We start from the raw sequence: 115,343 nt of genomic DNA on the forward strand, positions 1-115,343 counted from the left end.
CCTCCCGGCTCTTCGCGACGGCCCGACTCGACGCCACCGCCGGGTTCCGCTGGAAGAAGGGCAACGGCGCCAGGTCCGCGGGGTCCGCCGCGGGACACACCTCCGTCGTGCTCGGCGCGACCGTGCAGGCTCCGTTCCGCACCTTCGACTCCACACCCGAGCCGGCGAACTTCTCCCAGGTCGGCAGCACGCTGAGCATCCGCGCCGCCGGCGCCGACGTCTACGGATCGAAGAACGAGTACGGGGCGGTGTACGTCCCCGGCGCGGAGCACGACGGCTCCACCACCACGGTGCGCGTCACCTGGCAGCAGTACGCGAACTCCGGTGCCAAGACGGGGATCATCGTGCGCAACGACGTCACCCGTACCGCCGACTCGCCCGGCTACGTGACCGTCGGAGTGAGCGCCAAGAAGGGCTACTTCATGCAGTGGGACGCCGACGGTGACGGCCGGCTCGACTCCGGCACCGCCGCCAACGGCTCCGGCGTCGGCAAGCCCGTCCTGCCCAGCTGGATCCGGCTGGTCCGCTCCGGCACCACCTACACCGGCTACTACTCCACCGACGGCACCACGTGGACCCCGCTGAGCACCGCGAACGTCCCCTCCGCTGCGGCGACCCAGGACGTCGGCCTCTTCGGCACCGCCCACAACCCCGGCTACCCGGGCCAGGACGACTTCGCCGATTTCTCCACCAGCGCGGGCTGAGCGACCCCGCGCGTGAGGTCGCGCGGCGCCCGCACTGCCACGGCAGGCGTCACGGCGCGACCTCACGGGCGGTCCCCGGCCCGGCAACGGGTGATCCCGCACCCATGCGCCGCGGCCTCCCCGGCCTCCGGGCGTGGCCGCGTGCGCGCCCCGATCTCGGGTAGCTGATGACCGCAGGTTCGGCGGCGTTCCACCTGCCGCCGAAGGGAGAACAGCGCACGGGAGAGGTGAGAAGAGTGGACGAGTGGGAGGACGAACCCGGGCTCCCCGCACCGCGCGACCTTCCGGTAGCCGGCTACGAGCACCTGCCGCAGGTCGCCATCGAGGCACGCGTGGCCTCGTTGGACCGCGACCAGGTGGAGGCGCTGCTCCGCTACGAGACCGAGCACTCCGGCCGGACCCCGGTCCTGCGGCTGCTGACCCGCCGGCTGCGGGACCTGCGGGCGCCCGCCGCCACCGAGCACGCCTCCGGCGGGTACGGCCCGCCACCCCGCCGCACCATCCCGGGCGCCGGCGCTCCCTGAGCCTCACCGCACTCCGCCGTCCCCGCGCGGCGCCTGCTCCGGCCGGCGGCGGCGGTCGGCCGCCCTGACGACGGAGCGCCGCTGCGCCGTGGCAGACGGCGATGCCGCCACGTCACCCACCGCGCCGCGCCGCCCGCCGGCCGCAGCTACGGGTCGCCCTCGACGACACGCGCCGCGGCCCCCATCTGCTGATGCATACCGGCCGCCTCCTCGGGCACGCGTGGGACACGGGACTCGGGAACGCACCAGTGAAAGGGAGCGGCCCATGGCCGGCGACGATCTCCAGGGACGCAGGGTCCTGACGATGGTCACGAACTACGGGGTGGAACAGGACGAGCTGGTCGTCCCCGTCGACCACCTGCGCCGCAACGGCGCCGACGTCGATGTCGCCGCGGTCTCCGACGAGCCCGTGCAGACGCTGGTGGGCGACAAGGAGCCGGGCCGCAGCGTCTCCCCCACGACGACCCTCGACGAGGCCGACCCCGGCGGCTACGACCTGCTACTGGTGCCGGGCGGCGCGCTGAACGCCGACCACCTGCGGATGGACCCCCGGGTCGTCGACGCGGCCCGCACCTTCGCCGACTCCGAGCGGCCGGTCGCCGCGATCTGCCACGGTCCCTGGGCGCTGGTGGAGGCGGACCTGGTGCGCGGCAAGACGCTCACCTCGTACCCGTCGCTGCGCACCGACATCGGCAACGCGGGCGGCTACTGGGTGGACCGCCCGGTGGTCGCCGACAACACCGACGGCTGGACGCTGGTCACCTCGCGGACGCCCGACGACCTGGACGACTTCCTCCGCGAGGTGGAGGCCGCACTGGTCACCTCGCCCTGAGGGACAGGCCACCCCGGTCACAGCGGCGCCGTGACCGGGGACCCGGCGGCCGGTCACCGCCGGACAGGCCCTACGCCGCTAGTTCCGGTAGCGGAACACGATCCGGCCGCGCGTCAGGTCGTACGGCGGGAGCTCCACCAGCACCCGGTCCTCCAGGTAGATCCTGATGTAGTGCTTGCGCATCTTCCCGCTGATGTGCGCGAGGACCCGGTGGCCGTTCTCCAGCTCCACGGTGAACATGGCGCTGCGCAGGCACTCGACGACCTTGCCCTCGACCTCGATGACGTTCTTGATCCTGGTCATCGCACCAGCTCCAGATTGCTGCTCTCCGGCCGGGCACCGACGCCCGCGAACAGCGCCGAGGCCGCCCGGTTGGACTCGTGGACCTCCGCCCGGGCCTCGGCGTGCCCGGAGCGGTGCAGCGTGCCCAGCGCGTGGGCCAGCAGCGCCCGCGCGACACCGCGGCGCTGCTCGCCGGCCCGGACCGCGACCAGTCCGATGCGCGGCCGGATCACGGTCACCACCCGGACGAGCCCCAGGTAGCGGTCGTCCGCCGCCGCCACCGCGTACGTCGACGGGTCGACGATGGTGTCGCCGTCCACGCCGGCGATCACCTCCGCGGGCATCGTCCGCCACCAGCCGACCGCCGCCTCGACCTCGTCCCGGATCGCGCGGTCCACCGCCCGCAGCAGGATCTCGTCCGCCTGACCGGCGGGCACGATCGTCACGCCCGGTGGGGGCAGGACTCCGTCGAGCCCGGTCACCTCCGGGTCGGTGGGTACGGCGTACTCCCACTCGCGGCGCCGGATCGCGAAGCCGGCCCGCCGCCAGCTCGCCGTCAGTGCGACGTCCGCCTCGTCGACCACCGTGTACAGCGGCGCCGGCAGCTCCGCCAGCATCGTCTCGGCCAGCCGGTCGAAGGTGGCGTCGTGCCAGGCGTCGATGCTGACGAACAGGCGTCCGTCGGGCCGGTGTCGCGCATAGCCGCAGCCGACCACGACGTCGTCATGGTGTGCGTGCCATTGGCCGTCCGCGCCACGCGTGATCGTCACCGCGTTCTCGCTCGGGCCGGATGTGAGGGGTTTCGCGTTCATAGGAGTGTCCTTCCAGGAGTGCCTCGATCTCAGGCGCTCCTGGCGACACCGAACGTCAGCCGCCGGACCGTGGCGGGGTGAGGGAGCACCCATGGGTGACTGTGTTCACGGGTCTCACCTCCCAACGACGACTTCACGATCCACCACGACCGTAGCGAAGCGCACGGCCCCGCTCAACTCGTTTTCCGGGGCCGGAGCACGTGGGTGCACGTCGGCGGGTTTCGTCATCAAGCCGACGCGTTCCGGCCTGTTTCGGACCGGTCTGCCTGGGCAATGATGAGCGCATTCAGGTGCTTCGGCAGATAGGCACACTTCCCTCCGGTGTGAGGAGTGCGGCCATGCCCGAGCCACTGCCCCAGTCCCTGTTCCCGCCCCTGTCCCGCAGACCCGGCGACCCTGATGCGACAGACCCCCGCGTGCCCGAGAGCGTGGGGGTCTGACGTGATCGTGCCGGACAGGGTCGTCCTGCAACTCGCCGTCGAGCAGTACCTGGCGCTGGCAGCGGGGACGGTCGACACCGAACTCGCCGGCCTCCGCCTGCACAGCGCCGCCTACACCTTGTGCGTGCTGACCGGCACCAGCACCGCGGAGGAGGCGCTGGACGAGGTACGGCGGCTGTACCCCGATCTCACGTGGCAGCACACGGGTGCGCGGGAGCCGAGCGTCCCGCCGGACGGGCCGGACGGGCCGGACGGGAGCGACGGCCTGGACTGGGGCACGCCCTCATGACGGAGCCGCCGGACGTCGAGGCGCTCAGGGTCCCCACCACCGCGTTCGTCATGCTGGCGCGCGACGACGGAGCCATGGTGGCGGCCGAGTTGGTGTACCGGCCGCAGGACTGCCTCGCGGTGGGCGTGGCGTTGCTCGGACCGGGCGGCACGAAGGTCGTGTGGACCTTCGCGTGGGAGTTGCTCGCCAGGGGCCTGATGGGCCCGGCCGGCGACGGGGACATCATCGTGCGGCCCGCACCGGGCCCGGTCGCGGGCGTCGAGGTGGCGCTCGTCGCGCCGTCCGTCGCGGCGTTGCGGCTGCCGGCCTGCGACGTCGCCACCATCGTCCGGAGGATACGGGCGCGGGACGGCGTCGACGAGCACCGGATCGCCCCCGCGCTCGACAGGGAACTCGCCGCCATCACGAACAGCGTGTAGCCGGGCGGCGGTGCAGCCGGACGGACGCGGCCGCGGATCTCCTCCCGCGCCGTTCCGGGGGCGGGAACCGCGCACCTCCCCGTCCCCCGCGGCGATGGCGACGGTGCGTGCCGCCTCCGGGACGGGGCATAATGGTGCCCAGGTCAGGAAGCGGCCACAGGTTACTTACCTTTGTGGAGCTCCTTTGCCTCTCACGAGCCATACGTATGACGCCTGCCTTGTCATGAATCTGGACGAACCGGTCGATCCCGATTCCGAGCAGGACGTCGAACGCGAGCTGAACCGGTTGCTGCGCGCGTCGCCCGCGCGACTGGTCGTCATCGATCTGCGCACGCCGCTCGTGACGGCGGCGGCCCTGCGGATGCTGCTGCGGCTCCGGGTCACCGTCCATGGCAGGAACGGGACACTTCACGTCGTCGCGCGCCGTCCGCTGGCCCGCCGCGTCTTCCGCCTCACGGGCCTGACCCGCGTCCTGCGGGTGAGCGCCACGATGAGCGGTGTGGCGGCCACGGCGCTGGCCTGTTCGTCACCGCATCCGGCCGATGCCGGCAGCGGCGTGCACCACGAGCGCCCGGCCCTCGCGAGCAGCCGGCCCCTCCAGCACTCATAGCCACGGTCGCCCTCTTCCCCCTGCGGTGGGCCTGCGCGCGGCGACCTCCTGCACCGGCGACATCGCCGGTGGCCCTGCCCCGCCAGGCAGCCCCGCTCCACCTAGAACGAGATGACATTGAAGGACAGGCCACAGTCCCCGGCGTCGGACGTGATCGCGCTGCTGCTGGAGACCGACACCTTGGACGACTTCCTGCAGGCTCTGGCCGGCCGGGCGCTCGAACTGGCGCCCCGTGCCGACGGATGCGGGGTGACCCTCGAACGGCAGGGCCGCCCGGTGACGGTGTCGAGCGCGGGTGCCAGCGCCACGAAACTGGACGAGGCGCAGTACGGCCAGGACGACGGCCCCTGCCTGCAGGCGATGCGCACCGGACTGATCGTCAGCGTCCCCGACACCCTCCGCGAGAGCCGCTGGGGCGAGTACCCCGCCTATGCGGCGGCCTGCGGCGCGCGGTCCTCGCTGTCGCTGCCGATAGCCCCGCACACCCACAGCGCCGGCGCCCTGAACCTGTACGCTCCCGTCCCGCGTGCCTTCGCCGAGACGGACCTGGAGCCGCTGAAGCTGCTGGCCGCGCAGGCCACCGGCGCGATAGCGCTGGCCCAACGCCTCGCCGACGCCCAGGAGTTCGCCACCGACCTGCAGGCCGCGCTGCAGTCCCGGGCCGTCATCGACCAGGCCATGGGCGTCATCATGGGACAGCAACGCTGCACCGCCCAGAAGGCGTTCGAGGTCCTGCGAGCCGCCTCGCAACACCGCAACATCAAGCTCCGCGACCTGTGTGCGGAACTGGTCGCCAGCATCACCGGTGAGCCGCCGGGCAGCAGCGACGAGTTGCACCCGAGGTCGTGACCGTCCGGGGCGCGCGGCTCCCCACCGGCCGCGCGCCTGCCGCCAGCGGCGTGACGGCGGGGTCGGTGGGCCCGGGTCCTGCCTACTCGTCGAACACCAGCCTGCCGCAGACGACCTCGCGGGCGACCTCCGTCAGGGTGAGGCCGTGGGCGAAGGCGTACCCGCGCAACCGGGCCAGGGCATGCTGCGGGTCCACCCTCAGCTGCACTATCACCATGCCGGTGGCCTGGTTCACCTCTTCGTGCCCCTCCTGCGCGCCGTCCATCCACGCGTGGCGGTCGTCCGCTCCGGCCCGGCCCGTACCGGGGCCGGCCGTGCCTGGATCGTCCGCATCGGTGTGGATGCGCATCAGCGCGTAGGTGAGGGCCTTGCAGGCCGGAAGGACCAGCGCCTGGTCCTGCGCGCTGAGCGGGCCGGACTCCCGCCGGTAGAGGTCCAGCGTGCCGGACGCCTGCACACCGCCACCGAACGGGAAGGAGAAGACGGCCCGCACCCCGAACTCGGCCGCGCGCTGCGCGAACAGCGGCCAGCGGGAGGCGTCGGGAGCACGCCGCAGATCCTCGGCCAGCACCGGCGCCACCTGGGCCAACGCCGTCGTGCACGGACCCTCGCCGAGGGTGTACTGCGCCTCGGCCAGCTGGCCGGCGACCTCGTCGCTGGACCACCACAGGACCGCGGGCGTCGCACCGTCGGAGAGCGAGACCGACGCGCCGCTGACATCCAGCAGCCGGACGCACGCCCGGCAGAGCAGGACCGGCACGTCCTGCGGGTCCTCGTCGGTGACGGCATCGGTGAAAACCCGCGCGAACGCCCGGATGTTGTCGGGCTCCAGAGGTCGTTCCGGCTCACGGCCGGCGCCCGCGCGTCCCTCTCCGGAGCGATCGGGTCTCACCGTTCCCATCTCCGCCAGGCTGTACCGGGGTGGCGGCTTCCGGCACCGGCGCCGGACAGACATCAGGCCGGCAGCCGGGCGGGGCCGTACTCCACCACGGTACGTCACTCCCGGGCCCGTTTGCCGCCGCACGGCGCCCGACAGCGCGATTGCCCCCGAGGCGCGTGGAACCCCGCCCGTCTCAAGGACGCGGGCGGGGCTCCGGCCCCTCGGGAGGGCCTCCGAAGCGACCGACCATGTCCTCGCAGAGCTTGCGGAGCTTGACGTTGCGATGCTGGGACGCCTGCCGCAGTAGCTCGAACGCCTGCTGGGGGCTGCAGCGTTGCTGGGCCATGACCACGCCGATCGCCTGGTCGATGACCGTACGGGAGACCAGCGCGGCCTTCAGGTCCGCGGCGAACTCCTCGGCGTCGGCCATCTGCTGGGCCAGGGCGATCGCGCCGGACGCCTCGGCGGCCAGCGCACGGAGGAACCTGACGTCGACGTCGCGGAAACCCCGCGCCCTCGGCGAGTACAGGTTGAGCGCGCCGGCGGTGTCCCCACGCTGCAGAAGGGGAAGCGAGAGCGAGGAATGCGTGCCCTGGGCCACCGCGAAGGCGGGGTATTCCCCCCAGCGGTCCTCGACCGACATGTCGGTGACGCTCACCTCACGCCCGGTACGCAGCGCCTCCAGGCAGGGTCCGTCGTTCTGTCCGTACTGCTTCTCGTCCATCCGGTCCGCGGACGCCCCCGTGCTGGCGACGGTGAGCGGACGGTTGCCGCGCTCCAGGGTGATGCCGCAGCCGTCGGACCCGGTGGCGAAGTCCATCGCGCTCTGGGCGAGTGCGTCCAGGAAGGTCTCCAGGGTCCGGGTGCTGAGCAGCAGTCCCGTCAGGTCCGGTGTACCGGGCTCGTGCATCTTCGTCACTGGGGTTCCCTCGCGGGCGGATCCCGCTGGTCGGCGTCAAAGGCCGCCGGGGACTGCGGGTACTCCGTCCCGAGGTATTCCTCCAGCGTCATCGCCGCCCCGCCCCGAAAGGGAACGCGAAGGCCCGGCGATGTCGTGATGTCCTCCTTCCAGCCTCTCACCACACGCGCGCAAGAACAATTGCCGCCGCAGTTGTCACCCGTCCGCTGGTGTCACCCACTCACCCGCCCACCCGCTCACCCGGGGCGACCGGAGGGTCACGAACCGGAATGGCCGCAGGGCCAGGGAGCAGGTGAAGCGCTGCGCGGTCCCGTCACGATGTGTCACATGATCGGTCAGGCGGCGACGGCATGTCGCCGTCCGCGGTCAGCAGGCCGGCCGGCTCAGCGCCAGGTCCTGCACGTTCGCCCAGGCGCCGTTCAACCGCAGACCGGTCACCGCCTGAGGCGTCCAGTCGTCATCGGTCGCGGTCACCTGCAACGGGCCCTCCGTCCTGTCGACCCACAGCGCGTACCGGCCCTGCGTGTCGGTGGTCAGGGCGACCTTGCTGTGCCGCCCGGCGACGAAGACGCTCGCACCGGCCAGCGGAGCGGACGTTCCGTCACATGCCGTCCCGGTCACCGTGCCCATCACCTTGGTCCACGACGCCGGCGGGTCCACCCGCATGCTCATGCCCGCCGTCCGCGGTCCGTACGGCGTGTCGGAGCGCACCAGCACCGTCGCGGAGTACGTCCCCGGCTGGCTCACCCCGCTCGCGTCCGCACGCACGTGCACCACCACGCTGCCCTTGGCGGGCACCGTCACCGAGGTCGTGCCGAGCGACATCCACGACACGTCCCGGTCGCTGCCGCAGTCCGTGTGCCCCGGCAGCGTCTCCACGTACGGCGAGTACGTGCCGAAGGACTGCGCGCCGCCGATCTTCACCAGGCCGCACGCCATCGCGCCGCGCGTCAGCAGGTTGACCGAGTCCGGCAGGGCCGACCAGGAGTCGGACACCGGGTCGTAGGCGAACCCCGCGTTCGTGCTCAGCCCCGCGTGCACGCCACCGGAGACCATCAACTCGCCGTCCGCGACGGTGTAGCCCATCGCCCACAGCGCCGTCGGCACCTTCGCCCGCGGCGTCCAGGTGTTCGCACCCGGGTCGTAGGCGTACGTCGCCGTCGACACCGTGCCGAAGCTCTGCTGGCCGCCGGCGCAGTACACGGTCCCCTCGATCGCGCCGCACCCCAGCCACGACTCCGGCGTCGGGTAGTCCGGCAACTGCTGCCACGTGTCGCTCGCCGGGTCGTAGCGGAACACCCCGCTCGTCCCGCAGAAGGCACGGCTGGCGCAGCCGCCCACGACGTACAACCGGCCGTCCAGCACGGTCGCGGCGGCGTCCGCCTCCGGCACCGGGATCGGTGCGCCCGTCGACCAGGTGTTCGTCGCCGCGTCGTAGACGTCCAGCTCGCCGGTGAGCGACTCGCCGTCGGCCGTCGCGCCGTCCACGACGTAGAACTTGCCGCCGATGAAGGCGCCGACGCCTTCCTCGCGCGCCACCGGTTCACTGGCGATCTGGCTCCACGCCCGCGTACTCGGGTCGTACACGTAGCTGTTGGCCAGCGGGTTGCCCTGCGACGAACTCGACGTCCCGCCGAACGAGTAGATCTTCCCCCCGTACGCGCCGGCCACGTTGTCGCGGATGTCGATCGGGTAGTCCGGCAGCGACGACCAGCCGGCTGCCGGGGGCGAACCGAGCCCCGACCACGGCTCCTTCCGCTCGTCCGCGATCCGGAATCCGCCCGGCCGCTCGGCCAGCGTCACCTTCGCCGCGGCGGTCCCGGTGTTCGTCACCTTCAGGGGCACCGTGCCGGACCCGCCCAGTGCCGGGGACACCGTCAGTTCCGGCGCGACCGAGATCTGCCCGGTGGGCAACGGGAAGTCGGCCTCGGTCACCCGGTCCGCTCTGACCGCGACGGGCTGCCGCAGGTCGTGGTACTGCAGCTTCGACCCGACGAAACGCTGGCTCCCGTGCCCCGGCGCGAACGTCGTGTACCAGCCGTCCGCCCCGGACGTGGCACTGCCCGACGGGCCCGCGACCCGCGCCCCGTCCACCGGCGCGCCGGTGTTCGCGTCCGTCACCCGGCCGGCGACCATGCCGCCGGGCACCGCGGCGCAGCTGCGGTCACCGATGTACACGTCGTCGATGGCCCACCAGCGCCCCGCCGTCACGTCCGGGCTCGTGTAGTAGTGGAACCGCACCCGCACATGGGCCTGGTGGGCCGCCATCGGGATCGGCACGTCCACCCGCTTCGGGCCGGCGTCCAGCAGCTCGTCACGCCACACGTTGGTCCAGGTGGTCCCGCCGTCGACGGACACGTCCACGTCGCCGATGCCCGAGGGCACCGTGTAGTCCCACATCGTGAAGTCGTTGGCGAACCCGATGGACGGCGCGTCGAGCGTGCTGAGGTCCACCACGGGCGAGACCAGTGTGGAGTCCTCCGCCTGCCACGTGTAGTACTCGTCGTCCATGATCGCGAACCCGCCGGTGCCGCCGGTGTGGTTGCCGACCTTCGCCGGGTCGTCGAACCGCCACACCCAGCCCTGGCCGACGCCGTCCTGCACCGTCCACCCGGACGGCGTCGAGGTCCCGTCGAAGCCCTCGATCAGACCGTCCGTCGCGTACTGGTACCCCGGCGCCCGGCACGCGTCCGCGTCGACCTTCAGCGTGACGTCCGCCGTCGAGCCGGTGACCGACTCCGTGCGGGTCCGGTACCCGGGCGAACTGACGCTCAGTTCGTAGGAGCCGGCCGCCGGCACCGCCAGCGCGTAGTGCCCGGTCACCGGTGACGTCTGCGCGCTCACGCCGCCCACGGTCACCGTCGCGCCCAGCGGCCAGCCGTGCGCGCCGCCGTCCTTCACGACGCCGGTCAGCGTCACCGTCCCGTCGGCATGGGCCGCGGGCGTGGCCACGAACATCACGAGCATCCCGAACATGCCGCAGAGCGCGGACAGCAGGGCGATCACACGCTTCATTGTCAACATCCCGTCCGGTCCAGCGTGAGGTTGGCGACGGTCGTCCGCCCGGCCTGCACCTTGGTCGACACCGTCGTCGGGAACCAGCCGTTGGCCGCCGCGGTGATCGACAGCGTGCCGTTCGCCCGGTCCAGCCAGAGGGTGTAGGTCCCGTTGGCGTCGGTGCGCAGCGTGTAGCCGCTGACCTTGCCGGCCACGACCACCGTGGCGCCCGGCAGCGGCGCGGATCCGGCCGTGCACTGCTTGCCGGTGACCGTGCCGGTGATCTCGCCCCAGGTCGAAGGCGGGGTGACCGCCATCGTCACGCCCACCGTGCCCGTGGCGTACGGCGTGTCGTTGCGGACGTCGAGCACGGCGGCGTAGGTGCCGGGCTGCGTGACGGCCGCGGCGTTCACGGACACCGTCAACGTCACGCTGCTCCCCGGCTGGAGCGTCGTGCCCGAGCCGGTCGCCGACATCCACGGCACCGGATCGTCCGTGTCGCAGGCCGCGTAGCCCGGGAGCAGCTGGGAGGACTTCGTCGGCGACTTCGACGCGTCCAGGCCGCCGACCGCGTAGAGGCCGCAGGTGCTGGCCGATCCGTACACGGCCTGGTTCGCGTTCGGCAGCGCGGTCCACGTGTTCGTCGCCGGGTCGAAGGCGAAGCCGCGGTTGGTCACCACGCTGCTGTTCGAGGTCACCCCGCCCGACACCATCAGCCGGCCGTCGGCCACCGTGGAGGCCGAGCCCCACAGGTCGATCGGCAGGTTCGCCAGCGCCGTCCAGGTGTTCGTCGCCGGGTCGTACCCGTACGTCTTCGCGCCCGGGCCGCCGCCGTTGTCCGACGCGCCGCCCGCGCAGTACAGCTTCCCGCCGATGGCACCGCACGCCGTCCACGACGCGTTCACCGGGTAGTTCGCCAGCTGCGTCCACTTGCCGGTGGCCGGGTCGAACCGCTGCACGAACTTCTTGCCGCACGACGACTGGCAGCCGCCGACCAGGTACAACTGGCCGCCCAGTACGGCCGTTCCGGCCGCGGCCACCGGGTTGGGCAGCGCCGGACCCGACGTCCACGTGTCGCTCGCCGCGTCGTAGACGTCCATGTCGGCGCGGACCTGGCCGGTCTGCGCCCAGCCGCCGGCCACGTAGAACCTGCCGCCGACGAAGTCCGCGGACGGGGCCGCCCGCGGATTGGGCATGGCCGCGATCGCCGTCCACGCCCCGGTGGCCGGGTCCAGGGCGTAGCCGTTGCGGGTGGTGCCGAGGGTCGAGTCGCCGCCCACCACGTAGACGGTTCCGTCGTGGTAGCCCGCGGCGCCGTAGCCGATCGCGGAGGGGTAGTCGGCCACCGTCGTCCACGGCAGCGCGTCCGGCGACGCCGTGGCGGAGGCCGCCGGGTCGGCGCCGGGCTTCGCGCTCCCCACCGCCTTGCCGGGCTTCGCTGCCTTCGCCGGGGTGTCCGGCGAGAAGTGCCCCTTCCGCTCCTGCGTCGCGGCGCCGCGCCCGATGGCCGCCGGTGCGGTGCCCGTGGGCGACTCCGACAGGTCGATCGTCGCCGGTGCCGTGCCGGTGTTCGTGACCGTCACCGTCTTCGTCGCCGTGCCGCCGAGCGGCGCGGTCGCGCTCACCGCGGTCTGTGCGAGCGAGAGCCTGCCCGCCGCCAGCGAGAAGTCGGCGACGTTCGTGGTGTCCTGAGCGACCGTCGTGGTCTGCGTCTGGTCGGTGTACCGCGTCATCGTCGCGCTGAAGGACTGCGGGCCCGGCGCGGAGAACCGCCAGTACGCACCGTCCGCAACCGAGGTGGTGGAGCCGGACCCGCCCGCCGCCGTGACGGTGGCGCCCGCCAGCGTCGAGCCGGTGTTGCGGTCCTTGACGTGGCCGAGCACCAGTCCGCCGGGCTGGGCGGAGCACACCCGGTCGCCGACGACCACGTCGTCCACCTGCCACATGTCGTCGAGGTTCGCCCGGTAGTGGAAGCGCACCTGAACGTCGGACTTCCCCGCGGCCGCCTGAAGGGGCACCATCACCTGCGACTTCTCCAGGTTGCTGGTGGTCTGCCGCCACGCGTCGGTCCAGGTCGCACCGCCGTCCACGGAGTAGTCGACCTCGGCGACCGCGCTCCCGAACGTCTCGTAGTCGGTGGCGAACCACACGGCCGGAGAGGTCGTACCGCTCAGGTCCACCGGCGCCGAGACCAGCGAGGTGTCCTGCTGCCCGTCGCCGTAGCCCAGGGAGTACACGCCCGCGTAACCGCCGCTGCCGCCCGTCCGGTTGCCGGAGCCGGTCGGGTCCCCGAAGCCCCAGACCTCGTCGTCGCCCGCGGCGTCCTGGACGGTCCAGCCGTCCGGCGCGGTCGTCCCGTCGAAGGTCTGCTGGTCGATCGCGCGGGTCGTGCCGGCCTGGTAGCCCGGCGCGGTGCACGCGTACGGGTCGATCGGCACGCGGAAGTCCTCGGTCGTACTCGAGGTTCCGACCGCAACCGATGCCGTCTGCGCGGTCAGGCCCGGGTAATCACCGGAGACGCGCACCTGGTAGGTCGCGCCGGCCGGGAGCGACATCGAGTAGTGCCCGGTGACCGGGTCGGTGTGGAACGTGCCGTCCGGCATGCCGTCCACGGTCAACGTGGCCGCCAGCGGCCAGCCGTGGTCGGAGCCCTCGCGCACCGTGCCGCTCACCGTCTCCTGGGGCTGGGCGTTCAGCGCGAAGTCCCGGGTCGCGGTCGCGCCGTCGGCCACCGTGACCGTGTCGTGCTGGGTGTCGTAGCCGAACCGGGTGGCGGTCAGGTCGTAACTGCCGACCGGCACGGTGAGGTCGAACTGCCCGCGGGCGTCGGTGGTGTCCGCGGCCTTGGCCGCGCTCACCGTGGCGCCGCTGATCGGGTCGCCGGTCGCGGCATCGGTGACGGTGCCGGTCAACTCGCCGTGCGGGCCGAGCGGTTGGAAGGCGGCGACGCCGTTCGGGGTACCGAGTCCGGTCGGCCCGTCGTAGCCGGCGCCGGCGGTGCACAGGTACGCCGGGGAGCAGGTGCCGTTGCTGCCCTCGGTCACGTCGTTCAGCGCGCCGCTCTGCTCGTACGCGTAGGAGGCCGGGATGTCGCCCGAGCCGGCCCGGCCGGCCAGCGCGTACACGCCGGCGACCACCGGTGCGGCCAGGCTGGTGCCGCCCACGGTCATCCACCCGGTCTGCTGGAACGAGTCGTAGACGGCCAGCCCGGTGTCCGGGTCCGCCACCGCCGAGACGTCGGCGATCGCGCGCATGTCGCAGCCGGAGTCGTTCTGCCAGGCGGGCTTCGGGTCGAAGCGCGAGCAGCCGCTGCCCGGCCCGCCGCCGTGGCTGTCCCACACCGACTCCGTCCAGCCGCGGCCGGTGCCGGGATCGCGCAACAGCGAGGTGCCGCCCACCGACGTCACGTACTGCGACGCCGCCGGGTACTGCGCGCCGTACCGCTCGTCACCGGAGCTGGCCACGATCGCGGTGCCCGGGTGGTCGAAGTACTGCGCGTCGATGTCGAGTTGGGTCGGATCCTCCTCGCCGCCGTAGGAGTTCGACACGACCTCCGCCCCCTGCGTGACGGCCTGATCCACCGCCACGCCGAGGTTGACCGTGCTGTTGTCGTCGGCCTCGACGAGCAGCAGGTGGCAGTTCGAGCAGGCCGACGACACCGCGTCGAGGTCCAGGGAGATCTCCACCGCCCAACTCGCGTCGGCCGGCGGCTCGTCCGTGTCGCCCCGCTGGGAGATCTTGCGGAAGCAGCCGTTCGCCGTGGTGCAGGCCGGCAGGCCGTACTGGGCCCGGTACGCGGCCAAGTCGGCCTCCGCCGTCGGGTCGTCGAACGCGTCGACGATCGCGACGGTCATGCCGTCGCCGCCGGAAGCGGGCAGGTTGTAGGCGGAGCGGATGTCGCTCGGCCCGTACCCGTCGGGGCTCGCCCCGGCCGCCTTCGGAGTCATGCCGCTGCGCAGGTGCACCACGGACATGCACTGCATCCGGCCCTTCTCCGCCGGCGCGGAGCACACCTGCCGGGTCTGCCCGCCCGCTGCCTGCCCGCCCGCTGCCTGCACGGGAGTTGCCGCCGGGGCCGGGATCGGCGCGGGTGCCGCGAACGCGACAGCCGGGACGCCGGCGACAGCCAGGGCGGTGACCACCAGGGCGACGATCCACCTCGCAAGACGCATGGGAGGACTGGACCATGCGGGCCGGAGTGCGATCATGCGTACGTACTACTGAATTTTGGGTTCCGGAGGTGCGGTGCAGGGTTCCGGGGTGCAGAGGTCCGGTGTGCAGGGGTCCGGGGTACAAGCGTCCGGGGTGCAGGGGTCCGGGGTACAAGCGTCCGGGGTGCAGGGGTCCACATCCGGTTTCGTCGGCCGATCACGCGAGTTGGCCGCGCTGCGCCAGGCGCTCGGGGCCGCCCCGGCCATCGTGCTGGTCGACGGTGAGGCCGGCATCGGAAAGTCCCGGCTGGTGGCGGAGGCGCTGGCCGGGATGGACGACGTCCGCCGGTTGCGCGGCGGCTGCGAGCCGGTGCAGGAGCCGTTCCCGCTGGGCCCGGTCCTGGACGCGGTGCGCGGGCACGCCGACCGGCTGCCCCCACCCGGAGCGCTCAGCCCGGTGGTCGGCGCGCTCGTGCCGTACCTGCCCGAGATCGCCGCCCGGCTGCCGCCCGCCCCGCCGCCGCTCAACGACCTCCCGGCCGAGCGGCATCGGCTGTTCCGGGGCGTGCTCGCCCTGCTCGACAACATCGGGACCGCGGTACTGGTCCTGGAGGACGTGCACTGGGCCGACGCCGGCACCTGCGAGTTCGTGGCGTTCCTGGCGGGGCGGGTGCCGCCGGGGCTCGCACTGGTACTGACGCTGCGCAGCGAGGACAGCGCGGACCTGCCGATCTGGGAGGCGCTGGCCCGGGCGGGGGCCACCCGGCGGATCACCCTGGAGCCTCTGCAGCGGGTGCAGGTCCGCGAGTTGGCCCGTGAACTGCTCGGTTCGCCGGAGCTGCCGCGCGGATTCGTGACCTCGCTGGTCGAGGCGACGGCGGGCATCCCGTTCGTGATCGAGGAGGTGCTGCGGGGCGGGCCGGACCTCTCGGCCGGGCTGCCGGTGCCGACGGCGCTGCGCGATCTGCTGCGGGCCCGCTGGGCGACGCTGGACGACGACGTCCGCGAGGTGCTCAGCGCCGCGGCCGTGCTGGGCACCGCGCCCGACGAGGCGCTGCTCGTCCGGCTGATCGGCGACCCGGCCCGGGTGGCGCACGCGTTGAGCCGCGGGCTGGCGGCCGGGCTGCTGCACGAGCAGGACGGGCAGTGCCGGTTCCGCCATGCGCTGGCCTGGCAGGTCATCCACGAGGAGTTGCCGTCGCCCACCCGCCGGTGGCTGCATCTTCGGGCCGCCCGGCTGCTGGACGAGGGCGACGGCCCGCGCCCGGTCGCCCGGCTGGCCCACCACTACGGCCAGGCCGGCGCGACGGCGCAGTTCGTGCGCAGCGCCGAGGAGGCCGCCGACCTGGCGGTGTCGCACGGTGACGATGCGACAGCGGCGCACTTCCTCGTACCGGCCATGCGGGTGGCCGCGCTGCCGAGTGCCGACCGGGTGCGGCTGGCGGGCAAGTTGGCGCGCGCGGCGGTGGACGGGCTCGCGCATTCGACCGCGGTCCCCGTGCTGACCGACCTGCTCGCCGGCGACGACCTGCCGGCCGTGGTGCGCGGCGAGCTGCGTTTCATGCTCGGCCGGTTGCTGCGCCAGCAGGGCGAGGCCGAGGCGGGGTACCGGGAGATCGAACGCTCGGTGGACGAGCTGGGCGACCGGCCGGACCTCCGGGCCAGAGCACTGGCGATCCTCGCGGTTCCCGATCTCGTGGTGGACCGCCCGATCGAGGTGCACCTGGCGCGGGCGGCGCAGGCATCCGCGGTGGCCGCGGACGACCCCGCCGCGTCGATCGCGGTCGGTATCGCCCGCACGTCGCTGGCCATCGAGCGCGGCGACCCTGCCGGCTGGCCCGCCGTGGACGCGCTGCGCACCGGCCCCGCACTGCTCGGCAACCCGCGCGAGCACGCCCGCGCCTGCATCAACTGGGCGCAGGCGGCGCTGCACGTCGGCCACGCGAACCGCGCCGAGTTGCTGCTGGTGGAGGCACGCCGCGCGGTGGACGACCTGGCGTACCTGCGGTTCGCCGGCGTGGTCGACCTGGTCGGCGCCTGGGTCGATCTGAGCACCGGCCGCTGGGACGGTCTGCTGGAGCGGGCCCGCGCGATGGTCAGCACGCCGAGCGAGTTCACCGACGCGGCGCTGGACGCCCGGTTCCTGCTGGCGACGGTGCTCGCCGTGGCCGGCGAGCCGGACGAGGCGGAGCGGCTGCTGCGTGACGTGGTGGCCGGTGCGGCCCGGGTCGGGGCGTACCGGCCGCTGGCGCCGGCGCGGATCGGGCTGGCCCGGTTGCTGCTCGGGCTCGGCCGGCCGCGGGCGGCGGCCGAGGAGGCGATGCGGGCGTTGGACATCGTGCGGCCGAAACAGCTCTGGCCGAGTGCGGCCGACGCCACGCTCTGCCTGGTCGACGCCTGTATCCGGCTGGATCGCCCGGAGGACGCGTGGCCCGCGGTCGACGAGCTGGCGGTCGCCCTGCGTGCCGCCGACGCGCCCTTGGCGCTGGCCCGGGCGGCCCAGTGCCGGGCCTCGCTGACCGGCGACGCGGAGCAGTTCGACTCCGCACGGCGCCAGTTCGCGGAGCTGGGGTTGCGGTACGAGCAGGCCGACGCCGAAGCGCGGCTCGGCCAGTGCCTGGTGCTGCGCGGCGACCCGGACGGTCCCGGCTGGCTGGAGCGCTCACTGCGGTCGTTCGACGCCCTGGGCGCGCTCGGCGGCGTCACCGAAGTACGCCGCACCATGCGGCAGTTGGGCGTCCCCATCCCGTACCCGTGGCGGGGCGGCCGGAAGTCCTACGGCGGGCGGCTGTCACCGCGCGAGCGCGAAGTGGCCGCGCTGGCCGCGTCGGGCACCACGAACCAGGAGATCGCCGAGCGGCTCTTCCTGTCGCGCCGCACCGTCGAGAGCCACGTGGCGACGGCGCTGCGCAAGCTGGGGGGTCGGACGCGCCGGGATCTGGCCGCGCTGCTGGAGTCCGCGGACGACGTCTGAGCGGCCCTGCCGGGGCGGGGCGCTGGCTCCCGTAGGTCGCGACGTCCTCGGCCGAACTCGCCGTGATCAGCCGCGTGTTGCCGGTGCCGGCGTCGGTCCGGGCGCGGCCTGCGCCGGACATCGACAGCGCTCACCGCCCGGTGGACAATCTCCCTCGTGATTCAGTACCAGGGTGAGGTCCCGTCCTCCCGGGCGTCCGACGCGGATCGTGAGCGCGTCCTCGAACTGCTGCGTACGGCCGCGGGTGACGGGCGGCTGTCGCACGAGACCTTCCTCGGCCGCATGGAGCAGGCACTCGCCGCGCGCAACCTCGCCGAACTGCAGTCCACGATCGAGGATCTGCCCGGAGCCGAGATCGCCCCGGCCGCCGCCCCGCCGGCCGGCCCGCGGGGGTTGCTGCGCCGGGCGGCCACCGCGCCCGCCCAGGCCCTCGGCCGCGTCCGGCGCCGTCACCGGATCCGCAGGTTGCCCGTCCTGGCGCTGCCGGCGGCCGGCTCACGCCCCCTGGTCGTCGGACGCAGTCCCGGCAGCGATCTGCGGCTGTCCCACGATTCGGTGTCCCGCACCCACGCCGTCCTCACCCCCACCCTCGACGGCTGGTCCCTGCGCGACCTGAGCTCGATGAACGGCACCCTCGTGAACGGCCGCAGGCTGCTCGGCCCGACCCCCATCCACCCCGGCGACTGGGTCACCTTCGGCGTCCTCCACTTCCGCCTCGCGGCGCCGTGAGGGGTTCCCCACCTCCCGAAGGGTTCAGGGTGTTCAGGCCGGGCCGGTGACGAGGTACTCGGGAGCCTGCTCGGTCCGCGCGCGTTCGACGGCCTGAAGGCGCGCGAACGGGCCGTCGCCCATCAGGCCGCGCCACTCGGCAAGGGTGTGGACGGCCCACAGGTCGTGCTCGCCCGGGTCGAGGCGGATGCGTGCCAGTTGCTCGGCGGTCAGGGTGCCGCCGTCGAAGACGAAGCCGATCTTGCCCACGGGCCATTCCGGGCCGGGGTGGAGGTAGTGCGTCAGCAGCAGGCGCGGCCGGCCGAGGCCGAGCGCGAGCCCGGTCTCCTCGACGGCCTCGCGGCGCGCGGTCCCCAGAGGGTCCTCCCCCGTGTCGGTGTTGCCGCCGGGGAACTGCCACTGGCGGCTGCCGTACACGGAGCGCAGCTGCACCGGACGATCGTGCTCGTCGCGCACGTACAGGCAGCCGTACGCCGTGTGCTGCCGCACGGTCCACACGTACGCGGCCGGTGTCATGGGCATCGGCCGGCCCGCGCGGCCGGGGCGGTGGCCGAACTCGAAGGCCAATAAGCCGAGTTGCTCCTTCGCCGGTGGGAAGAGGATGCGAAGGGTGTCGAGCAGTTCCGCACGTGCGGCGGCGTCCGGGTCGATGCGTCGCGGATCGTACGCGTCCACCAGCGCGTCGAAGGAGCCGTGGGCCGAGACGCGGTCCACGACGACGTCGACCTCCCGCCCGCCGCCCGTATCGTGGAAGACGATCACCTCGCCGGCCTCCACGGCCCGCTCTTCCGGTGTGCCCACCCGGATCTCGACGGTCTTGCGTCCCGACTCCACCTGGTCGTAGGAGCGGGAGGACAGATGCAGGTGATGCTCTCGGGGCACGAGCGAGACCTTCCGTTGCGAGCGGGCATGTCGCGGCCGTCCCGCGAGGAGCCCCGCCAGTGACACGGCGCCTCGCGCAGCCGCGTCATGGGCGGGGCTCCTCCGACGCGTGCGGCGCCATCGGCTGGTAGGCGGCTGCCTGGAGCGTGAACATCGCGGCGTACTCACCGCCCCGCCGCATCAACGTCGCGTGGTCCCCCTCCTCGATGATCCGGCCGTGGTGGAAGACGTAGATGCGGTCGCACTCGACGACGCTGGCGAGCCGGTGGGAGATGAGGACCGTGATCCGGTCGGCCCGGTGCTGTCCGCGCAACACCGCCCGGTAGACCGCGTGTTCGGCGCGCGGGTCCATCGACGCGGTCGGCTCGTCGAGGACGAGGACGGGTGCTTTCTTGTACAGGCCGCGGGCCACGGCGAACTTGGCCCAGTTGCCGCCGCTGAGTTGCCGTCCGGTCTTGAAGCGGCGCGAGAGCGGGGTGGCCCACTGGCGGGGCAGCCCGGCGATGACGGGGGCCGCGCCGGACTCCACGGCGGCAAGGTGCGCACGCTCGGGCTCGGCCTCGGTGATGGAGCCAGCGGAGATCGTGATGTTCGCCGCCGCGGACAGCGGCCACTGCACGGGATCCTGCAGCACCATCGCGACCTGGGCCTGGATGCTCTCGGCGTCCACGTCCATGATGTCGGTACCGTCCCACCGGATCGTGCCGGAATCCGGTACGTACAGCCCCGCCAGCAGCTTCGACATCGTCGACTTCCCCGAGCCGTTGGCGCCCACGAACGCCACCGTGGACCCGGCGGCAAGCCGCATGGACACCCCGTCGAGCGCGGGCCGCGCGTCCTGGCCGGGGTAGGTGAAGGTGAGGTCCTCGACGGTGATCACCCGCACGCCGCTGGGCAGCGTACGCCCGGTCCGGCGCGGCAGCCGCGCCCGGCACTGGTCGAGGAACGCCTCCAGGTCCGACGTCCACAGCGCGTACTCGTAGGCGTGGTGGGTGGCCAGCACGATGCGGGTGAGGGCGGACTGGGAGGTGCGGACGGCCAGTACCGCGGCGCCGCCGGAGGACAGCGGCAGCCAGCCGCGGATCGTCATCCACGCCAGCGCCGCGTAGGTCAGGCCCGTGGCCAGCCCGCCGACGGCCCGCCCGACCAGTCCGGTGCGCGCCGCCTCCCGGCCCAGGCGGGCCTCCTCCCGTTCGATCGTCACGGCCAGCCGCTGGTGCTCGGCCAGCAGCGCGGCCGCGGCGGTGGAGGAGCGCAGCTCGGCCGCGGCGTCCTCGTCGAGCAGCAGCCAGCTGAAGATCTGCATACGGCGGCGCAGGGTGCTGTGCCGGACCTGGGAGAGGAACTGCGCCCGGGCGCTCCGCACCGAGGCCAGGCCCTGCGGGATCACCGAGGCGATCAGCAGCGGCAGCAGCAGCGGGTGGAGGTAGGTGAGGACCGAGGCGGCGCCGGCCAGGCCCATGAGTGCCGAGGCGAGCTCCAGCACCTGGGCGATGGACTGCTGCGCGAAGTACAGGCCGCGGTCGTGCGCGCGGTGGGCGTCGTCCGACCAGGTCGCGTCGTCGACGGCCTCCAGCGCGACCCCGGCGGTCAGTTGGAGGAACTCCGTCTCCAACAGGCGCCGGACGGTGGGTGTCAGCCGCTCCTGGAACAGCGTGACGCCCGCGTCCATGACGGCACGTGCCATCAGCAGCCCCACCACCAGGGCGAGCGAAGGCAGCGCGGAGCGGACCCGGTCCGGGGTGGCGCCCTGGGCGAAGAGGGCCTGCAGGACGCCCACGGAGGCGAGCAGTCCGAAGCTGGCCGTCGTCGCGGACACCAGTTGCAGCACGACCACCGCGGCCGTGGCGCGGCGGTCGGCCCGCCAGGCCAGCACCAGCACGCGGCGCCCGATCCCCGGCAACCGGCCGAGGATGGTCCACAGGCTGGTACGGGCGGCGGCCCCGTCGTACGTGGCCCAGTACGCCTCGGCGAGTTCGTCCCCGAGGTCGCCCTCCGCGGGTGCGGCCGGCGCGGATGCCGGGGGTAACGGCAGGTCGCCGTCGCGGGGAGGCGGCACGGTCCCGCCGGGCTGCTCGGCGTCCGTCACGCGATCACCCCTGCGGGCCGCACCTCGGCGAGCCGTTCCGGCAGTTCCCAACGGAGTTCGCCCACCCCGTCCCCCGCGTGTACGTACTGCCGCCTGTCCTGCCCGACCGTCACCCGATAGCGGTCCGGGCGGCCGACCGTGCCCTGCGAGTGGGCTGATCCGGCCGGGCGCAGGACGGCTTCACGGCGGGAGGCCGCCTCGGCAGCGGGGGTTGACGTGTCCGGAGAGTCGGGGGATTTCGGCGATTCACGCATCAGATCACCTTTTCCGCGGCGTCGGGTCGGGCAACGATCCTGGCAGCGGTGGGACCTCGGGGCTCGCATGTTCGGGCAGATGCCATCAGTTCGGGTCAACTGCGGTGCCGTGCGGGCGGCTCAGGAGCGGCGCTGTCCCGAGGCGTTCAGGCCGGTCCGGTGGCGAGACAGGGAAGAAGGAACCCCCACCGAACAGGCCGAGCAGGGAAAACCGGTGGACGTCGTCGGGATACTGCCGTCGTGGCCGTCACTCAGCAGCTCGCACGCATCCCGGCGGAGTACCTCGCCTCCTGCCGCCGGTCGGCCGACGCATCGCCGGACGGTGATCCTCGCTGGGACCCCCCGACGGCGGACGTCCTCGACCTGGACTGGGCGCCGTTCCTGCTCGAACGGGTCTGCGAGCTGGGAGGTCTCGATGATGTCCGTCGGCACGCTCTCCGTCAGGCGCTCGACGGCGAGGCCGCCATCGACCTCGCCTTCCTCACCACGCATCCGCATGCCATCGGCCCCTTCGGGCCGGCCCCCACGGCCCTCTCCGCGACTCAAGTGACCGTCGCGGCGGAACTGCTCGGGCGGATCGACTTCCCGGCCCTCCTGACCACCCTGCCGGCAGACGAGAAAGAGGCCGCCGCTTTGATCGGCAACGGCGCGGACAGGATCGTCGGCGGCCCGAGGAAATACCTGCTGGAGCACTTCCACGCCCTGCGTGACTTCTACCGTGGTGCGTCCCGGCGGCAGCTTCTCGTCGTGCTCTGGTGGGACTGACCCGGACCGCCGCGGGCCGGTGGGCCGGATGCGTGGATCCTCAGGCCCGCGCCTCGTCCGCCTAGCGGTGGGTGGCGCGTTTGCGGCCCGCGCGGCGGCGCATTCCGCGGCGTTCGTCCTCGGAGAGGCCACCCCACACGCCGTACTGGCCGTTCTCCAGCGCCCATTCCAGGCACTGCTCCCGCACCGGGCAGCGCCTGCACACGCTCTTCGCCTTCTCCGTCTGCATCATCCCGGAGCCCGCGCTGCTCACCGGGAAGAACAACTCGGGGTCCTCGCCCCTGCACTGCGCCTGCTTCCGCCAGTCCATGGCCTCTCCTCACTTGTGATGGCGTCAGGGATGGTTCGCGAAGCCCGAGGGGATGGCGTCCCCGCCCGCTCGGGTCAACCCGACCACTCGGCGGCCTGCTCCGTGCCTCGCGGCGGGCCGGGCACGTGCTGCGCCAACTGGCGGCGCGCGTCTTCGTAGGCCGCCCGGACCCGCATCGGCACGTCGCCCCGCTCCCGTACGAGCTGCTCGTATATCAGCGGCGTCGGCATCTGCTGGTCCATCTGGATGTCCTTCCGGGCTTCATCGCCGTAGCCGGCGGCTGGAGAGCCCGTGCTGGCCCGGGCTCGTTGGCGCGGCTACCCATTGCGGGCCCGGTCAGGGCGCCGACACCCATCTGTTACCAGTTCTTCGCGCTTCCCCCATGTCGCCGCCCTCGACCGGACCCGGCCCGCCTCCCCCTCCGATTTTCCGTCTACACGGTTGTAGTAGGTTGTCGCTCCCCAAGATCTCCGAGGAGGTCCCTCCGTGGGTCCCACACAGATCAACGGCCTGCCCGCACACATCCTGCTGGTGCACGTCGTCGTCGTTCTCGTCCCCCTCACCGCGCTCGCGCTGATCGGGTGCGCGGTATGGCCGAGCTGGATGCGGCGGATGGGCCTGGCGCTGCCGATCCTGGCGCTGGCGACCCTGGTGAGCGTGCCCCTCACCACGCACGCCGGGGAATGGCTGGAGAAGCACACCGCCAGCACGCCCCTCATCCGCAAGCACACCGAACTCGGGGACGGGCTCCTGCCCTGGGCGATCGGCCTGTTCGTCCTGGCCGCCGGCCTGTGGTGGTGGAACCGCCGCACCACGGCCGCGTCGACGGGCAGCCGCACGGGGGGCGGCAGCGGCACCGCGGCTCTCGCGACGCCGCTGCGCATCGCCGCAGCCGTACTGTGCGCGGCCGTCGCCGTGGGCGCCGTCGTGCAGGTGTACCGGATCGGGGACTCGGGCGCGAAGGCCGCGTGGACCGGCAACTTCTCCCAGAGCAAGGTGTCCGGGCAGCACCGATGACGCCCGCACCACTGAGGGCCGCACCGCGAAAGCTCGCATCGCCGAACGCGGCGCAGCCCCACGAAGCGCGTGACCGTCAGTCGACCGTGGGGAAACGCGTCGCCGCGAGCTGTTCGACCGACACACCGTGGCCGAGGATGTCGGCCGCGACCTCCGCGTTCCGCACCAGCGCGGCGCCCAGCCGTGCCAGCGCGGGCGCGGTCTGTATGCCGAACCCGCCCTGCCCGGCGAACCAGAAGAAGCCCTCGGCCTGCCCGTCGTAACCCACGACCGGATTCCGGTCGGGAGCGAAACTGCGCAACCCGGCCCAGGAGCTGCGCACGTGACGGGCGTTCAGGACGGTGGCGGCGTTGACGGCCTCCAGGCCGAGCGCGATGCTCATCGGGTCCGGCCTCGCGTCACCGGGCGGCGCCGGCGTCTCGTCGGCCGGCGAGCAGAGCAACTGCGGCCCCTCCGGCCTGAAGTAGAACGCGTCGTCGATGTCCGCCGTCAGCGGAAGGCCCGAGACGTCCGTCCCGGCCGGCGCGCCCACCATGAAGATCGTACGAAGCAGCGGCCGGATGCCGATGGGCCGGGCGCCTGCTGCCTGGGCGACTTGGTCGACCCAGGCCCCGGCCGCGTTGACGACGACCGGCGCCCGGTACTCACCGCCGGCCGCGTCGGTGACGGTCCACAGGCCGCCCCGCCGCGTCGCGGAGACGACCTTCGCCGACCTCTGGACCACGCCGTCCCGTCGGCGAAGCCCCCGCGCGTACCCCTGGTGGATCGCGTGGACGTCCATCTCCCTCGCGCCGGGATCCAGCACGGCCAGCTCGACGTATCCCGGCCGCAGCAGGGGATTGAGCCGCCGCGCCTCCCGCTCGTCGAGGAGCCGCACGTCCGGGGTCAGCACGCTGATCTGCCCGTACATGCTCCGGAGCGCGTCCGCCCGCCCGGCCGACGCGATGAGCAGCAACGACAGCGGGGTCAGCAGGCCCTCCTCGAACGGCTCCGGCGGGCTCTCGTAGAAGGGCCGGCTCGCCCTCGTCAGCCCGCGGATCTGGTCGCCGCCCAGGCTCTCGATGAAAGTGGCGGCGGAGCGGCCCGTGGTGTGGGTCGCCAGCGACGACTCCCGCTCCAGCAGGCAGACGGAGCGATCGGCGCCCAACTCGTACGCGATCGAGACCCCCGCGATGCCCCCGCCCACGACCACGACGTCGTATGAGCTCATCCCCACTCCTCGTCAAGCTCGTTGATCTCCGGCTCTTCGCCGCGGTTGCGCCCGCCAGGTGGCCGCCGCACCACAGGTACGGCGCCGGCAGGCGATTCGGCTCATCCCCCGTCGCCTTCGGCAGCCCCGAGATCACGTCACGGTTCGCCGAGGCGTCATGCCCGACGCCACCACGGTACGAACCGAACGGTGCGCCGGGGGCGGGATGCGGCCGGAAACGGTCGGTGGGCCGCTCCGGCTCGTCGACCGGCCTTGCCCACCGGCGGTGTCAGCGGCTGGAGTTCACCATGGCTTCGATCTGCGCCTCGACGAGGTCGGGACGGTCGACGGGGATGTCGTGCGAGCTGCCGGCGGCGGTGACGAGATGGCGGTTGGGTGCCGCACCGGCGAACGCCGCCTGGGCGTCGCGCCATGCCTGGGCGTCGGGCGGCGAGGTCGGGAACGGGGTCTGCGCGGACACGATGACGGTGGCGGGGACGCCCGCCGGCCACGCGATCCGGTGGTAGGCGTGCTGGTCCGCCACGTAGTCGGCGGCGACGGCCAGCAGTTGGCGGTCCGCCTTCGTGACGGGCCTGCCCTTCAGCGCGTCCACCTGGGCCTGGGTGGCGGCCGCGACCCGGGCGACCTCGGTGTCCGTGGAGAACTGCGGTACGGCGGCGTCGACGAGGACGGCCCCGGCGAACTGGCTGGGGTGCTGCCGGGTGGCGTACGTGGCGATCTCCCCCGCCTCGGAGTGCGACACCAGGACCACGTCGCGGGTCGCTCCCAGGTCGGTGAGCCCGGCCTCCAGGTCCGAGACGGCGCTCTGCACCTTCCACGGCCCCGGAACCGCGTCGCTGGCGCCCATCCCGGCGCGGTCGTAGGTGATGATCTCCGAGCCGGTCCGCTTCGCCAGGACCGGGACGATGTTCTTCCAGTAGGAGGAGTCGAGGCCGCCGCCCGCGTCCAGGACGATCGCGGGCCCGCGCCCCGGGGTGACGTGGAAGGCCAGCCGGTGTCCCTGGTTGGTGATCATGTGCAGGGTCGAGCCGGTGCCGGACCCCGCGTTCGAGGCGGCACCGGCCGTCGCCGCGGCCGAGGCGCTCGCGGCGGGGTGGGACGCGGCGGGGCCCGACGCGGAGCTGCCGGAGTGCCCGCAGCCGGCGAGCACCCCGGTCAAGGCCGCCGCCACGCCCACGGCGACCGCCGTACGCCGGCGCTCGGTTGAGGACAGTGCTCGTGCGGTCATGAGGGTCTCCCCGGAGTGACGGTCGCGGCGCCGGTGGCTCCGCGACGGCGTGTTCTTCGAATAGCTCCACCCTGCCTGCGCCGCACGACCCGCACGCTGCGGCTGAGACCCCGGAGGGGGTGGACAAAACCCCACTGTGCGCAAGGGGGCCTGCCGGTCAGGATGGGGACATGGCCCCGCACCCCACCACCGGCCGACCTGCGTCTCGGCCCGCATCCCGTGGGCGTCTTCTGCCGGCGCCGGGCCCCTGTGCCAGGATGTGGCCCTCATGACCGCCGCCGACGCACCACCGGATCCACCACCCGACCCGCGAGCCGCCCTTGGCCTCCCCCCGGCCCCCGTTCGCGGCCTCCCCCCGGCCCCTGCTCGCGGTTTCCGCGCGGGCCTCGTGCTGCGGATGGAACTGCTCGGCTGGTCGCTGGTGCTGCTGCTCGCCTCGGCTGCGGCCTTCGCCCTGCTGATGCTGTGGGGCATGGCAGCCGGCCTCGTCCTGATGGGGGCCGGACTGCCGGTGACGCTGCTCGCGACGGCCCTGGTGCGCCGGTTCGCCGACCGGCACCGCGGCTGGGCGGGCCGGTGGGGCGGAGAGCCGGTCGCCCGCCCCTACCTGCCGATCCCGGCGGGGAACTGGCTCACCCGGCTGCGGGCGATCCTGAGCGACCCGGCGACCTGGCGGGACTGCGCCTGGCTGGCCGTCGACTCGGTGGCCGGATGGTTCACCGCCGGCGGCCCCTTCCTGGTCTTCGCGGCCGGGCTGTTCTCCCTGAGTTATCCCCTTGTCCTCGCCCTGACCCCGCCCCAGGTCCTCCGCACCCCCCTGGGCCCGCAATGGCCCCTGCACACCACCGCCGCATCGCTCGTCATGGTCCCGCTCGGCCTGGTCTGCCTGGCGCTCTGGTATGTCAGCGCGATACCGCTGGCGCGGCTCAACGCCTGGGTGATCCGCTCGTTGCTGGCCCCGACCGAACAGGCCCGGCTGCGGGCACGGGTGGCGCACCTGGCCACCTCGCGCGCCGAGACCGTCGACACCCAGGCCGGCGAGCTGCGCCGGATCGAACGCGACCTGCACGACGGCGCCCAGGCGAGGCTGGCGTCACTCGGCATGAGCCTCGGCCTGGCCGAGCAACTGCTCGCGCAGAACCCGCAGGCGGCGGCCCGGCTGCTGTCCGAGGCCCGGGAGTCGACCTCGACCGCGCTGGCCGAACTCCGCGACCTCGTCCGGGGCATCCACCCGCCGGTCCTCGCCGACCGCGGCCTGGACGGCGCGATCCAGGCACTGGCCCTGGCCGGGCCCGTACCGACCACCGTCACCGTGCGCATCCCCGGGCGGTTGCCGGCCGCCGTGGAGTCGGCGGCGTACTTCGCGGTCGCCGAAGCGCTGGCCAACGCGCTCAAGCACGCGGACGCCCACCACATCACCATCAGCGTTGAACACACCCCCGACAGCGGCGGCCTGCTGCGCATCGCCGTCAGCGACGACGGCCGCGGCGGCGCCTCGTTCGGGGGCGGGACCGGACTGCGGGGCATCGAACGGCGGCTGGGCGCGTTCGACGGGACAGTGAGCGTCGACAGTCCGGTCGGCGGACCCACCGACGTGAGGATGTCGCTGCCATGCGTGTGGTCGTAGCCGAGGATCTGGCCCTGCTGCGGGAGGGGTTGATCCGGATTCTCGACGCCTACGGGTTCGACGTCGTCGAGGCGGTGGACAACGGCCCCTCCCTGGCACGGGCACTGGACACGCACCGCCCGGACGTGGCCGTACTCGACGTGCGGCTCCCCCCGACCTTCACCGATGAGGGCCTGCGGGCCGCGATCGACGCCCGCACCCGGACCCCGGGCCTGCCGGTGCTCATGCTCTCGCAGTACGTCGAGCAGCTCTACGCCCGCGAGTTGCTGTCCGACCGGGCCGGCGCGGTCGGCTATCTCCTCAAGGACCGGGTCTCCCGCGTCGACCAGTTCATCGACGCCGTACGCCGGGTCGCCGCCGGCGCCACCGTCATGGACCCCGAGGTCATCGCGTCCCTGCTGGCCCGGCACGAGAACGACGAACCCCTGAAGACGCTGACCCCCCGCGAGCACGAGGTGCTGTCACTGATGGCCGAGGGCCGCTCCAACGCCGCCATCGCCGCCCGCATGTTCGTGACCGAGAAAGCCGTGAGCAAGCACAGCAACAGCATCTTCGGCAAGCTCGGGCTGCAGCAGTCCGAGGAGGACAACCGGCGGGTCCTGGCCGTCCTGGCCTACCTTCAGGCCTGAGACCCGGTCAGGAGCTCGAGAAGGGCATCGACCAGGCGGTTGTGCTCGCCGGTGCGGGTGGCGGCCACCACGCTGCACGGGTCGATCCCCTCGACGGGAACGGCTGCCAGATCGTGCCGGGGCGGGCTGTTCCCCTCGGTGGCCGGCGCCAGGGCGAGTGCCTGGCCGGCGGCGATGGCTTCGAGCTTGTCGGCGTGCGCCGCGACGAGCGGGCCGTCGGGCGCGGAGCGTCCGTCCGGGCGGGGATCGACGCGCCAGAAGGCGTCGTAGGCGGCGTCCGGGTACCGGATGAGGGGTTCGTCGGCGAAGTCGTCGAGGGTGACCGACTCCTTGCCTGCGAGGCGGTGCGTCACCGGCACCAGCAGCACCCGGGGCTCCTGGTGGAGGGGCGTCACCCGCAGGCGGTCGGCGGGAAAGGGCTCGCGGGCGACGACGACGTCCACGCGGTGGCCGAGCAGGGCCGTGTGGACGTCGCTCCAGTCCAGGTGCAGGGTGGCGACCTCGGCGCGGGGATGGCGGCCGCGCAGCTCGCGTACGACGGAGGTGATGATCAGCCCGCCCACGTACCCGATGGTGACGGCGCCGGCCGGCGCGGCCGCGCGTGTCGTCGTCGCGGCCCGGTGCGCGGAGCGCAGCAGCGCCTCCGCCTGGGGCAGGAAGACCTGCCCGGCCTCCGTGAGATGGCAGCCCCTGGTGGTGCGGTCGAGCAGGCGGACCCCCAACCGCTGTTCGAGGCCCTGCACCTGTCTGCTCAACGACGGCTGGGCGACCCGCAGTTCGTCCGCCGCGCGGCGGAAGTTGCCGTGTCGGGCCACGACGATGAAGTACCGCACCTGGCGGAGGTCGAAGTCGACCGCGGGCCTGTCGACGAGGGACACCCCCGCACCGTACTGCACGATGCCCGATCCGTATCACGCGGTGCGGAACAGGTCTTGGACGCCGCACTCCCCCGGCTCCTACCGTCGAAGCACCCACCCGACGCGTCGCGATGCCGGGCCTGAGCCGCCGCGGCGCGATCCAGAGCAGTGAAGGACTCATCGTGCGCGTTTTCGTCGCAGGGGCAACCGGATACGTCGGTTCGGCCATCGTCAGGGACCTGCTCGCAGCGGGTGAAGAGGTCGTGGGCCTGGCCCGTTCCGACGCCTCGGCGCGGGCGCTGGCCCGGGCCGGCGTCGAGGTCCACCGCGGTGACCTCGGGGACCTGGAGAGCCTGCGCTGCGGCGCCGCGGAGGCGGCCGGCGTGGTGTTCGCCGCCAACCAGCACATCTCCGAGACCACCGACCCGGCCGCCCGCGCGCGGGTCGAGTTCGACGCGGTGGAGGCGATCGGTGCGGTGCTGGAGGGGACCGGCAAGCCCTTCGTCGTCACCTCGGGGGTCATCGGCCGCACGCCGGGACGGCTGCTGACCGAGGAGACCCCCGCCGTTCCCACGGCCGCGGCCCTGCGGCTTCCCGTGGAGAGGTCGGTCCTGGCCCTGGGCGCGCGCGGGGTGCGCTCCTCGTCGGTACGGCTGGCGCCGACGGTGCACGGCCGGGGCGACGCCCGGGGATTCGTGCCGATGCTGATCGGGATCGCCCGCGCTCAGGGGGTGTCGGCCTTCGTCGGCGACGGGTCGAACCGCTGGCCGTCGGTGCACCGCGAGGACGCGGCGGTGCTGTTCCGGCTGGCCCTGCGGTCCGCGTCGCCGGGTACGGCGGTGCACGCGGTCGCCGAGGAGGGCGTGCCGTTCCGGGACATCGCCGAGGCCATCGGCTTCCGGCTGGGGCTGCCGTCCGTGAGCCTGGCGGCCGAGGAGGCGGACGGGCACTTCGGCCTCCTCGCGCCGCTGGTGTCGCTCGACAACCCGGCGTCGAACGCGCTGACCCGGGAACGCCTCGGGTGGGCGCCCTCGCGCCCGGGCCTGATCGCCGACATCGAGGCGGGCCACTACTTCGAGGACGCCGCGTAAAGGACGGAGCCGGACGGGGGACGCGGGGGACGGACGCGGTGCGAGGTGGCGCCGGAGTCCGCCGCACCCCGCGGTGCCTCACCCCAGCAGGGTGCGGCACGGATGCCCGGCGGTGCGCATACTCGGGGGCATGGACACGTACGGGCAGCTCGCGGACTTCTTGCAGGCACGCCGGGGCCAGTTGCGGCCCGAGGACGTCGGGTTGCGGACCTACGGCGAGCGGCGGCGGGTGCCGGGCCTGCGGCGGGAGGAGCTCGCGATGCTCGCCGGCATCAGCGCGCCCTACTACGCGCGGCTCGAACAGGGCCAGTCGCGCAACGCCTCCCCCGAGGTGCTCGACGCGCTGGCGGGCGCCCTGCGGCTGGACGAGTCGGAGCGGGCCCATCTGCACGCGCTGGCCCGCGCACCGAAGAAGGGCCGTGCCGCGACCCGGCCGCGACCCGAACGCGTCACCGGAGCAACGCGCGCCCTGCTGGCGGCGATCGCGGACACCCCCGCCATCGTCCTCGGCCGCCGCACCGACGTGCTGGCCTGGAACCGCCAGGGCCACGCACTGTTCGCCGGGCATCTCGACCCGGCCGCCCCGGACGACCCGCGGCGACGGCCGAACATGGCCCGGCTGGTGTTCCTCGACGCGCACACCCGTGACCTGTACGCCGACTGGCCCGCCAAGGCCAGGGCCGTGGTGGGCAACCTGCGGCTGACCGCCGGCCGCCACCCCGACGACCCCCTGCTCGCCGCACTCATCGGCGAACTGACCATGCACAGCTCGGAGTTCGCCACGATGTGGGCCGACCACCGGATCCTGGCCTGCGACGTCGCCGACTACGAGATGCGCCACCCGCTGGTCGGCACGCTGACCGTCACGCAGCAGACCCTGCAGAGCCCGCAGGGCACCGGCCCGGCCATGGTCGTGGCCACCGCCACCCCGGGTTCCGGCTCCGCGACCGCCCTGACCCTGCTCGCCCACGCCACCGCACCCGGCGCGCACCCGCCGGCCTCGTCCGTAGACGGCACCGGCATCCCCGCCGCACCCGACGCCACCGCCACCTGACCGACCGCCGCACCCCGGCGCACGGTCCCCCGGCACACCGATCCGCGGCACCGAACCTGCCGCCGACCCCGCACGTAACCGACCTTCCCCCAGCCCCCGTTGAGGCCACGGCGCCGAGCCGCGGCCCCCGCATGCCCGAAAACACCCCTCCGATCCCCGGAACGAGCGAAGGAACCCATGTCCCAGCGAAAGACCCGCCTCACCGTGTCCGCCGTCGTGACGGCCGCGACCGCCCTTGCCGCGACCGTCCTTGCCGGCGCCGGCCCGGCCGGCGCGGCACCGACGGCCGCGAGGCCGCTCAGCGACGTACGGATCGCCACCCACTTCGACCTGGACGCGGGGCAGATGCCCGAGAACGTCGCCCTGCTCCCCGACGGGACCGCGGACGTCACCTTCGCCGGCGCCCGCCAGGTCGCCCGGATCACCCCCCGGGGCACCACGAGCATCCTGGCGACGCTGCCCGCACCCGCCGACGGAGGGGTCCACACACCCGTCCTCGGCTTCCCTCTGACCACCGGCATCGTCCGCGCCTCCGACGGAACGCTCTACGTGCTGTACGCGACCGGCACCGCCGACCTGACCGGGCTGTGGCGGCTGCGCCCCGGTCACGCGCCGCAGAGAATCGCCGCGCTGCCCGCCACCGGCCTGCCCAACGGGCTGGCCCTGGACCCCCGCGGCAACCAGCTCTACATCACCGACTCGGCCCTCGGCACCGTGTGGACCGTCCCGACCAGCGGCGGCACTCCGACCCCGTGGTCCACCGGCTCCGCGCTCGCCCCGACCGTACTCCTCGGCGTCAACGGCGCGAAGGTGCACGACGGCGCCCTGTGGGTGACCAACCTCGACCGGGGGACCCTGCTGCGCATCCCGATCCTGCCCGGCAACCGCGCGGGTGCGCCGCAGGTCACGGCGTCCGGCATGGTCGGCATCGACGACTTCACCTTCACCGGCCGCGGCGACCAGGTACTCGCCGCGCTCAACGGCCCCGACCAGGTCGTCCGCGTCGAGCCCGACGGCACCCACACCGTCCTCCTCGACGCCGCCGACGGGCTCCAGAACCCCACCTCCGTCGCCCTGCACGGCGACCAGGTCGACGTGTTCAGCGCCGCCTACACCACCGGCACCGACCCCAACCTGCTCCGCGCCCGCCTGCACGACCACCCGTAGCAGCCGGCGAGCACCCGGCCGGGGCCCGCCTCCACGACAACGACAGGAACACGCACCATGAGCGACATGACCCTCGGCGACGTCGAGATCACCCGGGTCGAGGAACTGCACGGACCGATCGGCATGACCCCGGACGTGTTCTTCCCCGGCTCGCCCAAGCAGGAGTGGGACGCGCAACGCCCGGAGTTGGTCCCCGACTTCCTCGACGACGCGACCGGGATCTGCGAGGTCGCCATGCAGACCTGGGTGCTGCGCAGCGAGGGCCGGACCGTCCTGATCGACACCGGCATCGGCAACCACAAGGACCGCCCGGCCGTGCCGTCCTGGAGCGGCCTGGAAGGGGACTACCTCGGCAACCTCCGGCGGGCCGGGGTGCACCCCGACGACGTCGACCTCGTGGTCAACACCCACCTGCACGTCGACCACGTCGGCTGGAACACCCGCCTGGTCGACGGGAATTGGGTCCCCACCTTCCGCAACGCCACCTACCTGATGCCCAAAGTCGACTTCGAGTACTGGAACCCGGCGAACAACCCCGCCATCACCGGCGGACCCAACGAGAACGCCTTCGAGGACAGCATCGCGCCCGTCCACGCCGCCGGGCAGGTCCGGCTCTGGGAGTCCGAGCACGTCATCGACGGCCACCTGCGCCTGGAGGCCGCACCCGGCCACACCCCGGGATCGAGCATCGTGAAGCTCGCCTCCGGCTCCGAGCGCGCGGTCTTCGCCGGCGACGTCCTGCACTCACCCTTCCAGGTCATGCAGCCCGACCACAGCAGCTGCTTCTGCGAGGACCCGGCGACCGCCCGCACCACCCGACGCACGGTCCTCGGCTGGGCCGCCGACACCCATTCCCTGGTCATACCTGCCCACTTCGCCGGGCACGGCGCGCTGGAAGTGGCCCACCAGGGCGACGCGTTCGCCGTCAAGCGGTGGGCCCCGCTCGACCGCCTCTGACGCACCCGGGCAGCCGGGGCCCTCACGCCCCGCCCGTAGCCGGCACCTGGACGCGTCGTGATGTCGAGGGCCACCCGCCGGAACCGGCGCGGTGGCCCTCGCCGGCATCGGGTGGACGCATACCGCCGCCTACGAGAGCCCGGAGGAGGCGCCGGCCTCCCACGACGACCTCCGCATGCTCATCTGCATCGCCGACCAGGACCTGCCCGCATGCTGCGTGACGTCACGCAGGACGTGATCGCACACGAAGCCCAACCCCTCGTACAACCGGACCGCGGCCGCGTTGTCGTCCCAGACGCCCAGCTCGACCCGCTCCAGCCCCAACTCCCCGAATGCACGGGTCAGCACACCCGCCACCATCGCGGCACCGAACCCCTTCCCCCGGGCCTCGGGCGCCACGAGGACCCGTCCGAGCCGGCCGCCGGCCGCCGCGGCGTCCACCCGCACCGACGCATGACCCACGGCTCGCCCGTCGCGCGGGTCCACCGCCATCCAGCTCCGGCGCAGGGGTGTCGCCGACTCCGCCGCGTACGCCGCGAGCTGCTGCTCGTCCAGCGGCCAGCTGAAGTTCTTGCCGGACCACCTCCACAACTCGACCGGCCCGTCGACCCACGTCGCCAGCAACCGGCCGTCGGCGGGCTCGAATTCCCGCAGCTCAACCACGGGTCGGCGCCCGGTACGGAGACATCGTCATGGCCCGGACCCTACCGGGCCGCCGACGACCGGCCCGCGCGCGGGCGGGGGTCCGCGGCAGGGCGGCTTCCAGGCATGTCGTCGCTCGCGCAACTGGCCTTGGCGAAAGGCGAGTTGAGCATCCGCGCTGTCGCGGCCCGCTGCGGACGTACCGACATGCCGCCGCAGCACGGGGTTCACAGACGCGGAGCAGGATGAGACGCGTCACGGGCCGGCCGCCCCCTCTCGCGCCGTGTCCCGTGGTCGCGGACCAGCAGCACCCTGCCGTGCTCCCCGCCCGCCGCGCCGCTCCGGAGCGCCGCCGGCCACGGACCGGCATCCGCCCGTCCTCTCCAGGAAGCGAGTCGCGCATGTCCCAGGAAGAGCAGCGGAATTCCGGCGGCGCGCCCGCCGCCCGCCCCGGCACGGTGGTGGTGGCCGGTGCCGGGCCGACCGGGTTGCTGCTGGCCGGCGATCTCGCGGCCGCGGGCGTCGACGTGGTGGTGCTCGAACGGCGCCCGGAAGGGGTCAGCAACCTCACCCGCGCCTTCGGCGTGCACGCCCGCACGCTGGAGATCCTCGACGCCCGCGGCCTGGCGGACGAGCTCGTCGACACCGGCCAGGTCATCCGCGAGCTGAGGCTGTTCGGCGCGATCCCCTTCGACATCGGCCGGTTGCCGTCCCGGTACCCCTTCCTCCTGGTCACGCCGCAGTACGAGGTGGAGAAGCTGCTCCTGCGGCGCGCGCTGGAGAACGGTGCGGTGATCCGCTACGGCGCGGAGGTCCTGGGCCTGACGCAGGACGACGACGGGGTGGCGGTGTCGGTGCGGGACATCGACGGCGGTGACGGCGCCCCGTACATCGTGCGCGCGGCCTACCTGGTGGGCGCCGACGGGGTGCGCAGCACGGTCCGCGAGGCGCTCGGGCTGCCCTTCCCCGGCAAGGTCGTCATACGGTCGGTGGCGCTGGCCGACGTGAAGTTCACGGAGCAGCCGGAACTGGTGGTCCGCGTGCACGGCACGGGTGACGCCTTCGGCTTCATCGCCCCCTTCGGCGACGGCTGGTGGCGCGTCGGCGGCTGGGACCGCGCGCACCGCGGCGAACCCGATGACGCGCCGCTGGAGTTCGAGGAGCTGCGCTCCCTGATCGAGCGCGCCTTCGGCAGCGACTACGGCATGCACGACCCGCGGTGGCTCTCCCGCTTCCACAGCGACGAGCGCCAGGTGCCCGAGTACCGCATAGGCCGCGTCCTGCTCGCCGGTGACGCCGCCCACCAGCACTCGCCGGCGGGCGGGCAGGGGATGAACACCGGCCTGCAGGACGCCGCCAACCTCAGCTGGAAACTCGCCGCGGTGCTCGGCGGCCACGCCGGCGACACGCTCCTGGAGAGCTACCACGCCGAGCGCCATCCGATCGGCCGGGCCGTCCTGCGTACCAGCGGCCTGAACCTCCGGTTGGCGATGGCCCACAACCCGCTGGAAGTCGCGCTGCGCACGGTGCGGAAGCTGGTCGTCACCCACGTACGGCCGGTGACCCGGCAGGCCGTGGGCGAGATCACCGGGATCGGGTACTCCTACGCGGCCCCCCGCGGGTCCCACCGCCTGGCCGGCAGGCGCGCGCCGGACCTGGCGCTGGGTCAGGGGCGGCTCTACGAGGTGCTGCGCGAGGGCAGGTTCGTGCTGGTCCTGCCGCCCGAGGAAACGGCGGCGGGCGCCGGCGGCGGCTCCGCCGACACGCTGCCGGGTGCCGCGCGACGCAAGGACCGCCTGGTGGTGGCCCCTCTCGCCGAAGGAGAAGGGGAAGCAGGGCCGGGGGACCGGAAGCAGCCGGGCCCGGCGGCGGGCGAGGCCGCGCTGGTCCGTCCGGACGGCTATTTCGCCTGGGCGGGCCCGGCCACCGCGGACGCGATCGAGGCAGGTCTGGCTCCCTGGCTGGAGTGACCCGCCGCCCCCGACACGAGGGGCCCGGTGCGCCGCTGGACGGCGCCCGGGGCCCCCTTCGCGTCCTCCCGCGTGTCAGTGCGCGGGAAGGGGCGACAACGTGGGCAGGTGGGAGAGGAATCCACCGTCGACGGGCAGCACCTGACCGGTGATGAACGACGCCGCCGGGGAGGCCAGGTACGTCACCAGCTGCGCCACGTCGTCCGGCGTGCCCAGCCGGGGGATCAGGTTCGCGCTCTGGAACATCTGCTGGACCGGCAGCGGCATGTCCGCCTCCAGCGCGGCCGTACGGATGAGCCCGGGCGCGACGGCATTGCAGCGCACCCCCTGGGCCCCGTACGCCGCCGCGACGAAGCGGGTCAGCGAGATCAGGCCGCCCTTCGAGCTGCCGTACGCGACCATCACCCGGTCACCTGAAAGGCCCTGCCCGCTGGTGATGTTGATGATGGAGCCGCCGCCGCGCCCGATCATCACCGGGACGGTGTGCTTGCACAGCAGCATCGGCCCCCGCAGGTTCACCGCGAGGACCCTGTCCCACAGTTCCACCGGCATCGACACCACGTCCCGGTCGGCGCGGATCGCCGAGGTGAGGGCCGCGTTGTTGTCCAGCACGTCGATGCCGCCGAAGGTGTCCACGGTGAAGTCCACCAGGTCGCGGACGCTGTCCTCGGAGGAGACGTCGACCGTGCGGCCGGCCACGGACAGTCCCTTCGCGGTCAGTTGCGCGGCGATCTCCGCCACGGGTGCGCCCTCGACGTCGGCCAGCACCACGTCGGCCCCGGCCGTGGCCAGCGCCTCCACGGTGGCGACTCCGATCCCGCCCGCGCCGCCGGTGACCACGGCGACCTTCCCGGCCAGGGACTGCGTTCCGTTGCCCATGGGTGGACCACCTCTCGTTGGAGCCCGGGGAGTTGCCTTGTCCCCGATCCTGGCGGAGTTGCGTGAAGGGTGTGCTGCGGAACCGTGTCGCGATGAAGCCCAACTGCTCTGCTCGTGAACGTTTCTGAGTGTCAGTCAGATCGCACGGAAGAGGTCAGCCGGCGACCGGTTCCGCGGAGCCGAAGAGCTCGGCATAGCGGGCGACGAGCAGGTCGCCGCCCTTGTAGCGCACCGTGTCGGCGGGCCCCAGCACGAGCGGGCCCTCGGGACCCGGCACTTGGGAGGCGCCGCCGGTGGAGCCGAGCGGCACCAGGACACCCTCCCCGCCGGGCCGGTAGGTGCGCGCCGGCGGCCGTCCCCCGGCCAGCGCCGCGATGTTGTCGGCGACGACGGAGGCGTGCTCCGCGGCGGCCTTGGAGCGCTTCGGCTCGGGAACCGCGGTGACGTCGCCGATCGCGAAGACGTTCGGCAGGCCCGCCACCCGCAGGTACGCGTCCACCTCGACGTGGCCGTCGGGGCGGCGCGCCGCGGCAAGGGCACCGCCGAGCATGCCGCTGAGCGGGGAGACGCCGTAGCAGCGGAACCACAGGTCGGCCTGGACCCTGGTGCCCGCGAGGGTGTGCACCGTGAACGGCGCGTGCACGCCGGACGGCACCGGCGGCTCCGAGGCCAGCGCGCTGCCCAGGACGAACTCGACGCCGCGGGAGACCAGTTGCTCCCGCAGCGCGCTCCGCAGCTCGGGCAGGTAGCGCCCCGCCAGCACGTCGTCGGCGGGGTCCACCAGGACCACCTGCCGCTCCGGCCACCGCTCCGTGATCTCCCCGGCCAGTTCCAGCCCCACCGGTCCGGCGCCGAGGATCAGTACCCGCTCCGCCGCCGCCAGCGCACTGCGCGTCTCGGCGTGCCGCTCCCGGGCGGCCGCCGAGTCGTCGGTCTCCGGCTTCGCCGGATAGGGGTAGGACGAGCCGGTGGCGAGCACGACGTAGTCCGCGTCCAGCCGGGTGCCGCCGGCCGTGGTCACCCCGCGCTCGTCGACCACCACGGCCCGGTCGCGGACGTGCCGGCCGCGCCGCAGCAGCCCGTCGAAGCCGAAGTAGATCCGTTGCGACCACTCCTCGTCCACCAGGCCACGCAGGGCGGCCACCGTGTGCACGAAGGCGTCCTTGGGGTCGACCAGCAGCACGTCGAAGTCCGCGTCGAGCAGGCGGGCCAATGCTGCTCCGCCGTATCCGCCGCCGACCACGGCAACCGTGTTTCCCATTCGCTCTGCTCCTTGTCTGTGGCGCCCTGCGCGGGGAACGCGCCGGTGCGGCCGAGGGGCGGACCGGGTCGCGCGGCGCGGGCCGAATGCCGTGCCACCGACGGAAATCAGACGCTCCGTCGGACGTCGCCGAGCCTAGCCAGCGCTCAAGGTAAAATGCAATCTGCATGGCATTTTCGGAAGCCGGCGGAGCGGCGCCGCGGCAGTTGCCGGCCGGCCACCGCAAAAGCCGTGCGGCCGAAGTCCGTCCGCCGGGAATCCGCCCGCGCGGAGCCACTGGGGAACACCGGGGAAACACATGCAGAAGGCTTATGTACACAGCCGCTTCGGCGGTCCCGAGGTCGAGCACTTCGCGGACGTTCCGCGCCCGGTCCCCGGACCGGGGCAGTTGCTCCTCGCGGTCCGCGCGGCCGGCGTCAACCCGGTGGACTGGAAGCGCCGTTCGGGGCGCCGGCCGGCCGGCGCGCCCGCCGTGGAACTGCCGGCCGTGATGGGTGGAGAGGCCGCCGGGGAGGTCGTCGCCCTCGGGCCCGGGGTGACCGGGTTCGCGGTGGGCGACGCGGTGCTCGGCGGGCCGTCGACCGGCGGCTACGCCTCCTACACGCTGCTCGCCGCCGACGCGGCGGTGCACAAGCCCCCGGAGGTGTCCTGGACCGACGCGGCGGTGCTGCCGATAGCGGCGGCGACCGGGTACGGCGCGGTGCGCGGGCTCGGCCTGCCGGCCGGCTCGACGCTGCTGATCACCGGGGTGGGTGGCGGGGTCGGCGTGGCCGCCGCGCAGGTCGCCGCGCATCTCGGGCTGTCGGTGGTCGGCTCGGCCGCGGCGGACAAGCGGGAGTTCGTCGAGGCACTGGGGGTCCTGCACGTCGCCTCCGGGCCGGACCTGGCGGCGCGGCTCGGGGCGGCGGCGCCGGACGGCTTCGACGGCGTGCTGGACCTGGTGGGCGGCGAGGTGCTCCGCGAGGTGGCCGGACTGGTGGCCGACCCGGCGAAGCTGGTCAGCGGGGCGGATCGGGAGACGGTCCGTACGCTGGGCGGCGCGCCGGTCGGCCCGGTCCGGGACCCCGCACTGCTCGGCGCGGTGGTGGAACTGGTGCGCACCGGCGCGCTGGACCCGAAGGTGACGCGGGTGGTGCCCTTCGCCCGGGCGGCGGAGGCGGTGCGCGCGGTGGAGGGCGGCCACACTCGGGGGAAGGTCGTGCTCGAAATGCCGCTGTCCCTCTGACGGGCGGCGGCCCGACCGGGCAGCCGTACCTGGAAATCCAGCGGCGCGGGAAAGGCGACGGAGGGAACGTCCGCCCGGGGAACGGGAAATCGCGTCGCCGGCCGCCGCGCACACTCCGGGACAGGTGCCGAATCCGCGATGCGAACAGCGAACTCCTTTTTCCTCGATGGCTCGCACGCCATTACCCGCAGGTGCCACAGGAAGCTTCTTCCTGACTTTCCGCGGAGATTTCCTGGCTTCCCGCGCTGGCGAGTTCGAAGAGTTCGTCCAGGTCGTATTCCGCGCGCTGCGGAGTTCCGTAGCGGGTGATCTTCCCGCGGCTCGCCCATTTCCTGATCGTCGCCGGTGACACTCCCATGGCGAGCGCGGCGAGTTCCGTGGGAACGGTTCGGGCCCCGGGCCGGCCTCCGGTCACCGGGCGGCACTTCCGCGGGTGGGCGGCACCAGGCGGCCGGCACCGACCGGCGCGGGGCGCCGGGCGCGGGATCCCCGCCTGGTCCGCTCGGCGAGAAGGAACCACTGCCGGGGCGAGACGCCGTGGCCGTACTCGCACCGCACCAGGCGGGCGGCCGGCGGCTCGCCGCCGGCCGGTGCCCCGGGCGCCCTCAGCGTCCCGCCGCAACCCGGTTGGGGGCAGGGGCCGAGCGGCGCGACCGGCTCCGGGACGGCGCCGGTCCGGACCCCCGCGGACGCCAGCAGGTCGGCCACCTCGTCGGCGAGATCGGGCGCCGCGGGATGGCGGGCCAGCCAGTCCAAGTGGCCGGCCAGGAACCGCAGTAACCCTCTGACCTCGGTGTCGCCGGCGCCCCGCACACCGCGCTCGTCGGCGACCAGCCGGGTCCACGACAGCAGCAGCGCGCGTATCGCCGAGCGCACCGCCACGCTCTCGTCGTCCAGCACGATCCCGACCGATCGGCTGCCGCTGACCCGCTGCCGCAGGGACGCCGGGGTGCGGACCAGGGCCTGCTCGGCGTCCTCGTGGAGCGCGAGCACCCGGCACAGGTCAGTCCGCAGCCGCTCCACGCACCGCCCGCACAGCACCGGGCCGGACGGGGTGCCGCGCTCGCCGGCGCCGGCCTCCTCATGGCAGCGCCCACACGCACGGGTGGCGCCGGCGGCCGGGAGGGCTCCGTGCAGAGGCGCGGGGGCCTCGGGGGCGGGTAGGGGCCGGCGCATGGTGACACCCTTTCCGTCGGCGGCCGGACCCTCGGAATTCGGCCCGGCCGGAGAGTTGAATCGAAGGGCCGTTCGCTGTTCAGTCCGGCAGCACAGTAAGCAGCGTCGCGGTACGCCGTCAAGGAAAGCCGGGCCGCCCGAACCACGCTCTCCCCGGGTAAATGTTTCGCCCAATTACACGCGGATGAAGCGCGTGTGTGGGCGCTCGTCGGAGGGCCGCCGAAGCGTGGGGATCGGTCGGCCCCGCCGTTTCCCGGCGAGACGCGCGCACGATTCCGATCTGCTATTGACACCGCCGGAAGCAGGCTGTCACACTCATTTCGCGGCGCAGCTGTGCCCACATCACTTTGCCTTACCGGCAGCCGCGGGAGACCCGTCGCGGTCCCGCACTCGCCTGCCCTCTCTCCCCTCTTCCCCCCGGTGCGGCCAGGGTTGCTCCCGTCCACCGGGAACCGGCCCATGCCCGGGCCGTCCTGACGCGCGGTCACCCCGTCACGCGGCCGCGCTTGGCCGCACGGTCGGCCGCCCCTCCCCCCTTACCTCCCCATGCCCCTCCCCCACCCCTCTGCTTTCCCCTGCCACGGAACACACCGAGAGGAGGCACCGCCATGGACGCTGCCGTCATCGTCGTCGGAGCGGGTCCCACCGGCCTGATGGCCGCGGGCGAGTTGCGCCTGGCCGGCGTCGACGTCGTCGTGCTGGACCGGCTGCCCCGACCCAGCGGCGAGTCCCGCGGGCTCGGCTTCACCCCGCGCACCATGGAGGTCTTCGACCAGCGCGGACTGCTGCCGCGCTACGGACCGCTCGACACCAGCCCACTCGGCCACTTCGGCGGCGTGCCGGTGGACTTCGGCGTCCTCGACGGCGCGCACTTCAGCGTCAGGGGCGTGCCGCAGCACCGCACCGAGGCGGTACTCGGCGGCTGGATCGAGGAACTCGGCGCGCGCGTGCTGCGCGGTACCGACGTGGTCGGTCTGAGTGCCGGCACCGACGAGGTCACCGTCACCGTCGAGGGGCCCGACGGGCCCGGCACTCTGCGCGCCGGCTGGGTGGTCGGCTGCGACGGCGGCCGCAGCACCGTGCGGAAGCTCGCCGGATTCAGCTTCGAAGGAACCGAGTCGACGATGGAGATGTTCCTCGCCGACATCGCGGACTGCGACATCGCGCCACGCCCCATCGGCGAGTCGCTGCCCGGCGGCATGGCGATGTCCGTGCCGATCGGCGACGGCGTGCACCGGATCATCGTGTGCGAGCGGGGAGCGCGCCCCCGCCCGCGCCCGGACGGTATCCGCTACGGCGAAGTGGCCTCCGCCTGGAGGCGGTTGACCGGCCAGGACATCTCCGCGGCCACCCCGCTGTGGATCAGCGCGTTCGGCGACGCCGCGCGCCAGGCCGACGCGTACCGGCGCGGCCGGGTACTGCTGGCCGGCGACGCCGCCCACATCCACCTGCCCGCCGGCGGCCAGGGCATGAACACCGGCGTCCAGGACGCCGTCAACCTCGGGTGGAAGCTGGCCGCCGTCGTGCGGGGCCACGCTCCCCAGTCCCTCCTCGACACCTACCACGACGAACGCCACCCGGTCGGGCGCCGGCTCCTCGCCAACACCCGGGCGCAGGGCCTGCTCTACCTCAGCGGCAGCGAGGTCCAGCCCCTGCGCGACGTGCTCGGTGAGCTGGTGGTCCACCACGCGGTCGGCCGCCATCTGGCCGGGATGGTCAGCGGCCTCGACATCCGCTACGACGTCGGGCCCGGCACCCACCCGCTGCTGGGCCGGCGCCTGCCGCACGCGGAACTGTCCACCGGCGGCGGCCGGTCCGACACCACCTCGCTGCTCCGCCCGGCCCGCGGTGTGCTCCTCGACCTGGCCGACGACCCGGTCCTGCGCCGCCGCGCCGCCGCCTGGACCGACCGGCTGACGATCGTCACCGGCACGCCCCTGCGCGGGAGTCCGGCCTCCGGCGCGGGCGGCCCGCTGGCCGGCACGAAGGCCGTCCTGGTCCGCCCGGACGGCCACGTGGCCTGGACCGCGCCCGGCACCGACCTGCTCCTCGACGAGGCACTGACCCGCTGGTTCGGCCCGTCCCTGCGCCGCACTCCGGCTCCCGCCCGCAGCGCGGCGTAACCGCCCGACCCGCTCCCCCGCACCCGGCTGTACGGCGGCGCCCGCGACCGTCGCGCAGCCGCACCCCGCCCGCACCGCAGCGCAGCGCACCGCCCCGCAGGGCCCGACGACGTGCCCCGGCTCTCCTGCCACCCACCCCACGCAACGACCGAGAGAAGGACCCATGCACAGCACCCTGATCGTGGCACGGATGGAACCCGGCCACGCCCCGGACGTCGGCGCCCTGTTCGCCGGCTTCGACCGCACCGACATGCCGCACCGGATGGGCACCCGGCGCCGCCAGCTGTTCCTCTACCACGGCCTGTACTTCCACCTGCAGGACTTCGACGAGCACGACGGCGGCACCCGGATCGAGGAGGCGCGAACGGACCCGCGCTTCGTCCGGATCAGCGCCGACCTCAAACCGTTCATCGGCGCCTACGACCCCGCCACCTGGCAGTCCCCGGCCGACGCCATGGCCACCCGCTTCTACGACTGGGACGGCTCGGCATGAGCGAGCGGCGCGTCGTCATCACCGGCATCGGCGTCCTCGCTCCCGGCGGGGTGGGCGTCAAGAACTTCTGGGACCTGCTCGCCGAGGGCCGCACCGCGACCCGCGGCATCACGTTCTTCGACCCGGCCCCGTTCCGGTCCCGGATCGCGGCCGAGATCGACTTCTGCCCCGAGGCGCACGGCCTCGGCCCGCAGGAGGTCCGGCGGATGGACCGCGCGGCCCAACTGGCCGTGGCCGCCACCCGCGAGGCACTCGCCGACAGCGGTCTCGACATCGGCGCGCTGGATCCGCACCGGGTGGGTGTCACGGTCGGCAGCGCGGTCGGCGCGACGACCGGCCTCGACGCGGAGTACCGGGTCGTCAGCGACGGCGGGCGGCTGGCCGAGGTCGACCACCGCTACGCCGTACCGCACCTGTACGACTACCTCGTCCCCAGCTCGTTCGCCGCGGAGGTGGCCTGGGCCGCCGGGGCCGAGGGGCCCTCGGCGGTGGTCTCGACGGGGTGCACCTCCGGCATCGACTCCGTCGGGCACGCGGTCGAGCTGATCCGCGAGGGCAGCGCCGACGTCATGGTGGCCGGTTCGTCCGACGCCCCCATCTCGCCCATCACGGTGGCCTGCTTCGACGCCATCAAGGCCACCACCCCCCGCAACGACGACCCCGAGCACGCCTCCCGCCCCTTCGACGGCACCCGCAACGGCTTCGTGCTGGGCGAGGGCGCGGCCATCTTCGTGCTGGAGGAACTGAGCAGCGCCCGCCGCCGCGGCGCCGTGATCTACGCGGAGATCGCCGGCTACGCCTCCCGCTGCAACGCCTTCCACATGACCGGTCTGCGGCCGGACGGGGCCGAGATGGCCGAGGCGATCCGGGTCGCCCTCGACGAGGCGAGGCTGCACCCCACCGCTGTCGACTACGTCAACGCGCACGGCTCGGGCACCAAGCAGAACGACCGGCACGAGACGGCCGCGTTCAAGCGGAGCCTCGGCGAGCACGCCCGGCGGGTCCCGGTCAGCTCGATCAAGTCGATGGTCGGCCACTCGCTCGGCGCCATCGGCTCCATCGAGATCGCCGCGTCGGCGCTGGCGATCCGTCACGACGTGGTGCCGCCGACCGCGAACCTGCACACCCCCGACCCCGAGTGCGACCTCGACTACGTCCCGCTCACCGCCCGCGAGCACCGCACCGACACCGTGCTCACCGTGGGCAGCGGGTTCGGCGGCTTCCAGAGCGCCATGGTGCTCGCCGAACCGGAGAGGAGGGCGGCATGACCGAGGCGGTCGTCACCGGGCTCGGCGTGGTGTCGCCCACCGGCCTCGGCACCCGGGAGTTCTGGTCGGCGACGGTCGAGGGCCGCAGCGCCATCGGCCCGGTCACCCGCTTCGACGCGGACGGCTACCCCGCACGGCTGGCCGGTGAGATCGCCGGATTCGTGGCCGAGGACCACCTGCCCGGGCGGCTGATCCCCCAGACCGACCGCATGACGCGGCTGGCGCTGGTCGCCGCGGACTGGGCGCTGGACGACGCGGGCATCGACCCGTCGCAGCACGCGGCGTTCGACATGGGTGTGGTCACCGCCAGTACCTCCGGCGGCTTCGAGTTCGGGCAGAACGAGCTGCGCAAGCTGTGGAGCCAGGGCGGGCAGTACGTGAGCGCGTACCAGTCCTTCGCCTGGTTCTACGCCGTCAACAGCGGCCAGATCTCCATCCGCAACGGCATGAAGGGGCCGTCCGGCGTCATCGTCAGCGACCAGGCCGGCGGCCTCGACGCCCTCGCCCACACCCGCCGTCTCATCCGCAAGGGCACCCCCGTCATCGTCTCGGGCGGGGTGGACGCCGCTCTGTGCCCGTGGGGCTGGGTGGCCCAGCTCGCCAGCGACCGGCTCAGCACGAGCGACGACCCCGGCGGCGCCTACCTGCCCTTCGACGCGGCGGCAACCGGGCATGTCCCGGGCGAGGGTGGGGCCATCCTCCTGGTCGAGGACGCCGCGTCGGCGCGTGCCCGCGGCGTGGCCGGCTACGGCGTCATCGCCGGGTACGGCGCGTCCTTCGACCCCCGGCCCGGCTCCGGGCGCGAGCCCGGACTGCGGCACGCGATCGAGAGCGCGCTGCACGACGCGCGGCTGACGGCCGATCAGGTCGACGTGGTCTTCGCCGACGCCGCCGGGCTGCCCGAGCTGGACCGGGTCGAGGCGGATGCCCTCGCGGCGGTGTTCGGGCCCGGCGCCGTCCCGGTCACGGCACCCAAGACCACCACCGGCAGGCTCGGTTCCGGCGCCGCCCCGCTGGACCTCGCCGGCGCGCTGCTGGCGCTGCGGCACGGCGTCATCCCGCCGACCGTCCATGTCCGGCCCGACCCCGCGTACCGGATCGACCTGGTCACCGGTGCGGCCCGCGAGATCCCGCTGCGTACAGCGCTGGTCGTCGCCCGCGGGTACGGCGGCTTCAACTCGGCGGTCGTCGTCCGGAAGGCCGAGCCGAGCTGACCCGGCGGCGCCCGGCCCCGAGCCGGCCTGGCGGGCGGCCTCAGGCACCGCCCGCCAGGCCACACCCGTCCGCACCGCAACCTCCGCCCCCGTCCCCGCCCCACCGAACTCCCCCTCGCGCGGGCTCGGCCCGCCCCCCGCAGCGACGAGAGGACACCATGTCGCACACCCCCTTCCGCGTCGACGACCTGCGCCGGATCCTGCGCGAAGGCGCCGGCGCCGACGAGACCGTGGACCTCGAGGGCGAGATCCTCGACACCGACTTCGACGCGCTCGGCTACGAGTCGCTCGCCCTGCTGGAGACCGGCAGCCGGATCGAGCGCGAGTACGGCATCTCGCTCGGCGACGAGGCGCTGGCACCCCACACCACGCCCCGCGCGCTGATCGACGCGGTCAACGGCGAGCTCGCCCCGGCCCCGCGAACGTGACCGCCCGGGCCCGGCGCACGCAGCGAAGCGCCCGGCCCGCGCACGCTCCCGCATCCCCGTACACCCCCCATGCCCTCCCCCGGGTACGCCCCCCGCACACCCGTCGCCCGCGAGGGCGCCACGACAACCGAGGAGCAAGGACGTGGCACCAACCGAGCAGGAGCAGAACCCGCGCCGGCCGCAGGACGGCGGACGAGGCCACGGCGGCCGTGTCGCCGTTGTCACCGGCGGCACCAGCGGCATCGGCCTGGCCGTCGTACGGCAACTGGCCGAGCAGGGCCACCGCGTCTTCCTCGGCGCCCGCACCGCCGAGGCGGTCGCCACCACCGTCAAGGAACTGCGCGCCGAGGGGCTGGCGGTGGACGGCGCCGAGGTCGACGTGCGCGAACCGCGGTCCGTGCGGCCCTTCGTGGCGGCCGCCGTCGCCGCCTACGGCGCCGTCGACGTCCTGGTGAACAACGCCGGGCGGTCCGGCGGCGGCGTGACCGCCGACATCGCCGACAACCTCTGGTACGACGTGATCGCCACCAACCTCAACAGCGTCTTCCTGGTCACCCGCGAGGTTCTGACCACGGGCGGGCTGCGCGGCAGGTCCTGGGGCCGCATCGTCAACATCGCGTCCACCGCGGGCAAGCAGGGCGTGGTGCTCGGCGCCCCGTACTCCGCGTCCAAGCACGGGGTGGTCGGCTTCACCAAGGCGCTCGGCAACGAGCTGGCCCCGACCGGCATCACCGTCAACGCCGTCTGCCCGGGCTACGTGGAGACGCCGATGGCCCAGCGGGTGCGCGCCGGCTACGCGCGTGCGTGGGACACCACCGAGGACGACGTCCTCACCCGGTTCCAGGCCAAGATCCCGCTCGGCCGCTACTCCACCCCGCAGGAAGTCGCGGGCCTGGTCGGCTACCTGGTCTCCGACGCGGCCGCGTCGGTCACCTCCCAGGCGCTCAACGTCTGCGGCGGCCTGGGCAACTTCTGACCCCCGCGCCGCCGTTCCCGCGGGCGGCCCGAGGCGCCGCCCGCCGAATCGTTCAGGAGGACCCATGCCGCAGCGCGGCACGCACGAGACCGAACACACCATCACCGTCGCGGCCCCGGCGACCGCCGTCTACCAACTGCTCGCCGACGTCGGGAACTGGCCGCGGATCTTCGCGCCCACCCTCTACGTCGACCACCTGGAGCGCTCGGGACAGCAGGAGCGCATCCGCGTCTGGGCGACCGCCAACGGAGAGCCGAAGAGCTGGACCTCGCACCGCACCCTGGACCCGCGGGCGCTGCGCATCGACTTCCGGCAGGAGGTCTCCGCCCCACCGGTGGCCCGGATGGCGGGCACCTGGATCGTCGAGCCGCGCGGCGAGGACGCCGCCGAAGTCCGGCTGCTGCACGACTACCGCGCGGTCGACGACAGCCCCGAGGGGCTGGAGTGGATCGACCGCGCGGTGGACCGCAACTCCCGTACCGAACTGGAGGGTCTGCGCGCGAACGTCGAACGCGCGCACCGTGACGCGGAGTTGACCTTCACCTTCGAGGACGTGGTGCACATCGACGGGTCCGTGCGGGACGTCTACGACTTCGTGAACGACGCCGGCCAGTGGGAGCACCGGCTGCCGCACGTCGCACGGGTCCGGCTCACCGAGGACACCCCCGGCCTGCAGACGCTGGAGATGGACACGCGGGCCCAGGACGGCAGCACCCACACCACCAAGTCCCACCGGGTGTGCCTGCCGCCCCACCGGATCGCCTACAAGCAGGTCACGCTGCCGGCGTTGCTGTCCCTGCACACCGGACTGTGGACCTTCACCGAGACCACCGAGACCACCGGGACCGGCGAGGGCAGTGCGGGCCGCACCGGCGTCGCCGCGTCCTCGCGGCACACGGTCGTCCTGGACCGGGACGCGATCAGCGGCGTACTGGGCCCGGAGGCGGACGTCGCCGCCGCACGCGACTACGTCCGCACCGCGCTGAGCGCCAACAGCAGGGCGACCCTCGATCTCGGCCGGGCCTACGCGGAAAGCGGGCGGTGAGCCGTGAACGCAGTGAACACCGCCGCCAAAACGCGGGCGGCCCGCCTCGACGCCGACGTCGTGGTGGTGGGCGCCGGCCCCGTCGGTCTCCTGCTCGCCGGCGAGCTGCGGCTGGGCGGCGCGGACGTGCTGGTGCTGGAGCGGCTGCTGGAACCCACCACCGAGTCGCGGGCCTCCACCCTGCACGCGCGCACCCTGGAGATCCTCGACGCCCGGGGCCTACTGGCCGGGTTCGGCACCCTCCCCCACGACCCGCGCGGCCACTTCGGCGGCATCCCGCTGGACCTGACCGTGCCCGGCCCCTACGCGGGCCAGTGGAAGGCACCGCAGACCCTGACCGAGGCGCGCCTGGCATCGTGGGCGGCCGACCTGGGCGTACGGCTGCTGCGCGGCCACGAGGTACGCGCCGTCGAGCCCGTCGAGGGCCATGTGGACCTGGTGGCGCGGACACCCGACGGCACCGACGCGCGGGTCCGGGCCCGGTACGCCGTCGCCGCCGACGGCCAGGACAGCACCCTGCGCGGCCTGCTCGGCGCCGACTTCCCCGGCCGGCCCGCCGAACGCGAGCTGCTGCGGGCCGACGTGTCCGGTGTCGACGTCCCCGACCGCCGCTTCGAGCGGCTGGACCGCGGGCTGGCGATCGCCGCCCGGCGGGGCGACGGCGTGACCCGGGTGATGGTGAACGAGTTCGGCGCCCAGCCGTCCCCGGACCGCTCGCCCGGGTTCGCGACCGTCGCCGACACGTGGAAACGGGTCACCGGCGAGGAGATCGGCCACGGCACCCCGCTGTGGGCCGGCTCCTTCGACGACTCCGCCCGGCAGCTCGCCGGCTACCGCCACGGGCGGGTGCTGTTCGCCGGCGACGCGGCCCACCGGCATCTTCCGGTGGGCGGGCAGGCCCTCAACCTGGGTCTGCAGGACGCGTTCAACCTCGGGTGGAAGCTCGCCGCCGCCGTGCGCGCCGAGGCCGCCGGAGCCCACGTGTTCGCGGGCACCCTGCTGGACACCTACCACGCCGAACGGCACCCGGCCGGGCGTCAGGTGCTCACCTCCGTCCGGGCGCAGGCGCTGCTGCTGCTCGGCGGCCCCGAGGTCGATCCGGTCCGGGCGGTGTTCGAGGAGCTGATCGACCTGCCGCCGGCCCGCAGGCACCTGGCCGGTGCCGTCAGCGGCCTCGACACCCGCTACGACCTGGGCGGCGACCACCCGTTGACGGGTGCGCCGATCCCCCACGCCGCCCTGCGCACCGGGGCCGGCACCACGGCCGCGGTCACCAGCAGCGCGGCGCTGTTGCGCGCCGGGCACGGCGTGCTGCTCGACCTCACCGGCGACGACGTCCACGGCGAGCGGCTCGCGCGGGCGGTCGCCCCGTGGGCCGGGCACGTGCGCCATGTCCGCGCGCGGGCGGCGGAGCCGGACGCCGAGCGGCTGAACGTCGTGGGGGCCGCGCTGATCCGCCCGGACGGGCACGTGGCCTGGGCGATCGGCCCGGACGCGACCCCGGCCCGCGCCCTGGCCGCCGCGCGCAGGGCACTCCGGCGCTGGTTCGGCCCACCGGCCCGATCCCCGCAGTGACCGGCCGGGAGCCGCGGAGGCTCCCGGCACCGGCCGACCCCGTTCCGGAAGGCGGTACCCGACATGACCCACCCCGTCCCCTCCGGTCCTCCCGCGCCGCCGGCGCCCGAGGGCCGCGACGCCCTGGCCGGGCTGGCGGCGCTGGCCGATCGCGCAGAGATCAGCGGCCTCCTCGACCGCTACCTCCTCGACTTCGACGACCTTCCGGCCGCTCAGCGCGAGGACGCCTGGTACGGCGCGCTGTTCACGCCGGACCTGGAGCTGGAGTTCCCGGTGGGCGGCCACCACGGGCTCGCCGGGCTGGCCGGGTTCCAGCGCGCGGCCAAGGCGAACTGGGCGCGGACCCACCACGCCAGCACCAACCACGTGATGGTGCTCACCGGCGACGCCGCGGAGCTGTCCGCCAAGCTCCTGGTCACCCATGTGCACCCGCCGGAGTCCGGCCGGGCGGATCTGCGGACCGGCAGCCGGATCGCGGCGCACGCGGTCCGCACCCCGGCCGGCTGGCGGCTGCGCGTACTGGCGATACGCCTGGTGTGGAGCCGCGGCGACCTGCCTCCCGGCACGGGCCGGCGATGAGCGTGCCCGCGGCGAACGTCATCCCCGTCGCGCCAACCGCGCGCGGCCCACCCACGCGGCCGGTGCGGCACCACCGCCGCACGAACCACCCCCGGTCCGGCGTCCCGCACCGCAGATGCGCCACCCGTGCCACCCGCGTCAGCAGCCCGCGACGCCGACCCGCCGACCCGCCGACCCGCCGACCCGCCGACCCGCCGACCCGCCGACCCGCCGACCCGCCGACAGACCGTGCGCCGCGCCCGCCCACCCGACAACCCACGCCCGCCCGGCACAGCCCGTACACCATCCCCGACAACCCACGCCCGCCGGACGACCGGCGCTCCGGGCGCCCCGTACGGGCCACTCCGGGAGCCGGCCCGAGGCGCCACCTCCCGCGCGAACTCGCCCGCGTCCGGGGCGTGTTCCGCGGTCCGACGCCGCGTGTTGACGCCCTGCTCGGGCGTGTGTCACGCTTTCCGGGCGGCTTTGCCCTGCCCGGAATCCGACGGTTCGTCAACCGTATCCCGAGCAGCGCCTCCCGGAATCCCTTTCCCGCTCGCCGCAGCCCCCTCCCGCCGGCCCCGCGCTCGCGCGCCTGCCGCCCCGCCACGTCCCCGCGCCCCACCGGTCCTGCCACTCCGGACGCGCCCGCGGGACGGCACGCGCGCAGGTACGCGGCATGCGCACCTGGACACCTCGCACATCGCGCCGGGCCGGCGGGTCCGGGCACCACCTCATGGAGGCCGTCCCGCCATGTCCGCTCCACTTCCGCCGCCCGTGCGGATCCTCCAGCTGGCCACCGCCGGCTGGATGTCGCAGGCAGTCAGTGCCGCCGCCGAACTCGGCATCGCCGACACCCTCGGCGACGGCCCCCGAACCGTCGAGGAGATCGCCGAGGAGGTCGGCGCCCACGCACCCACGCTCTACCGGCTGCTGCGCGCCTGCGCCGACATCGAACTCTTCGAGGAACGGCCCGACCGGGTCTTCGCCCTCACCGAACTCGGCGACGCGCTGCGCAGCGACTCGCCCGTCTCGCTGCGCGACTTCGCCATCTGGACCGGCCTGCCCGCCGAACGCGGCGCCTGGACCGCGCTGGCGGGCAGCGTCCGCACCGGCGCCCCCGCCTTCGAGGGCGTCCACGGATCGTCGGTGTGGGACCACATCCGCCGACACCCCGACGTGGCGGGCGTGTTCGACCGCGCGATGACCCAGACCTCCCGGCAGATCATCGGATCGATCGTCGCCGCCTACGACTTCGGCGGTCTGCACACGCTCGTCGACGTCGGCGGCGGGCGCGGCGCCCTGCTCTCGGCGATCCTGGCGGCCAACCCGGGCCTGCACGGGGTGCTGTACGACCAGCCGGAGGTCGTCGCCGAAGCGGGGCCGGTCCTGAAGGGGGCCGGCGTCGCCGAACGCTGCACGACGGAGGCCGGCAGCTTCTTCGACGCCGTCCCGCGGGGCGGCGACGCGTACCTGCTCTCCAACATCATCCACGACTGGGACGACGAGCCGTCGATCCGCATCCTGTCCACGGTGCGTGCGGCGCTGCCCGCACACGGACGGGTGCTTCTGGTCGAGGCGGTGCTGCCGGCCGGACGGCCGGCACTGAACGTGAAACTGATGGACCTCGACATGCTCGTGCTGTGCGGCGGTCGGCAGCGCACCGAGGCGGAGTTCGCCGCACTGCTGGAGCCCGCCGGCATGCGGCTGAACCGGATCGTCCCGGGCGGCCACTGCAGCGTCGTGGAGGCCGTCGCTGCCTGACGGAGCGTCAGCACCCGCCCCGACGGCGCGCCCGGCGCTCCTGGTCGCGCGCCGTCACGACCCCCGCCCGTACCCCTTCCCGGGAGACCCGATGCCTTTCCTCTCGCCCGACGACGGCTACCTGACCGTGCTCAACCTCTTCCGCACCGGCACCCAGCAGGGCCAGGACCGGCTGCTCGACACGATGCGCGACATCATCGACCACGCCGACTACCCGGGGTGGATCTCCTCCACCCTGCACGGTGGCCAGGACGAGCACGGCACCGCCAACTACATCCAGTGGCGCAGCCTCGAAGACCTCCAGGCCCGCTACGCCGGTGAGGGCTTCAAGCACCACACGGTGCCGCTCTTCAACGAACTCGCGAGCTCCATCCGCCTGGTGCAGACCGAGGTGGTCGCCTCCCAGCTCCATCCGGGACTGGAGAAGGTGGAGATCTCCACCGGGCGCGACGACTACACGGTGATCATCGTCTTCGACGTCGACCCCAAGGACCAGAAGGACCTGGTCGACACCCTCGCCGAGCCCGAGGAGTGGGTCCGCACCTATCCCGGGCACCGATCCCACACCATCCTGCGCGGCCTGGACGGCACCACCGTCGTCAACTACGCGCAGTGGGACAGCAAGGACGCGTACGACGCCTTCCACCGGGTGCCGGAGGAGGACCGCCCGTCGAGCGTCCGGCGGGGCCGGCAGCACGCGCGCTCGCTGGTGACCGCCCGCGACGCGAACACGTACGCGGTCGTGCACGACCGGTCCGCGGCCGGCTGACCGGCCGGCGGGCCACGACCCGCCCGGCGCAGCACCGTTCACCACCGTTCACCGCCGTTTGACGGCCCGTCCAGGAAAGGAGTGCCGCGTCGATGCCGCAGCACACCACGTTGTTCGGATTCGCCCCCGGGACCGAGACCGCCCGCGCCGCCGAGATCGTCCGGCTCGGTGTCCAGGCCGACCGCTCCGGCCTCGACCTGTTCTCCACCTCGGACCATCCGTACTACGGGCACCGGCTGGACGCCTACTCCACGCTCGGCTTCGTGCTGGGGGCCACCTCCGGGATCGCCGGGCTGGCGAACGTGACCAACCTGCCCAGCCGGCCCGCGCCGGTGCTCGCCCGCACGCTCACCTCGCTGTCGGCGCTGTCCGGCGGCCGGATCGTCCTCGGCATCGGCGCGGGCGGCCTGTGGGACGAGATCGAGCGGTTCGGCCGTCCCCGGCTCGGACCCGCCCAGGCGGTGCGCGCGCTGGAGGAGGCGATCACCCTGGTGCGCGCGCTGTCCGGCGGCGGCGAACCGGTCACCCTGATCGGGGAGTTCAACGAGGTCCGCGCCATCGAGCCGGCCGACGTGCCCACCCCGCTGATCTGGACCGGTTCGCTCGGCGACCGCTCGCTGGCGGTCACCGGGCGGCTCGCCGACGGCTGGATCCCCGGGCACGCCTCGGACTGGGTCAGCGAGCGCTACCTCTCCTCCCGGCCGCTGATCGACCGGGCCGCGGAGGAGGCCGGCCGCGACCCGTCCGCCGTCGCCACCGTCTTCAACCTGCCGGGCCGCATCACCGGCAGGCCGCTGGACCGGGTCCGCGACGACGACGGCCGATGGATCGGCGGCTCGGTGCGGCAGTGGGTGGACGAGCTCAGCAGCGCCGTGCTGGAACACGGTGCCGCCGGTTTCGTCCACTTCGCCACCGGTGGCGATCCCCTCGACGCCGCTCTCGGGCGGTGGGCGGAGGAGGTCGTGCCGGCCGTCCGCGAGAACGTCGCCAAAGGCTGACCGTCCGACCCGCGACACACCCGATCCCCCGCTCCGGCAGCCGCCGGCACGACCGATCGACCCCGACGGCCGGGCTGCACCCGCGGCCCGGCCGTCGCCATGCCACCACCAGGTACCTCCGGGAGACCCGCATGTCCCGCCTCAGCCGCAGACCCGTCCCCCTCGTCGCCGCCACCGCGGCCGTACTCCTCGCCGCGGCCTGCGGCTCAGGGTCCGGCTCCGGCGGCAGCACCTCGTCCACCCCCGTCTCCGGCGGTTCCCTCACCTACGCGGTGGACACCGAACCGGTCTCCTGGGACATCGACGTCAGCCAGCAGGACATCACCGGATCCATCCAGCGCAACGTCTTCGACTCCCTCGTCTTCCAGGACGACAAGGGGCAGTTCCACCCCTGGCTCGCCTCGTCCTGGACCGTCGCGAAGGACCTGCGCACCTACACCTTCCATCTCCGCAAGGGCGTCACCTTCACCGACGGCACGCCCTTCAACGCGCAGGCGGTCAAGACCAACTTCGACCGCATCGTCGACCCGGCCACCACGTCGCAGTACGCCGCCGGGCTGCTCGGGCCTTATTCCGGCACCAAGGTCGTCGACGCGTACACCGTCGAGGTCTCCTTCACCAAGGCGTTCGCCCCCTTCCTCCAAGCGGCCAGCACCCCCTACCTCGGCTTCTACTCGCCCGCCGCGATCGCCAAGTACGGCTCGAAACTGGGTGCCGGCGGGCCCGCCGACGTGGGTACCGGCCCCTTCGTGTTCTCCTCGTACACCAAGGGGCAGAGCGCGGTCCTCACCCGCAACCCGAAGTACGACTGGGCGCCCGCCACCGACTCCCACCAGGGGCCCGCCTACCTCGACAAACTCACCTACCGCTTCCTCAGCCAGGACTCGGTGCGGGTCGGCGCGCTGCGCAGCGGCCAGGTCCAGGTCGCCAAGTCCGTCCCGCCGGCCGACGTCAAGACCCTCACGCCCGGATCCGGTCTCACGGTGATCTCCAAGCAGGCGCCCGGCGGGGTCTACAACCTGGTGCTCAACGCGTCCCGCGGGCCCTTCACCGACCAGCGGGTGCGCGAGGCCGTCCAGCGCGGCATCAACGTCGACGCCGACGTCAAGAGCGTCTACTTCGGCGCTTACCAGCGCGCCTGGAGCCCGCTGTCCCCCGCGACCGCCGGCTACGACTCGGCGCTGACCGGGACATGGCCGTACGACCCGAAGCTGGCGGACCGGCTGCTGGACCAGGCGGGCTGGACCGCGCGCGACTCCTCGGGGTACCGCACCAAGGACGGCAAGCGGCTCTCGCTGGTGTGGCCGCTGATGCCGCAGAACCTCGTCAGCCAGCAGCACGACATCCTCGGTCAGGCCGTGCAGGCCGACCTGAAGAAGCTCGGCATCCAGGTCGAGCGGCCGCGGCAGGACGTCGGCACCTTCGTCAAGCAGCTCTTCGGCGGCAAGGACGACATCTCCGACTACAGCTGGGCCCGGGCCGACCCGGACGTGCTGCGGCTGTACTTCAACAGCGCCGAGACTCCCGCCAAGGGCGGCGCCAACGGCACCTTCATCAAGGACGCCGACCTCGACGCGTGGACCGAGCAGGGCCAGACCACCCTCGACCCGGCCGCCCGCGCCACCTTCTACACCCAGGTGCAGAAGCGCGCCGTCGACCTGTCCCTCGTCGTGCCGATGTACGTCGTCTCCTCGGTGTACGGCGCCTCCACCCACGCGCACGGCATCACCGCCGACGCCAACACCTGGCTGGAGTTCCACGACGCCTGGCTCGGGAAGTGACGTGAAGGCGACACACCTGCTCCAGGCGGTCGCCCGACGGGTGGCGGCGGCCGCGGCGGTGCTCCTCGGCGCCGCCACGGTCGCGTTCGCCGCTCTCCAGCTCATCCCCGGCGACCCGGTGACCACCATGCTGGGCCCCTTCAGCTCCGCCACGCCCGAGGTCCGCGACCGCATCCGCGCCCAGTACGGGCTGGGCGAACCGGTGGGACAGCAGTACCTGCACTACCTCGGCCACCTGCTGCGCGGCGACCTCGGGCAGTCCTACCAGGTACAGCGGCCGGTCGGCTCGCTGATCGGCGACCAGCTCGGCCCCACCGCCCAACTGGCCCTGGCCGCACTGGCGCTGGCCCTCCTGCTGGCCCTGGTCAGCGCCGTCGCGACCGCCGGGCGCCGCCCGGTGCTCCGGGGCGCGGCGTCCCTGCTGGAGCTGCTCACCGTCTCCAGCCCGTCGTACTGGACCGGCATCCTGCTGCTGACCGCCTTCTCCTTCCACTGGCAGCTGTTCCCCGTCGCCGGCGCCCAGAACGGCACCTCCCTGGTGCTGCCCGCGCTGACCCTGGCCCTGCCCATGACCGGCGTCCTCGCCCAGGTCCTGCGGGAGGGCCTGGAGACCGCGCTGCACGAGCCGTTCGCCGTCACCGCCCGCTCCCGGGGCCTGAGCAGCACCGCGGTGCGGCTGCGCCACGCGCTGCGCCACGCCGCCCTTCCGCTGGTCACGCTGACCGGCTGGCTGGCCGGATCGCTGCTGGGCGGTGCGGTCCTGGTGGAGACGGTCTTCGGCCGGCCCGGCATCGGCGCCCTCATCCTCCAGGCGACCACCAACAAGGACATGCCCCTGGTGATCGGCCTGGTGCTGCTGTCGGCCCTGGTGTTCGTGGTGCTCTCGACCCTGGTGGACCTGCTCTACCTGGTCATCGACCCCCGCCTCAGGACGGACCAGGTGACGCCGTGACCGCGCTGCCCACCCTCGAGACCGCACCCCAGGCGCCGGCCGACACCGCGCCCCGCGCCGGGCGCCGCCCGCGCGCCCGCACCCTGCTGCTCGTGCCCGCGCTGCTCTTCCTCGCCCTGCTGGTGGTGGCCGCCGCGGCACCCGGCCTGTTCACCGGCGCGGCGCCCAACGCCACCCACCCGCTCCAGGCGCTGCGGCCGCCCGGCGCGGGCCACTGGTTCGGCACCGACCAGCTCGGCCGCGACCTCTACACCCGCGTCGTCTACGGCACCCGGCTGTCGCTGCTGCTCGGGGCCGGATCCACCGCGCTGTCCGTGCTGGCCGGCGCGGCCCTCGGGCTGACCGCCGGGCTCGGCGGGCGCGTGGCCGACCAGGTGCTGATGCGGCTGGCCGACGTGCTCCTCGCACTGCCGCCGATCCTGCTCGCCCTGCTCGCGGTCGCGGTCCTCGGCAGCGGCACCGTCAACGTGGCCCTCGCCATCGCGGCCGCGTTCGCCCCGGGTTACGCCCGGATCGTGCGCGCCGAGACGCTGGTGGTGCGCCGCTCCGGGTACGTCGAGGCCGCCACCACCCTCGGCCTGTCCCGGGCGGCGCTGATCCGGCGTCATGTGGTGCCCAACGCGCTCGGCCCGCTACTGGTCCTGGCCACCGTCGGCTTCGGCTCGTCGCTCATCGCCGCGTCCGGGCTGAGCTTCCTGGGTCTGGGACCGCAGCCGCCCACCGCGGAGTGGGGCGCGATGCTCGACCAGGGACGGGACTTCCTGCAGACCGCCTGGTGGTTGGGCATCTTCCCCGGCGCGGCCATCACCCTGACCGCGCTGGTGGTCAACATCGTGGGCCGGCAGGCCCAGGCCCGTTTCACCCGGAGGACCGGCCGATGACGCCTCTGCTCACCGTCGACGGGCTCGACGTGTCCTTCGGCGCGCTGCGCGCCGTACGGGACGTCTCCTTCACCCTCGACGCCGGCGAATGCCTCGCCGTGGTCGGCGAGTCGGGCTCCGGGAAGTCCGTCACCGCCCGCGCGCTGGTCGGCCTCGCCGGCGACGGGTCGAGGGTGCGGGCGGGCACGCTGGAGTTCGACGGCCACGATCTCACCCGCCTGCGCGAGCCGCAGTGGCGCGGGCTGCGCGGCAGGCGGGTCGGCCTGGTCCTCCAGGACGCGCTGTCCTCGCTGGACCCGCTGCGCACCGTCGGCGCCGAGATCGCCGAACCGCTGCGCGTGCACGGCGTGGAGCCCCGCTCACGTCGCGCCGACCGGGTGCGCGATCTCCTCGCCGACGTCGGGGTGCCCCAGCCGCAACTGCGCGCCGCGCAGTACCCCCACCAGCTCTCCGGCGGGCTGCGGCAGCGCGCCCTGATCGCCTCCGCGATCGCCGCGGGGCCCGACCTCCTCATCGCCGACGAACCGACCACCGCCCTCGACGTGTCGGTGCAGGCGCAGATCCTCGACCTGCTCGACCGGCTCCGCCGCGAGGGCACGGCGCTGCTGCTCATCAGCCACGACCTGTCCGTGGTGGCGCGGCTCGCCGACCGGGTGGCGGTCATGTACGGCGGGCGGATCGTCGAGACCGGTCCCGGCCGGCGCGTGCTGGAACGCCCGCGCCACCCGTACACCCGGGCGCTGCTCGACGCGGTCCCGGCGTTGCATGCCAAGGGCGCCCGGCTCTCCGCCCCGACGGTGCCGCGGCCGCACGCCGGACGGGACGGCTGCCCGTACGCCCACCGGTGCGCGGCGGCCGACGAGGCGTGCCGCACCGCGCTGCCGGCCGTCACCGGTCCGGACGCCGCCGTGTGCCATCATCCGCTGGACGGCGAGGAGTCGGACCGTACGCCGCAGAAGCCGCACGCCACCGCGCGGGTGGCCGTCCGCGACCGCGAACCGCACGTCGAGGCCGGCACCGGGGGCTCGCCCGCGGCCCCGCCGCTGCTGGAGGTCGACGCCGTGTCGAAGGGCTTCCGCGGCCCGGACGGCGCCGTGCACCATGCGGTACGAGAGGTCTCCCTGCGGCTGGCGGCGGGCGAGGCCGTTGGCGTGGTCGGCGAGTCCGGCTCCGGCAAGACCACGGTGGCCAGGATCGCGCTCGGCCTGGTGCCTCCCGACGCCGGGCAGGTGCGGTTCGAGGGCCGGCCGTGGAGTGGTGTGCCGGAGAGGCAGCGGCGCACCGCGCGTCCCCGCATCCAGGCGGTGCAGCAGGACCCGCTGGGGTCGTTCGACCCCCGCTACAGCGTGGAACGGGTGGTCGGCGAGGCCGTGGCGCGGGCCGGGGTGCGCGGCCGCGCCGAACGCCTCGCTCGCGCCGCGGAGTTGCTGGACCGGGTGGGCCTGCCGGCCGCGGTCCTGGGGCGCCGCCCCGGTGAGCTGTCCGGCGGTCAGCGGCAGCGCGTAGCCCTCGCGCGCGCCCTGGCCACCTCACCCGGCGTCGTGGTCTGCGACGAACCCGTCTCGGCACTGGACGTGTCGGTGCAGGCCCAGATCCTCGACCTGCTGGCGGACATCCGGCGTGACACGGGGGTGGCCCTGCTGTTCATCTCGCACGACCTCGCGGTGGTACGGCACGTCAGCGACCGGATCGCGGTCATGAAGGACGGGCGGGTGGTGGAGTCCGGGCCGGTGCGGGAGGTCTTCGACGCACCGTCGCACGCCTACACGCGGGCGCTGCTGTCGGCGGCATCGCCCCTTCCCGCTCCCCCGCCGGCGCCGCTGCACCGCACCGGTCCCGCCTGACACACCTCCCGACGGAGCCCCGCGGCCCGGCGGCCGCGCCGTCCGCACACCCCAAGGGCCCTGGGCCACGGTCGATCCCGTGGCCCAGGGCCCCTTTTTCGTGGGTGCGGGTCGTCCGTGAGCGGGTCGCCCGTGTGTGGTGTCAGGCGCCTGCGGCCTCGGGCTGGGCCTCTGCGCCGGCCGGTGCCGGTCGCGCGGGCGGCGGCACGAAGTCCTTCTGCCGGATCAGCACCGCGCTGAGCACCGCGGACACCAGGGCCACCGCCGCGCCGATCCAGAGGATCAGGTTGAGCCCGCTGGTGAAACCGTGGTGGGCGCTTCGGGTGCTGAAGACGGTGCCGAGCACGGCGATCGCGGTGGCGAGGCCGACCTGCCGCGCGGTGGCGTTCACCCCGGAGGCCACCCCCGCCTGGGCCGGGGCGACGACCCCGACGGCGGTGGAGGCGAGCGGCACGGTGACCATGCCCGCGCCCAGGCCGGAGACGATCATCCCGGCCAGCAGGTGGGTCCAGGTGGAGGATTCCTTCACCCCAGTCATCAGCGCGATGCCGGCGGCGATGAGCACGAACCCGACGCTGATCATCAGCCGTACCGGCACCGCGGAGCTCAACCGCCCGGCGGTGGTGGACGCCACGAACATCGCCCCCGTCAGAGCCAGCAGTCGCAGGCCGGCCTGCGCGGGCGAGTAGTGCAGGTCCTGCTGGAGGTAGAGGACGAGGTAGGTGATGAGGGCGTAGATCGAGGCGTTGAGGCCGAAGGCGGCCACCAGCCCGCCGTTGAAGGTGGGCTTGCGGAAGAGCGTCAGGTCCAGCATCGGGTGCGGCGTGCGCCGTTCCAGCAAGACGAACCCGGCCAGCAGCACCGCGGCCGCCGCGAGCGTGCCCCACACCTTCGGCTGGGACCAGCCCTCGGAGGCGTTGATGAAGCCGTACAGCAGCAGTGCCAGGCCGGCGCTGAAGGCGACGAACCCGATCCAGTCGGGCCGGGCGGCCGACGGGTTGCGGGACTCTTCCAGTTTCAGGAGGGTGATCGCGACGACCGCGACGCCGATCGGCACGTTCACCCAGAAGATCCAGTGCCAGCTCAGGCCGCTGGTGAGCGCCCCGCCGAGCACCGGTCCGACGGCCACCGCGATGCCGAGGACGCCGCCGTAGATGCCGAAGGCCAGGCCGCGTTCACGGCCCTGGAACGCCTGGCTCAGCAGCGCGAGCGAGGTCGCCCACACCACCGCGCCGCCTATGCCCTGGCCGGCCCGGGCCAGCGCCAGGAACAACGGGCCGGTGGCCAGACCGCACAGCAGCGAGCCGAGCGTGAAGACCGCGGTGCCCGCCGCGTACAGCCGCCGCCGGCCCCACAGGTCGGCGAGCGAGCCACCGGTCAGCAGTCCGGCCGCGAGCGCGAGGGCGTAGGCGTCGATGACCCACTGCAGGTCCGACAGGGACGAGTGGAAGTCGTCCCGGATGTCGGGCAGCGCCACGTTCACGATGGTGATGTCGAGGACGAGCATGAACACCCCGGCCACCACGGCCACGAGCGTCCACCATTTGCGTGCCATGCGTGATCTGCCTTTCGTTTCCGGGACACCGCGACACCGGGACACCGGCGACCGGGACACCGACACGTACGGGAGGACGGGAACTACGGGGAGATACGGGGGAGATGGGGATGCGGGAAGGAGGACGGGTTCGGGCGCACCGGAGCCGTGCCGGCGTCAGGCGCGGGCGAACTCCGCGCGGACCAGCGGCATCACCTCGGTGGCGAAGCGCTCCCGGGTCTCGGCGTCGTCCAGGCCGAACAGCAGCGGGAAGGTGAAACCCGCCCGGACCAGGGCCGCCAGCTGCTCGGCTACCGCCTGCGAGGAGCCCGCGACGACGGGCCCGCCGGCGCCGCGCCGGCTGTCCATCACCACCTGGACGTTGCAGGCGCAGGTGAGCGTGTCGGGGTCGCGGCCGGCGGCGCGGGCCGCGGATCGTACTGTCTTCCGCAGTTCCGACGCCTCGGCCAGGCCCAGGCGTTGCAGCGACGGCAGCCAGCCGTCGGCCAGCCGCCCGGTGACGGTCAGGGCGCGCGGCCCGTACGTGCCCAGCCACACGGGGATGCGGTGCGCCGGGCGCGGCTCGATCCGGGCGTCGTGGACCGCGAAGTGCCGGCCCACGAACGTCGTCGTCGGCCGCTGCCACAGGGACGTGATGACCTGCACGGCCTCGTCGAGCGCCGCGACCTTCTGGCCGGGCGACCGCGTGCTGAGACCGAAGGCGGCGAACTCCGCCTCGTAGCCGCCGGTTCCGAGCCCCAGCACCAGGCGCCCGCGGGAGAGCCGGTCCAGGGTCTCGGCCATCTTCGCGAGCACGGCGGGGGCGCGGTACGGCAGCCCGAGCACGTCGGTGGCCAGCGTGATCCGCGTCGTGGCCGCGGCCAGGAAGCCGAGCGCGGTCCACGGCTCCCACGTCGCGCGGTCGCCGTGCAGATGGTCGCTGAGGGCGAAGAGGTCGAAGCCCAGCCGCTCGGCGTCGCGCGCGTCCTCCACCAACTGGTCCGGATCCGGTCCCCGGTAGTTCGCGAAGATCCCGAAGCCGACGTGCTGTCCGACGGGCGCGCTCATCGCGGCGCCCCCTCGGTACCAAACGTCCCGGCCTCCGGGCCGGCCGGGGCCGGCGTGCCGGGGCCGTCCGGCGCGAACGGTCGCGACCCGGCCACCACCGGGCGATCCGGGTCGGCCGACCACGCCGACCACGAGCCGGGGAAGAGGGCGGCGTCCGGCAGTCCGGCCCGCTCGACGGCCAGCAGGTTGTGGCAGGCGGTCACGCCGGAGCCGCAGTAGAACACCGGCTCCTCGGCATCGGCGACACCCAACTGTGCGAAACGCGCCCGGAGTTCCTCAGCCGAGCGGAAGGTGCCGTCCGGTCCGAGGTTGTCCTGCCAGGGGGCGCTGCGGGCACCGGGCACGTGGCCGGAGCGGGTCTCTCCCGCGTGCGCGTCGGCGCCCGAGTAGCGGCCTGCCGCCCGGGAGTCCAGCAACACGGCGCGCGGCGACAATCCCGCCCGCGCGGCGTCGTCGGCGCCGCGCAGCAGGCGGGCGGGCCACGGCGTCGCCCGGCGGACCACCGGCGTCCGCCGCACCGGGCCGGCCTGCAGGGGTCCGGGCCAGGCCGCGAGGCCGCCGTCCAGCAGCGCGGCGGCACGGCCGGTCCTGCGCAGCAGCCAGACCAGGCGGGCGGCGAACCCGCCGCCCTGGTCGTCGTACGCCACCACGATGTCGTCGTCGGCGATGCCGAGCCGGCCGAGCCGGGCGGCGAACTCCTCGGGTGCGGGCAGCGGGTGGCGGCCGCCGTCCGGCGCGGGGGGTGCGGACAGGTCGGTGTCGACGTCCACCCAGACGGCGCCCGGGAGGTGACCGGCGAGGTAGGCGTCCTGGCCGGATCGTCCGTCGAGGTACCAGCGGACGTCGGCGAGCACGAGCGCCGCGTGCTCGGCGCTCCCGTGCCGCTCCCGTACCCACGCGGCGGGGACCACCGGCGGTACGTCCCCCGCGCTCGTGTCCTGCGGGGCGCTCATGCCGTGCCCCCGACCGGCTCGGCCGCGGCGAGCGCGGCCGGGGCTGCGGAGCGCCCGCCGGCGGTGCCGCCGGTGGGACCGTCCGCGCCCAGGCCGGCGACCTGGGGGATCACGTCGGCCGCGACCAGTTCCATGGCGCGCGCCACCTTGGCGTGCGGGATGCCGCCGATGTCGATGGAGAGCAGGTGCAGGTCGTGGCCCCACAGTTCGTGCAGCCGGCCGAGCTTGTCGACCACCTCCGCCGGACTGCCGCAGATCGCCGAGCCGGGGCCGATCAGGTCCTCGAAGTCGAAGGCGAACGGGCGGGCGCCCGCCGGTAGTTTCGCGCCGCGGAAGTAGTTGCCGTAGTACTCGCGCCACTGGTCGCGGGCCTCGGCGGTGGTGTCGGCGACGAAGACGTGGCTGGCGGCGCCGGTACGGGCCTGGGCGGCGGGGCGGCCGACTCGCGCCCACAGCTCGCGGTAGAGCCGGAACATCGGCGCGTGCGCCTCGGGCGGGCGGGCGGTGGTGCCGAAGACCATGGGCAGGCCCGCGTCGACGGCCAGGTGCACCGACTCCGGCCGGGAGCCGCCGCTGACCCAGACCGGCGGCCGGGTCTGGTGGAGCCGGGGCTGGACGCGCACCCGGTCCAAGGGCGGGCGGAAGGCGCCCTGCCACGTCACCTCGGGTTCGTCCTCGGACCACAGGCGCAGCAGGAGTTCGAGGTTCTCCCGCTTGCGGTCCGCCTTGCTCTCGGGCGGCTGGGCGAAGACGGTGTAGGGATCGGGGAAGAAGGAGGCGCCCGCTATGAGTTGCAGCCGCCCGCGGGAGAGCAGGTCGACCGTGGCGTAGTCCTCCGCGACCAGCACCGGGTCCCGGTTGGCGACCAGCGTGGTGCCGGTGGCCAGGGTGATGGTCGAGGTGCGGGCGGCTATCGCCGCGAGCACCACGGGCGGCGCCGATATGACGTCGCGCTCGCCGAAGTGGTGCTCGCCCACGGTGAACCAGGAGAAGCCCAGGCGCTCGGCCAGCACCGCACCACGTACCACCTCGTCGAGGCGTTCCGCCTGGGAGACGCGGTGCCCGGTGAAGGGGTCGCTGAGTAGGGTGCCGAAAGTAATGGTCCCGATTTCCATCGTCACGGTCCTCTGGCGGGTTGAAGGAAAGCCCTCGAAGTAAAGTACAACGTGCATGGTAAATTGGGCAACGGACGACGACCCGCATCGGAGGCTTCCCCTGAGTACCTCACCGACGGCCCCCGCCGCCCCGGCGACCCCGGAGCGGCCTGTTCCCGCCCGCACCGGCGGGCGTGCGGGCAAGCGCCAGGCCATCACCCAAGGCGCCCGGACCGTGTTCGGCCGCGAGGGTTACAGCCGCACCAGCATCGAGGCCATCGCCGCCGAGGCGGGCGTGTCCACCCGCACCATCTACAACCACTTCGAGGGCAAGGACCAGCTGTTCTCCGACGTGGTCCACGACAGCGCGGGCCAGGTCGCGGACGCGTTCATCGCGACGGTGGAGAAGCAGGTCACCGGCACCGACCCGCGCACCGACCTGCTCGCGCTGGGCCGCGCCTTCGTCGGCCAGCGGACCCAGTTCCCCGAGCACTTCGCGATGATCCGGCAGATCAAGGCCGAGGTGCAACACTTCCCCGCGGCGGTGATCGACGCCTGGCAGCAGGCCGGCCCGCAGCGCGTACAGCAGGAGGTCGCCCGCCGCCTCCAGCAGCTCGCGGACGCCGGGCTCCTGCGCATTCCCGAACCCGCCCGCGCCACCGTGCACTTCATCGCCCTGGTGACCTCGGAGATCACCATCCGCCCCTACGGGAGCCCGGCACTCGGCCCGGCCCAGGTCCGGGACTGCGTCACCCGGGCGGTCGACGCCTTCCTGCACGGGTACGGAACGGACTCCGCCGCCGGCGCGCCCCGCTGACCCCCGCCGCCGCGACCGCGCGGTGGCGGGGCCCCGCGGACCGGCGCCCCCCGCGCCCTGCTCCCCGGCGACCGCCTCGACCAGCCCTGGGGCCGGCCCGCCCTCGGCGAGGGCACCGTCGGCGTCGCCGGGCACGCGTCCGCCCAGCACCCGGTCGAGGACGGCTCCGGCGCCCCCGGCCGGAAGCTCCGTACCCCGCCAGGCGACATGCTGGTCGGGTGGACCAGGAGCACAAAGGACATGCCTTGACATCCTTTTCGGGCGGGCCCTAGCGTCCGGGCCATGAGCGACCCGCTGACGACTCCCGGTGCGGACTTCCACCCGCACCTGCCCGACGCCCCCGGCCCGGCGGCCTCGTTGCGGTCCCGCCTGCACCACGTCCGCGCCGGCGCGCTCGACGAGGACACGGCGCAGACCGGCGGCATGCGCAGGTTCGCCGCCGTCAGCGGGAGGACCGTCGGCTCCGGGAAACTGTGGATGGGTCAGACCCACGTGGCTCCGGCCACCTCCTCCTCCGACCACCACCACGGTGCGTCGGAGACCGCGATCCACGTGGTGAGCGGGCACCCCGAGTTCGTCTTCGTCGAGGACACCGGCAAGGGCCCGCAGGAGGTACGGCTGCGCACCTCCCCCGGTGACTACGTCTTCGTCCCGCCCTTCGTCCCGCACCGGGAGGAGAACCCGGACCCGGCCGAGGAAGCCGTGGTCGTCATCGCCCGCAGCACCCAGGAGGCGATCGTGGTCAACCTGCCCGCGCTGTACGCGCGGGGCGCGGAAGAGGAGCAGGCGGACTGACGGCGCGGGGTGGTTGTCGCCGTGCGAGGGGCGAGGCCCGCCGGGTCCCGCCTGCACCCGTACTGCCTCCCTCAGGCCGCGCTCCTCCCGCCGCGGGCCCAACGCAGCCCCAGCCGGACCGCGACCAGCAGCAGCCAGCACCACTTGGCGGCCGTCGGCGACACGTACGCCAGTCCCATCGACAGGACGAAGACCGCGATGGTCAACGTCAGGTCGGCCGTCAGCAGGCGGGTCTCCGCCTTGGGGCGCGGGGCCGCGAGCATGCCCGGCCGGGAGGCGAGGTAGCGCAGCAGCCACAGGTGGACCGCGTCGACGGCGACGACCGCGCCCGAGTAGATCAGCACCGCCTGCGGGCGTCCGCCGTAGTCCGCCAGCAGCGTGGTCGGGAACGGCATGAGGGCGACCAGTCCCAACCCCACCACGGTCAGCCGGATCACGACCTCGTCGACCCGGCGCACGCCCGCGAAGATCCGCCGGTGGTCCCGCCACATCGCGGCGATCACCGTGAAGCTCAGCGCGTACGCGAGCAGCTCGGGGACGGTCTGGCGCAGCGCCCGGCGGAATCCCGCGGGGTCCAGCCCGTCGCGCACCCCGACGTCGAGGACCAGGAGCGTGACGGCGATCGCGAACACCCCGTCGGACAGGGCCAGCAGGCGACCGGGATCGCCGGCCGCGTCGTGCTCCCCCACCGAGGGCTCCTCGTCCGTCCGCGCCGGGGGTTCCCTCATCGGCCCAGGTTAACCGGGTCCGGGCCGCGAACCGGGCGTCCACACGCCCGGCCGCCGGCCCGGTCCGGGCGGGCGTGTCACACCGCCGGGACCGGCGCGGCGACGAGCAGCGGGCAGTGCGTGCCGTGGACGAGGGAGCGGCTGGTGGAGCCGAGCAGCATGCCGTGGGAGCCGTCCCGCCCGCGGGATCCCACGACCAGGCAGCGCGCGTGCCGCGCGGCGGTGGCGAGCATGGGTCCGGCGTCGCCGGTGAGGATCTCGTGGCTCACCTCGGTGTCGGGATACTTCTCGTGGAACCCCGCGAGGAGTTCCGACATCTCCAGGAGCGAGGTCTCCAGGAACTCGGGCGCGCCTGCCGCCCCGGGCGGGCGGACCTCGACGGCCACCAGCCCGACCTTCGCCGCGGCGGCCTCGAAGAACGCCAGCTCCACGGCGGACCGTGCCGCGGCGGACCCGTCCACGCCGACGACGACGGGCGCGTCGCCCGGCGTCTCCGCGGAGCGCTCGGGCACCAGCGCCACCGGGCAGGGCAGCTGTCCGACGAGCGCCATGGCCGTGCTGCCGCCGGCGAAGGTGTCGGCGATGCTGGTGAACCTCCTGGCCCCCAGCACGAGCAGCGCCGCGTCGCCGGCCGCCTCCCGGAGCACGCGGGTCGGCCTGCCCGCGGCGAGTTCCGTGGTCACCTTCAGCGCGTGGTGCCGTGCCCGGACGGTGTCCCGCGCGTCAGTCAGCAGCAGCCGCCCCCTCGCCGGGAAGTGCCGGGACCACCCGGACCAGCTGCGGCCGGGACGGCCCGGCCCGGTCGGCGCCGGCCCGCCGTGCGGCCACTTCTGCGCGTGCAGCAGGCGCATCGGCAGTCCTCTGGACACCGCCTCGTCGGCGGCCCAGTCGATGACGTGGTCGTGGACCGGGGCCAGGGTACGGGCGACTCCGGCGACGACGGCCTCGCCTGCTCCGTTCCTCACGCGTCCACCCCTCTCTCCACCGCCCGCCGGCCCCGTTCGCGGGGCACCACCCCCACGGTCGCCGACCGGGCCGCGTCCTCCCAGGGCCGGTGGGACCAGTCACCCCGCCCGGGCCGGGGTGCTGCTCGTCGGGGACATGGTGCCGTTCGACCCGGGCCTCGGGCCTGCCGGCCCGTTCCGCCCGGAGTGCGGGGGTGCGACCGTCGGAGGTGGTGGCAAGCCTGCGACGGAAGGGCTTCTCCCATGGGTACGGGCCGAAGGTTCTGGCGCTGGCGGCGCAACCCGCTCAAGCGCGGCAGCGACCGCCTGGAGGCGTGCACTCTGCTCCTGTCGGGCCTGCTGCTGGTGGGGGGGACGCCGGCGGCGGGCGTGGAGACCGGGCTCGCCGTCATGGCGCACGCCGACCGGCCGCCCGCGGACTGGAAGCAGGTCTCCGCGGTCGTCACCCACAAGGCGCCACCGCCCACGCCGATCACCGGCATCGACTCCGGCGGCAACCAGGTACGGGCCACGGTGCGCTGGCACGTGTCCGGCCACGAGCACACCGGCGAGGCGCTCGTCGCCCCGAACACGCCGGCAGGCACCCACACCACGATCTGGCTGGACTCCAGCGGCACGGTCCGCCCGAACCCCGTCGACTCGCTGAGCGGCCGGTCCGACGCCATCGCCTACGGCATCCTGGTCGGCTGCGGTACGGCGCTGTTCGCCTGCGGCGGCCGTGCGGCAGCGCTGTCCGCGCTGAACCGGCGGCGTGCGGCCGACCTGACCCGCGAGTGGGCCCTGGTCGGCCCCGAGTGGCGACGCCACCGCACCTGACCTGCACGCTCTTCCCTTGGGGCCACGTCGGAGGCGGAGGTGGGGCGGCCTCGCGGGTCCGCCGGCCCCCGCGGACGGAGTGCGGCGTGCGGACGGCGTGCGGCCTGCGGCGCTGGGGGACGGAGTGCGGCGTCCGCGGAGGTGAGGGAGCCTGGAGGCGAGGCGCCGTGCCCGCTCCACCCCCGCACGAAGGGGGCGTGCACGACGCGAGCCGACGGTTCCGCCCGGCCCCGGTGCCGGGCGGGCCGGGGCGCGATGCTCCACGTCAGGAGTGCATCGGGCCGCCGGACGACAGGTGATGGGTCCGCTCATGGGTGAGGAACCGCGATTCTCCGCGCAGTCCCCGATCCGGGTCTTCCTGGTCGACGACCACGAGGTGGTGCGGCGCGGAGTCCGTGACCTGCTGGACGCCGAGCCGGACATCGAGGTGGTCGGCGAGGCGGAGTCGGCCGGCCACGCCCTGGCCCGCGGCCCCGCGGTGCGCCCGGACGTCGCCGTGCTGGACATCCGGCTGCCCGACGGCGACGGGATCTCGGTCTGCCGGGAACTGCGGTCGTCCCTGCCCTCGCTGGCCTGCCTGATGCTGACGTCGTTCGATGACGACGACGCGCTGCTGGACGCGATCATGGCGGGCGCCGCGGGATACGTGCTGAAGCAGATCAAGGGCTCCGACCTGGTCTCCGCGATCCGCACGGTCGCCGAGGGCCAGTCCCTGCTGGACCCGGCCACCACGACCCGCCTGATGAGCACCCTGCGGGAGGACCGCTCCGACGCGGGTCCCGAACGGGGCGAGCTGGCCGGGCTCACCCCCCGCGAGCGGGAGATCCTGGGCCTCATCGGCGAGGGCCTCACCAACCGGCAGATCGGCGAGAGGCTCTACCTGTCGGAGAAGACGGTGAAGAACAACGTGTCGCGGCTGCTGGCGAAACTCGGAGTGGAACGCAGGGTGCAGGCAGCGGTGATCGCGTCGAACAGCGCTGATCCCCCGCCGGAGCGCGGGTGACGGTCGGGGGTGCACGGCGTCCGCCGACCGCCCGCCGACGCTCCCCCCGCTCCTCCGCAGACCGCCCGCCGACGCTCCCCCCGCTCCTCCGCAGACCGCCCGCAGACGCTCCCGGCCGGCTGACCGCCCGCCCGCCGACACCCCCGTTCCTCCCCGCTCCTCCGCCGATCGGGCGGAAAACCCGGCGGATTCCCGGGACGGCCCCGGCGGAGCCGGCCCGCCACCGCACGGCCGCTAGCGTGCGGGCAGGGTGATCCGGCGGGGAACGGCGGCGGGCGGAGGAAGCGGTGAGCGACGGCGTCGGGGGTGGCGAGCACCCGCCCGGGCTGGAACTGGACGAGTTGCTGGACGAACTGCAGAGCCGCATCAACGCGGTGCGCGGGACCCAGGCACGGGTGCACAGCCTGCTGGAGGCGCTGCTCTCGGTCGGCCGGGAACTGGACCTGCCGCACGTGCTGCGCCGGGTCGTCGAGTCGGCGGTCACGCTGGTCGACGCCGAGTACGGCGCGCTGGGAGTGGTCGAGGGCTCGGGGCTGACGGAGTTCCTGACCGTGGGCGTGTCGGAGCGGCAGGCACACGAGATCGGACCGCTCCCCTCTGGGCACGGGATCCTGGGCGAACTCATCCGGCACCCGCGGCCTTTGAGGCTTCCGGAACTCTCCGCACACCCCGCCTCCTACGGCCTCCCGCGGCACCATCCTCCGATGCACACCTTCCTCGGTGTGCCCATCCGCGTGCGCAACGAGGTCTTCGGGAACCTCTACCTGACCGAGAAGCAGGACGGCGAGGAGTTCGACGCCGAGGACGAGACGATCCTGCGCATGCTGGCGGTGGCGGCCGGCTACGCGATCGAGAACGCGCGGCTGTACCAGTCGGCCCGCGACCGGCAGCGCTGGCTGGAGGCGAACGCGCAGATCGTGGGCGCGCTGCTGTCCGGCGCCCCGCAGGCCGAGGTGCTGAAGGGGATCGTCGACCACGCGCGCCGCATCCTCGGCGCCGACCTCGGGGTGCTCGCCCTGCCGGTCGACGGACGGACGGACCTGCGCGTGGCGATCGCGCTGGGCGTGGACGCCGACGCGCACCGGGACCTGGTGCTGCCCGTGAAGGGTTCCTTCATGGGGGCGGCGATGACCGCCGGCGAGCGGATCACCACGGCCCGCATCCAGGAGGACCCGAGGGTCACCGCCGGGCCGCCCCGCTGGGCGGGCCTGGGTCCCGTGGTGGCGCTCCCGATGATCACCGACGACGGGGTCCGGGGCGTGCTGCTGCTGGGCAGGGAACAGCACGAGGCGCCCTTCAGCGACGAGGAGACCGCGCCCCTGCTCGCCTTCGCCGGGCAGGCCGCACTGGCGATGGAACTGGCCGAACGCCGTCGCGACGCCGAGCAGGTCGCCATCCTGGAGGAGCGCGACCGCATCGCCAGGGATCTGCACGACCTCGCGATCCAGCGCCTGTTCGCCACCGGCATGACCCTGCAGAGCACCCTGCGCTTCGTCGAGCACCCCGAGGCGACCGATCGCCTGCTGCGGGCCGTGGACGACCTCGACGAGACCATCAAGATCATCCGGACCACGATCTTCGGGCTGCGCTCCCACGATCTGGAGCAGCGGACCGAAGGGTTGCGCTCCCAGGTCGCGGCCGGCGTCGAGCGGGCGGCGGACACCCTCGGCTTCACACCGTCGCTGCGGATGGAGGGGCTGATCGACACCGAGGTACCGCCGGCGATCATGGAGGAGGCCGTCGCCGTACTCGGCGAGGCGCTGTCCAACGTCGCCCGGCACGCCCGTGCCTCGTCCGTGGCCGTCGCGCTCGAGGTCGCCCACGGCACGCTCAGCCTGACGGTGCGCGACGACGGGGTGGGCATCGCGGAGCAGGCCGGGCGCAGCGGCCTGCGGAACCTCGCCGAACGCGCGGAGAGGCTGGGAGGGACCTTCCAGGTCGGGCCGGCGCCGGACCGCGGTACCCGGCTGGTGTGGCGGGTGCCGTTGGGACGGGCGGGCACCGGCTAGCGCCGTGGCCGGAAAGGTCGGCCTGGTTCGCGGTGTCCGGTGCGGTGCATCGCAAGGCGGTGGGGGTACCGCCCGGCCGCCGGGCCAGGGGGAGATCGCCCTCGTACCGGGCGTACTCGGGCGACTCCGACAACGCCGGGGGCGCCTCCCGCCGGAGGCAGGGGACAGGTGCCGGGCCGGGCGCCGCGAACCCGTGAACCTTTCCGGTCACGGCACCAGCGTCCCCGTCCGCGGGGGTCGAACGGTCCCCGGCGCGGCACGACCGGCCCCTGCCGCCTTCCGGGGCGACCGGCCAGGGTGGAGGCAGGACGGCCACGCGGAGGAGGTCATGGCGACGAAGGCCCTGGACGCGAGGACACTGGACACGCTGATCTCGGCGGCGGTCGCGGCCCCCTCCATCCACAACTCCCAGCCCTGGCGCTACCGGCTCGATCCCGACACGCGCACGATCGAGGTGTACGCGATGCCGGAGCGGAGGCTGCCGCACACCGACCCCGACGGACGGGCCCTGCACCTGTCGGTCGGCGCGGCGGTCCTCAACCTGCGGGTCGCCGTGGCCCACTTCGGCTGGACGCCGGTCGTCCGGCTGCTCCCCCGGCCCGCCGTGCCCGACCATCTGGCGTCGGTGCGCCTGGCCGGACGGCCGCCGGGCGGCGACGCGTTCGAGGAGAACCTGTACGAGGCGTTGTGGCGCCGGCACAGCAGCCGATTCCCGTTCTCGGACCGGCCCGTACCCGTCCGGCTCGTCGACGAGCTCGCGGGCGCGGCGGCACGCGAGGGCGCCCGGCTGATCCGGCCGTCGCCCGCGGAGACCTCCCGCATCCTGGAGCTCACGGCGGAGGCCGCGTGGTACGAGTCCGCGGACGCGCAGCGCCGGGTGGAGAGCCGTTCGTGGATACGGGACGAGGGTTCGGACGGCGTGCCGGCCTCGGCGCTCGGCCCGCGGGACGAGGCGGGACGGATGCCCGTCCGCGACTTCTCCGCGCCGCCGTCCGTGCACCGGCCGGATCCGGCGGCCTTCGAGTCGCACCCGGTCGTCACCGTCCTGTCCACGGCGCGGGACACGCCCGAGGAGTGGCTGCGCGCCGGCCAGGCGCTGGAGCGGACGCTGCTGCTCGCGACGGCGCACGACCTCAGGGCCTCCCTGCTCCACCAGGCCCTCGAATGGGACGACCTGCGCTGGGCGCTCAACGACCCGCGGGGAGGGATCGGCCACGTGCAGATGCTGATCAGGGTGGGCTACGGCCCGGAGGGCCCGCCCACCTCGCGGCTGCCGGTGCGGGACGTGCTGGAACCCCCGCGGTGGCCCGCGTAGCCGTACCGAGGGTCCCGGGCCGCGGGGGCCACTGGGCCCTTCCGGCGGCGCGGGCGGGAGAGCGAGGCTGGAAGAGGACCCCCGAGGAGGCGGATGCCCATGCGTCGCAATGTCACAGCAGGAGCCGACGGTTCGGCCACCGCCCTGGCCGCGTGCGAGTGGGCGGCACGGGAGGCGGAGCTGCACGGGGCGTCCTTGCGGATCGTCCACGCCGTGGCGCCCCTGCCCGGTCGCACCACCGTGACGAACCCCACCGATCCCACGCCCCGCCCCAAGACGGCGGACCGGCTGGGCAGCGAGACGGAGGACCGCGTGCGCAGCGGGTTCCCGGACCTGCCGGTGGTGACCGACGAGGTCGCGGCGCGCCCGGTCGACGCGCTGGTGGACGCCGCCGGGGACACCGAGATGCTCGTGGTGGGCTCGCACGGTACGGGGACGATCGCGACGCTTCTCGGTTCGGTGGGGCGCGGGGTCGCCGGGCGTGCGCCCTGCCCGGTCGTCCTGGTTCCCGAGGACGCCGACGGCGGCGGGGACGTCGTCCTGGGACTCGATCTGGATCGGACGGCGGACCGGGCGATCGCCTTCGCGTGCGACGAGGCCGCCGCGAGAGGAGGTGCCCTGCGCGTCGTGCACGGCCGTTCCGCCCGCCGCGGCGGCCCGTCCGGCGCCGCGGAGCAGGAGGGGGCGGACACCGAAGAAGAGGCGTTCGCGAAGAGGCTGGCCCCCTGGCGGGCGAAGTACCCCGGGGTGCGGATGATGGGTGAGGCCGCGCTCGGTGGCGGCGCCCGCGATCTCGCCGACGCGGCACTCGACGCTTCCCTCGTCGTCCTGGACCGCGGCAACCACAAGGGCGCCGACCAGATCGGCACGGTGGCGGAGGCGGTCCTGAAGTCCTCCGCGACCCCGGTCGCCGTCGTCCCGTAGCCCGCAGCAACCCCCGTGACGCGCACGGGAGTCGACGAGGACGTCGGTCAACCTCTCCCGGCGGGGCGCCCGCTCACGGGCCGATGTGGAGGAACGGCGCCCAACGACTCGGCTCGCGGGCGTAGTCGTCACGTCCGCGGTACTCGCGCAGCGCGCCGTGGAGGGCCCGGGCGGCGCCGGACGGGTCGAGGCGGGAGCGGCCCGGCAGTGCCCCACCGGGAAGCGAACCGCCGCCGCCGAGGCGCTGGTGGACGCCCCTGGTGATCCGGGCGGCGTCGGCGGCCCCGACCGACCAGAAAGGTGCTCACGACCCGTCGCCGGCCGACGTGGTACAGCGCGGTGGCGAGACCGACCGCCTCGTCCGGCACGGCGACGCCGCCGGTGGTGCTCTTGCCGGCGGACAGGAACACGAACTCGCCGCCGGCCGCAGGGTCGACGCTCGTGGACGCCCCGGAACGGCCGACTTTCGCGTGCTCCACCGGTGGCCCGGTGTGCCCTCATGGGCGTGCTGTGCAGCGGGTTTGCGGGGGAGGCTCTCATGCGCTGCCGGATCACCGTCGGAGAAGGGTGCGAACTCGCCCGGGCGCGCCCGAGCGGGCGGCTCCGATCGGCACGGCACCGGCGCACCCGACCATGGCGGCGTCCGACCGCGTCCGCGTGGGGCCCGCAACACGCTCACGGCGTCGATCCGCGCGGCCGGTGACCCGCACCGCACGCCCCGGGCCCGCCGGCAACGGGGGGTGGGGCCGGGGCACGCGCCCCCTTCCCGCGCACCCACCGCGCCGCGCGATCGGCCGTGCTAGCGTCCCTCGTTCACGTCCGTCCACTCAGCGCGGGGGCCTGATGAAGCTTCTCCTCACCGACTCCGGCGTCAGGAACGCGAGCATCCTGGCGGCCTTGGTCGATCTCCTGGGCAAACCGGTCGCCGAGGCCGGCGCCCTGTGCATCCCCACCGCGGGCTACGGAGGGCCGTACGGGGATCCGGGCGGCCCCTGGCGATTCGTCAGCGGACGGACCCCGAGTCCGATGACCGAGTTGGGCTGGAAGTCGGTGGGCATGCTGGAACTCACCGCGCTGCCCAGCATCGACAGGGACCGCTGGGTCTCCTGGGTCCGCGAGGCCGACGTCCTCCTGGTGAACGGCGGCGACACGCTGTACCTGGCGCACTGGATGCGGGAGTCCGGACTGGCCGACCTCCTTCCGTCCCTGCACGACACGGTCTACGTGGGACTCAGTGCCGGGAGCACGGTGCTGACGCCCCGCGTCGGGAAGTTCTTCGTCGGCTGGGAGCCGCCGACCGGTGAGGACACCGCGCTGGGAGTCGTCGACTTCTCCCTCTTCCCGCACGTCGGCAGCCCGGACTGTCCGGACAACACCATGGCCGCGGCGGAACGGTGGGCCGCCGAGATCCACGGACCGGCGTACGCCATGGACCGCGAGACCGCCATCAAGGTGACCGACGGCGCCGTCGAGGTCGTCTCCGAGGGGAACTGGAAGCTGTTCAACCCGGCATCGCGGAACTGACACTCCGTCACGTGCACGCGAACACCGCACGGGACGCCACCTGCCCCGGGGAAAACGGGTTGTCGTGCGTGCGTCCGGGGTCCGAGGATGGCGCCTCATGATGACTGCACCCGGGAAACCCTCCTCCGATGCCCTCCGCCCGGTCGCGCTGGTGACCGGCGTCGGCCGCTCCGTGGGGATCGGGGCAGGGATCGCCCGCCAACTGGCCCGGGCCGGCTGGAACATCGCCTTCACGTACTGGACGCCGTACGACGCCCGCATGCCCTGGGGCGTCGAGGACGGCGCCGGGGAGGCCGCCGCCAGGAGTCTCGCGGAACGTGGCGCCGAGACCCTGGCGGTGGAGGCGGACCTCGCCGATCCGGATGCCCCTCGACATCTCTTCGACGAGGTCGAAAGCAGCCTCGGCAACGTCACCGCCCTCGTGATGTGCCACTGCGAGTCGGTCGACTCCGGCCTGCTCGACACGACCGTCGAGAGCTTCGACCGCCATTTCGCGGTGAACGCGCGTGCCACCTGGCTGCTGATCCGTGAGTACGGTCGCCGTTTCCGCGGGGCCGCCGGGACCGGACGCGTGATCAGCCTCACCAGCGACCACACCGTCGGCAACCTGCCCTACGGCGCGAGCAAGGGCGCATTGGACCGCATCACCCTGGCCGCCGCCCACGAGCTCGCGCACCTCGGGATCACCGCCAATGCAATCAACCCGGGGCCGATAGACACCGGCTGGATGTCCGACGCCCTCCGCATCGACCTCCTCCACCAGACCCCGCTGGGCCGCCTGGGCACCCCCCGCGACACGGCCCACCTCGTGGACTTCCTGTGCTCACCCGAGGGCCAGTGGATCAACGGTCAGCTCCTGAAGAGCAATGGCGGCTTCGCCAGCTGAGCCGCCGGGGCGGAGCGTGCTTCGTTGTCGGTGCCACCGTGCAGGATCAGCGCGTCAGTTCTCGTTCAGCGATGGGGAAGCACCGTGCCGATCACCAACCAGCAGGCGGCAGAGCACAGGTTTCTGCGGCACATGTACGCGGACGCGTACTTTCCCGATCACGTCGTCGACCGGGGCAGGGCGATACTCGCCCGGTTGTGCGAGCGGATCGAGGCCGAGCGCCCCTCGGATCTGAGGGCCCTGTACGCGCTCACCCAGGCCGCGACGGAGGAGTTCAACGATCTGGAGGCGGAGTTCGAGGCGGCCGGAAGCGAGATCGAGACCGTCGCACGCGAGTGGATCGCCGAGGACTTCTGGTTCGTCGCATCGGCATACGGTTTCGGGGACGCGGACGTGGAGGAGCTGATCGCCACCCGGGACTGGTGAGGCTCCCCGCGGCACGGACGCAGCTGCTGCCGCAGCCGCACCGACCGTTCCCCAGCCATTGTCAGGGGCCACGTCTACCGTCAGGCCGTGACCTTTACATTGCCTGACGGTCTGCCTCCCGGGCGTTCAGAGCCTCCTGGTTCGGCGGCGATATGGATATCGAACAAACTGCCCGCGGACATCGAATCCCTGTGGGCTCTCCTGCTGGAGCAGCAGGAGAGCACGGGGCTGTTCCCGCTGCTGTGCTGGCCCGGTTCACCGGCCCGGTCCTCGCTGGCCGAGGTGGATGAGATGCGCCTGGAGCCGGTACTGGCCGCGGGATTCGCCGAATACCGCCGGCAGCGGCTGCCGTTCTGGTCTGCCCCCGCACCCGAGGAGGGTCCGGAGGGAGTCGAGCCCTGGCCGCACGATCCCGGGCCGCCTTTTGAGAACTGGCCCGGGCTGGCGCCGCCGGTAGCGGTGGCCACGGACACTCCTTCCCCGGCTCGGGCGGCTGCGCGCACGGTCGCCCATCTCGTGAACGCGGGAGGGCACGAGCTCAAGGACTGCCGCCTCGCTCTCGTCCCCGCCCGGCGCAGCGCGGATCTCCCGGCACTTCTGGAGTGGTCGTCGGAGGCCCCGGTCCCTCTGGTGTCCGCCCTGTTGCGCAGCTGGGAGGAGCGGTTCGGCACGCAGGTGGTGTCCGCCTGCGGAAACTCGCTGCATGTCTCGGTCGCCCGGCCGCCCCGGAACCTGCGGGACGCCGAACTCCTCGCGTGCGAGCACGTGTTGTCCACGGCGGCCAGCATCGTCGACGATCCGCCGACGCCGTTTCCGGAGTACGCGGCCGAGCTGGTGGGTCGATCCGACTGGTGGTTCTGGTGGGATTAGGGCGGTGAGGGCCGTCCGTGCCGAACCCTGGTGGGCGCCCTCCGCGCCGGGCGCCGCGAGCCCAGCCCCCGCGGCTGAGCCGCCGGACCACCGGCCCGTGGCCGGTTTCTCGCGCAGTTCCCCGCGCTCCTGGGTGGTTACCGCTGCCCGCAAGGATGCCCCCTCCCCGGGACAGGACCCGCCGGACCACCGGCCGGTATCCGACTCCACGCGCCTGCCCGCAAGGATGCGCCTCCCCCGGGCAGAGTTGACCTTGCAGGCGACGGCGCCCCACAGGGGCGCGGGGAACTGCGCGACCAGCCACAACGGCGCAGCCGGGAACCCGCGAGCCGAACCCCCACGACCAAACCGCCGGACCACCGGCCGGGCGGGGCCGCCGACGCTCCGTGAGGGTGTGACCGCGCCGGGTCGAGGTCGGGCGGTCGGGACGCGGAGTCGAGATGCGCTTCCGCCGGAGTGGACCAGACTGGGGTGAAGGGGGAGACATTCGAACACTGACGCGGGCCCCGGGAGAGGGGCGGAAGCCCTTCCGCGGGTTGGCCGAGGGCTGCCCCGGAGAGGGTGGCGCTCGCCGAGTGCCATGGCAGGAGCGCCTGAGCGCCCTCCCGCGGTGGAGGGCCACGTTCGGGGCGCGCACGGTGCGGTACCTGCGCGGCTCGCCCGTACCCGACGGTGAGAAGGCGAAGCGTGATGGGCGAACCGAAGAACCTCGGCCTTGCTGCGGCCGTGGCCGGCGGCTATCTGCTCGGCCGCGGCAAGAAAGGGCAGATGGCGCTGACGGCCGCTGCCATGCTGGCCGGCAGAGGACTGCGGCCGGGTGGACTCGTCTCCGACGGCATCCGCAGGATCCCGGGCGTCCCGGCCCCTTCGAAGGAGCCGGATACGGAGGGCGACGAGGGCGACGAGCGCCCGAAGGGCGGGCACGGCGACGCCCACCACGGACCGCACGCCCACGGCCGCCTCAGCCGTACCGCCCGCGGCGCCGCCGCATCGGTGGCGAACCGCGGCATCACCGCGCTCACCGACGCGCTGCACGAGCACACGCTCCACCTGGCCGACGAACCCGCGGGCGACGACGCCGAGGAGCCGGACGCGGACGCGGCGAAGGAAGAGGCGAGGGACGAGCCGGAGGAGGAGGCAGCGGAGAAGGCCGAGGACGGTTCCGAGCCGCCCGGACCGAAGAAGGTCGCCAAGAAGGCCGCCCAGAAGGCCGCTCCGGGCAAGCGCCCCGCGAAGAAGGCCGCAGCAAAGAAGCCTGTCACGACCCGAGGGCCGGCCGGGAAGAAGGCCGCTCCGGCCCGCAAGACGACCGCAAGGAAGAACCAGCCCACCCAGAAAGCAGCCCCGCGCACCCGGCGGGAGAGGTGATCGTCGATGGCGACCGACCAGAAGACGAAGGAAACCGAGCCCAGCCCGATGGCCCTGCTCAAGCACGAGGTGGGCCAGTACCTCAGTGCTCGCGCCAAACACGCCGCCCGCAAGGCCGGGAGCCGGCTGACCGAGGCGACCGACAAGCTCGTGGACGTGGACGAGGACAGCGGCACCGTCCCGAAGGTCGGCAAGCGCGTCCTGCACGGTGAGTCGCCGGCCAAGGCGATCGCCGCCGAGAAGGGCGAGGACATCAAGAGCGGCGTCACCGGGAAGCTCAAGGACGCGGTCTCCGGCGGGGGTTCGGATGACGGCGACGCGTCCAGCGACACCAAGGCCACGAACATCATCGAGATGATCGACGTCGGGGTGCCGCTGCGGACCGCGTACGACCACTGGACGGAGTACGAGAACTTCAGCGGGTTCACCAAGGGCGTCCAGAAGGCGGAGCGGGGCGAGGAGGCGACCAGCGAGTGGACCGTCAAGGTCGGCCCGTCAACGCGGACATGGAAGGCGACCATCCAGGAGCAGTTGCCCGACGACCGCATCGTGTGGACGTCGGAAGGCGCACAGGGCACCACGCAGGGCGCGGTCAGCTTCCACGAGATCGCCCCGACGCTGACCCGGATCATCCTCGTGCTGGTCTACTACCCGACCGGCATCGTGGAGAAGACCGGCAACCTCTGGCGCGCCCAAGGCCGCCGTGCCCGGCTGGACTTCAAGAACTTCCAGCGCTACGTGACCTTCGCCGAGGAAGAGGCCGAGGGCTGGCGCGGCGAGATCCGCGAGGGTGAGGTCGTCCAGAGCCACGAGGAGGCCATGGAGCAGGAGCAGACCGAATCGGACGAAGCCGAAGAGGACACCGACGACGAAGCCAACGAGGACGAAGCGGACGACGAGGAAGACGACAAAGACGAAGAAGAAGACTCACAAGAAAACGAAAACCAAAACAGCGCCAACACCCGGACGGCGACGGCCGCACCCCAGCAGCAGCCCGCACCCCCAACGACCACACGCCAAACGCCGACCCGAACCCCCGCCCGGACACCCCCCACCACCACGGCGACCACATAAACCAGAAACTCAAAGAACGGCGACCCCGGGTGCCCCCCCACGAGCACGCGCCCCACCTGAAAAAAACGGACGAACGCGGAAACGGCCGGCCCGGCCACCGCGAACGCCACGGCACCCCTCGACAGGAACACGCCCGACCCAAGGCCCGACGCCACAAACGCCCGAACAGCAGCGGCAACGGGCGGCCCACCACCGACCCCAACCCGCAGACCAAGAACCACGCCACACCACCCAAGGGCAACGCGACCACCGCGGCAACCGCCCCCCCGAGGCGCGCCAGCACCGAGCCGAGCCCCGGCACCAGCAACGACCTCCACAACGGCAACTCCGGACCAGCCAACCCCAACGACGACCGAACCTCGGCAGCAGCAAACACCCGCCAGCACGGCGGCCACGCAGCCGGCCAAGCCGGACAGCAAGCAGGCTCGCAAACCGGGAACCCCGCGAACAAGGCCCCCTCACCGCAAGGAGAAGCCAGCCACGGTGGACCCACCACCGCCGACCACCACAACACCGGCACCCAGACCAACGCCACCCACGAAACCACAGGAAACGCCCGGAAGGCCGCGGACAGCAGAACCGAAGCCGCGGAAAAGACCACCGACCAGCCCACCGACCCCCCCAACAAGACCACACCCCACGACGGCGCCGGAACCCCACCCGAACACCACGCCACCGACCACCGCCCCGAAGAACGGCGCCACCCGCCGCGAGACCCGCACCGCCAACCACCCCACGCCCCCGCCCACCGCACCCCCGCCCCGCGCCGCCACCAACCCCAGGCACAGCCCCCACCCACGCCGGATCACCGGAAAACCCCGCCACCGCATCCCACGACACCAAAAGACCGACAGCAGCGACCAAGCAATCCAGGACCACGTCTACAAACCCACCGGCCACGACGAGCAGCCGGAGCACACGCCACCGACGAACAGGCAGCACGCCCGCGGCGAGGAACACAACCAAGAGAGCCGCGACAAACCCCGGGCCCAGCCGGAAAAACAGGACGAAACCAACGGATCGGACACCAACGCCGAGGAGCAGCGCGAGCGGGAGAGCCAGCACGACCGGCGCGCCGAGCAGCGGCCCCACACCCGGGACGAGGACCACGCCGGCGACGGGCCCGGCGACACCAAGAACAGCGACCCCAACAGGAGCGACACGCAGCCCCCCAACGCCCGCACCGGCCGCCGGCGCGCTCCCAACCACAGCCCCAAAAGGCCCGACAACAACGACACCATCACCGAGCACAGCGGCGCCGACAGCCGCACGGCGGCCGCAGAGGAGACCACAAGGCACCCCAGAAAAAACCCACCCAACGACACCACCGGACGGCAGCACCACGCAACAGCACCGCCCGCGGCAAGCACCCCGAAGCCCCCGCACCCAGCCCACCCCAACCACGAGCCCGACACACCAACCAACAGCGCAGCAACCGCAGGGGAACCGACAGCGAAGCGGGACACCCCGCACACCCCACACAACCCCGCCACGGAACGGACCCACGACCGGCAGACCGCCAACAATCCGACCGCCAACCCCCCCCCCACGGAACCACCAACCCCCACAGGAGCAAACAAACACCCCGCCCGCCCGCAGCCGCCCCCGACCCCCCGATCCGGGCCGCCAACCGCCACGCGGCGACGTCCCCCACCGCCCTGCCCGCCCCCCCCCTGAACTCCCCCCACCCGCTCGCGAAGGCCGACGACGACGCCAACCCCAACTACAACGGAAAGCCGAAGAAGCCCCTCCACCACACCACCACCAACAACAACGGGACCACCGGCCACACCGCCGACAACGCCCAGCCCAACAACGACCGCGCCCGCCGCGGCAACAAGAAGCGCCCCGGCAGCACCCCCGACCCCGACAACCACCACACCGCCGACCAGCACCGGATGCCCGGCGGGAACGACACCAAGGAGGACAGCAACCTCCGGCACCACCACCCCTACACCCAACACAAGACCGACCAAGACACCAGCCACGCCGACACCCACAACACCCCCCGCGACGACACCGCCCCCACCGGCAAGGACAACCCGAACAGCCGGCCCACCCCGACCGCAACACGCGACCCCAACCCACCCGACGCGCCGACCACCCCCAAGGCCACCCACGCGGACAGCAACCCCACCCTCAACCCGCCCCGCAACGGCGACGCCCACCGCCCCGACGACCGCCTCGACCCCAACACCGCCCGCCCGCTCCCGCCGGACACCCCCCAACCGATCAGCCGCACCAACCTGCCCACCACCAACAACAACACGGCCCGCCGCCCCCAAAACGGCACCAACCACGACATCCACGGCACCAGCACCCACCCAACCAGCAACCACGCCCAACCCGCACCCCCGGCCAGAACCCCCCCACCCCACACCACAAACCCACGGCAAAAGAACGACCCGGAAGCGCACGCCAACGCGAACGAGAACGCCACCATCACACCGCCCAACCAGGACGAACCCAGCAACGACGTAGCCAGATACCACCTCCACCGGGCCACGGCCACCGCCGGCCCACCGACCCAGCTCACGCCCGCACCCCCGACAAACAAAGGCAACCACGACACGAAAACACCCAACGCAATCCCGGCAGACCACCGCCGAATCGCCCTCGAACAGCACCGCAACCAGGCAACGCACCCCCCACCCAGCCCCCGCCGCCCCCACGACGCCAGCCGCACACCCCCACCGCCCACCCCGCGGAACGACACCCCAAGCACCCACCGCACAAAACAAGAACCCGCCGACAAACCGCACGGCACCCCCACCCACGCCCAAAAACGCCACCCAGCCCACCCGCACCGAACCGACACCAAACGCACAACGGCCCCGAACACCGCAGCACAAGAACAACACAGCCACGCGCCCCGCGGCACAGGCGCCCCCCAACCCGGAACCCCCGAGAGCAAGCCCCAAAAACACCCCCACCGCCACGAGCCCCCGCCCCCAAAAACAGCCGCCACCCGACCCCCCCCACCAGACACCACACAGCCGCCCCCGCCCACCGGCGCCAAACCCACCAACAACCACCCCAACACCCAGAGCCCGACCCACGGGAACGGGCCAACCCACAAGCACACCCCCCGGCTCCAGCAGCCACGCGACCGACACCACGACACGTCCCACCAAACACAGCACCACCCCCCGCGAGACCCCCACGAACTGGAAAAAACAACGCAGCCCGCCCCAGGCGACCCCGACGCGATCAGACCCCTCCACCCCGCAGGAAAACACACTGAAACCAAAGGCCGCCACGCATGGCAACACGACGCCCCGCCAGCCCCACACCCCGGACCGACCCCGACACCCACACCCCCGCCCGGCGCCCCCACCGGCGCCCACAACACCAACGCCAACCGCAACCACCACCACCGCCGGCCCCCCAACGCCCCGGACAACCGAGGAGCCCAGAGCGCCACGCCCCCGCCAGGCACCACCCCAGGACCCCACCCGCCACCCCCACCCCAAGGAGAGAGCCGCCACGAGCACCAAGCCAACAACGAAGCCCCGCACCGCAGCACACCCGCCGCGCCACGAACCACCACCCCCCTGCACACCACCCACCCGACAGGCACCACAGCCCCCCGACCCACAGGCCAAGGAAAAGACACCTCCCGCACCCCGAACCCCACGCCAACACGCGAAGGCCCCGCCTACCGGGGCTACCCGGCCCGCCACAGCACAGAAGGATACACGCGGGGGCCAGAGGAACGAAACAACCAGCAGACCCGAACACAAGACGCCCCCACACCACCCCGGACCACAAGGCACGTGAGCACCCCACGCGACGAACCGGGAAAAAAAGCCGCGCCACCAACCCCCCCCGAGGCGACCCAACCCTACCCGGACCGAGGGACCGCGCCCGCCCCCGCAACCGCGGGCACCCCCCCCCCCGCCCACGCCGACGTCCGGCTACACCCGACCACAACCAAAGCCACCGACGTCCCCCCAGACCGGCCCGACCACGCCCGCGGCCCCACCCCGGCCGCAGACGCCGACGACCAGCACACCCAGCACCCCGCGACCGCCACCACCGACACCCACCCGACCGACCACAACGCCCCCAAACCGGACCACGCCGACGGGGCAGTGCACGCACACGGCACCCGCCAGACCCCGCACACCCGCCGCCAGAGCCTCGACGAGCAGCCCCAGCAGCCCCCCGCCCAACAGCACGAGGGCACCGACCCGCCAGCAGGCGACCGACACCTCACGACGCACAACCCCATCCCACCCGACACCCACACCCGCGGCGACAGCATCACCCAGCCCACGAACCGGACCGGCCCCGACGCACAGCACACCACGCCCACGCCCGGCCCCACCGGAACCGACCGCCCCGCCCCCAGCGACAACCACCCCACCGGCGCCGCCCACGACCACCGCGACCCCGAAGACGCGGGCGGAAACCAGGACCACGTCCAGCCCCCCCACGCCTACAAGAAACCCCAGCACCAACCCCGACACCCCACGGCGGAGCACGACCAGAACGAACCCGCCCGCGATCCCGGCCACCAAGACCTCAAAGACCGCCACCCAGAAGACAGCCTCGAACAGGCCAACCACGGCCAACCAATCACCGCAGACCTTCACACACCGAACAGCAGCCATGGACCGAAGCGCGACCGCACCAGCCCCCACCAGCAAGAGCAAGAGCAACAGCGCCAGCACCAAGACGACAGCCAGACGGCGCCACCAGTCCTGGGCCGCGCCCAGGGCCGCGGAGAACAGCGGGAGCGCCTGGGCGCGCGCCGACAGCGCCACCGCCATCCCACCAAGCTCCGACCCCACCGCCTCGAGCAGGGGCAGGTCGGGAAGGCCCACCACAAAAACCATCAGGCCACCGACCCGGGGGAACAGCCACAGCACCACGTCCCCGGGCCCAACGACGGCCGGGTCGACCGGGGACAACCACGGCGCCGCAAACACGACCACACCCCCCCGCACCGGGACCCCGTAGCCCGCAACAACCACCGGCACCGCGCCCAACAAGCCCAGCACGCCACCCACCAAGGACCGCAGCACCCGCACGCCCGCGGCCGCCGGCACCCAGGGGAGGTCCGCAACGACCTCCAAGAAGACGTCGCCGAGCACCTCCGTCCGCACAACGCCGGGCACACCAACGAACACACCAGCGACGTCAACAACCAAACAACCGCCCCCCAGCACCAGCGACAGGACGCCCGAAACGCCGAACACACCCAGAAAGGCCAGATCCGAGGCAGCCACGACCACGCCACCAGCCCCCGACACACCCGGGGCGACCCGAACCCCGACCAGCCCAGGGCCCGAACCCACCACCCGGAACGCTCCCCCGAGAACAAACCCCCGGACCACCCACGACGCACCACCAACCGTCAGCCCGCAAGCGCCAGGATCCCACGCCCACAGCCCGCCCAGCCTCCGACGGGCGGCGGCAACGCAGACGCCGCCGACCAGCACGAGACCCACCCACGCCGCGGCCGCCAAGACCACGACCTTGACCACGGCGAGGCCCCACCCAAGCCCCAGCAGGGCCACGGCCCCCACATCCACCAACGAAACCGCCAGGCCCACCCCGAAGCCGGGCAGCGCCCGGACCCAGGAAGCGGCGACAACGGCCAGCGCGTAGACGACCCGCCCGAGGCACACCTACACACCGTCACCCAAGGCGACCGCGACGAACCCGGCCGGCAGCCCGGCAGGATGCCCCGCCGCAACAACGACAGCCACGACGAGAGCGAACACCACCACCCCATCCACCCCGCCGACCCCACCCACCCCAACCACCAACGCAACCCCGCCCGACCCGGGAAACACCACGACGCACGCCAGACCCAGAACAACCAACACGGCGTGCACCAGGACGACGGCCGCCCGCACGGGGGCGAAGACCGCAACAGCACCCTCGACATCCAAGACCAGCCCGTCCGCGCCGTCAGGCCCGGCCAGCAACGACAAACACCGGTACAGCGCGAGACACACCCGACCGCCGGCAAAGAACACCGGCCCAGAGTCGACGCCGACCACCAACGGGACCCCGCCAGCCTCCTCCGGAAAGCGACCACGCGAGAACCACGCCGCAAAGGAGAACCCGCCACCAAGCACAAGCAAGCCCCCGCCACCAAAAAAGACGCGGTAACACCCCAGCGGCACCGCCCACACAAGAACGCCCCACAACAACCCCAAACCGACAAACCCCCAAAACCAAGCCAGGGACCACCACGGAAGCACAACGCCGGCGAAAAGGACCTTGTCCGGACGGTTGACGCGTACGGTGTGCCGCCCGGCCCGCACCGTCATTGCGTCGTTCGCGCTCATGGGCCCTCCCGGGTGATGGCACATGCGGTGATCCCCCGTGCGGTGATCGCCCGCACGGTGACGGCTGCGGCGCCGCCGTCCGCCGCCGTTCCCGGTTCTCTCCGGAACGGCACCCCTCGGGTGCCCGGTCGGGCCCGGACGACACACGCGCCGGCCCGCGGGCGCCGCGCCGTCAGGACGTGCTGCGGTGCCGGGCCCACAGCGGCAGCACGAACCAGCACAGGACGAACCACGCCGCCATCGCCCCCACCAGCCAGGCCGCGACCGGGTCCCGCACCACCACCCGCAGCACCAGCAGCAGCGACGACGCCATGGTGCACAGCAGCAGCACCAGGCCCAGCACGGTCAGGCGGGACGCCCACGCCACCGTCTCCGGCTTGAGCCGGCGCCCGGTGAGCAGCCGGTGTATCGAGACGGGCCCGACGAGGGCACCGGTGGTGGCGGCGCCGAGGACGATCGTCACGACGTAGATGTCCCGGTCCGTGGCGGTCAGTTGGGTGAAGCGCTGCTGGAACGCGACCGTCAGCAGGAAGCCGAAGAGGATCTGCACGCCGGTCTGCGCGACCCGCAACTCCTGGAGCAGGTCCGTCCAGCGCCGGTCCGCGCGCTCCTCGGGCGTCTCGTCCCGGCCGGCATCGGCGCCCGCGCCGCGCTGGTCGCCGTCCCGGGGTTCACGTGCGGTCATCGCGGCCCACTCCGTTCACTGGTCCCCTTGCTGTCGCTGCCTCCACCGCCGGCCGCCCCGGCCCGACGGCGCCCCCATCGTCCGCCTCCACCCCTGGCAGGCGGCGCCGACGCACGGGGGCCGGTGGTACGGGAGCCCGGGACGGGCCAGGCTCCTTCCTCAGTACGGGCGCAGCCGGCGCCACGCCGGCGCAAGGCCGTCGAGCGCATCGGCGGCACGGCGTTCCTGCTCGGCATGGAGGCGGCCGTAACCGTAGGTGTCCGCTCCCCGCCGGGCGGGCGCGCGCGGCGAGGTCGGGAAGTTCGGCCCGGGCCACGACGGCGTCCTGGTGCGCGCCGAGCACCTCCTGCACCGCCTTGGCGCGCTTGCGGTACTTGTTCGCCCTCTTGCCGGCACAGGGCAGTGCGGCCTCCGCGGAGTGCCGCGCCCTGCGGACGGCTTTGCGGGCCTGATGCAGCGCCCTGTCCCGCCGCGGGCCCGCGGGGGCGCCGGCCGCGGTCCTCATCCAGCGCGAGAGGCGGCGGTGGTTCCGCGCGGCGACCTTGCGCAGGTGCGTCCCCGCCGGCCGGCGGCTCCTGCCCGGACGCAGCGGGGGCCGGGCGCGCAGCCCGTCGAGGGCGTCGAGCAGCGCGAAGTAGGAGGACCGGTCCAGCCACGCGACCGCCGAGCGGTGCGCCTCGGCGTAGCGCGCGGCCTCCTGGCCGGCGATCCGGCCGGCGAGCGCGCGCTCCTGAGGTTCCGTCAGTTCCGTCGCGTGCCGGGGCAGATCGGCGGCCGGCACCTCGTGGTCGCGGGCGGGACAGCAGCCGCAGGTCGGCGGTGTCGTCGTACACGGCGTCGAGTTCCTCGCGCGGCGCCTCCGCCACCTGCGACACCTCCGGCAGCGCGTCGAGACGGCCGGCGTCGAGCGGGCCCGCTCCTTCGAATGTCACTTCCTGTTCGAGAGGGGTTGCCGTCATACGAGGCGCCTGCCCGGCCGCGCCGCGTCTGAACGCCGCCGCGGTGGGTGCCTCCGCGGCGGCCCGGCCCGATCCGTCGGCGGCGCCTGAAGTGACAGGGAGGCATGGTTGCACCGAGCACCGTGGCCCAGCCCCCGCACGCTCCGGCGACACCGGGCGGTCGGCGCCGAGGACCGCCCGCGCGGAGGTGATCCGGGGCTCGGGCCGACCGGCGCCGTACACCTTCCAGGCGCAGACGGCATCCTTCGTGATCCGCGCATATCGCCCGGCGAAGGGGGCACCCGGGGATCAGCGCCGCCGTGCGGCCGGTCGCGGGTGCGCCACGCGCACGAGCAGGCGGCGCGAAGCCGGACGGCCCCGGCGGCCAGGGCCCGGCGCACCCTCCCGAGGGGGCGCGGGCCGCGACGAGATCTGGTGCGAGGTGACGACGGGATGACCGTGCCCATGGACCGCCGACGGGAGAGGGTGCTGAGGCTGCCGGGTGTCTACGCCCCGCAGCACGACACCCGGCTGCTGATCCGGGCCCTCGGCAGGGAGCACCTGGCGCAGGGCACGGACGTGCTGGACATCGGCACCGGCAGCGGGGCACTCGCCCTCTGCGCGGCCCGCCGGGGCGCGCATGTGACGGCCATCGACATCGCCCGCCGATCGGTGGTGTGCGCGCGGATGAACGCCGCGCTGGCCGGCCAGAAGGTGGCCGTGCGGCTCGCGGACCTCACCGCGTGGGACCGCCACAGCGGCTACGACATGGTGGTCAGCAATCCGCCCTACGTGCCCGCTCCCGGCGGGGCGCCGCCCGCGCACTCCGCGGCCCGGGCCTGGGACGCGGGCGGCGCAGGGCGCGCCGTCGTCGACCGGATCTGCGAGATCGCGCCGCGGACCCTGCGCCCGGGCGGGGTGCTGCTCCTGGTGCACTCCCAGATGTGCGGCGTCGACAGCACCCTGCTCCGGCTGCGCCGCGCGGGCCTCACCGCGGACGTCACCGACCGGGCGCACGTGCCGTTCGGGCCGGTGGTCAGGTCCCGGCTGCCGTGGCTGCGGGAGCGCGGCCTGGCGGGTGCGGGCCAGCACAGGGAGGAACTGGTGGTCATCCGTGCCGTGCGAACGTGACACCCCGCGCCGGGTGGTCGTCGAGCCGTCCGGACCGGTCCTGGTGGAAGGCCCCGTCACGGTCGTGGCGGACGACGGCGAGGCGGTCACCTCGGACCGTTTCATGGTGGCGATCTGCACCTGCCGGCGCAGCCGGAGCTACCCCTGGTGCGACACGAGCCATCGCCGCCGCTCCCGCCCGGCGCGCGGCGGCACCGACCCGTCCGGCCCCTGCGGGGAGAACGGCGAGGAGCAGGCGTGACCGCCTTCCGGGAACCGCGTGCGGCGCCGCCCGCCCTCCCGGCCCCGCGCGGCGACCTGTCCGCGGCGGTCGTGGCGGCCCTGCGCACCGGCGACGTCCCCGCACCCGCCGAGACCGTACGCGTCGATCCCGCGGCCGCCGACCCGGGGTGCGACGATCTGCACCTCGCGCTCTATGTGCTCTACGAACTCCACTACCAGGGGTTCCGCGACGTGGCCGACACCCGGGAGTGGGATCCGGACCTGCTGCGCCTGCGCCGGTCGCTGGAGGAGCCGTTCCTCGCCTGGCTGCGGGCCGGCACGCCACCGGACGGCGACCCCTCCGACGCCCTCGCCCGGATCCTGGTCGAACCCACCGGGCCGGCCGAACCGCGGGGCGTCACCCACTACTTGCGGGACGAGGGAACCGCGGAGCGGATGCGCGAGTACGCGGCGGCGCGCTCCCTGTACCACCTCAAGGAGGCCGACCCGCACTGCTGGGTCGTCCCGCGGCTGCACGGGCGGGCCAAGGCCGCGATGGTCGCGGTGGAGTTCGACGAGTTCGGGGCGGGGCGGGCGGAGCGGATCCACGCGCGGCTGTTCGCGGAGCTGATGCGCGACCTCGGGCTCGACACCGCTTATGGCGCCTATCTCGACGCGGCGCCCGCGGAGGCGCTGGCCGTCGTCAACCTGATGTCGATGTTCGGCCTGCACCGTGCCCTGCGGGGCGCGCTGGTCGGCCAGTTCGCCGCCGTGGAGGTCACCTCCTCCCCCGGTTCGCGACGTCTGGCGGAGGCGATGCGCCGGATCGGTGCGGGCCCGGCGGCGCAACTCTTCTACGACGAGCACGTGGAGGCCGACGCGGTCCACGAACAGGTGGTGCGGCACGAGGTGATCGCACCCCTCCTGGCGGCCGAACCCGGCCTCGCGGCGGACGTCGCCTTCGGCATCGACGCGACCGGCCTGCTGGAGGACCGCCTCGGCGAGGCGCTGCTCGACTCCTGGACCCGGGGCCGGTCGGCGCTGCGCGCCCCGCTCCCGGCCGGCGGCCCGCTCGCAACCGCCGGCTGATCCCCGGCGGGAGCCGCGCCCCCCGGCAACCGACCGTGGGACGGCCGCCGTTGACGGGTGGGCCCCGTGCCGGCACACCGGTGGTGCCGGCACGGGGCCCGTGCGGGTGGGGTCAGCTGAAGACGGCCTGCGTCTCCAGGTACGCCGCCAGGCCGAAGCGGTCGAACTCGCGGCCCAGGCCGGACTGCTTGAAGCCGCCGAAGGGGGCGTCCGGGGCGTCGACGATCTCGTTGACCATCACGCGGCCGGCCTGGAGCCGCCGGGCCAGGGCGACGCCCCGCCCGGTGTCGCCGGTGGCGACGTAGGCGTGCAGCCCGTACGGGCTGTCGTTGGCGATCGCCACGGCCTCGTCCTCGTCGGCGTAGGTGATCACCGCGATGACCGGGCCGAAGATCTCCTCCTGCGCGATGGTCCGGTCGTTGGTCGCCGTCAGCAGCGTGGGCCGGACGTAGTTGCCGCCCTCCAGCCCGTCGGGGTGGCCGAGACCGCCGGCCAGGACCTCGCCGCCCTGTTCGATGCCGGTCCTGATGTAGTGCTGCACGCGGTCGTACTGGTCGCGGTCGAGGACCGGGCCCACGACGGTGTCGGGGTCGCGGGGGTCGCCGACCTTCAGCGCGCCGACGGCCTCGGCCAGCGCCTGCCGGAACTCCTCGGCGCGGCTCGCCGGGACGAGGATGCGGGTGCCGGCGATGCAGGCCTGCCCGTTGTTGAACAGGCCCGCCTGCACGGCGAACGGCACCGCCCGGGACACGTCGGCGTCGTCCAGGATGACCGTCGGCGACTTGCCGCCCAGTTCCAGGGTGACCCGCTTCATGGTGTCCACCCCGTTGTGGGCGATGATCTTGCCCGTCGCGGTGGAGCCGGTGATCGACACCTTCGCGACATCGGGGTGGGTGGTCAGGACGTTGCCGACCGGATCGCCCTTGCCGAAGACGACGTTGACGACACCGTCGGGCAGGCCGGCGTCGGCGAACGCGTCGAGGACCGCCTGGGCCTGCCAGAACCCGCGCTCGCTGGGCTTGACCACCACGGTGCAGCCGGCCGCCAGCGCGACACTCGCCTTCATCGCGATGAACCAGCCGGCGCCGTTCCACGGGGTGATCAGGACGGCCACGCCGACGGGCACCTTCCGCACCGTCGCGCGGCCGATCCGCTCGGTGAACGTCTCCTCCGTCAGCAGCTTCTGGGCGAACACGAACCAGTCGCGGGACTGGCTCACGATGTACCCGGCGGTCGCCGTCGTGGTGCCGAACTCCTCCACCAGACCAGCGATCATGTCCTCGCGGTGGGCGTCGAAGGAGTCGGCCAGCTTCTGCAGGTACGCGCGGCGCTGGTCGAGGGTGGTCGCGGACCAGGCGGGAAGCGCCCGCTTGGCGGCCTCGACCGCCTCGTTGGCGTCGGTGGCGTCGCCCAGCACCCCCTCGGCGATCTGCTCGCCGGTGATCGCGCTGGTCACCACCTGGATCTCCCGGCCGTGCGACTTCCGCACGGAGCCGTTGACGTACTGGCGGTCGAGTGTCTTCAACGTGATCATCCTTCTGGAACGGTCCGGGCGCGCGGCCCGGACGGGAAACGGGAAACGGGAAATCGAAGCGGCAGGCGCGGCCTGCCGTGACGGGCTGTCAGGGGGCGAGCAGGATCCGGCCGGGGGTCGATCCGCTCTCCACCAGGCGGTGTGCCTCGGCCGCCTCGGCCAGCGGCAGCGTGAGGGTGGGGATGTCGGCCAGGCCCTGCCCGACGGCCTTCAGCGCGGCCTCGGCGGCGGGCCGGCCCTGCTCCGGGTGGGCGGGCAGGTAGAAGCCGACGGCGAAGCCGAGCATGGCGAGGTTGCCGCCCCACAGGGCGCTGGTCGGCACCGTGTGCTCCCAGTCGCCACTGGCGTTGCCGACCAGCAGCATCCGGCCCATGGGTGCCATCAACGGCAGGCTCCGGGTGCGCAGCAGGCCCCCCACCGGGTCGACCACGACGTCGAAGCGCCGGTCCCCGAGGGCCTCGGCCAGGTCCTCGCTCGCGACGATCTCGTCGTACGGCAGGGCCGACTCCCGCGCCTGCGGCAGGGCGCTGCGGAGTACGGTGCCCACCACGTGGGAGGCTCCCAGCATCCTGGCCATGCCGGGGAAGCCCGAGGCCAGTCCGCCCAGCGCGCCGTGCACCAGCACCCGCTCGCCCGGCCGGAGATGGGCCACCGCGGTGTACGCCAGGTAGGCCGTGGCGGCGTTGGGCACCGCGGCGACCGCCGGCGCCGGATCGACCCCGGTGCCGTCGAGGCCGGCGGTCAGCGCGGCGTCCACGACGGCGATCGAGGCGTAGCCGCCCTCGGGGCCGGTGCCCGACAGGGTCACCACCGGCTCGCCGACCCGGAGGTCCGTGACGCCCTCGCCCAGAGCGCGGACGGTGCCCGCCACTTCGAGGCCGGGCACGTACGGCGGTCGCGGCAGGTCCGGCTGGTCCTTGTACAGGCCCTGCCGGAGGTACACGTCGATCAGACCGACGGCGGCGTGGCTGACGTCGATCGCCACCTGCCCCGGCCCGGGGACCGGGTCCGGCAGCTCGGTGAGTGCGAGGACCTCTGGATCCCCGAAGCGGGTGACAACTGCGGCATGCATGACCGCTCTCCTTCTTCGTGTGGTGCGCCGCGTGCGCGTGCATCGGTGGGCAGCGCACGGCGGTGCCGTTTCTCTGCGGAATCCCCCGGTCCGCGGGGGTGGGTACGTGGGTCGGGCGCCTCATGGACGCCCTTGCCCCTACGCTCGGGCCCGGACGCGACGCGGACATGCGTCGAATGACGTGCCGCACAGGCGGCAGGTGACTGGCCGAGGACGCGCGGGACGACTGGTGGCCGCCTACTTGCCGAGCCAGCGGCTGCCGTCCTCCTCCGTCTCGTCGTGGTCGGTGGACACGCTCAGGTGCTCCCACTTCGCGTCCTCCTCCAGGCGCGCGGCCCAGGCCGCGCGCCCGTACGTGTACGCGTCGGTGCCCAGTAGGAGGCGCAGCGGGGGTTCGTCGAGGTCGGCGACGGCGAGGACGGCGCGGGCGACCTTGGCCGGGTCGCCGCTCGCCTGCTCGGCGAAGCCCCGCATCGCCTCCACGGCGGCCCCGACGGTCGCCTGGTAGGGGGCGCTGACCGGCGGGACGGCCATCGACGACCCGGCCCAGTCGGTGCGCATCCCGCCCGGCTCCAGCACGGTGACCTTGATGCCGAGCGGCGCCACCTCGGTGGCGAGGACCTCCGAGAAGCCGCCGACGGCCCACTTGGCGGACTGGTACGCCGACATGCCGGGGCTGGCGATCCGGCCGCCGAGGGACGAGACCTGGATGATGTGGCCCCCGCCCTGGCCGCGCAGGACCGGCAGCGCGGCGCGGCTGAGGTGGACCGTGCCGTAGAAGTTGGTGTCGATCTGGCGGCGGAACGCCTCCAGCGTGGTGTCCTCCAGGGACGCCCGGTCGGCCTGGCCCGCGTTGTTGACCACGACGTCCAGCCGGCCGAACACCTCGACGGCCTCGCGGACGGCGCGCTCGGCGGCGGCGGGGTCGGTCACGTCGAGCGCGGTGGCGTGCACCCGGTCGCCGTGGGCGGCGACGAGGTCCCGCAGGGAACGCGGGTCGCGGGCGGTGGCCACCACGCGGTGACCGGCCGCCAGCGCGGCGGTGACGATCTCACGGCCGAGTCCCCGGGAGGAACCGGTGACCAGGAATACCTTCGACATGGCAGTGCTCCGTTTCGTTTCTCGTTCGCCGCGTGCGCCGGTTCGGGGCAGGCGGCAGCGCGAAGTCCGCGCGGTCTTCGTGGAGTTCGTCGGGCGGCGTCACCCGCCGCACCGGGGGCCGGTGGCCGGGCGGCAAGCGCCGCAAGGGCGTTCAGGACCGGGGTGGGCCCGCGGGTTCCGGCCCGTTCCCGTCACGGGCCGCCGGCCTCGGTGCGTTCCCTCAACCCGGTCAGCCACCGCGCGTTCAGGCGGTTCGCCCAGACCGGCGGCGCTTCCCGTATCGCCGTGGCCGTGGTGCCGCGGGCCACCAGCTCGCTGGCGACCAGGGTGTGCCCGCCGGACGACGGCGTGAGCAGCCACGCGTGGTAGAGCTGCAGCCCGCCGGCGATCCCCGACAGGCCCAGCCGCCGGTGCGGCACGAGCTCCGCGACCAGGACCTCGAACCGGTGCCGTTCCGCCAGCAGGAGCTCGAACGAGTCGTGCTGGCGCAACGGCCCGGCGCAGGCGCCGTGGAACCGCACGCCGGTCACACCGGGCAGCCACGCGGGCCAGCCACCGGCCGCGACCAGCAGGTCGAAAACCCGGGGTGCGGGGGCCGCGACCGTGATGCGCGCGCCGCTGTAGCAGTCGGCGCGGTCCGGCGTGAAGCCGGCCGGCCAGTGGATGTCCGGTGGTTCGTCGGCGGCATCAGGCATCGCGCTACCTCCTGGCTGCGGGGACGACGCTCCCGCAGCGGGGCGGTGACCGTCGTGAACTGTCACCTCCACGCTCCGCCGCCGGCCGGCGGCGGACATACGTCAGATGACGTGCCGCATCGACGGGCCGGCCGGATCAGTCGTTCCGCGCACCGTCCAGGAGCGCCAGTGCGTCACGCAGCTGGGCGCGGGAGTTGATGCCGAGCTTGGGGAAGATCTGGTAGAGGTGCGTGCCGACGGTGCGGTGGGACAGGTAGAGCCGCTCGCCTATCTGCTTGTTCGTCAGCCCGGCGGCCGCCAGCGAGGCGATCTGCCGCTCCTGCGCGGTGAGTTCGGCGCTCCCCCGGCCCGTGGACCGGGTCACGGCGTGGCCGGCGGCGCGCAGTTCCGCGGCGGCGCGGGCGGCCCAGGGGGCCGCGCCGAGCAGGGTGAACGCCTCCAGGGCGTCGCTGAGGTGGGACCGGGCCGCCGACGTCGCCCGCAGCCGGCGCAGGTGCTCGCCGTAGAGGAGGTGCACGCGCGCGCGGTCGAAGGGCCACCGTTCGGTGTCCGGGACTGCCAGGGCCTGGTCGAAGAGGGCGCCCGCGTCACTGCCGGAGGCCACGAGCGCCCCGGCAGCGTGGGTGTGCATGGCCAGGCGGGGCGAGAGCCAGGGCATCGACGAGCCACGCATGGCGGCCACATGGGCCGCCGCCTCGTCGGTGCGGCCGGTGCGGGTGGCCGCTTCCACCAGGTCCAGCGCGACCCAGATCGCGTGGGAGATGTACGGGGCCAGGGCGCCGGGCGGGCTGATCCGGCCCGCGTGCCGGTAGGCGGCCTCGAAGTCGCCGCCGCCCAGCGCCGTGAGCACCCTGGGGTGGCAGGCGAAGAGCACGGCACCGTGGGCGCCGCGGGGCGCCGCCCAGCGGGAGACCTCGTCGGACAGCGCGGTGCTGGTGTCGAAGTTCCCCCGGGCGGCGGCCAGGAGGGCCTGGATGTACTGGAAGTACCAGCGGAAGAAGTGGTAGCCGCGTTCCTCGCACAGGGCGATGCCCTCGTCGGACAGTTCCGCCGCGTCCTTCCAGCGGCCCGCGAAGAAGTAGTGGAGGCACACGAGCATCGCCGCGCCGAGGTAGCGCCCGAGCGGGGCGGTGCCCTGGCGGCCCCGGTCGATCACGCCCCGCATCGCCTCGACCATGTCACCGAGCCGGTCGGGAAACGCCCCCGCGGTGGCCGCGCGGATGACACGGGTGGGATCCGTCTCGCCGCGCGAGTCGGCGATCAGGGCGTCGAGCCGGGCCAGGGTGCCGGGATCGCACCGCGCGGGATCGGCGAACGTACGGCTGATCAGCCAGGTCAGTTCGGGTACGCCCGCGGCGAGCCGGTCGACGGCCTCCAGTGCCGGCTGCCACAAGGCGGGCCGGCCCGAGAACCAGCACACCTGCGCCAGCGTGTGCAGGGCGTCGGTCATCGCGTCGTCAGGGCCGGAACTGCCGGCGTGAGCGGTGCTGCCCGCGTTGCCCGCGTCGCCGGTCTCGGCCGCCTGCGCCGCCTGCTCGCGCTCGGCCGACTGGATCGCGCCGACCAAAAGGCCGTGCGCGGTGTCGATGTCGCCGTCCCCGTTGATCAGCAGGAAGACGGCCGCCGCGGCCGCGTGCAGGGAGTCGCTGCCCTCCGGGTTCGTGCTGCGCGCCCCGGCGAGGAGCTGGGAGGCGCCGGCGACCTCCCCGCCCGCGTCCACACCGACGTACGCGGCCTGGGCCAGCCGCCGGCTCTTGTCGACCGCGAGCGGGCTGAGCCAGGAGGCACGGGTCAGCATCGCCACCGCGCCGATCGCGTCACCCCGGGCCAGCCGGTGGCGCGCCGCCTCTTCGAGCAGTTCCGCGACCTCCTCGTCCGGTCCCGCAGCCGCCTCCCCGAGGTGGGCCGCACGCCGCTCCGGCTGCCCGGTCAGCGCTCCGGCCAGCGCCTGGTGGGCCCAGCGCCGGTCACCGGCCGTGGACGCCTCGACCACGGCCGCACCGATGAGGGGGTGGCGGAAGGACAGCCGCCGGTTCGTCGAGTCCACCCGGACCAGATGGTCGCGCTCGGCGGGGGCGAGGTCCTCCAGGCCCGCCCGCTCGGCCGCCGCGGCCTCGATCACCGCCATGTCGCCGGTTCCGTCGAGAGCGGCGACCAGGAGGAGCCCGCGGCAGGTCGCGGGGAGGACGGCGACCCGGGACGCGAACAGCGCCTGCAGCCGCTGGTTGAGCGGCAGCACCGAGGGCAGCACCGCGAGGGAGGAGCGCTGCGTGCCGCTCAGCGAGGCCGGCAGCTCCACCAGCGCCAGCGGGTTGCCCCTCGCCTCGGTGATCAGCCGCTGCCGAACGGCGGGGGCCAGCGCGGGGTGCCGGCTGGACAGCAGCGCGCCGGACGCCGCCTCGTCCAGCGGCGGAAGGACGTACTCGGGCAGCCCGCCCCGCTCGAAGTAGCTGTCGGAGTGGGTGCGGGAGGCCGCCAGGAAGCCCACCCGGGTACCGGCCAGGCGCCGGGCCACGAAGCCGAGCACCGCGGTGGTGGCCCGGTCCGTCCAGGGCAGGTCGTCGACGATCAGCAGCAGCGGTGTCCCGGCCGCGACGTGGCGCAGCAGGAACAGCACCGCGGTGGAGACCAGCAGCCGGTCGGGCGGCGGCCCGCTGCCGAGACCGATGGCGACCCGCAGGGCGTCCCGGTGGGCGGGGCTCAGCCCGTCGAACGCGTCGACCAGCGGGATGAGCAGCTGGTTCAGGCCCGAGTAGCTGACATCCGCCTCGAACTCCGCGCCCGCCGCGCGCAGTACCCGGATCCCGCGGTCGGACGCGGCCGCGTCCACCGCGTCGAGCACGGCGCTTTTGCCCACGCCCGCGTCGCCCGAGACCAGCAGGGCGCCGCCCAGCACGGCGGGGTCCTCGAAGAAGGACAGCACGTACCGCAGGTCCTCGTCCCGCCCGAACAGCGGTTCCGGCCCGGGGGGCACCCGCGGCGCCACAGACATCTTCCCTCCTGGTGCGGCCGCGGTACCCGCGGCCCGCGCTTCGGCCCCCGCCACGACCAACCTAGTGCAAGCGCCCACCTGCACGGATCCGCCCGTCCCCGCGTTTCCCGCCGCCTCCCGCCGTACGGCCGGTCACTCCCCTGCGTCATCCGACGTGAGCACGCCCGCACCCGCCGCACGAGGCTTCGGGGGCGGACACGGGACCGTGTGCCGCGCCCACCTTCGACGGAGGCGGACAGGGAGGACACCACGACGGAGATCGTCGGGCTGAGCACGCTGACCGGGCGGCCGATGCCCGCCGGCGCCCGCGGAATGCTCGTGCGGTCGTGCGTCCCGGACCCGTCGGGCGTACGCGTCTCCTGGCGGTCCGCGGACTCCGGGGAGCCGCCGGCAGCCGGGCAGATCCTGCTCGCCTGGGAACCGAACGGCCCGGCCGCCATGGGCGTGACCGCGCGGATGGGGTCGGCCCGGTCCGAGGTCGTGCTGGCCGTCCGGCCGTCCGTGCGGGGCCGACTGGACGGACGTCGTGCGGCCCACCCTGGTCGAGGTCAAGGACATGCACGACGCCCTGCGCCTGGCCGTCCTCGCCCTCGCCGCCGCCGCCCTGGCCGCGCTCGCCCGCGGCACCCGCCGCGGCAACGAGGACAACCTCGCCTCGGTGACCATCCTGTTCGGCGCGCTGCCGGTCCACGAGAGCGCGGGCGAACTGTGGCAGGAAGGCACCGCCGTCCACCGCCGGGCCCTGCACGACGTCGCCGAGCACCTGTCGCGCTCCGGCGCCCTGCGCCCGGACCTCGACGTCGAACGCTGCACCGACCTGCTGCGGATGTGCTTCGGGGTCGGCGCCTGGCGCACCCTCGTCCAGGAATGCGGCTTGACCTGGGACGCCGCCGAACGGCAACTCGCCGCCATGGCCCGCGGCACCCTGCTGCATCCCTGACCCGGGCAACCGCCGCCTCCGCCGATGCGTCCCCCGACGTGTCCCCCGTGTCCCCCGTGTCCCCCGCTTTCTCTGCCTCCCCTCCGCCTCCCGCCGACGACCTGCCCGCCCTGTGACATGCCCGACTCCCGACGCCGCGGGTGAACCCGCCCCGGCCGGCCCACGTCTCAAGGAATACCCCCGTTGACGTGGAGCTTTCACCCACTGTCAGCACCCACCGAGGAAAGATCACCTGCCATGCACACCGTGTCGACCGAGCCCCTCCGCACGCCGGGGCCGGCCCCCGAACGGCCCGGGTCGGTGGTCGCAGCCCTGGAGTCCTGGGAGGCGTTCGGCCGCGCCGATCCGGCGTCGGCGTGGGATCACTTCAACGAACGGGTCGACTGGGTCGGCCCGTTGCTCGCCGCCGCAGGGCAGGACGCGGCGGCCGCGTTCGACGGCTCGGGCGCCTACGGGCGGGCGACGCGGTCCGAGGACGGCTACCGGATCACCGGCGACTGGCCGCACGGCGCACGCCTGGAGAGCGGCCTCGGCTGGGTCGTCGTCTCCGCGGAGGTGGCGGCTCCCGCGGGCGGCTCCGCTCCCCGGTGGTTCGTGACGCCCCCGGCCGTCTGGGCGAGGGGCGGCGTCGATCCGGCGCCGGACTCGCTGCGTGACGCCTCCGTGCCCGAGGGGCTGTCCGCACCGGCGCGGCAGGGGCTGCCCGACGGGGGCACTGCCACGCCCGACGCCTACCCCGCCGCCGTGTGCGTGGCACTGGGCGCCGCCCGGTACGCCGTCGCGGCGATACGGCCGTTCGTACCCGAACCCTCCCTGCGGGACGCCGAGTCCGCCCTCCGGCAGGCCCGCCGGGACGTCCTGGACACCGTCGCGGGGTCGGCCGCCCCGGCGACGGAGTACGGCTCCCCCGGCGACGGCCTGCCGGACGTGCTCGCACGCGCGGCGAACGTGGCCCGGCACGTCGTGGTCGCCATGTACGAGGCCGGGTTGCCCTTCGCCGACGCCGAAGGGGACCATCCCCTGGGCGACTTCATGTCCGCGGTCACCCCCGTGCTGCAGAACTCCGGCTTCGCGGCGCACTTCGCGCGGACGAGCGGTCGATGACACCACCGACGACCGGTCGATGACACCAACTCCCCGAAGGACAGCGACAGTGACACCGAATCACCAGCACCGCCCGCGCGTTCTCGTCGTCGGTGCGGGGATCGCCGGTCTGGCCCTGGCGCACGCCCTGCGCGAGCAGGCGCTGGACGTCACGGTGGCGGAACGCGACACCCAGGTGCGCACCACCGGCGCCGGACTGTATCTGCCCGCCAACGCCGTACGCGCGCTGGACCGCCTGGGGCTGGGGGATGCGGTGGTCCCGCACGCGCACGCCATCGCCCGGCAGCGCCTGCTGGACCGTCGGGGGCGCGTGCTGTCCCAGTTCGCACTCGACGAGATATGGGGGACGGTCGGGGACTGCCTGTCGATCGGACGGCGGGAGCTGCACGAGGCGCTGCTCTCCTCGCTCGACCCTTCCCTCATCCGCCTGGGCAGCGCGGTCACGCAGGCCGACGCGGAGGGCAACGTCACCTTCGAGGACGGCTCCAGCGAACGGTACGACCTGGTGGTGGGCGCCGACGGCGTCAACTCGGTGGTGCGGCGCGGCGTGTTCGGCCGCACGGAGCCCAGGTTCCTCCAGCAGGTGTGCTGGCGCTTCATCGCCAGGTCCGCCGAAATCGGGCCGACCGCTGACTGGACGGTGCGGCTGGGGAGTGCCGGACGGACGCTCCTGACGATCCCGCTCGGCGGCGAACGGGTCTACGTCTACGCGGAGACCGCCGGCAGCACGCCGCAACCGCCCTCCGGCGACTGGCGGGCGCGCTTCGCCGACTTCACCGCTCCCGGCGCGGAACTCCTGGAACAGGGCGCCGACGCCTACTTCGCGCCCCTGACCGAGATCGACTCCTCGGACTGGACGCGCGGCCGCACCGTCCTCGTCGGCGACGCCGCCCACGCCTGCTCGCCCAGCATGGCGCAGGGCGGCGCCATGGCACTGGAGGACGCCGTCGTCCTCGCGGAGGTGCTCGGCCAGGCGCAGACGCAGGGAGTTGGGATCACCGGGGCGCTCGCCACCTACCAGGCCCGGCGTGCGGGGCGGATCAGGTGGGTGCTCGACCAGAACCACCGACGCGACAAGGCGCGCGGCCTCCCCACCCCGATCCGCGACCTCACCCTCCGGGTCGGCGGCCTGCGCCTCTTCCGCGCCAACCACGCACCCCTGCACGCGGAGCCCTGAGCCCAGGGGGGCGGATTCCGCCGGGTCCCACCGGGGTTCGCCGCCCGGACGGCGCGGCCCCGCGCACCGTTTCCCCGCCGCCCACGCATCCACGTCCATCCCGCACCACCGGCCACTCCCCCGCTCGCCAACGGGCTCTTCCTGCCGCCCGGTTCGGCTGCCGCTCGCGCCGAACCCTGGGCCGCCGCCGCGGCGCCGGGGGTGACGAGGGAGGATGCGCGGGTCACGTGGATTCCGCGGTTGCCGCGGAGGACATGGGCGACGCGGACGACGCGGACGGTTCGGCATGGGGAAGCAGGTGGGCGGGTGCTGGAGGTGATCGGGCTCGACTCGGGGCAGGAGGCGGCCTATTTCGTGCTCCTGGACGGTGCTCCGCTCCGGTGGGAGGAGCTGGTCGGTCGGAGCGGGCTGGAGCCGGAGGCCGCGCGGGGGGCGCTGACCCGGCTGGAGGAGCGGGGGTTGGTGGCGCGGCTGGCCGGGCAGCCGGCCCGGTGGACGACGCTGCCGCCGGAACACGCCATCGAGGTGCTGCTGCTGGCGCGCGAGCGGGACATCCGGCGGGTGCGCGGGCTGGCGCAGCGGCTGGGCGAGAAGCACCGCGCGGCCCGGATCGGCCAGGGGTCGGCCGCGCTGGTCGAGGTGATCAACGGTCCCGAGGCGGTGGCCCGTTGCGGGCAGCAGGTGTTCACCAGCGCCGCGCGGGAGGTACGGGGCATCGACGCGCCGCCGTACGCGCAGGCCGCCGACGGCACGTCGGTCAACTCCAGCGCCAACCTGGCCTCGCGCGGCGTGCGCAGCCGTTTCATCCACGGGCGGGAGAACCTGACCCTGCCCGGCACGATCAACCGGATCGAGCGGGACATCGCGCACGGCGAGGAGGTGCGGGTGCTGCCCAGGGCGCCGATGAAGCTCATCCTGGCGGACGACCAGGCGGGCCTGGTCCCGCTGGTGGCCACCCCGGAAGTGCTGGACTCTGCGATCCTGGTGCGCCCCTCGTCGCTGCTGGACGCGCTGTCGGAGCTGTTCGAGACGCTGTGGCAGCAGGCGCAGCCCTACATCCTGGACGACGCGGGGCCGTTGCCCGACGGTGACGGGCCGACATCGGACGAGCGCCGCATCCTGTCGCTGCTGGCGGTCGGGCTGTCGGACGAGGCGATCGCCCGCCAACTGGGCCTCGGGCTGCGGACGGTGCAGCGGCGGGTGCGGGCGCTGCTGGAACGGCTGGGCGCGTCGAGCCGCTTCCAGGCCGGGGTGCTGGCGGCCGACCGCGGGTGGTGGCGGCCGCGGGAGTGAGCTCCCGCGGCCGCCCGGTGCACCCGGCGGGCCCGGTTACGGGAGCGGGGCCAGCGTGAAGTCCGCTGTGACGCCACCTCCCTTGATCAGGGAGAGCGTGCGGGTGGCGGGCCGGTATCCGTCGGCGGCGGCGATCACGGTGAGCTTGCCGTCGGAGACCGGCCGCCACAGCCGGTAGCCGCCGTCGGCGCCCGTGATGAGAGTGGTGTCGCCGTTCTTGCTGTCCACCTCGACGACGGCGCCGGGCAGCGGCACGGTGCCACTTGCCGTCTGCCCGGTGATCGTGCCGGACAGCTCACCCCAGCCGGCCGGCGCGGTCACCGACATGGTCAGCGGCACGGTGAGCGACGCGTAGGGCGAGTCGCTGTCGACGACGAGGGCGGCGCGGTGGTCGCCGTAGTCGGCGGCGCCCATCGCGGTGGCGTCCAGGGTGATCTTGACGGTGGTGGAGGCACCGGCCTTGAGGGTGAGGGAGTTCGCGCTCTCCGACATCCAGGGCACGTCGGCGTGCGGCGCGTCCCAGCCGGGCAGTTGGAGTGCGCTGTCCATCGGGGCGCCGTTGGCGTCCTCACCGCCGAGCAGGTACCAGCCGGGCGCGGCCTGGCCGAGCAGTTGCGGCTGCGGCAGGCTCGCGAGGGTGTTCCAGGAGTCCGACCCGGGGTCGTACGCGTACGCCTGGCCGCTGATCTCGCCGGTCGCCTGGCTGGCGCCGCCCGCCACCAGCAGGTCGCCGTCGGCGGCGGTGCCGGCGGCCCCCCAGAACGCGGTGGGGGCGTCGGCGACCTGCTTCCAGGTGCCGGTGGCGGTGTCGAGGCGGTAGGTGTGCTGCGAGTCCGTGCCGGCTCCGTCGAGCGGCTCGTAGGAGCCGCCCGCGCAGGTCAGTACGGAGTCGACGGTGCCGCAGGCGGCGTAGGAGACGGGTTCGGGGTAGCGCGTGCCGGTGCTCCAGGTGTCGTCGGCGGGGTTGTAGACCTGCACGTCGGTGGTGCCGCAGCCGACGGAGAAGTCGCAGCCGCCGATGACGTACAGCCGGTCGCCGGCCACGCCGAACGCCGAACCGCCGTAGCCGAGGGGTGCGTCGGCGATCTGCGACCAGGTGTCGGTGACCGGGTCGTAGACCTCGCCGCCGCGGATGCCGTGGCCGGACTCGTCGCGTCCGCCGACGACGTAGAGCTTGCCGCGGATGAACCCGTAGGCGGGCGAGTCGCGTTTGGTGACCGGGGAGGCCAACTGCTTCCAGGTGCCGGTGGCCTGGTCGTAGGAGCGGAAGTCGGTGGTCCAGCGGCCGTCGGCGCCGACGCCCAGGCCCTCGTAGAGGACCCCGCCGTTCACCGCCGCCACACCGCCGAAGGAGGACGCGGGCAGGTTGGCGAGCGACTGCCAGCCCTGGGCCGAGGTGGCCGCGGCGGCGTGCGTGGTGAGGTCGGCGGTCGGTCCCTCGGGCCGTCCGCTGCCGCCGGGTTGGGCCGCCGCCGCGCCGGAGGACGCGGTCAGCGGGGTGATGTCGGTGTGCGCGGTGACGGCGGGCGCCGAGGAACTGCCCACCGAGGGCGACCCGTTCTGCTCGCCGAGGGAGAAGGTGACGGGTGAGCCGCCGGTGTTGGTGAGGGTGAGCTTGGCGGTGCGGCTGCTGCCCCAGGCCACGGAGGTCGACAGGGCGGTCTCGGCGGTCGCCAGCCGGGCCGGGTGGAGTGCGAAGTCGGCGGCCGTGGCGTGGTCCGCGGTGACGGTGGCCTTGGTGGTGGTGTCGGGGTAGCCGAAGGCCGGCAGTCCGGCGGTGACCGGCGGTTTGCCGGTCCGGTCGGTGTAGAGCCAGTAGACGCCGTCGCCGACCGCCGGGTCGCCGGGCGACGCGATGGTGCGGGCGGTGGCGGCGGGCGCGGCCGTGGGGTCGGCGCCGGCCGGGACGGTCAGGACCGCGCCGGTGACGCCGGCGCCGGTGTTGGCGTCGGTGACGCGGCCGGTCAGGAGGCCACCGTGCAGGGCGGTCAGCGCCCGGGTGCCGATGGCGACGTCGTCGATCTCCCAGATGCCGGTGAGGCTGCCGGTGAAGTGGAAGCGGACCTGGACGGACTTGTCGCCGGCGTAGGAGTCCAGCGGCACGCTCTGGTGCGAGGGGCCGGGAAGGATGTCCTCGTGGTGCCACACGGTGGTCCAGGTGCTGCCGCCGTCGGTGCTGACGTCGACGTCGGCGGTCGCGTCCGACAGCCGGTAGTCGGAGGGCAGCGCGGTCTCGAAGTCCAGCTCCGGGGTGTGTTCGGCGCTGAAGTCGTAGACAGGGCTGGTGAGTTCAGTGTCGACCGGGGCCCAGCCGTCGGCGAAGTCGTCGACGATCGCGAAGTGCCCGGCGCCGCCGGTGCGGTTGCCGCGGTTCAGCGGGTCGTCGAACTGCCAGCCGCCGGCCGGGGTGTTGTCCTTCACCGTCCAGCCCGCGGGAGTGGTCGCGGCGTCGAAGTGCTGCTGCCCGCCGCCGTGGTAGGAGATCGCGTAGCCGGCCGGCAGGGTGCCGGAGCTGTTCAGCGCGGGTTCGAGGTCGACGCCGCCGAGCGCGGTGGAGCCGACGTGGACCTGGTGGGTGAGCGGCTGGTAGCCGGGCTCCAGCGGGGTGACCTGGAGGGTGTAGTCCCGGTTCATCGGGACGGTGAGCCGGTAGGCGCCGGTGGCCGGATCGCTGAACGTCTGGCCGGGCACGCCGTCCACGGTGATGCGGGCGTAGACGCCCCAGGAGTGGGCGCTGTCCCCGATGGTGCCGGAGATCTGCTCGGCGGGCACGGCGGTGAGGCTCACGTCCTCGGTGAGGTCGGTCCCGTCGGGCAGGTCGAGGGTGCCCAGGTCACGGTCGGCGTAGCCGAAGGCGCCGGCGTGCGCGGCGTAGGAGCCGGCCGGGACGTCGATCCGGTAGGTGCCGTCGGAGCCGGTGGTGACCTGGTGGTCCCCGATGTCGACGGCGGCCCCGGACACCGGCTTCGCCGTGTCGGCGTCGGTGACGGTGCCGTGGACGGTGGCGTGCGGGCCGGGCCGGAAGGCGGTCAGGCCGTCGGGGGTGCCGAGACCGGTCGGTGCGTCGTACCCGGGCTCGGCCGCGCACAGGTAGGACGGGTCGCACTGCGGGGTGGTGCCGAAGCCGCAGCCCGAGGACGCGGGGCAACTGGCGTTGTCGCCGGTGGTCACGTCGTGCAGCGCCGAAGGCGTGTTGTACGGGTACGAGTTGGGGTAGGTACCGGCGACGGGCGTACCGGCCAGCGCGTAGGTGCCCGCGATGATCGGGGCGGAGGCGCTGGTGCCGCCGTACACGTTCCAGCCCTGGTCGGAGAAGCTGTTGTAGACGGCGACGCCGGTGGCGGGGTCGGCCACCGCGCTGACGTCGGCCACGGTCCGGCCGGGGCAGCCGGAGTCGGTCTGGAAGGCCGGCTTGGTCTCCACGCTGGAGCAGCCGGAGCCGGGCGCGCCCCAGTGCGGGATGCCGTCGGCGTCGGTGCCGGTGGAGTTCCACACCGACTCGGTCCAGCCACGGCTGCTGCCGTCGCGGGTGAGGCTGGTGCCGCCGACGGACGTCACGTAGGGGGACGCGGCCGGGTAGGTGACGCCGTAGCCGTCGTCGCCGGAGGAGAAGACCAGCGCGGTGCCCGGGTGGTCGAAGTACGCCTCGTCGATGGCCGGTTCGCTCGGGTCGTCGGTGTAGGCGCCGTAGGAGTTGGAGACGTAGCGGGCGCCCAGGGCGACGGCGGTGTTCTCGGCGGTGCCGAGGTCGTCGGTGTTGGCGCTGTCGGCCTCGACGAGCAGGATGTGGGCGTTCGGCGCGACGGCGGAGACCATGTCCAGGTCGAGCGAGATCTCACCGGCCCAACCCTCGTCGGCGGCCGGGTAGTTTGCGCCGCCGTGCTCGTCCACCTTGCGCAGGCAGCCGGACTCCGCGGTGCACGCGGGCAGCCCGAACTGCTGGCGGTAGACGGCCAGGTCGGCCTCGGCCGTCGGGTCGTCGTACGCGTCGACGATGGCGATGGTGGCGCCGGCGCCACCGTCGGCGGGCAGGCTGTAGGCGGACAGCAGGTCGGTCGGCGACAGCCCGGAGGGCGCGACCGCCTGCCCGTCGGTGTTGCGCTGGAGGCCCAGGGCCCGGTGGACGTCGGTGCGGCGCAGGCCGAAGCAGCTGAACGCGCCCGGTTTGGGCGTGCCGCACAGCGGTTCGGTGGCGGCCTTGCCGGAGGAGGTGGCGGCCTGGGAGGGTGCCTGGCTCGGCGACGGGCTCTGTGCCTGAGCGGAGGCCTGCGCGGGAGCCTGGGCGGGGGCGGCCCAGGCGTTGGCCGGTAGCAGCAGGGCGAGGCAGGCGAGCAATGCGGTGACGACACCGCGGGCGAGGAACGCCGCGCGAGGTCTGGGAGCGCTCCCAGACGGTCTCGGTGCAGGCGGGGGTATGGCGGGCAAGGGTCATCTCCGGGGGTGATGAGGCGGACGACCGCGGCGGCGGCCCGTGGTGCGGGACAGCTGCGATTCCCCTCAAGATCCCCAGCGGGGGCCCCGGGGTCAACGCACCGTCCTGGCGGCTTACCGCCGTGTCGGGTTCACGCCCGGTTTGACGCCGCGTCGGCTCGGCAGCCCGTTGATCCCCGCGTAACCCGCCTGTCACACCGCGGGGTTGCACCAGGGGCCGAGCAGGCGGGCGGGCGGAGTACGGGGTCGGGTTCGGGCCAGTCCTCGGCATGGCCCGAAGGCGCCCTTTCGCCCGGCACTGAGGGTGAACTAGCGTGAGCGACACGTTAGTTGCCTATGGCATCTAGTGCTGGAGGCAGCTACCCCACACGCCTCAGGTACCTCATCGGCACCTTCGGTACCCGGTTGGAGGAGAGTCCGCCATGGCCACAGCCGCGCACCCGTCCACCCCCCTGACCGTCCCCGCCGCCCGCGGGACCTGCCCCTTCGATCCCCCACCGGCGTATGAACAGGCCCGCGGCGACCAGGGGTTGACCCGGGTCCGGCTGTGGGACGGCTCGTCGTGCTGGATGGTCACCCGGCACGCGGACATCCGCTCGGTGCTGCGCGACCGCGTGTTCAGCGCCGACTCCTCCCGCGCCGGCTTCCCGTTCCTGTCGCCGGGCCGGCGGGCGCTGACCACCGACCGTCCCTCGTTCATCCGGATGGACGACCCGGAGCACGCCCGGCTGCGCCGCATGCTCACCGCGGACTTCATGATCCGCAAGGTGGCCTCGATGCACGAGGGGGTGCGGCACCTGGCCGACGAGCTGCTGGAGCGGATGGCGGCCGCGCCGGACCGGACCGCCGACCTGGTGGCGGAGTTCGCGCTGCCGCTCCCGTCGATGGTGATCTGCCTCCTGCTCGGCGTCCCCTACAGCGAGCACGCGTTCTTCCAGCGGTGCAGCAGCACCATGCTGCGGACCGACGCGAGCCCGGCCGAGGTCACCGCGGCCCAGCGCGAGATCCTCGACTTCCTGACCGCACTGGCCCGCGAGCGGCGGTCCGCCCCGGACGACGGCATCATCAGCCGGCTGGCCGCGGCGGGCGAACTCCCCGACGAGGAGATCGCGTCGATGGGCCGGCTGCTGCTGGTGGCCGGGCACGAGACCACCGCGAACATGACCTCGCTGTCGGTGCTGACCCTGCTGCGCGACCCCGAACAGGCCGACCGGCTGCGGGAGGCGGCCCGGCGGGACGCGGCCGGCGACGGCGACGCCCTCGACACCGCCGTCGAGGAACTGCTGCGCTACCTGACGGTCGTGCACAGCGGGACCGCGCGCGTCGCCGTCGAGGACGTCATGGTCGGCGGCACGCTGGTCCGCGCCGGCGAGGGCGTGCTGTGCATGCTCAACGCCGGGAACCGCGACGAGGACGCCTTCCCCGACGGCGGCCGGCTGGACCTGGAGCGGCCCGGCGCCCGGCGCCACCTGGCGTTCGGCTTCGGCATCCACCAGTGCCTGGGCCAGCCGCTGGCCCGGCTGGAACTGCGGGTGGCACTGCCCGCGGTACTGGACCGGCTGCCGGACATACGCCTGGCCGCGCCGTTCGAAAGCCTGCGCTTCCGGCACGAGATGGGCGTCTACGGCCTGCACGAACTGCCGGTCGCCTGGTGACCGCGCACCCCACTCCGATCCGGAAGGAGCATGCCATGCAGGTGCACGTCGACCAGGACCGGTGCTGCGGCTCGGGCATGTGCGTGCTGACCGCGGGCGCCGTGTTCGACCAGCGCGACGCGGACGGCATCGTGGTGCTGCTCGCCGAGCACCCGGCGAAGCAGGACTGGGACGACGTCCGCGAGGCGGAGTCGTCCTGCCCCTCGCAGGCGATCACGGTGGAGGAGGACCAGGCGGCCGGCTGACCCCGGTGCCGCCGCCCCGCACCTCTCCCGTCGTACGGCCGCGCCCGGGCCGGCAGGGCCCGCCTGCCGGGCCTGCCCCGGGCGCGGCCGGCCCCCGCGCGGAGGGGTGACCGCGGCCCGGAGGCAGGTCGTACGGCCGCTCCGGGGAGGGCCGCCCGAGCCGGCCGTCCCGCCATGGGGGCGCGGATCTGAGCCCTGTGCCGGCGGACCCGCGCCCCTGCCGACCTGGGAGATCGGCACGATCCGGGTGCCCACGCGGCGGTCCCGCGCATCACAGATTGCACAAAAGATGGCATCGGCGCTGACCGGGGGCGGCGCGGCAGCATAGTCTGCCGCCATGCTCAACACGCACCGCCTGCACATACTGGCCGCGGTGGACCAGGCGGGGAGCATCGCCGGGGCCGCGCGCGACCTGAAGCTCTCGCCGTCCGCGGTGTCGCACCAGCTGGCCCAGCTGGAGAAGGACGCCGGCGTCAGCCTCGTCGAGCGCAGCGCGCAGAGCCTGCGGCTCACCTACGCCGGGCGGCGCCTGTCGCTGCGCGGCCAGGAGGTCCTGGCGCTGCTGGACTCGGCCGAGAAGGACCTCCGGGCGCAGTCCCGGGCCGACTCCGGGTACCTGCGCATCGGCTTCTTCGCCTCCGCCGGCTACCAGTTGCTCCCCCAGTCGCTGTCGCGCTTCTCGCGCCGCTATCCCGCGGTCGAGCTGGAGCTGGTCGAGGGGCAGCCGCACGAGCTGGCGGACAGCGTCCAGCAGGGGGCGATCGACGCGCTGGTGGTCTTCGAGCACGGGCTCGACCCGTGGGTGCCGCCGGACGGCGTCGAGGTGAAGGAGCTGTTCCACGAGCCGCAGTTGCTGGTGGTCCCGGAGGGGCATCCGGCCGGCCGGCGCAGCCAGGTGCGGCTGGTGGAGCTGGCCGGGGAGCAGTGGGTCACCTCCTTCGGGACCGGCACGCCGGTGCTGTCCGTCCTCGAACGGGCCTGCGCGCTGGAGGGCTTCGTCCCCCGCATCCGCTGCCGCAGCGACCACTACGAGGTGATCGTGGGGCTGGTGCGGGCCGGTATGGGCATCGCGCTGGTGCCGAGCCTCGGCATCAACGACACCACCGGTGTCCAGACCAGCAGGGTGTCGGGGCCGCGGCTGTACCGGAAGATCGGGGTGGCCTGGCGGCCGGAGAACCCGAACCCGGTGCTGAGCAGCTTCACCGCCTACCTGGGCAGTGCGGCGTCGAACCTGCTCGCGACCGGGCGGCTGGGCGGGGTTCCGGTCAGCTGACCGCCGCCGCGATCCGCGCCCCCACCGCGCGCATCGCCTGCGTCATCGGGAACTCGCTGCCCGCGGCGGACCTGCCGAGCACGGCGTAGCAGACCTGCCGGGAACCGCGGACCACCCCGACGTCGCAGCGGATGCCCACGTCGACGCCGGTCTTGTTCGCCACCCACGGCGACGCGCGGGGAATGTCCGGGACCGAGGAGTCCTCGGGGTCGTGGGGGATGAGGGCGGGCACCATGCTCCGGTCGCTGCAGGCGGCCATCCAGCCGAGCACGACGCGCGCCCACGGCTCGTCCCCCGCGATGCGCTCCGCCAGCGCGGCCAGTTCGGCCGCGGTGCCGACGGCGAAGGTGTGCGGGTGCTGGGGCAGCCGCGGTTCGCGGATCCGGTCGAGCAGGCGGGTGCGGACCAGTCCGAGCGCCTCCGCGCCCTCGTTGATCCGGGCCAGGCCGACCCGGCGGATCAGGGCGTTGGTGGCGGTGTTGTCGCTGACCGCGGCGGTGAGCGTGGCGAGGTCGGCCACGGTCCAGCGCCGCGCCGACAGCCGGGTCAGCAGTCCCGAGCCGCCGCAGTAGTCCTCGTCGAGGAGGTCGACCGGCTCGTCGGCGTGCAGGTCTCCCCCGCCGAGGCCGCGGGCGACCTCGGCCAGCAGCAGGAGCTTGCCGACGCTGGCCAGCGGCAGCACCTCGTCCGGGCACTGCTCCAGCACTCCGGGGACGGCGACGGACAGCGTGCCGGGGAGCTCCGGCGGCAGGGCGCCGCTCAGCACGGGATCACCCGGCCAGGCCGCGCCGACGTCGTCTCGCCGTCCTCCACGACCACCTCGCCGGCCACCGCGACCAGCCGGACGCCGCTCGGGGCGAGCAGCGGTTCCGTGAACGTCGCGCGGTCGGCGATCACCGCCGGATCGAAGACCACCAGATCGGCGTGGCCGCCGTCGCGCAGCACCCCTCTTCCGGTGAGGCCGAAGCGTGCGGCGGTGGCGCCGGTCATCTTGTGCACGGCCTCCGGCAGTGCGAGCAGGCCGAGTTCGCGCCCGTAGTGCCCGAGCACGCGGGCGAACGTCCCGGCCCAGCGCGGATGCGGCAGTCCCGGCTTGGGCACGCCGTCCGAGCCGATCATCGCGAACGGTGCCGCGAGGACCCGCCGCACGTCGTCCTCCCGCATCGAGTGGCTGATGATCGTCACGTCCCCCTCCTCGGCCAGCAGCAGTTCGGCGACCACGTCGATCGCGTCGGCCCCGCGTGCGGAGGCGATGTCGGCGACGGTCCGGCCCTGCAGCTCGGGGTGCCGCGCCGCGCCGGCCACGGAGATGCGGTCCCAGCCGCCGTTGCCGACGGTGTTCTCCCATCCGGGCACGCCGTCCGCGATGGCGGCGCGCATCCGCTCCCGCTGCCCGGCGTCCCGCAGCCGCTCCAGCAGGCGCCGTGGACCGCCGTCGTGCGCCCACGGCGGCAGCATCGCCGCCAGGCCGGTGCTGCCGGCAGTGTACGGGTAGACGTCGCAGGTCACGTCCATCCCCTCGGCGCGCAGCGCGTGCAGGCGGGGCAGCGTCCGTTCGGTGCCGCCCCATCCGTCGCGGCCCGCGGTCTTGTGGTGCGAGACGTGCAGGGGGGCGCCGCTGTCGCGGGCGATCCGCACCGCCTCCTCCAGCGCCGCCTCGACACCGGACATCTCGTCGCGCAGGTGCGTCACGTACGGCTTGCGGTGGGCCGCCGCGACCGCGGCGAGGGCGGTGACCTCGGCGGTGTCCGCGTACGAACCGGGCGTGTAGATCAGGCCGGTGGACAGTCCCGCGGCGCCATCCGCGAGGGCCCGGTCCAGTACCTCGCACATGGCGGCGAGTTCGCCGGCCGTCGCGGCCCGCGCGTCGTGTCCGACCACCGATCCGCGCAGCGTGCCGTGCCCGACCAGCGAGGCCAGGTGGTTCGCGCGGCCGCCCTCCGCGTGGGCGCGGGCGAACGCCCCGAAGTCCGGGTACGGCGCGGGAAACGCGCTGCTGCCGCAGTTGCCGCAGATCTCGACGGTCACGCCCTGGAGCACGGCGCCGTGCGCGGCCGCGTCGCCGGTGCCGTCGAGCGTGGTCAGGTCGGAGTGGGTGTGCGCGTCGATGAAGCCGGGCGCCACGACGCAGCCGGGCAGGTCCAGGACGCGGTCCGCACGGACCGGGGCGTCGGGCGGCAGCACGCGGAGCCGGCCGCCGGTGACACCGACCTGGCCTGCCGTCAGGGGCGCGCCGGTGCCGTCGGCGAGGTCGGCGCCCCGGATCAGCAGGGAGAAGCGGGGCCCGCTCATCGCGCCACGGAGCGGTCGGCGCGGGCCGCGGCCGTACCGGCGGGCGGCGTCAGGGGGCCGGCGAACGCCCGGTCCGGGTCCGGCCGGTGGACACCGGACACGGCGGATGGCTGGTTCATGGGCCTCCTCGCTCGGGCTCCGTCGCCGGAGTGGGGACCAGCGTGCCGTGCGGGCGTGGTCCCGGCAGCGGAGCGTCGAAAACCTCGGCGCTCACCGTTCACTTCGTTTTCGGCGGGCGCTTCCGTCCGCGTCAGCGGCAACGATGTCGCCCCACCGGGCAAGGACACCAGCCCCCTTCACCCGGTGGATCCCGTGGGCGACCCCGGCCGGAACCCCGTGCAGACCGCGCGGACCCCCCGTGCCGGATGTCGCGGCCGGTCGCGGGTCGGAGCGAACCAAGCCCGTGGAAGCGCGACAGAGCCCGCCGAAGACCGACCCAGCCCGCCCAGAAGCGAAGACGCCCGGCGAGCACCGACGAGGAGGAGTGCCCATGACCGTGGCCGAGGAGGCCGACGGCAGCCGGCCGGCCCGCAGCTCCGGCGACCGGCCGTCCCCCATCACCCCCGAGGAGGTGGCGGCGGAACCCGGAGCGCCGTCCTGGCCCGCCGTGGCCGGCGCCGAGACCTGGTGGCTCGCACCCGACCCGGCCACGGCCACCGTGCGGCTGCTGCGCCGCGCCGAACCGGGCGGGGCCGCGGATCCGGTCCTCGGGCCCAACTGGTCCGTCGGGAGCCGCGCGATCGGTTACGGCGGCCGCCCCTACCTCGTCGTGCCACGCGGCCGGACCCACCTCCTCGTCTTCTGTCACGCACCCGACCAGCGGCTGTACGGCACCCCCGTGCCGCCGCCGGGCGAGGCCGGCGGGGTCCCCGCCGCCAAGCCCACGCCCCTCACCCGCGCCGACCCGCCCGGGATCAGGACCACCTACGCCGACCCGGTGCTGGGCCCCGGCGGCCGCGAGGTCTGGTGCATCCGGGAGACCACCCGCGTGGACGGAGGCGGGGAGCGCACCGACCCCGCGCCGCGCACCGTACGCGACATCGTCGCCGTACCGCTGTCCGGCGCGGCGGCCGAGGACCCGGACGCCGTACGGGTCGTGGCGAGGTCCCACCACTTCCTGTCCGGGCTGCGGGTGAGCCCGGACGAGCGGCACCTGGCGTGGATCGGCTGGAACCACCCCGACATGCCGTGGGACACCAGCGACCTGATGGTGGCCCGGGTGGAGGACGGCCGGGCGGTGGAGTCGGTACGGGTCCTCGGCGGGCCGGGCGTCTCCGTGCCGCAGGCCGAATGGGCCGGGCCGGGCGCCCTCTACGCCATGGCCGACCCCGACGGCTGGTGGAACCTGCACCGGGTCGATCTGGCGGCCGGCGGCACGGTGCGCAGCACCTGCGTGCTGCGCACCGACACCGAGTGCGCGCACCCGGTCTGGCGGGTGGGGGCGACCTCGTTCGCGGTCACCGACGCCGGCGTGGTCTTCGCGCAGGGCGGCGCGGAGCAGTCCCTGGTGGTGTGGGATCCGGCGAACGGTTCCGTGACGCCGATCGCCGAGGGGTGGACCGAGTTCGGGATCGGGCTGCGCGGCGACGCCCGTTCGGTGGCCGTCGTGGCGGCGAGCCCGACCGAGCCCGCGACCCCGCTGCGCATCACCCTCTCCTCCCCGAACCTCCCGGCACCGCCGGCGCTCCTGCGCTGCGTCCCCCCGGCCGAGGAGCCGCACCGGCGGTGGCTGTCCGTGCCCCGGCGCCGCAGCGTGACCGTCGCGGGCGGCTGGGAGGTGCCCTATGCCTACTACCCGCCGTCCGGCCCGGACCGCGGTCCGGCCGGCGCCCCTCCGCCGCTGCTGATCGACGTGCACGGCGGCCCGACCAACCGCACCAGCGCCACCCGCAGCCTGTCGTTGTCGCTCTTCACCAGCCGCGGGTACGCGGTGGCGTCGGTCGACCACGGCGGATCGACCGGCTACGGGCGGGCGTACCGCGACCGGTTGCGGCACGCGTGGGGCGTGGTGGACGTCGAGGACAGCGTCGCCGTGGCCCGGTCCCTGGCAGCCGAGGGACTCGCCGACCCCGAACGCACCGCCATCCGCGGCGGGTCGGCGGGCGGCTGGACCGCGCTGGCCGCCCTCGCGCACAGCGACACCTTCTGCTGCGGCACCGTCTACTACCCGATCACCGACCCGCTGACCTGGTCGTACGCTGAGACCCACGACTTCGAGAGCCGCTACATCGCCTCGCTGGTGGGCCCGTTGCCGCAGGACGAGGAGCGGCACCGCCGCGTGTCGCCGCTGGCCAACGCGGCGGGCATCACGGCACCGTACGTGATGTTCCAGGGCCTGGACGATCCGATCTGCCGTCCGGACCAGGCCCGCCGGATGGTCGCGGCGGTCGACGCGGCCCACGGGCCGGGCCGCTGCGTGCGGTACCTGGAGTTCCCGGGCGAGGGCCACGGATTCCGCCGCCCGGCCACCAAGCTCGCCTGCCTGCGGGCCGAGCTCGACCTCTACGCCCGGGTGATGAGCCCGGACTGAAGGCATCGAAGTCTTCGATGCTCAGGGACGCAAGCGCGCACGGGGCCTTGCCGTCCCGCGGATGAACGCCAGTCTTCTAACACCTCAGCTTCAGGTGATCGCGAGGCGCCGTGACGCCGCTGGATGCCGCACCGGCCTCCGCGGCGCGGTTCCTGGTCACGCCCGCCCACAAGGCCGGCAACGCCTCCCCGAGCAGCAACCCCCCGACGCCGGCGTCGACATCGCCGTCCACGTGGCCGGAACCGGCACGGACGCCGGCCCGCGGCACCCGATCCCCTGACGATCCTTTCCGATCCTTCCCGATTCCTCCCGATCCCCCGCCCCTCCGATCCCCTGATCCCTCACCCCGGCTCCGAGCCCGCACCCGGTCCGGCACCGTCCCCCGCTCTCCCACCTTCGGACCTTCGGAGAACCCCATGGTTTTGCGCCAACGCCCCAGACTGCTCGCGGCGCCGGCCGCGGCGGCCGCCTGCGCCCTCCTCCTGCTCGGCCCGGCCGGGCTCGCGACCTCCGCGGCGGCAGCCACCCCGAGCAGTACCTCCGGCAAGACGCTGCGCGTCGCGATGGACAGCTCGGGGGTGGACACCCTCAACCCGTTCACGGCCTACTTCAACGGCTCCTACGACATCTTCGGCGCCATCTACCCGACGCTCACGGTGATCGGTCAGGACGGCCGGCCCAACCCCTACCTGGCCACGTCCTGGTCCATGTCGTCCGACCACCTCACCTGGACCTTCAAGATCCGCAAGGGGCTGAAGTGGAGTGACGGCCAGCCGCTCACCGCGGCGGACGCCGCCTGGACCCTCAACCTGATCATGACCAACGAGGTCGCGGGCACCGCCAACGGGACGCTGGTGTCGAACTTCTCGTCGGTCACCGCGCCCGATCCCACCACGCTGGTGATCCGGACGAAGCAGCCGCAGTCGAACCTCACCTACATCAGCACCCCGGTCTACAGCATCCCGATCGTGCCCGAGCACATCTGGAAGTCGCACGTGGCCGACCTCAAGAACTACAAGAACGACTCCTTCCCGGTGGTCGGTTACGGCCCCTGGCAGCTCACCGGCTACAAGACCGACCAGTACGCGACACTCGACGCCAACAAGTCCTTCGTCCTCGGC

General features: G+C 73.8%; 96 protein-coding genes and 1 pseudogene (2 of these 97 only partly in view). 60 read left to right on the top strand and 37 right to left on the bottom strand.

The genetic code is table 11. The annotated features are described in order from the left end of the window. The 3 genes from C4U44_RS30780 to C4U44_RS30790 form a co-directional block, all read left to right on the top strand. Positions 1 to 704: the 3' portion of an NEW3 domain-containing protein gene (locus C4U44_RS30780; protein WP_103889333.1), read on the top strand. Its footprint begins 1,603 nt before the window's first position; 704 of the gene's 2,307 nt are visible here — the last part of the coding sequence; its start codon lies off the left edge, out of view; the stop codon is at positions 702 to 704. Between the two features lie 236 nt (positions 705 to 940). Beyond that, positions 941 to 1,228 (top strand): hypothetical protein, encoded by a 288-nt coding sequence (locus tag C4U44_RS30785; protein ID WP_103889334.1) that lies wholly within the window; start codon positions 941 to 943, stop codon positions 1,226 to 1,228. A gap of 265 nt (positions 1,229 to 1,493) precedes the next feature. Beyond that, positions 1,494 to 2,060, top strand: a complete 567-nt coding sequence (locus C4U44_RS30790) for a DJ-1/PfpI/YhbO family deglycase/protease (RefSeq protein WP_103889335.1) — start codon at positions 1,494 to 1,496, stop codon at positions 2,058 to 2,060. A gap of 78 nt (positions 2,061 to 2,138) precedes the next feature. On the opposite strand, the gene infA is transcribed toward C4U44_RS30790, so the two are convergent. Together infA and C4U44_RS30800 are read right to left on the bottom strand one after the other, a co-directional pair. Continuing rightward, the gene (gene infA, locus C4U44_RS30795; RefSeq protein WP_103889336.1) at positions 2,139 to 2,363 is read right to left on the bottom strand and encodes a translation initiation factor IF-1; all 225 of its coding nucleotides are present in this window, start codon (positions 2,361 to 2,363) and stop codon (positions 2,139 to 2,141) included. Further along, complete coding sequence (locus tag C4U44_RS30800; protein WP_103889337.1) at positions 2,360 to 3,154, bottom strand: GNAT family N-acetyltransferase; 795 nt, start codon at positions 3,152 to 3,154, stop codon at positions 2,360 to 2,362. The genes infA and C4U44_RS30800 overlap by 4 nt, the downstream gene beginning before the upstream one ends. Positions 3,155 to 3,595: 441 nt before the next feature. Here C4U44_RS30800 and C4U44_RS30805 point away from each other — a divergent pair, with 441 nt between their 5' ends. The 4 genes from C4U44_RS30805 (at position 3,596) to C4U44_RS30820 (ending at position 5,761) form a co-directional block, all read left to right on the top strand. Further along, entirely contained in the window at positions 3,596 to 3,883 is a 288-nt protein-coding gene (locus tag C4U44_RS30805; RefSeq protein ID WP_160145146.1) for a DUF5133 domain-containing protein, read from the top strand. Next, on the top strand, positions 3,880 to 4,302 hold the full coding sequence (locus C4U44_RS30810; RefSeq protein ID WP_103889339.1) for an SsgA family sporulation/cell division regulator: 423 nt from the start codon (positions 3,880 to 3,882) through the stop codon (positions 4,300 to 4,302). The genes C4U44_RS30805 and C4U44_RS30810 overlap by 4 nt, the downstream gene beginning before the upstream one ends. 94 nt (positions 4,303 to 4,396) lie before the next feature. Then, on the top strand, positions 4,397 to 4,912 hold the full coding sequence (locus C4U44_RS30815; RefSeq protein WP_322973705.1) for an STAS domain-containing protein: 516 nt from the start codon (positions 4,397 to 4,399) through the stop codon (positions 4,910 to 4,912). 111 nt (positions 4,913 to 5,023) lie between these two features. After that, the gene (locus C4U44_RS30820) at positions 5,024 to 5,761 is read left to right on the top strand and encodes a GAF and ANTAR domain-containing protein (RefSeq protein ID WP_103889341.1); all 738 of its coding nucleotides are present in this window, start codon (positions 5,024 to 5,026) and stop codon (positions 5,759 to 5,761) included. 82 nt (positions 5,762 to 5,843) lie between these two features. Here C4U44_RS30820 and C4U44_RS30825 read toward each other — a convergent pair whose 3' ends face one another. From C4U44_RS30825 to C4U44_RS30840, 4 genes are all read right to left on the bottom strand, one after another. Beyond that, entirely contained in the window at positions 5,844 to 6,653 is an 810-nt protein-coding gene (locus C4U44_RS30825) for a GAF and ANTAR domain-containing protein (protein ID WP_103889342.1), read from the bottom strand. Between the two features lie 181 nt (positions 6,654 to 6,834). Continuing rightward, positions 6,835 to 7,551, bottom strand: coding sequence for a GAF and ANTAR domain-containing protein (locus C4U44_RS30830; RefSeq protein ID WP_103889443.1), 717 nt, complete (start codon positions 7,549 to 7,551; stop codon positions 6,835 to 6,837). 375 nt (positions 7,552 to 7,926) lie between these two features. Further along, the gene (locus C4U44_RS30835; RefSeq protein ID WP_103889343.1) at positions 7,927 to 10,575 is read right to left on the bottom strand and encodes a Kelch repeat-containing protein; all 2,649 of its coding nucleotides are present in this window, start codon (positions 10,573 to 10,575) and stop codon (positions 7,927 to 7,929) included. A gap of 2 nt (positions 10,576 to 10,577) precedes the next feature. Continuing rightward, positions 10,578 to 14,729, bottom strand: a complete 4,152-nt coding sequence (locus C4U44_RS30840) for a carboxypeptidase-like regulatory domain-containing protein (RefSeq protein ID WP_160145147.1) — start codon at positions 14,727 to 14,729, stop codon at positions 10,578 to 10,580. A 163-nt stretch (positions 14,730 to 14,892) separates the two neighbouring features. Between C4U44_RS30840 and C4U44_RS30845 the strand changes: the two genes are divergently transcribed. Next, on the top strand, positions 14,893 to 17,682 hold the full coding sequence (locus C4U44_RS30845) for an ATP-binding protein (RefSeq protein WP_146088394.1): 2,790 nt from the start codon (positions 14,893 to 14,895) through the stop codon (positions 17,680 to 17,682). A 156-nt stretch (positions 17,683 to 17,838) separates the two neighbouring features. Further along, positions 17,839 to 18,411 (top strand): DUF1707 and FHA domain-containing protein, encoded by a 573-nt coding sequence (locus tag C4U44_RS30850; protein WP_103889346.1) that lies wholly within the window; start codon positions 17,839 to 17,841, stop codon positions 18,409 to 18,411. A gap of 33 nt (positions 18,412 to 18,444) precedes the next feature. Here the strand turns inward: C4U44_RS30850 and C4U44_RS30855 are convergent, their stop codons facing one another. The 3 genes from C4U44_RS30855 to C4U44_RS41285 all read right to left on the bottom strand — a co-directional run bounded on the left by C4U44_RS30855 (position 18,445) and on the right by C4U44_RS41285 (position 21,636). Beyond that, positions 18,445 to 19,293, bottom strand: coding sequence for an NUDIX domain-containing protein (locus C4U44_RS30855; RefSeq protein WP_235032473.1), 849 nt, complete (start codon positions 19,291 to 19,293; stop codon positions 18,445 to 18,447). 85 nt (positions 19,294 to 19,378) lie between these two features. Continuing rightward, the gene (locus C4U44_RS30860) at positions 19,379 to 21,382 is read right to left on the bottom strand and encodes an ABC transporter ATP-binding protein (RefSeq protein ID WP_103889347.1); all 2,004 of its coding nucleotides are present in this window, start codon (positions 21,380 to 21,382) and stop codon (positions 19,379 to 19,381) included. Next, complete coding sequence (locus tag C4U44_RS41285; RefSeq protein ID WP_146088395.1) at positions 21,379 to 21,636, bottom strand: hypothetical protein; 258 nt, start codon at positions 21,634 to 21,636, stop codon at positions 21,379 to 21,381. Before C4U44_RS41285 ends, C4U44_RS30860 begins: the two co-directional genes overlap by 4 nt. 240 nt (positions 21,637 to 21,876) lie before the next feature. Between C4U44_RS41285 and C4U44_RS30865 the strand changes: the two genes are divergently transcribed. Further along, on the top strand, positions 21,877 to 22,401 hold the full coding sequence (locus C4U44_RS30865) for a DUF1877 domain-containing protein (RefSeq protein WP_200823463.1): 525 nt from the start codon (positions 21,877 to 21,879) through the stop codon (positions 22,399 to 22,401). A gap of 61 nt (positions 22,402 to 22,462) precedes the next feature. Here C4U44_RS30865 and C4U44_RS30870 read toward each other — a convergent pair whose 3' ends face one another. Together C4U44_RS30870 and C4U44_RS41720 are read right to left on the bottom strand one after the other, a co-directional pair. Then, positions 22,463 to 22,711 (bottom strand): WhiB family transcriptional regulator, encoded by a 249-nt coding sequence (locus C4U44_RS30870; protein ID WP_103889349.1) that lies wholly within the window; start codon positions 22,709 to 22,711, stop codon positions 22,463 to 22,465. Positions 22,712 to 22,785: 74 nt separating this feature from the next. Next, on the bottom strand, positions 22,786 to 22,953 hold the full coding sequence (locus C4U44_RS41720) for a hypothetical protein (RefSeq protein ID WP_160145148.1): 168 nt from the start codon (positions 22,951 to 22,953) through the stop codon (positions 22,786 to 22,788). 244 nt (positions 22,954 to 23,197) lie between these two features. Between C4U44_RS41720 and C4U44_RS30875 the strand changes: the two genes are divergently transcribed. Beyond that, a complete protein-coding gene (locus C4U44_RS30875; protein WP_103889350.1) occupies positions 23,198 to 23,728 on the top strand; it encodes a DUF2231 domain-containing protein in 531 nt (176 codons plus the stop codon). A 76-nt stretch (positions 23,729 to 23,804) separates the two neighbouring features. Here the strand turns inward: C4U44_RS30875 and C4U44_RS30880 are convergent, their stop codons facing one another. Beyond that, complete coding sequence (locus C4U44_RS30880) at positions 23,805 to 24,938, bottom strand: NAD(P)/FAD-dependent oxidoreductase (RefSeq protein ID WP_103889351.1); 1,134 nt, start codon at positions 24,936 to 24,938, stop codon at positions 23,805 to 23,807. 268 nt (positions 24,939 to 25,206) lie between these two features. Further along, complete coding sequence (locus tag C4U44_RS30885) at positions 25,207 to 26,166, bottom strand: alpha/beta fold hydrolase (protein WP_103889352.1); 960 nt, start codon at positions 26,164 to 26,166, stop codon at positions 25,207 to 25,209. Between the two features lie 397 nt (positions 26,167 to 26,563). Here C4U44_RS30885 and C4U44_RS30890 point away from each other — a divergent pair, with 397 nt between their 5' ends. Together C4U44_RS30890 and C4U44_RS30895 are read left to right on the top strand one after the other, a co-directional pair. Then, positions 26,564 to 27,793 carry a sensor histidine kinase gene (locus tag C4U44_RS30890; protein ID WP_103889445.1) on the top strand — a complete coding sequence of 410 codons (1,230 nt, stop codon included), beginning with the start codon at positions 26,564 to 26,566 and terminating at the stop codon, positions 27,791 to 27,793. Next, positions 27,778 to 28,422, top strand: coding sequence for a response regulator (locus tag C4U44_RS30895; RefSeq protein WP_103889353.1), 645 nt, complete (start codon positions 27,778 to 27,780; stop codon positions 28,420 to 28,422). Before C4U44_RS30890 ends, C4U44_RS30895 begins: the two co-directional genes overlap by 16 nt. Here C4U44_RS30895 and C4U44_RS30900 read toward each other — a convergent pair. Then, positions 28,413 to 29,300, bottom strand: a complete 888-nt coding sequence (locus tag C4U44_RS30900; protein ID WP_103889446.1) for a LysR family transcriptional regulator — start codon at positions 29,298 to 29,300, stop codon at positions 28,413 to 28,415. The two genes, C4U44_RS30895 and C4U44_RS30900, sit on opposite strands and share 10 nt — an antisense overlap. A gap of 161 nt (positions 29,301 to 29,461) precedes the next feature. Here C4U44_RS30900 and C4U44_RS30905 point away from each other — a divergent pair, with 161 nt between their 5' ends. From C4U44_RS30905 to C4U44_RS30920, 4 genes are all read left to right on the top strand, one after another. Beyond that, positions 29,462 to 30,370 carry an SDR family oxidoreductase gene (locus C4U44_RS30905; RefSeq protein ID WP_103889447.1) on the top strand — a complete coding sequence of 303 codons (909 nt, stop codon included), beginning with the start codon at positions 29,462 to 29,464 and terminating at the stop codon, positions 30,368 to 30,370. Between the two features lie 130 nt (positions 30,371 to 30,500). Further along, complete coding sequence (locus tag C4U44_RS30910; protein ID WP_103889354.1) at positions 30,501 to 31,424, top strand: helix-turn-helix domain-containing protein; 924 nt, start codon at positions 30,501 to 30,503, stop codon at positions 31,422 to 31,424. A 177-nt stretch (positions 31,425 to 31,601) separates the two neighbouring features. After that, positions 31,602 to 32,591, top strand: a complete 990-nt coding sequence (locus tag C4U44_RS30915; protein WP_103889355.1) for a hypothetical protein — start codon at positions 31,602 to 31,604, stop codon at positions 32,589 to 32,591. A gap of 57 nt (positions 32,592 to 32,648) precedes the next feature. Beyond that, entirely contained in the window at positions 32,649 to 33,548 is a 900-nt protein-coding gene (locus tag C4U44_RS30920) for an MBL fold metallo-hydrolase (RefSeq protein ID WP_103889356.1), read from the top strand. A 129-nt stretch (positions 33,549 to 33,677) separates the two neighbouring features. On the opposite strand, the gene C4U44_RS30925 is transcribed toward C4U44_RS30920, so the two are convergent. Further along, positions 33,678 to 34,211, bottom strand: a complete 534-nt coding sequence (locus tag C4U44_RS30925; RefSeq protein ID WP_103889357.1) for a GNAT family N-acetyltransferase — start codon at positions 34,209 to 34,211, stop codon at positions 33,678 to 33,680. A 380-nt stretch (positions 34,212 to 34,591) separates the two neighbouring features. On the opposite strand from C4U44_RS30925, the gene C4U44_RS30930 reads away from it, so the two are divergent. Further along, complete coding sequence (locus C4U44_RS30930) at positions 34,592 to 36,160, top strand: FAD-dependent monooxygenase (protein WP_103889358.1); 1,569 nt, start codon at positions 34,592 to 34,594, stop codon at positions 36,158 to 36,160. Between the two features lie 75 nt (positions 36,161 to 36,235). Here C4U44_RS30930 and C4U44_RS30935 read toward each other — a convergent pair whose 3' ends face one another. Next, on the bottom strand, positions 36,236 to 37,039 hold the full coding sequence (locus C4U44_RS30935; RefSeq protein ID WP_103889359.1) for an SDR family NAD(P)-dependent oxidoreductase: 804 nt from the start codon (positions 37,037 to 37,039) through the stop codon (positions 36,236 to 36,238). 154 nt (positions 37,040 to 37,193) lie between these two features. Beyond that, a complete protein-coding gene (locus C4U44_RS30940) occupies positions 37,194 to 38,300 on the bottom strand; it encodes an NAD(P)/FAD-dependent oxidoreductase (RefSeq protein ID WP_103889360.1) in 1,107 nt (368 codons plus the stop codon). Positions 38,301 to 38,598: 298 nt separating this feature from the next. On the opposite strand from C4U44_RS30940, the gene C4U44_RS30945 reads away from it, so the two are divergent. Then, entirely contained in the window at positions 38,599 to 39,525 is a 927-nt protein-coding gene (locus C4U44_RS30945; protein WP_103889361.1) for an NADP-dependent oxidoreductase, read from the top strand. A gap of 411 nt (positions 39,526 to 39,936) precedes the next feature. On the opposite strand, the gene C4U44_RS30955 is transcribed toward C4U44_RS30945, so the two are convergent. Then, positions 39,937 to 40,701, bottom strand: a complete 765-nt coding sequence (locus C4U44_RS30955) for an OvmZ protein (protein WP_103889362.1) — start codon at positions 40,699 to 40,701, stop codon at positions 39,937 to 39,939. A 608-nt stretch (positions 40,702 to 41,309) separates the two neighbouring features. On the opposite strand from C4U44_RS30955, the gene C4U44_RS30960 reads away from it, so the two are divergent. The 16 genes from C4U44_RS30960 to C4U44_RS31035 all read left to right on the top strand — a co-directional run bounded on the left by C4U44_RS30960 (position 41,310) and on the right by C4U44_RS31035 (position 59,370). Next, positions 41,310 to 42,824: an FAD-dependent monooxygenase gene (locus C4U44_RS30960; protein ID WP_103889363.1), complete on the top strand. Its 1,515-nt coding sequence runs from the start codon at positions 41,310 to 41,312 to the stop codon at positions 42,822 to 42,824. Positions 42,825 to 42,987: 163 nt separating this feature from the next. Further along, positions 42,988 to 43,317, top strand: coding sequence for a TcmI family type II polyketide cyclase (locus tag C4U44_RS30965; protein WP_103889364.1), 330 nt, complete (start codon positions 42,988 to 42,990; stop codon positions 43,315 to 43,317). Beyond that, positions 43,314 to 44,585 (top strand): beta-ketoacyl-[acyl-carrier-protein] synthase family protein, encoded by a 1,272-nt coding sequence (locus C4U44_RS30970; RefSeq protein ID WP_103889365.1) that lies wholly within the window; start codon positions 43,314 to 43,316, stop codon positions 44,583 to 44,585. The genes C4U44_RS30965 and C4U44_RS30970 overlap by 4 nt, the downstream gene beginning before the upstream one ends. Further along, positions 44,582 to 45,799, top strand: a complete 1,218-nt coding sequence (locus C4U44_RS30975) for a ketosynthase chain-length factor (RefSeq protein ID WP_103889366.1) — start codon at positions 44,582 to 44,584, stop codon at positions 45,797 to 45,799. Before C4U44_RS30970 ends, C4U44_RS30975 begins: the two co-directional genes overlap by 4 nt. Positions 45,800 to 45,957: 158 nt before the next feature. Beyond that, positions 45,958 to 46,227: an acyl carrier protein gene (locus C4U44_RS30980; protein WP_103889367.1), complete on the top strand. Its 270-nt coding sequence runs from the start codon at positions 45,958 to 45,960 to the stop codon at positions 46,225 to 46,227. 142 nt (positions 46,228 to 46,369) lie between these two features. Further along, positions 46,370 to 47,203, top strand: coding sequence for an SDR family NAD(P)-dependent oxidoreductase (locus tag C4U44_RS30985; protein WP_103889368.1), 834 nt, complete (start codon positions 46,370 to 46,372; stop codon positions 47,201 to 47,203). 64 nt (positions 47,204 to 47,267) lie between these two features. Further along, positions 47,268 to 48,248, top strand: a complete 981-nt coding sequence (locus C4U44_RS30990) for an aromatase/cyclase (protein ID WP_103889369.1) — start codon at positions 47,268 to 47,270, stop codon at positions 48,246 to 48,248. Positions 48,249 to 48,251: 3 nt separating this feature from the next. Beyond that, a complete protein-coding gene (locus C4U44_RS30995) occupies positions 48,252 to 49,823 on the top strand; it encodes an FAD-dependent monooxygenase (RefSeq protein ID WP_235032474.1) in 1,572 nt (523 codons plus the stop codon). A gap of 63 nt (positions 49,824 to 49,886) precedes the next feature. After that, on the top strand, positions 49,887 to 50,402 hold the full coding sequence (locus C4U44_RS31000; protein WP_103889371.1) for a nuclear transport factor 2 family protein: 516 nt from the start codon (positions 49,887 to 49,889) through the stop codon (positions 50,400 to 50,402). 732 nt (positions 50,403 to 51,134) lie between these two features. After that, entirely contained in the window at positions 51,135 to 52,145 is a 1,011-nt protein-coding gene (locus C4U44_RS31005) for a methyltransferase (protein ID WP_103889372.1), read from the top strand. A 91-nt stretch (positions 52,146 to 52,236) separates the two neighbouring features. Further along, positions 52,237 to 52,914: an antibiotic biosynthesis monooxygenase family protein gene (locus tag C4U44_RS31010; RefSeq protein ID WP_103889373.1), complete on the top strand. Its 678-nt coding sequence runs from the start codon at positions 52,237 to 52,239 to the stop codon at positions 52,912 to 52,914. A 92-nt stretch (positions 52,915 to 53,006) separates the two neighbouring features. Then, positions 53,007 to 53,912, top strand: a complete 906-nt coding sequence (locus tag C4U44_RS31015) for an LLM class flavin-dependent oxidoreductase (protein WP_103889374.1) — start codon at positions 53,007 to 53,009, stop codon at positions 53,910 to 53,912. A 131-nt stretch (positions 53,913 to 54,043) separates the two neighbouring features. Further along, positions 54,044 to 55,693, top strand: a complete 1,650-nt coding sequence (locus C4U44_RS31020) for an ABC transporter substrate-binding protein (RefSeq protein ID WP_103889375.1) — start codon at positions 54,044 to 54,046, stop codon at positions 55,691 to 55,693. A 1-nt stretch (position 55,694) separates the two neighbouring features. Then, positions 55,695 to 56,645, top strand: a complete 951-nt coding sequence (locus tag C4U44_RS31025) for an ABC transporter permease (protein ID WP_200823465.1) — start codon at positions 55,695 to 55,697, stop codon at positions 56,643 to 56,645. Further along, a complete protein-coding gene (locus tag C4U44_RS31030; RefSeq protein WP_235032475.1) occupies positions 56,642 to 57,526 on the top strand; it encodes an ABC transporter permease in 885 nt (294 codons plus the stop codon). Before C4U44_RS31025 ends, C4U44_RS31030 begins: the two co-directional genes overlap by 4 nt. Continuing rightward, the gene (locus C4U44_RS31035) at positions 57,523 to 59,370 is read left to right on the top strand and encodes a dipeptide ABC transporter ATP-binding protein (protein ID WP_103889376.1); all 1,848 of its coding nucleotides are present in this window, start codon (positions 57,523 to 57,525) and stop codon (positions 59,368 to 59,370) included. The genes C4U44_RS31030 and C4U44_RS31035 overlap by 4 nt, the downstream gene beginning before the upstream one ends. 142 nt (positions 59,371 to 59,512) lie before the next feature. On the opposite strand, the gene C4U44_RS31040 is transcribed toward C4U44_RS31035, so the two are convergent. From C4U44_RS31040 to C4U44_RS31055, 4 genes are all read right to left on the bottom strand, one after another. Continuing rightward, positions 59,513 to 60,925 (bottom strand): MFS transporter, encoded by a 1,413-nt coding sequence (locus C4U44_RS31040; RefSeq protein ID WP_103889377.1) that lies wholly within the window; start codon positions 60,923 to 60,925, stop codon positions 59,513 to 59,515. Positions 60,926 to 61,081: 156 nt separating this feature from the next. Continuing rightward, positions 61,082 to 61,972, bottom strand: a complete 891-nt coding sequence (locus tag C4U44_RS31045) for an LLM class flavin-dependent oxidoreductase (RefSeq protein ID WP_103889378.1) — start codon at positions 61,970 to 61,972, stop codon at positions 61,082 to 61,084. After that, positions 61,969 to 62,925 (bottom strand): sulfurtransferase, encoded by a 957-nt coding sequence (locus C4U44_RS31050; protein ID WP_103889379.1) that lies wholly within the window; start codon positions 62,923 to 62,925, stop codon positions 61,969 to 61,971. The genes C4U44_RS31045 and C4U44_RS31050 overlap by 4 nt, the downstream gene beginning before the upstream one ends. After that, entirely contained in the window at positions 62,922 to 64,040 is a 1,119-nt protein-coding gene (locus C4U44_RS31055) for an LLM class flavin-dependent oxidoreductase (protein WP_103889380.1), read from the bottom strand. The genes C4U44_RS31050 and C4U44_RS31055 overlap by 4 nt, the downstream gene beginning before the upstream one ends. A 55-nt stretch (positions 64,041 to 64,095) precedes the next feature. Between C4U44_RS31055 and C4U44_RS31060 the strand changes: the two genes are divergently transcribed. Together C4U44_RS31060 and C4U44_RS31065 are read left to right on the top strand one after the other, a co-directional pair. Then, a complete protein-coding gene (locus tag C4U44_RS31060; protein WP_103889381.1) occupies positions 64,096 to 64,836 on the top strand; it encodes a TetR/AcrR family transcriptional regulator in 741 nt (246 codons plus the stop codon). A gap of 282 nt (positions 64,837 to 65,118) precedes the next feature. Next, positions 65,119 to 65,631: a cupin domain-containing protein gene (locus C4U44_RS31065; RefSeq protein ID WP_103889382.1), complete on the top strand. Its 513-nt coding sequence runs from the start codon at positions 65,119 to 65,121 to the stop codon at positions 65,629 to 65,631. A gap of 71 nt (positions 65,632 to 65,702) precedes the next feature. On the opposite strand, the gene C4U44_RS31070 is transcribed toward C4U44_RS31065, so the two are convergent. Both C4U44_RS31070 and C4U44_RS31075 read right to left on the bottom strand, forming a co-directional pair. After that, positions 65,703 to 66,359 (bottom strand): TMEM175 family protein, encoded by a 657-nt coding sequence (locus C4U44_RS31070; protein ID WP_200823466.1) that lies wholly within the window; start codon positions 66,357 to 66,359, stop codon positions 65,703 to 65,705. A gap of 77 nt (positions 66,360 to 66,436) precedes the next feature. Further along, positions 66,437 to 67,324: a universal stress protein gene (locus tag C4U44_RS31075; RefSeq protein WP_103889383.1), complete on the bottom strand. Its 888-nt coding sequence runs from the start codon at positions 67,322 to 67,324 to the stop codon at positions 66,437 to 66,439. 243 nt (positions 67,325 to 67,567) lie between these two features. Between C4U44_RS31075 and C4U44_RS31080 the strand changes: the two genes are divergently transcribed. The 11 genes from C4U44_RS31080 (at position 67,568) to C4U44_RS31130 (ending at position 79,539) form a co-directional block, all read left to right on the top strand. Then, complete coding sequence (locus tag C4U44_RS31080) at positions 67,568 to 68,140, top strand: Rv1733c family protein (protein ID WP_103889384.1); 573 nt, start codon at positions 67,568 to 67,570, stop codon at positions 68,138 to 68,140. Positions 68,141 to 68,450: 310 nt separating this feature from the next. Then, positions 68,451 to 69,143: a response regulator gene (locus tag C4U44_RS31085; protein ID WP_103889451.1), complete on the top strand. Its 693-nt coding sequence runs from the start codon at positions 68,451 to 68,453 to the stop codon at positions 69,141 to 69,143. A gap of 287 nt (positions 69,144 to 69,430) precedes the next feature. Further along, entirely contained in the window at positions 69,431 to 71,152 is a 1,722-nt protein-coding gene (locus C4U44_RS31090) for a sensor histidine kinase (protein ID WP_160145149.1), read from the top strand. A 328-nt stretch (positions 71,153 to 71,480) separates the two neighbouring features. Continuing rightward, positions 71,481 to 72,467, top strand: coding sequence for an Acg family FMN-binding oxidoreductase (locus tag C4U44_RS31095; protein ID WP_103889385.1), 987 nt, complete (start codon positions 71,481 to 71,483; stop codon positions 72,465 to 72,467). Positions 72,468 to 72,566: 99 nt separating this feature from the next. Then, complete coding sequence (locus C4U44_RS31100) at positions 72,567 to 73,391, top strand: universal stress protein (protein WP_160145150.1); 825 nt, start codon at positions 72,567 to 72,569, stop codon at positions 73,389 to 73,391. An 843-nt stretch (positions 73,392 to 74,234) separates the two neighbouring features. Beyond that, positions 74,235 to 74,915 (top strand): Type 1 glutamine amidotransferase-like domain-containing protein, encoded by a 681-nt coding sequence (locus tag C4U44_RS31105; RefSeq protein ID WP_103889387.1) that lies wholly within the window; start codon positions 74,235 to 74,237, stop codon positions 74,913 to 74,915. A 97-nt stretch (positions 74,916 to 75,012) separates the two neighbouring features. After that, positions 75,013 to 75,801, top strand: coding sequence for an SDR family oxidoreductase (locus C4U44_RS31110; RefSeq protein ID WP_103889388.1), 789 nt, complete (start codon positions 75,013 to 75,015; stop codon positions 75,799 to 75,801). Positions 75,802 to 75,885: 84 nt separating this feature from the next. Then, the gene (locus C4U44_RS31115; protein WP_103889389.1) at positions 75,886 to 76,227 is read left to right on the top strand and encodes a DUF5713 family protein; all 342 of its coding nucleotides are present in this window, start codon (positions 75,886 to 75,888) and stop codon (positions 76,225 to 76,227) included. 87 nt (positions 76,228 to 76,314) lie between these two features. Beyond that, positions 76,315 to 77,097, top strand: a complete 783-nt coding sequence (locus C4U44_RS31120; RefSeq protein WP_200823467.1) for a DUF4253 domain-containing protein — start codon at positions 76,315 to 76,317, stop codon at positions 77,095 to 77,097. Between the two features lie 690 nt (positions 77,098 to 77,787). Next, complete coding sequence (locus C4U44_RS31125) at positions 77,788 to 78,465, top strand: hypothetical protein (RefSeq protein ID WP_103889391.1); 678 nt, start codon at positions 77,788 to 77,790, stop codon at positions 78,463 to 78,465. Positions 78,466 to 78,471: 6 nt separating this feature from the next. Then, the gene (locus C4U44_RS31130) at positions 78,472 to 79,539 is read left to right on the top strand and encodes an SRPBCC family protein (protein WP_103889392.1); all 1,068 of its coding nucleotides are present in this window, start codon (positions 78,472 to 78,474) and stop codon (positions 79,537 to 79,539) included. Between the two features lie 3,917 nt (positions 79,540 to 83,456). Here C4U44_RS31130 and C4U44_RS31145 read toward each other — a convergent pair. The 4 genes and pseudogenes from C4U44_RS31145 to C4U44_RS43705 form a co-directional block, all read right to left on the bottom strand. Further along, positions 83,457 to 85,175 carry a hypothetical protein gene (locus C4U44_RS31145; RefSeq protein ID WP_103889395.1) on the bottom strand — a complete coding sequence of 573 codons (1,719 nt, stop codon included), beginning with the start codon at positions 85,173 to 85,175 and terminating at the stop codon, positions 83,457 to 83,459. Then, positions 85,176 to 85,844 (bottom strand): hypothetical protein, encoded by a 669-nt coding sequence (locus C4U44_RS31150; RefSeq protein WP_103889396.1) that lies wholly within the window; start codon positions 85,842 to 85,844, stop codon positions 85,176 to 85,178. It lies immediately after the preceding gene. A 172-nt stretch (positions 85,845 to 86,016) separates the two neighbouring features. Further along, positions 86,017 to 86,529: a DUF6328 family protein gene (locus C4U44_RS31155; RefSeq protein WP_103889397.1), complete on the bottom strand. Its 513-nt coding sequence runs from the start codon at positions 86,527 to 86,529 to the stop codon at positions 86,017 to 86,019. Continuing rightward, a pseudogene (locus C4U44_RS43705) lies at positions 86,516 to 87,316 on the bottom strand (CHAD domain-containing protein); the annotation flags it as partial. The pseudogene C4U44_RS43705 and the gene C4U44_RS31155, both read right to left, overlap by 14 nt. A gap of 604 nt (positions 87,317 to 87,920) precedes the next feature. Here C4U44_RS43705 and C4U44_RS31165 point away from each other — a divergent pair. The 3 genes from C4U44_RS31165 to C4U44_RS31175 are packed head-to-tail and all read left to right on the top strand — an operon-like array spanning position 87,921 to position 89,888. Continuing rightward, positions 87,921 to 88,598 carry a HemK2/MTQ2 family protein methyltransferase gene (locus tag C4U44_RS31165; protein WP_103889399.1) on the top strand — a complete coding sequence of 226 codons (678 nt, stop codon included), beginning with the start codon at positions 87,921 to 87,923 and terminating at the stop codon, positions 88,596 to 88,598. Beyond that, the gene (locus C4U44_RS31170; protein WP_103889400.1) at positions 88,582 to 88,839 is read left to right on the top strand and encodes a CDGSH iron-sulfur domain-containing protein; all 258 of its coding nucleotides are present in this window, start codon (positions 88,582 to 88,584) and stop codon (positions 88,837 to 88,839) included. The genes C4U44_RS31165 and C4U44_RS31170 overlap by 17 nt, the downstream gene beginning before the upstream one ends. Then, positions 88,836 to 89,888, top strand: coding sequence for an iron-containing redox enzyme family protein (locus C4U44_RS31175; RefSeq protein WP_103889401.1), 1,053 nt, complete (start codon positions 88,836 to 88,838; stop codon positions 89,886 to 89,888). Before C4U44_RS31170 ends, C4U44_RS31175 begins: the two co-directional genes overlap by 4 nt. 112 nt (positions 89,889 to 90,000) lie before the next feature. On the opposite strand, the gene C4U44_RS31180 is transcribed toward C4U44_RS31175, so the two are convergent. The 5 genes from C4U44_RS31180 to C4U44_RS31200 form a co-directional block, all read right to left on the bottom strand. Beyond that, complete coding sequence (locus C4U44_RS31180) at positions 90,001 to 91,413, bottom strand: aldehyde dehydrogenase family protein (protein WP_103889453.1); 1,413 nt, start codon at positions 91,411 to 91,413, stop codon at positions 90,001 to 90,003. Between the two features lie 97 nt (positions 91,414 to 91,510). Beyond that, positions 91,511 to 92,494, bottom strand: coding sequence for a quinone oxidoreductase family protein (locus C4U44_RS31185; protein WP_103889402.1), 984 nt, complete (start codon positions 92,492 to 92,494; stop codon positions 91,511 to 91,513). 237 nt (positions 92,495 to 92,731) lie between these two features. Continuing rightward, the gene (locus C4U44_RS31190) at positions 92,732 to 93,595 is read right to left on the bottom strand and encodes an oxidoreductase (protein WP_103889403.1); all 864 of its coding nucleotides are present in this window, start codon (positions 93,593 to 93,595) and stop codon (positions 92,732 to 92,734) included. A gap of 191 nt (positions 93,596 to 93,786) precedes the next feature. Beyond that, entirely contained in the window at positions 93,787 to 94,290 is a 504-nt protein-coding gene (locus tag C4U44_RS31195; protein WP_103889404.1) for an SRPBCC family protein, read from the bottom strand. 136 nt (positions 94,291 to 94,426) lie between these two features. Continuing rightward, positions 94,427 to 97,282, bottom strand: a complete 2,856-nt coding sequence (locus C4U44_RS31200) for a helix-turn-helix transcriptional regulator (protein ID WP_103889405.1) — start codon at positions 97,280 to 97,282, stop codon at positions 94,427 to 94,429. A gap of 526 nt (positions 97,283 to 97,808) precedes the next feature. Between C4U44_RS31200 and C4U44_RS31205 the strand changes: the two genes are divergently transcribed. The 4 genes from C4U44_RS31205 to C4U44_RS31225 all read left to right on the top strand — a co-directional run bounded on the left by C4U44_RS31205 (position 97,809) and on the right by C4U44_RS31225 (position 101,796). Next, entirely contained in the window at positions 97,809 to 98,222 is a 414-nt protein-coding gene (locus C4U44_RS31205; RefSeq protein ID WP_103889406.1) for a hypothetical protein, read from the top strand. Between the two features lie 246 nt (positions 98,223 to 98,468). Then, positions 98,469 to 99,326 carry a hypothetical protein gene (locus tag C4U44_RS41290; protein ID WP_146088396.1) on the top strand — a complete coding sequence of 286 codons (858 nt, stop codon included), beginning with the start codon at positions 98,469 to 98,471 and terminating at the stop codon, positions 99,324 to 99,326. 49 nt (positions 99,327 to 99,375) lie between these two features. Beyond that, positions 99,376 to 100,503 (top strand): FAD-dependent oxidoreductase, encoded by a 1,128-nt coding sequence (locus tag C4U44_RS31220; protein ID WP_160145151.1) that lies wholly within the window; start codon positions 99,376 to 99,378, stop codon positions 100,501 to 100,503. 306 nt (positions 100,504 to 100,809) lie between these two features. Then, positions 100,810 to 101,796, top strand: coding sequence for a LuxR C-terminal-related transcriptional regulator (locus C4U44_RS31225; protein WP_103889410.1), 987 nt, complete (start codon positions 100,810 to 100,812; stop codon positions 101,794 to 101,796). 36 nt (positions 101,797 to 101,832) lie between these two features. Here the strand turns inward: C4U44_RS31225 and C4U44_RS31230 are convergent, their stop codons facing one another. Beyond that, entirely contained in the window at positions 101,833 to 106,131 is a 4,299-nt protein-coding gene (locus C4U44_RS31230; protein ID WP_200823468.1) for a carboxypeptidase regulatory-like domain-containing protein, read from the bottom strand. A gap of 518 nt (positions 106,132 to 106,649) precedes the next feature. Between C4U44_RS31230 and C4U44_RS31235 the strand changes: the two genes are divergently transcribed. The 3 genes from C4U44_RS31235 to C4U44_RS31245 all read left to right on the top strand — a co-directional run bounded on the left by C4U44_RS31235 (position 106,650) and on the right by C4U44_RS31245 (position 109,400). Beyond that, positions 106,650 to 107,882, top strand: coding sequence for a cytochrome P450 (locus C4U44_RS31235; protein ID WP_103889412.1), 1,233 nt, complete (start codon positions 106,650 to 106,652; stop codon positions 107,880 to 107,882). Positions 107,883 to 107,917: 35 nt separating this feature from the next. After that, entirely contained in the window at positions 107,918 to 108,127 is a 210-nt protein-coding gene (locus C4U44_RS31240; RefSeq protein WP_103889413.1) for a ferredoxin, read from the top strand. 337 nt (positions 108,128 to 108,464) lie between these two features. Beyond that, on the top strand, positions 108,465 to 109,400 hold the full coding sequence (locus tag C4U44_RS31245) for a LysR family transcriptional regulator (RefSeq protein ID WP_103889414.1): 936 nt from the start codon (positions 108,465 to 108,467) through the stop codon (positions 109,398 to 109,400). Here C4U44_RS31245 and C4U44_RS31250 read toward each other — a convergent pair. From C4U44_RS31250 to C4U44_RS43335, 3 genes are read right to left on the bottom strand one after another with little or no spacing between them, the layout of a single operon-like run. Beyond that, positions 109,393 to 110,166, bottom strand: a complete 774-nt coding sequence (locus C4U44_RS31250) for a serine hydrolase (protein WP_103889415.1) — start codon at positions 110,164 to 110,166, stop codon at positions 109,393 to 109,395. The two genes, C4U44_RS31245 and C4U44_RS31250, sit on opposite strands and share 8 nt — an antisense overlap. Then, positions 110,160 to 111,692: an N-acyl-D-amino-acid deacylase family protein gene (locus C4U44_RS31255; RefSeq protein WP_103889416.1), complete on the bottom strand. Its 1,533-nt coding sequence runs from the start codon at positions 111,690 to 111,692 to the stop codon at positions 110,160 to 110,162. Before C4U44_RS31255 ends, C4U44_RS31250 begins: the two co-directional genes overlap by 7 nt. Continuing rightward, on the bottom strand, positions 111,689 to 111,811 hold the full coding sequence (locus C4U44_RS43335) for a hypothetical protein (protein ID WP_265737354.1): 123 nt from the start codon (positions 111,809 to 111,811) through the stop codon (positions 111,689 to 111,691). The genes C4U44_RS31255 and C4U44_RS43335 overlap by 4 nt, the downstream gene beginning before the upstream one ends. A gap of 371 nt (positions 111,812 to 112,182) precedes the next feature. Here C4U44_RS43335 and C4U44_RS31260 point away from each other — a divergent pair, with 371 nt between their 5' ends. Together C4U44_RS31260 and C4U44_RS31270 are read left to right on the top strand one after the other, a co-directional pair. After that, a complete protein-coding gene (locus C4U44_RS31260) occupies positions 112,183 to 114,222 on the top strand; it encodes a S9 family peptidase (protein ID WP_103889417.1) in 2,040 nt (679 codons plus the stop codon). 416 nt (positions 114,223 to 114,638) lie between these two features. Then, on the top strand, positions 114,639 to 115,343 hold the 5' end (the start) of the coding sequence (locus C4U44_RS31270) for an ABC transporter substrate-binding protein (RefSeq protein ID WP_103889419.1). The gene runs 1,137 nt beyond the window's last position; the window shows 705 of its 1,842 coding nt (coding positions 1-705); the start codon lies at positions 114,639 to 114,641; the stop codon falls past the right edge of the window.

Source organism: Actinacidiphila yanglinensis (assembly GCF_900107965.1).
Lineage (GTDB): Bacteria > Actinomycetota > Actinomycetes > Streptomycetales > Streptomycetaceae > Actinacidiphila > Actinacidiphila yanglinensis.

Excerpts from the sequence above, each read along its gene's own strand:
- C4U44_RS30990 (WP_103889369.1), top strand. The coding sequence starts at position 47,268 with ATGCCGCAGCGCGGCACGCACGAGACCGAACACACCATCACCGTCGCG.
- C4U44_RS31005 (WP_103889372.1), top strand. The coding sequence starts at position 51,135 with ATGTCCGCTCCACTTCCGCCGCCCGTGCGGATCCTCCAGCTGGCCACC.
- C4U44_RS30820 (WP_103889341.1), top strand. The coding sequence starts at position 5,024 with ATGACATTGAAGGACAGGCCACAGTCCCCGGCGTCGGACGTGATCGCG.
- C4U44_RS30790 (WP_103889335.1), top strand. The coding sequence starts at position 1,494 with ATGGCCGGCGACGATCTCCAGGGACGCAGGGTCCTGACGATGGTCACG.
- C4U44_RS31255 (WP_103889416.1), bottom strand. The coding sequence starts at position 111,692 with ATGAGCGGGCCCCGCTTCTCCCTGCTGATCCGGGGCGCCGACCTCGCC.
- C4U44_RS31165 (WP_103889399.1), top strand. The coding sequence starts at position 87,921 with ATGACCGTGCCCATGGACCGCCGACGGGAGAGGGTGCTGAGGCTGCCG.
- C4U44_RS30895 (WP_103889353.1), top strand. The coding sequence starts at position 27,778 with ATGCGTGTGGTCGTAGCCGAGGATCTGGCCCTGCTGCGGGAGGGGTTG.
- C4U44_RS43335 (WP_265737354.1), bottom strand. The coding sequence starts at position 111,811 with ATGAACCAGCCATCCGCCGTGTCCGGTGTCCACCGGCCGGACCCGGAC.
- C4U44_RS30965 (WP_103889364.1), top strand. The coding sequence starts at position 42,988 with ATGCACAGCACCCTGATCGTGGCACGGATGGAACCCGGCCACGCCCCG.
- C4U44_RS31010 (WP_103889373.1), top strand. The coding sequence starts at position 52,237 with ATGCCTTTCCTCTCGCCCGACGACGGCTACCTGACCGTGCTCAACCTC.
- C4U44_RS30940 (WP_103889360.1), bottom strand. The coding sequence starts at position 38,300 with ATGGGAAACACGGTTGCCGTGGTCGGCGGCGGATACGGCGGAGCAGCA.
- C4U44_RS30835 (WP_103889343.1), bottom strand. The coding sequence starts at position 10,575 with ATGAAGCGTGTGATCGCCCTGCTGTCCGCGCTCTGCGGCATGTTCGGG.
- C4U44_RS30815 (WP_322973705.1), top strand. The coding sequence starts at position 4,397 with ATGGCGACGGTGCGTGCCGCCTCCGGGACGGGGCATAATGGTGCCCAG.
- C4U44_RS30910 (WP_103889354.1), top strand. The coding sequence starts at position 30,501 with ATGGACACGTACGGGCAGCTCGCGGACTTCTTGCAGGCACGCCGGGGC.
- C4U44_RS30840 (WP_160145147.1), bottom strand. The coding sequence starts at position 14,729 with ATGCGTCTTGCGAGGTGGATCGTCGCCCTGGTGGTCACCGCCCTGGCT.
- C4U44_RS31245 (WP_103889414.1), top strand. The coding sequence starts at position 108,465 with ATGCTCAACACGCACCGCCTGCACATACTGGCCGCGGTGGACCAGGCG.
- C4U44_RS31085 (WP_103889451.1), top strand. The coding sequence starts at position 68,451 with ATGGGTGAGGAACCGCGATTCTCCGCGCAGTCCCCGATCCGGGTCTTC.
- C4U44_RS30890 (WP_103889445.1), top strand. The coding sequence starts at position 26,564 with ATGGAACTGCTCGGCTGGTCGCTGGTGCTGCTGCTCGCCTCGGCTGCG.
- C4U44_RS30915 (WP_103889355.1), top strand. The coding sequence starts at position 31,602 with ATGTCCCAGCGAAAGACCCGCCTCACCGTGTCCGCCGTCGTGACGGCC.
- C4U44_RS31235 (WP_103889412.1), top strand. The coding sequence starts at position 106,650 with ATGGCCACAGCCGCGCACCCGTCCACCCCCCTGACCGTCCCCGCCGCC.
- C4U44_RS30955 (WP_103889362.1), bottom strand. The coding sequence starts at position 40,701 with ATGCGCCGGCCCCTACCCGCCCCCGAGGCCCCCGCGCCTCTGCACGGA.
- C4U44_RS30870 (WP_103889349.1), bottom strand. The coding sequence starts at position 22,711 with ATGGACTGGCGGAAGCAGGCGCAGTGCAGGGGCGAGGACCCCGAGTTG.
- C4U44_RS31060 (WP_103889381.1), top strand. The coding sequence starts at position 64,096 with ATGGTAAATTGGGCAACGGACGACGACCCGCATCGGAGGCTTCCCCTG.
- C4U44_RS31040 (WP_103889377.1), bottom strand. The coding sequence starts at position 60,925 with ATGGCACGCAAATGGTGGACGCTCGTGGCCGTGGTGGCCGGGGTGTTC.
- C4U44_RS31045 (WP_103889378.1), bottom strand. The coding sequence starts at position 61,972 with ATGAGCGCGCCCGTCGGACAGCACGTCGGCTTCGGGATCTTCGCGAAC.
- C4U44_RS30960 (WP_103889363.1), top strand. The coding sequence starts at position 41,310 with ATGGACGCTGCCGTCATCGTCGTCGGAGCGGGTCCCACCGGCCTGATG.
- C4U44_RS31155 (WP_103889397.1), bottom strand. The coding sequence starts at position 86,529 with ATGACCGCACGTGAACCCCGGGACGGCGACCAGCGCGGCGCGGGCGCC.
- C4U44_RS31080 (WP_103889384.1), top strand. The coding sequence starts at position 67,568 with ATGGGTACGGGCCGAAGGTTCTGGCGCTGGCGGCGCAACCCGCTCAAG.
- C4U44_RS30980 (WP_103889367.1), top strand. The coding sequence starts at position 45,958 with ATGTCGCACACCCCCTTCCGCGTCGACGACCTGCGCCGGATCCTGCGC.
- infA (WP_103889336.1), bottom strand. The coding sequence starts at position 2,363 with ATGACCAGGATCAAGAACGTCATCGAGGTCGAGGGCAAGGTCGTCGAG.
- C4U44_RS30975 (WP_103889366.1), top strand. The coding sequence starts at position 44,582 with ATGACCGAGGCGGTCGTCACCGGGCTCGGCGTGGTGTCGCCCACCGGC.
- C4U44_RS30930 (WP_103889358.1), top strand. The coding sequence starts at position 34,592 with ATGTCCCAGGAAGAGCAGCGGAATTCCGGCGGCGCGCCCGCCGCCCGC.
- C4U44_RS31190 (WP_103889403.1), bottom strand. The coding sequence starts at position 93,595 with ATGTCGAAGGTATTCCTGGTCACCGGTTCCTCCCGGGGACTCGGCCGT.
- C4U44_RS31105 (WP_103889387.1), top strand. The coding sequence starts at position 74,235 with ATGAAGCTTCTCCTCACCGACTCCGGCGTCAGGAACGCGAGCATCCTG.
- C4U44_RS30945 (WP_103889361.1), top strand. The coding sequence starts at position 38,599 with ATGCAGAAGGCTTATGTACACAGCCGCTTCGGCGGTCCCGAGGTCGAG.
- C4U44_RS31130 (WP_103889392.1), top strand. The coding sequence starts at position 78,472 with ATGGCGACCGACCAGAAGACGAAGGAAACCGAGCCCAGCCCGATGGCC.
- C4U44_RS30880 (WP_103889351.1), bottom strand. The coding sequence starts at position 24,938 with ATGAGCTCATACGACGTCGTGGTCGTGGGCGGGGGCATCGCGGGGGTC.
- C4U44_RS31015 (WP_103889374.1), top strand. The coding sequence starts at position 53,007 with ATGCCGCAGCACACCACGTTGTTCGGATTCGCCCCCGGGACCGAGACC.
- C4U44_RS30970 (WP_103889365.1), top strand. The coding sequence starts at position 43,314 with ATGAGCGAGCGGCGCGTCGTCATCACCGGCATCGGCGTCCTCGCTCCC.
- C4U44_RS31125 (WP_103889391.1), top strand. The coding sequence starts at position 77,788 with ATGGGCGAACCGAAGAACCTCGGCCTTGCTGCGGCCGTGGCCGGCGGC.
- C4U44_RS30885 (WP_103889352.1), bottom strand. The coding sequence starts at position 26,166 with ATGACCGCACGAGCACTGTCCTCAACCGAGCGCCGGCGTACGGCGGTC.
- C4U44_RS31195 (WP_103889404.1), bottom strand. The coding sequence starts at position 94,290 with ATGCCTGATGCCGCCGACGAACCACCGGACATCCACTGGCCGGCCGGC.
- C4U44_RS31185 (WP_103889402.1), bottom strand. The coding sequence starts at position 92,494 with ATGCATGCCGCAGTTGTCACCCGCTTCGGGGATCCAGAGGTCCTCGCA.
- C4U44_RS31000 (WP_103889371.1), top strand. The coding sequence starts at position 49,887 with ATGACCCACCCCGTCCCCTCCGGTCCTCCCGCGCCGCCGGCGCCCGAG.
- C4U44_RS30830 (WP_103889443.1), bottom strand. The coding sequence starts at position 7,551 with ATGCACGAGCCCGGTACACCGGACCTGACGGGACTGCTGCTCAGCACC.
- C4U44_RS31055 (WP_103889380.1), bottom strand. The coding sequence starts at position 64,040 with ATGGAAATCGGGACCATTACTTTCGGCACCCTACTCAGCGACCCCTTC.
- C4U44_RS31100 (WP_160145150.1), top strand. The coding sequence starts at position 72,567 with ATGCGTCGCAATGTCACAGCAGGAGCCGACGGTTCGGCCACCGCCCTG.
- C4U44_RS31260 (WP_103889417.1), top strand. The coding sequence starts at position 112,183 with ATGACCGTGGCCGAGGAGGCCGACGGCAGCCGGCCGGCCCGCAGCTCC.
- C4U44_RS41285 (WP_146088395.1), bottom strand. The coding sequence starts at position 21,636 with ATGCGTGAATCGCCGAAATCCCCCGACTCTCCGGACACGTCAACCCCC.
- C4U44_RS31065 (WP_103889382.1), top strand. The coding sequence starts at position 65,119 with ATGAGCGACCCGCTGACGACTCCCGGTGCGGACTTCCACCCGCACCTG.
- C4U44_RS31110 (WP_103889388.1), top strand. The coding sequence starts at position 75,013 with ATGATGACTGCACCCGGGAAACCCTCCTCCGATGCCCTCCGCCCGGTC.
- C4U44_RS30810 (WP_103889339.1), top strand. The coding sequence starts at position 3,880 with ATGACGGAGCCGCCGGACGTCGAGGCGCTCAGGGTCCCCACCACCGCG.
- C4U44_RS31050 (WP_103889379.1), bottom strand. The coding sequence starts at position 62,925 with ATGAGCGCCCCGCAGGACACGAGCGCGGGGGACGTACCGCCGGTGGTC.
- C4U44_RS31035 (WP_103889376.1), top strand. The coding sequence starts at position 57,523 with ATGACGCCTCTGCTCACCGTCGACGGGCTCGACGTGTCCTTCGGCGCG.
- C4U44_RS41720 (WP_160145148.1), bottom strand. The coding sequence starts at position 22,953 with ATGGACCAGCAGATGCCGACGCCGCTGATATACGAGCAGCTCGTACGG.
- C4U44_RS31095 (WP_103889385.1), top strand. The coding sequence starts at position 71,481 with ATGGCGACGAAGGCCCTGGACGCGAGGACACTGGACACGCTGATCTCG.
- C4U44_RS31020 (WP_103889375.1), top strand. The coding sequence starts at position 54,044 with ATGTCCCGCCTCAGCCGCAGACCCGTCCCCCTCGTCGCCGCCACCGCG.
- C4U44_RS31200 (WP_103889405.1), bottom strand. The coding sequence starts at position 97,282 with ATGTCTGTGGCGCCGCGGGTGCCCCCCGGGCCGGAACCGCTGTTCGGG.
- C4U44_RS30800 (WP_103889337.1), bottom strand. The coding sequence starts at position 3,154 with ATGAACGCGAAACCCCTCACATCCGGCCCGAGCGAGAACGCGGTGACG.
- C4U44_RS31070 (WP_200823466.1), bottom strand. The coding sequence starts at position 66,359 with ATGAGGGAACCCCCGGCGCGGACGGACGAGGAGCCCTCGGTGGGGGAG.
- C4U44_RS31240 (WP_103889413.1), top strand. The coding sequence starts at position 107,918 with ATGCAGGTGCACGTCGACCAGGACCGGTGCTGCGGCTCGGGCATGTGC.
- C4U44_RS30920 (WP_103889356.1), top strand. The coding sequence starts at position 32,649 with ATGAGCGACATGACCCTCGGCGACGTCGAGATCACCCGGGTCGAGGAA.
- C4U44_RS31150 (WP_103889396.1), bottom strand. The coding sequence starts at position 85,844 with ATGAGCGCGAACGACGCAATGACGGTGCGGGCCGGGCGGCACACCGTA.
- C4U44_RS30935 (WP_103889359.1), bottom strand. The coding sequence starts at position 37,039 with ATGGGCAACGGAACGCAGTCCCTGGCCGGGAAGGTCGCCGTGGTCACC.